We start from the raw sequence: 115343 nt of genomic DNA on the forward strand, positions 1-115343 counted from the left end.
GGGAAAACGCAACAAAACCGGAGCCGCCACATCTCTTAATGATAATTCATCAACTAATTCCTTCAGGTCTACTTCTACTCCATTTCTTTTTGGGCAAACACTTACATTTCCCTTGTCATTTATTGAGAAATAATTTATTCCCCAACCATTAATATTATAAAGTTCAGCGGAATCTTCAATACGCCATTTTCGCATATCTTCTTAATTTTTTAAAATGATTGTCTTTTCGATAATCCTTTAAAGACAGTCAGCAAAGTTTAATTAAATTATTCTTTGGTGTTCACCCTAACAGGATTTTTTTAAAAATCTATTGAAACACCTCAATTTCTAGGAGATCAAATCTCACAAGCCACTCAAATCCAATGAATTAACTACACCATTAAATTTCTCTCCAAAATCTAAGGAGGCGCAAAATAAAGGTAAACCTCAATTATTTACTAATTTTTTATGCAATACTTCCAACCACCAGTCTGACTTTCCCTGCCCTTTATTTTCATGCGTCTAAAAATAGTTTAATTCTTTCTAAAAAATCCTATTGAAAAAAATAAATGTAGCCCTTTCCGGCCAATTCAAAGCAAAGTTTTTTTCAAAAAATTTTATTAAATTGTAGAAATACGTCATCAAATTCAAAACTTAAAATGACTATTCCTGAAAATGAAAAGCAGCCTTTAAAAGATTTGGAAGAATGGGAAGAAGATCTATTAGTGAGATATCCAGATCCGGAAACCAGTAAAACCAAAGCCGAATACCGCGATTACGATAACCCGCAAAGAGATACCGTAAGAGAATTTTACCGGCTCAATCACAAATACCAGACTTATGATTTTGTAGAAGAAAAAGAGAGAAATTTTCTGAAGTTTGATAAAAAAGAAATGCCGGTATGGGAGGCACTTGAATATTTAAATACTTTGGTGGATGATTCCGATCCTGATATTGAGTTGGATCAGTTACAACATTTGCTACAAACTGCCGAGGCCATAAGAGCAGATGGTCACCCCGACTGGTTTGTACTCACTGGTTTTTTGCACGATTTGGGTAAAGTACTTTGTTTGTTTGATGAACCTCAATGGGCAGTGGTAGGCGATACCTTTCCGGTAGGTTGTGCCTTTTCCGAAAAAATTGTTTATCCAGAATTTTTTAATGATAACCCTGATCTGGATAATGTTAATTTCAATTCGCGATATGGCATTTATTCCCCTCATTGTGGACTAAAAAAGGTGAAAATGTCCTGGGGGCATGATGAATATTTATATCAAATGTTTAAAGATTATCTGCCTGAACCTGCACTATACATGATCCGTTATCATTCATTTTATGCACAGCATCGTGAAAATGCCTACGATCATTTAATGGATGATCATGACCGAGAAATGTTTGAATGGGTGAAGCTTTTTAATCCTTATGATTTATATTCTAAAAACCCTGTTCCACCCGATTCCGAAGCACTCAAACCATTTTACCAGGATTTGATCGCCAGGTATCTTCCTCCGGTATTAAGTTTTTAGCAAAATTTTATCCTCAAGGTTGAAATTGACGATATTGTATATCATTTTGTCAAAAATAAAGAAATGAAATGGCATGGTCAGGTACCAATATAACCTTCCCCAAATCCCCAATGGACGGAAAATAGCCCTTTGGTGAAGGTAATTTGTTCCATCCTTTTTTGAAATGGAAAATTCCAGCCAGGCTTCTCCGGGAAGTTTCATTTCAGCATAAAGCAATAATTTTCCTTTTTGCTTATCGGCTAATAAAACCCGCCAAAAATCAACTACATCTCCATTGGAAATATCGGTGGGACTTGTCCGGCCCCTCCGCAAGCCTACTCCTCCAAACAATTTATCGATAAAGCCCCTGATTTTCCAAAGCCATGTAGCATAATACCAGCCTCTTTCCCCTCCTATGGCCCACACATTTTCAATCACCTTTTCAACTTTACCAGTAATCAACAAGCTTTTTTGATCAATAAAACAGCCGTTTGTGGGAGGATTAATATATTCCAGATGTTCTACATCAAAGTTACTGCTACTCAGGGCATCTTTCCAGCTGGATACTACCATATTCTGATCAATTCTTCGAAAAGCCCGAACGACAGCCTCTTTGTAACTCAGTGGATGAATATTGAGGATATTGGCCAGTTTATTATCCCTGGCAATTACATTAATTTTCATGCTATCCACCAAATTGATGGCCAACTTGTAGGAAGTAGCGGTTACAAAATATAGCCAGTAGGAAGAGAGTCTTGGAGTCATGACCGGTACACTAAAAATCCATCGCTTTAGTTTACGAACCTGAGCATATCTCAAAAGCATTTCCTTATAAGTAAGCACCTCAGGACCGGCAATATCAAACGTTTTATTGAGTGTAGCTTCATGCAAAATCACTCCGGTCAGAAATTGAATTACATCGTATATGGCAATTGGCTGGCATTTGGTTTTTACCCACTTCGGAGTGATCATTAAAGGCAGCTTTTCAGCCAAATCTCTGATAATCTCAAAAGAAGCACTTCCCGATCCTACCACAATTCCCGCTCTTAAAATAGTAACCGGGCAATATCCCTGCTTTAGGATTTCTTCCACATTTTTTCTGGAATCCAGATGTTTGGAAAGGTGTTCTTCATTTACAATTCCGCTCAGGTAGATAATCTGCCTGGCCTGGGTTTGATTGATGTACTTTACAAAATTTTCTGCAGTAGCTGTTTCCAGTTTTTGAAAATCTGTAGTAGATGCCGCCATGGAATGGATCAGGTAATAAGCCGCATCTATGTCTTTAGGTAATTTTTCCAAAGACTCGGGCTGTAAAAAATCAGCTTCCACTACGGTTACCCGTTCAGGATAGTCGGAAAATGGGAACCTGGATTTTTCTCTTACCCCACAAATAACTTCATGTCCCTGATCAAGCAATACGGGAAGAAGTCTTTTGCCGATGTAACCTGTTACGCCTGTTAATAAGATTTTCATTTTTAGGAATCTCCTTGGTTTAATATTAACAACAAGCTTCCAACTAAATAGTTTTTACCCCAAAAATTTTCCTGTTTTCCACCAAAGTAAAATTCCCTTAACATTAGCCTGAAGTATGTTAAAATTTTGTGTTGAAATTATCATAAATATGAATTGCTCATGAATTTCCGGTCATTATTATTTAACAAATTGATAAAGGGCTGAAACAAGGAATTCCAGGGCTTACCCAGTTAAATTTGCAAAAAAATCAATCAGACTGAAAACACTAATTTAAATGAAAATCACATCATCAAATTTGTTTGGGAATCCGGTTTAACTACCGGAATAGAACCTGGAGAGGATAATTATCAAAAAAGCTTTTACCAGCGATAATTAACATATGGAATCAATTAAAAAAGGGAAGACGGAGATAAAGTAACAATATACAAACATCTTTTATACTGTCTAATATTCCCGCTTAAATTCCTTGTAATAAAGGAAATAGATTCCTCGATAATTTTTAAACAAGCATAAAAAGTAAAAAGCTGGCAATGTTGTTACAACACTGCCCCTGGAGCAGCATATCCTGTACTATTGGACAAAAAAATCCAATAGTACAACCAGGACTCTATTGCATAAACTGAAACCTATATTTTAATTAAAACCACTTAATTTATGAATGATTCATTACTCTTAAAAAGGCTTCCGGTAAATTTTTTCAGGAAGTTCTACCTATTAATTATCCTGCAAATGGTGGCATTTGCCTCTATCGCTCAGGAAAAAACCTTAACCGGAAAGGTAGCTGATGAAGCGGGAGAAGCCTTACCTGGTGTAAGTGTTTTGGTAAAGGGAACCACTATTGGAACGGTAACAGATATTGAAGGTGCTTTCAAATTGAACGTTCCGGAAAATTCCGAAACGATTTTATTTTCCTATGTTGGATTCCAGTCTATAGAAAGAATGATTGGGGGCCAAAGTAATTTTGAGATTACCTTAATTGAAGACTCCAAACAACTGGACGAAATTGTAGTAACAGCGCTTGGGGTAGAAAGAGAGACAAAAGCCTTAGGCTATTCGGTGCAGGAAGTTCAGGGTAGTGAACTTACCCAGGCAAGGGAAGCCAATGTGGTGAATTCACTTGCTGGTAGAGTGGCTGGTGTTCAGGTGACTGGCGGTAACTCCGGAGTAGGATCGACCGCAATGATTACCATCAGGGGAGAATCCTCATTAATTCCCGGAAATAATTCTCCACTTTTTGTAGTGGATGGTATTCCAATTTCCAACAATACTTCAAGCAATAGTGCTGAAGGAAATATGGAAACTGATTATGGTAATGGTGCTGCAGACATCAACCCTGATGACATCGAATCTATTTCAGTTTTGAAAGGTGCTAATGCAACTGCGCTTTATGGTTCAAGAGGCGCGAATGGTGTAATCATCATTCAGACCAAAACCGGAAAAGGACAAAAGGGAATTGGTGTAAGTGTAAACTCCAATGTAACTTTTGAAAACCCATTAAGAATCCCAAAATATCAGAACTCTTACGGACAGGGTGCCGGTGGAGAATTTGAATTTGGCGATGGTTTTGGTGGTGGTGTAAACGACAATATTGACGAAAGCTGGGGCCCAAAACTGGATGTAAGAGACCCAAGTACTCCAAGTGGATGGAAGGAAATCAAACAACACGATTCTCCAACTGCCAATGGATATAGAGGCGGAGACAGTCACCCAAGTATTGACAGAGGTGCCATTACCCCAACTCCATGGATTTCCCATCCTGATAATATCGAAGACTTTTTTGAAACTGGTGTGACCACTACTAATAATGTGGCCCTTTCTTCTTCTAATGATGAAGCAAGTTTCAGGTTATCTTATACTGATTTAAGAAATACGGGAATTTTGCCCAATACTGACCTGATGAGAAATACCCTTGCTTTCAGTACAGAATACAAATTAACAGACTGGTTTAAGGCCTCTGCTTCTGTGAATTATGTAGATAGCCGCAGTAATAACAGACCAAATAACTCCTATGGTACTGAGAACATCATGTATTTGTGGGTATGGTTTGGCCGTCAGATTGACATGAATAGTTTAAGAGATTACTGGCAGCCGGGTTTGGAAGGGGTGCAGCAGTTTAACTATAACTACAACTGGCATGACAACCCCTATTTAACCATGCATGAAAATACCAATGCTTTCGACAGAGACAGGTTATTCGGAAACTTCAGACTTGATTTTGACCTAACCAAAGACCTGAAATTAATGATGAGAGCAGGAACGGATTTTTATAATGAATTAAGGGTTGGGAAAAGAGCTTTTTCTACTCAAAGATTTGCCAGAGGTCAGTACAGAGAAGACAAACTTTTCTATGAAGAAAGAAATTATGACTTCCTTTTTACGTACAACAAAGCACTTAGCAGTAATTGGAATTTAACGGCCTCATTTGGTGGAAATAGAAGAGAAAATGTAAACAGATATAACAGAATAAGCGCAAATGAGCTAAATGTACCAAATGTTTACAATTTCGAAAACAGTAGAATTCCATTGGCAAAAACGCAATTCGATTCGGAGAAAAGAGTAAACAGTCTTTATGGATTTGCCAATCTGGCCTATAAAAACATGGTGTTCCTTGACATCACCGGAAGAAATGACTGGTCAAGTACCTTACCACAAGGACAATGGTCATATTTCTACCCATCTGTCTCCCTTAGTGGAATTGTTTCTGATATGGTTACTTTCCCAGACTTCATCTCCTTCTTTAAGTTAAGAGCAGGATGGGCACAAGTAGGAAATGACACTGATCCTTACCAATTAGTGGGTGGATATAACTTCCTTGAGCCATTTGGAGGTACCCCAAGAGTAAGTGAATCAAGTACTTTGAAAAATGACAAGTTAAAGCCGGAAGAGGCCTCTTCAATTGAATTAGGAACTGATATCAGATTCTTTAATGGAAGGTTAGGGGTTGATTTCACTTATTACAAAACCAACACGAAGAATCAGATTCTTCAGGTGCCTTTGGATATTACTTCAGGATATAGTGCAGGGGTGATTAACGCTGGTGAAATAGAAAACCAGGGGATTGAGGCGATGATCAATGTAGCGGCTATTCAATCCAACTCTGGATTCAACTGGAATATTGGGGTGAATTATACCAGAAACAGAGGAAAAGTATTGAGTCTTACGGATGAGTTGAAAACTTACCAGATTTCTTCTAACTATGTTCAGGTGTTGGCTAAGGTAGGAGAAAGAATGGGTGATGTTTACGGTACTGGCTTCCAGACTGTACAGGAAGGCGAATACAAAGGTCAGGTGATTCATGATGAAAATGGTTTTGCTAAAAGGGATAACACCCTGAAAAATCTTGGAAATTACAATCCTGATTTTATGGTTGGTTTAAACAATTCCTTCCGATACAAAGGATTTAATTTCGATTTCCTTTTCGATTACAGACATGGCGGGGTGGTGAATTCAAGAACTGTTCTGATTGGTGGTACTTCCGGTATGATGGATTTCACTGCAGTAGGTAGAGAAGAGGGAATTATTTCGGAGGGTGTAATTCAAAATGAAGATGGATCTTTCCGACCAAATGATGTGAGAATTAGTGGCAGAGATTATTACTGGTGGAGATACAACAGAGGAAATGAAGAAGTGGGTATGTACGATGCTACCTTCCTGAAGCTTAGAGAGGTAAAATTTGGGTACACTTTCAAAAAATCATTGTTTGGTGGAGTGGTAAACAATCTGTCTCTTGCGGTAGTGGGAAGAAACCTTGCTTTATGGACAGAAAATCCTCACTTCGATCCTGAAACGCTGTCTTTTAATGGAGGAACAATTGTGCCGGGTGTTGAAGATATGGCTACTCCAAGCTCAAGAAGTGTTGGATTTAACTTAAGCTTTAAATTATAATTTGTTTTTGAGGAATGGCTTTTTAGCAATCCTTTAAATCTCATTAAAAAAATAAATAATGAAAAAGATATTATTAATCAGCTGGATCATGATATGCCTTGGAGCATGTACCAGCCAATTTGAAGAAATTAATACAAACCCAAATATTCCAATCAATGTCACTCCGGATTTATTACTTTCTCAGGTAATTTATGTTGGAGCAAATGAAACTGCATTGGCTTCCTGGAATAAAGGTAATATTATAGCCCAACATACTGCAAAAATTAACTTCACCGATTTCGATAGATATTTATGGGGAAGTGAATCAGGTCTTTGGAATACTTACTATGGCAACTTAAGGGATATTAAAAACCTGGAGGAGATAAGTATTGAACTGGGAAACCAAAGCTATCAGGCAATGGCTCTGGTCATGAAAGCCTGGACTTTTTCTTTACTAACTGACAATTGGGGGGATATTCCTTATTCTGAGGCAATCAGTGGTAAATCTGATGGAATTTTCCAGACTAAATATGATGCTCAGGAAGATATTTACAATGGCATTCTTGCGGACCTGGCTACTGCTAACGAACTTTTCAAAAGTGGACAAGGCATCCAGGGAGGAGACCTGCTTTTTGATGGCGATATTGAAAACTGGAGAAAGTTTACCAATGCTTTAAGGATCAGATTTCTGGTAAGAATCTCCAACAAAAAAGATGTGAGTGCAGAATTACAGTCTATTGTTGCCAATGAGCCAATTTTTGAAGGAAACGAAGATAATGCGGTAATGGAGTATTATGGATCGCAGCCCAGTACCTGGCCTGTACACGTATACAGAGTAGGTTCTTTCGATGAATACAGACTAAGCCACACCATAGAAGACCGGTTGAACCAATTTAATGACGAAAGATTATCAAGATGGTTTCGGCCAACTGATGCAAGCATTGGTTCAGCTGATCCGGTATTCTCCGGCATGCCTAATGGTTTGAGTGAAAATAATGCGTCCACTTACAATGGCGGGGCATTAAACGTTTCCCGATGCGGGCAAATTCTTTATGAAGAGCCAAATGCCGTAGATGCCATTGTAATGACCTATGGGGAATTACAATTCTTATTAGCGGAAGCTGCACAAAAAGAATGGATTTCCGGTGATGCCAAAACATTTTATGAAAATGGTGTAAAAGCCTCTTTCGAATACTGGGAAGTAGCTCAGGACACAGATGCTTACTTAGCACAGGACGGTGTAGCATACGATGGAAAATTGGAAACCATTATAACTCAAAAATGGATCAATTCCTTCCTTACCGGCTTTGAAGGATGGTATGATTTTAGACGAACCGGACTTCCTTCATTTATCCAGCCTGGTCCTGACAATGTAAATGGAGATGAAGTTCCTGTTAGATTTTTATACCCTGATGACCAACAAACGCTGAATGGTGACAATTACCAGGAAGCCATTTCAAGGCAGGGTGCCGATGACATCAATACCAAAATGTGGTCAATAAAATAATTACTTTTTAATCCAAAAAGTAAATGGATTTATAAGTTGCTTTTTGTCTTTAGTTTAAAACTTACTCAAGGGAATTCCATCGGGATTCCCTTGTTTTTTTATGTTCTTAGTTGTCTAATTTTACAATTTTTACCTCAATAGATTTAATAAGAATGAAGGAACTAAAAAACTTTACTCCACAACAGACTTATAAACAAACAAATTCGCAAAATAACCGGAAACCTCCTCACCTGTTTCACTTTTTATTCTAAGGGCAAGGTCAATTTTTTTAGAAGGGAAATAACGCAGAATATTTCTGGTAAACACCGGATCGAAACTGCCTGAGCGGCTGGTCAATCGGGAATTAATAATCGGAACATTATCGGTTAGGTTAAACAACTCCACATACACCTGGCCTTCACTGTCGTTTGCACTGATCATGGGGGAAAAGACAATAGAATCCAGTGCTGAATAATGTCTGATATCAAAGTTTTTAAGATAATGTTCCTCAGCACCAGCCAAATCCCAAACGGTAGAGCGGGTATGAAACAAACCTCCAAATCTAAGGCTTTCTGTTTGATTCGATTTTTGAGGCTGAAGTAAAGGAGCCGGTAAAACCCTGGGACTAAAAACATCAGATTCACAGGAAGAAATGAAAGCTAAAATAATAAGGAGAAGAGGGTAAACATTCTTTTGCATTAGATGTGAATGGAATATGAATAAAAAATATTTCAGTTCACATAAAATTAACAATAAAGACATGTTAAATTAAAACGAAAAGAGGGATTTTTTCCCTTTTCACTAAAAACTTAACATTGGAAAATCCTGAACTGTCTCGATAGAGGAATTTGCCTTTGTATCCTCAAAACGCTTTATTGGCGATTTTCACAAATCTGAAGACTTTACTCATATCCCCTCCACTCTGAAAATATAATTCAAAATATACCGCCCACTAAAAAACAATACACCAGAAGTAAATAACAATGATGACTTAATGAGGAGGGTTGTGTTGAGATTGTAATAAAAGGCACTCATAAAATAAATAAGGCAAAGGAGTCCCAGGCCAAGCGTGATTTTATGACCTTTATAAAACCCTATTAGTAATATCAACAGAGAAGCCGCCAGGCCGGGAGCTATAAAGCTGGGTAATAAAAGCGCTATAGAAAGCCCTAGAATGAGATAATAATGTCTGTTCAGTTGAAAATGCTTTAAAATATGATGGACGGTATACAAACAACAGGCAATTAAGAAAATGGAAGAAATCCACCACAAATTCACTTCAGCGATTTCAGAATACCAATCCTTATTAACTGTAAATGCTAAAATTACAATCAGGGAAGTCATGATGGCATATAAAACAGGGAAATAATTCTGAAAAGCCAGCTTATGTTTTTTTAGTATATCAATTTCATAAAGCCATAAAAAAGTAAAGCTCATTGCCAGGATTCCCACAATGAAATGTACCACTTCATAAAGCTTTTCTATCCCGAAAAAACTGAGTAAAAAAATGTTGATCAACAACAGGGAAAGGAATTTTTGCAGGGGATTTAAGGTAAAGTAGAATATGATGGCTTCCACTAAAACGCCTGCCCAAAAAAGGTAATGCCATTGGCTTCCACTAAAAAGCTCACTGGTCCCAACTCCTGCAATAATCAAAATCTGGCCAATTATACCCATAGCAAGGGTAAAAGGCTCTAAAAATATAGATTTCCGAAACTTATGAGAGCCAATCACCGCACTAATGGTAAGAGACAATCCCACCAGAAATAAACCTGAAGTGGATTCAAACAACTGTACTAAAAACAGAAAACCCATAAACAAACAGGCCCCAATCCATGCACCTATTATGGAAAATATTTTTACAGACCAGCCTCCCACATCCTTTTCTTCTCCCAGGGTATCCAAAAAATCTTCTTTTTCCGTAAATCCGGTTTCAATCCCCTCTTCCTGAAGGGAGTCTGTCATTTTTTTGATGGTTAAATTATTTTCCATTTCTTCTTATTTGATTCAGAATTTTGATCCAGCGTTTCCACTTTTTATTCTACCTCTTCTTTCCATTGTTTTCCCAACCTTACGAATTGCCAAACCAACAATACCGTCATAGCAATACTAAAAAATCCAGAAAGGAAAAATGCCTCAAGATCATCCGGAGCTTTTTCAAAAATCAGAAAATTGATAACAGAAATGAGGGAAATGGCCAGTAAAACCAAGATAAAAAGATCCCGGATAATTTTGGTATAAATGAAATAGCATACGGGTATCATTAGTACATACATCACCCCGCCCAAAACTTCCGGCCATTTGTGAAAACTATTGTCAATTCCCGAATTGGTTAAAACAGTGAGGATTAATATTGGGGCCATCGCCACAATTCTGGGAAACCAACGGGCCCTGGAGAAACTTTTCTGATGATAAGAAAACCATTCCCAAACCAACAGGACAACTCCGTTTATTCCCAATAACACCACAAATAACTCGGTTTCTTCATCGTGCCTTAATACCTGCTCGGCATAAAGTACTACCGTGGTATTGATTAAAATCAAATAAATCAACCACAAGAGCGGGAAGCGACTAATTATTACCCAAATAGTTACTACCAGAGTCCAGTTGAGAAAAAAATCGTAGGCATTGGCTCCGGTTTGGTAAATTTGTCCAAAAGTGGCGAATAATGCTCCTGTAATCAAAACCAGGGCAGTCAGTCCGATTTTAAAGGCAAAAGTTTCTGGTTTTTTAAAAAAGATAAACAGGGCTACTCCGATTATACCAGCCTCGATCAGGCCCAACTTGAAAAACTTATGCATTTCGGTCCAATTGTAGGCAAAAAAGAAGATAATCCCACACACGGAAAACACCACTCCCAACACCATCAAAGACTGATTTAAAAACTTCAGCCAGGCTTTTTCATTAGGATAAATTCCCGTTTGACTGAATAAATCCCTACCCTTTTCTTTCCGGATAATATGATTGGCAATTAGGTAGTGAATAACTTTTCGTGTAACTTTCTTTTGCTGTGTTTTTTCCTCCATTAAGCTCCTTTAAATATTTTTGTTGGCAATATCATACCCCTGGCAAACAGAATTTAATTCTTCAAGGTAGTGACAATTAGGATGTTTTTATAAATTTAGGCATGATAAAGTTCAGGAATTTTATTCAATGCCTCTTTTTTTGGTAAAATTCCATCTCTTTATCAACCAGTTAGGACAAAATTGAATAATTTTAACTTTGTCTGATTTCTAATTAAAATAACCTTTTAAATTCCTTAAAACAGACTATGCCAAGCAGCAAACTAGCTTTTTTCAGGTATTTACTTATTGACAGAATGTTGCGGGACAAGCAACATCAGTATCCTACCAAGCAGGATCTTTTAGAAGCCTGTGAGGAAAAATTTGGGGTGCGATCCATTTCCACCATCGAAAAAGACCTGAATGCCATGCGGCTGGAATTCGATGCGCCTGTTGAATATAATAAAAGAATGAAAGGGTATTATTATGCAGATCCTTCTTTCAAGCTTCTTTCCGTAAATCTCACTGAAGAAAACCTGGTAGCACTGGGTTTTGTGGAAACATTTCTGGAAGAATTCAGGTTTATGCCCATTTTCGGAGAATTTTCCAATGCGATTGACAAAGTACTTGACGGGCTGGAAATCACCCGAAACTTTGGCAGGGATTCCATGGCAGTGGATAAATTTATCCAGATTGATAAATCTCCCTATTTCAAAGGCAGCGACAATTTAAGTCAGTTGATTCAGGTAATTGCCGACCAGCATGTCATCCAGATTGAATACAGGAAATTTAATGCAGAAAAGGACAAGGCCTATACGGTTCATCCTTATTTGCTGAAGGAGTTTAAAAACCTCTGGTATCTGGTAGGCTATGTCGTGGAATACAAAGAAGTCCGGACTTTTGGAGTAGACAGAATCACCAGTTTTGCCAAACTGGAAGAGACCTACCTACCCAAGGAGAAAGTAGGTTTTGACGCAGATAATTTCTTCAAGAACTGTTATGGGATTACTGCTCTTAATGAAAAACATGGAAAAATTGTACTTTCATTTACGCCATTTTTGGGCAATTATGTAAAAGCCCAACCCATTCATAGTTCACAAAACATTGTACTGGATAATGATGAGGAACTCAGGATTGAACTGGATTTGGTATTCAACTTTGAATTAAAAAATCTGATTTTGGGTTATGGCAATGCGGTGAAAGTTTTAGAGCCCGCTCCAGTGAGGGAAGAAATAAAAAAGGAGCTTTTAAAAGCTGCTCAGCAGTATGACTAGGTCATTTTGCTTCATCTGACCTCTTCCTCATTCGGTTTCAGTTACAAACTTTAGCCAATTAGCTAATTTTAAAATGCACAGAAAAAAACTACTCGACCAGCTTCAAAGTTATACTACAACTGATTCCCATGAACAAGCTATGCTGGAAAGCACTATTTCCTTTGTTCAGGAAAATGAAGATTGTTTTTTAAGATCGAACCTGAAGGGACAGGTGACTGGTTCGGCCTGGATTATTGATCCATCGAAAACATTTGCCCTGTTTATCCATCATAAAAAGCTTGAAAAATGGTTGCAGCCTGGCGGCCACAGTGATGGAGATGGTGATATTTTGAATGTGGCTTTAAAAGAAGCTGAGGAAGAAACCGGTCTTCAAAATTTTGTGAAGGTCAATCGGGAAATATTCGATATTGATGTGCATGAGATTCCCGAAAGAAAAGGAGTTCCGGCACATTTTCATTATGATGTCAGATTTGCATTCATGGCGGATAAATCGCAGCAACTGGTGATCAGTGATGAGTCCATTGATTTGAAATGGATTGCCCTGGATGAAATTCCTGATTTCAATAATGAAGAATCTATTCTTAGATTAGTGAGAAAAACAAAAGGGCTGTAATAATTCCTATGGTATCAGTTTAATACTTGCAATGGAATTGTGAGACTTTAAAAACCTTCCCCTAACCCCTTCTGGAAGGGGTCGGGGGAAGGATAGAAGTTACTTATTTTAATTTAAGCCTTTGTGTTTACGAAAATGTAGGGTTTCCGCACCAAAATTTTCTAAGCTGCATAAATCACCCGATACGGTTTTATTTTTACAGTATTTCAAGTTATTTCTATCTTATTTCAAAAATTGGAACTATAGCCAGTCCTCATTATATTTATCTTTCTACATAAACAACACTTATGAATTTCCTTGCTCATATATATCTTTCCCAAAACTCTGATTTGCTGATGATCGGTAACTTTATTGGGGATTTTGTGAAAGGGAAAAAGTATCTGAATTATGAGGAGGAAATTCAAAAAGGGATTCTCATCCACCGAAAAATTGATTATTACACGGATACGCACCCGGTGGTAAAAGAAAGTATCAACAGACTCAGACCCCGGTTCGGGCGCTATTCGGGCATTATTGTAGATGTATTCTATGACCACTTTCTGGCAGCCAACTGGGACAATTATCATATGGATGACCTAGAAACTTTTAGCCAGAATGTGTATGAGGTTTTCACCACCCACCAGGAAATTTTACCCCTAAAAGTCCAAAATTTTTTACCATACATGGTGAGCCAGAACTGGCTTTTAAACTATGCGCAATTCTGGGGCATTCAAAAGTCCCTCCAGGGAATTGACAGAAGAACACTGGAACCCACCCAACTTGAATTAGCCCTTCATGACCTGGAAAAAGATTATCAGGCATTTCTCTCCGACTTTCAGCAATTTTTCCCGGATATTCAGGAATATGTGAATGGATTGGTTCTTCCGGGAAAATAAATCTCAATTACTGAAATTCTGTCACTTAAAAACCTATAAATTACTGATAATCAGGAAATTTTGTCTGAATATTTATTTACCTCCGTGTTAAAATGACAGAAAACATATGAAAATTCCCCAATGGAAGGTATTTTGATAAAAGGTTTATTGAAACACTTTCTCTGGACCACCAGAGAGTGTATTTTTTCAGCCAAAAATTTATAAGTCATGAATTTCAACAATTATACAATTAAATCTCAGGAGGCTATTCAGAAAGCTGCTGATATAGCCCAGGCCAACCAACAGCAGATCATTGAAAGTGGTCATTTGCTGAAGGGAATTATGGCAGTAGATGAAAATTTGACTTCCTTTATTATCAAAAAACTGAACATAAATAAAAGTTATCTGGAAGATCAGCTGGAAGCAATTGTTACAGCTTATCCAAAGTCAAATGCACAAAATCCTTATTTCTCTAATGATCTGGCTAAAATTTTTAGTAAAGCAGAGAAATATAAAGGAGAATTTAAGGACGATTTTATTGCCATAGAACATATTTTGCTGGCTATTTTACAGCAAAATGACAAGGTGGGCAGTCTGCTAAAAGGACTCGGTTTTAATGAAAAACACCTCAAAATTGCCATTCAGGAATTGAGAGGAGGAGACCATGTAAAAGATCCGAATGCAGAAGCCAAATACAAATCTTTAGAAAGATACTCGCAGAATTTAAACAAACTGGCAAAATCCGGGAAGCTCGACCCAATAATCGGAAGAGATGATGAAATCAGGCGGGTTTTACAAATTTTATCCAGAAGGACTAAGAATAATCCAATGCTAGTGGGAACTCCGGGTGTGGGAAAAACAGCCATTGCCGAAGGACTTGCCCAGCGAATAGTAGATGGAGATGTGCCTGAAAACCTGAAAAACATAGAAATTGTAGCCCTGGATATGGGACTTTTGGTGGCTGGCGCCAAGTATAAAGGTGAATTTGAGGAAAGATTGAAATCAGTCATCAAGGAAGTAGTGGATGCACAGGGGCAAATCGTGCTCTTCATTGATGAAATCCACACATTGATTGGAGCCGGATCTGGTGGAGATGGGGCCATGGATGCAGCCAACTTGTTAAAACCTGCACTGGCAAGGGGAGAACTCAGGTCTATTGGGGCCACTACCCTGGATGAATACCAAAAGTATATTGAGAAGGATAAGGCACTGGAAAGAAGATTCCAGACCGTAATGATTAATGAGCCTTCTGTCCCGGATGCCATTTCTATTCTGAGAGGAATTAAGGAAAAATATGAGGTGCATCATGGGGTAAGGATAAAAGATGATGCCATCATTGCCTCAGTGGAACTTTCTAATCGGTACATAACCGAAAGGTATTTGCCTGACAAGGCCATTGACTTAATGGATGAAGCTGCCTCTAAAATGAGAATCGAAATTGATTCTTTACCTGAAGAACTGGACGAGATTCAGCGGAAAATTATGCAGCTGGAAATTGAAAGGGAGGCCATTAGAAGGGAAAAAGACAAGGAAAAAGAAAGTATTTTATCCAAGGAAATCGCTGAATTATCCGAAACCAAAAACAGCTTAACTGCCAAATGGAAAAGTGAGAAGGAAGTCATTGAAGGGATACAGAAAGCCAAGGAAGATATCGAGCATTTTAAAGTGGAGGCAGAAAGGGCTGAAAGAGAAGGAGATTATGGTGCGGTAGCGGAAATCAGGTATGGGAAAATTAAGGCGGCCGAAGAAAAACTGGAAGAATTGCAAAATCAGTTACCGGATAAACTTGGTAACAAACCGCTTTTAAAAGAGGAAGTTACAGCTGAAGATATTGCCGATGTGGTTTCTAAGTGGACCGGGATTCCGGTGAATAAAATGTTGCAAAGTGATCGGGAAAAACTATTGCATCTGGAGACTGAATTGGGCAGAAGAGTTGCCGGACAAAAAGAGGCGATTAGTGCCATTTCAGATGCGGTAAGAAGAAGCCGGGCTGGTTTGCAGGACCCTAAAAGACCGATTGGTTCATTTATCTTCCTGGGAACAACTGGTGTGGGTAAAACGGAGTTAGCCAAAGCTTTGGCCGATTACCTGTTCAATGATGAAAATGCAATGGTGAGAATCGATATGTCGGAGTTTCAGGAAAGGCATGCGGTGAGCAGGCTAATAGGCGCACCTCCCGGATATGTGGGATATGATGAAGGTGGACAGTTGACCGAAGCTGTGAGAAGGAAGCCTTATTCGGTAGTGTTACTGGATGAGATTGAGAAAGCGCACCCGGATGTATTCAACATCTTGTTGCAAGTGCTTGACGATGGCAGGCTGACAGATAATAAAGGACGTGTGGCGAATTTTAGAAATACCATTATTATCATGACGTCCAATATTGGCTCACATATTATTATGGAAAGTTTCGGTAAAATGAATGAGACCAATAAGGAAGAAGTAATTGCCGAAACCAAAAGTGAGGTTTTTGATTTACTGAAGCGATCGGTTAGGCCGGAGTTCCTGAACAGGATTGATGAATTGATTATGTTCCAGCCATTAACCAAGAAAGATATCAGGAAAATTGTGGAGATTCAGTTTAAAGAAATCCAGAAAAGACTGAATGAGTCGGGTATTGTGTTGGAAGCTTCCCCTGAAGTGATGGATATGGTAGGAGAAGTTGGTTTTGATCCTCAATATGGGGCAAGGCCACTGAAACGAGTTTTGCAGAATATAGTACTTAATGAACTCTCGAAAGAGATTCTGGCAGGAAAAATCTCCAAAGATTCCGTGGTGGGAATTACACTGGATGACAATAAACAGATTAAATTTTTCAATGTGGATAGTGTGGATCTGGATAATTATTCTGAGAATTGAAATTAGGAAAAGGATGCTTCGGCATCCTTTTTTTGTTTAATTCCTTATTTCTGGTTCAAAGCTATCTCTTAGACTTTTTTATCTAAACAGCGTCTAAATGTTATTGGAAATGCGTTCGAAATTCAGCAAGACATTGAAAATCATATTCTAGCACAAGTGAACAATTGGGTTAAGATTACAGAATATTATTCAAAAAAGATAATACAGGAATTTTCCCCATTTTCCTCAAGAATTAGTTACATAAATTTATATTTACAACTCATACAATTACAACATAAAAGCACTAGCCATAAAAAAGGGTAATTGCCCTAAAATTTTTTAACTCAATTCGAAAAAAATGAACCCAAAATTTAAATCCATACTTAAGAAAATTATTTTTGGCGTAATCGGAATATTAATTCTGGTATTTTTATTTTTCTACTTTGCCAACTACAGTTCAGGCACACGTGGCGGTATCGTAATGAAAATTAGCAAAAGAGGGGTATTATTTAAAACACATGAAGGCCAGCTGGATGTAGGCACAATCAATGATCCCTGGGATTTTTCAGTAGATCCTGGAAAAGAGGAGGTTTTAGAAGCCCTAAATGAAGCACAAATTTCCGGTGAAAGAGTGCAACTGCACTATCAGGAAAAATTCACCAAATTTTTCTGGAGAGGTGATACCAAATACTTTGTCACAAAAGTAGAGAAGCTGAATAAAAGGGAATCGGAGTAAAATTCCTGCCCCTTTTTATTTCCATTAAACCATTTAATCTTAACCACTATCTATCACGTTTATGAGAGCCCATTGCTTTGCTTTTATTTTTATTTGTTCAACTTTCCATTTGTATGCCCAGGAAATAAAGGAAGTTCGGGTGGATTCGAAGATTGAAAATATCACGGTTTTTCTTTCCAATGCACAAATTACCCGCTCGGCCCTCACCTCTGTTTCTTCAGGACAAACCAAAGTTATTCTCGAAGGACTCTCCCCCAATATCGATAACCAGAGTATTCAGGTGAGTGCCAAAGGAAAGGCGGTAATTATGGGTATCAAACACCAGTATAATTACCTGCAAAAAACGAAATTCAGCCAAAAGGTGAAAATTTTAAGGGATTCAGTAGCTTATTACAGTGAAGCCTATAACCTGAATAATGATAAAATAGAAGTGCTACAGGGAGAGCAAACTTTATTAAAAAAAAACCTGTCTATTGGGGGAACCCAGAATGGAGTAAGTGTGGATGAATTAAAAAAAATGACTGATTTTTATTCCACCAAACTGACCGGAATAAAAAAAGAACTCAGAAGGATTAGCAAGGAACAAGTGGAAATTCAAAAATCGCTTGAAGCCGTAAGACAGCAATTGGGAGAACTTAATGCCATTCGGGATAAAAGGACCAGTGAAATTGAAATTACTTTTTCGGCAACTTCTTCGGAGAGAATTGGCCTGGAAGTAAAATATCTGGTGAATAATTGTGGCTGGTATCCTACCTATGATATTCGGGCGGTAGATACCAAATCCCCAATTGAACTGGACTATAAGGCTTTCGTTTTCCAGAATTCAGGTATTGACTGGAAGGATGTAAAACTGACTTTGTCCACTATAAACCCTACTTACAATGGCAGTCTGCCAGAATTAAGCACTTCCTATGTAAACCTTTACGTTCCTCCCACATATAATAAAAGAGCCAAGCAACAGGCTGTCCAGGCTCCTGTGTTACAGGATTATGCAGAGGAAGAATTGGTATTAGAAGCTGAAGCAGATGAATGGGGCGGATTTGATGATGACTGGGGAGATGCTGAAACTGCAGCATCTTATACTTCCGCAGTAAAAAGTACACTGGCCACCAATTTCGTCATTAGCATTCCCTACGACATCCCTTCTGATGGCAATGAAAAACTGGTGGAAATTGCCAATGAAAATATTGAAGCCAATTTTGTGCATCATGCCATCCCACAATTAGATCCTGACGCCTACTTAATTGCGAATATCACCAACTGGGAGCAATATAATTTACTTCCGGGTACCATGAATATTTATTTTTCAGGCACCTTTGTAGGCTCTTCCGAACTGGCCACTGATAATCTTACAGATACACTTTCTCTATCTCTGGGAACAGATAAAAATGTGGTGATTAACCGGAAAAGCCTCGGGGAATACAACGAAAAGAAAGCCATTGGAGCTAACAAGAAGGAAAGCAAGGGGTTTGAAATTACGATTAGAAATACGAAAACAGAAGACATTACCTTGTTTGTAAAAGACAATGTTCCGGTTTCAAAAGACAGTCGGGTGGAAGTGACACTGGAAGAAAGTAAAGGAGCATCTTACAATGCCAATACCGGTATTCTGGAATGGAAAATGGACCTCAAACCTTCCGAAACTAAAACCTTGAAATTTAGTTATGCTATTAAGTACCCGAAGAATGATCAGATAATTATACAACAATATTGATCGGTCTTTCTTTTCTTTGCAATGGGAAAATAATTTGGCGCTATTTTAGTCTGAAGAGGGTATTTGCGCATTAACATAAAATTCAACCAGTTTGGAAACCATTTTAAATCAATTTACCGGTTTATGTGAAAAAGAATCCATTCTTTTGAAGGGAATGCTTACTGCTGTTTCATCCAATAACCTGCCAGTGGTTTTCTGGAGATTGCCCAATGAAACCGATAAACACGCCATTGTAGATTTTTCAGGTGAGCTAAAAGTAGCTTCACATGATTTAGAAGAAATGCCTGGAGGATTTATCATCTCCCCTTTCAATAATAATGAAGATACCAATTATTTTATTCGAGCCGATTTATATTATAATTCCTCTTCTTTTGAGCTAAAAGAAAGCTTATTCGGCCAGGAGTTTGGTTCTACTGAAGAAAAAAATAAAGAGAAATTTACCAAGGCACTTAAAGAAACCTTAAAACGCAATCATGATTTTCTTCCGGAGTATCATCTTGCCGAAGTAAATGACCTGCCCCACACCAAGGAACATTTTATTGAAATCACAGAAAAAAGTATTGCAGCCATTCGGGAACATGAGATGCAGAAAGTGGTCCTCTCCCGAACCAAAAAAGTAGCTATTCCTGAAAATTTCGATCCGGTTGATTATTTTAATATCCTTTGTGAAAATTATCCAAAGGCATTTATCTCCCTAATATCTGTCCCAGGGCTTGGTACATGGATAGGCGCAACTCCGGAAATTCTTATAAAGGTAGATGAAAAGAAAATTTTCACTACCATTTCTTTGGCAGGCACACAGCCCAAAGACAAATTTGAAAACCTTTCGGAAGCCAGCTGGACCCAAAAAGAAATTGAAGAACAGGCACTGGTAAGCCGTTATATTATCAATTGCTTTAAAAAAATTCGGTTAAGGGAATTTGAAGAACTGGGGCCCAAAACTGTGGCAGCGGGTTCTCTGCTCCATTTAAGAACTGACTTTACGGTAGATACCATTGCTACCAATTTTCCACAACTTGGCTCTGTAATGTTGAAATTACTTCATCCCACCTCAGCAGTTTGCGGAATGCCAAAAGAAAAATCTTTAGCCTATATCCTGGAAAATGAAGGCTATGATCGCTCACTTTATAGCGGATATTTTGGTCCGGTAAACATACAGCGCAAAACCAATATTTTTGTGAATCTCAGGTGTTTACAAATTCTAAATGATGCCATTTTACTATATGCAGGTGCTGGAATTACCGAAGATTCTGTACCAGATAAGGAATGGAGGGAAACTGAAATGAAAATGGATATTTTGCTTAATTTTTTAAAAACAGGAAAGCCAAACGATTAATTTCCCATTTTTAGTATTGTTATTAAGTCTTGTTAACAAATCATTTACTTTCATTAACATTAATTGCCGTAATATTCAATAAGTAAAAAGCTATCTTGGAACAGTATTTCACAATCGTATTGATAATCATTTTTTTAACTGTTCACCTATGGCTAATCGATTGACCAAATGGGAAAAAGAGGAGATAGCAGCCTGGTTTAGAAAGTTGGATCGATTTATTGAAACAAAAAAACTTCAATTAAACCTGACAAACTTATACTTACCTGAAAAATCTATCCCCTGGGCCTCATTAAGTTCGGCAAAAAGAAGTATGACTTCGTTCTCAAAACCAAAAAAATTAAGGATAGAAGTAGAACAGGATCTGGCAAATTTTCATTAAGAAGATATTTAAACTTTATCTTCCTGGATTGAAAATGAACAAATTTGCTGAAGAAAACTAAACTTAAACAAGCACTAAGTGTTCAAAATGGGAGGAAACAACCTTGATTGGATATCAGGGACAATTAATTTGTTAATGCCTGAAAAAAAAATCTAATCTACTATTCAAAATTGTGGAAATCCATACCTTTGCAGGCTTAATGATTTTTTCGGATGTTAATTACATCCCATGCCATTATGCCCAATGAAACTCCACGTATTTACACATTGCAGTTCTGGCTGCTTTGCATGAGTTCCTTTCTCTTTTTCGGAAGTTTCAATATGATTATTCCGGAACTCCCCTCCTACCTTACCAGCCTGGGTGGAGAGGATTATAAAGGACTGATTATTGGCCTGTTCACCATTATGGCCATGTTTTCCCGACCTTTTAGCGGGAGATTAACCGATACCATTGGTAGAATCCCGGTTATGATTTACGGGGTTTTTATTTGTATTATTTGCGGTTTTCTTTACCCGGTGCTCACTTCAGTCTCCGGGTTTTTATTTTTAAGGCTGGTTCATGGCATGTCCACAGGTTTTAAACCCACAGCCACTTCAGCATACATAGCTGATATTATACCCTATCAGAAGAGAGGAGAAGCCCTGGGGATTCTTGGGTTTTGCAGCAGTATGGGCATTGCCAGCGGCCCATCTCTTGGTGGGTGGATGGTTTTGCACTATTCCATCAATGTGCTTTTTTATACTTCCTCTCTTTTCGCCCTGCTTTCTATTTTGGTTTTAGTAGGCATGAAAGAAACACTGGAAAATAAGCAAAAATTCAGTGGAAAATTGTTGCTAATTTCCCCGAATGAAATCATTGAAAACAGGGTAATTATTCCCGGAATTATAGTCATGATTTCAGTTTTTTCATTTGGGACAGTACTTACCATAATTCCCGATTTAAGCGATCACCTGGGCATAAAAAACAGGGGAACATTTTATACCATTTTTACCATCTCCTCGCTGCTGGTAAGAATTTTAGGGGGCAAAGCTTCTGATAAATACGGAAGGACTCCAGTGGTAAAAGTAGCCCTTTCATTTTTAGTAATTTCCATGATTTTGCTCGGCTTTGTAGAAGACTTTATCTTATTTGCCATTTCTGCCATATTTTTTGGAGTTGGAGTAGGATTAAACACCCCCTCCTTGTTTGCCTGGACCATCGATTTAAGTCTGGAAGACCAAAGGGGTAAAGCCATGGCCACTGCCTATATATCTTTGGAATTAGGCATATTTCTGGGATCTGTCATTTCCAGTCTTATCTTTATGAATGATCCTGAAATGTTTAAATACACTTTCTGGGTAACAGGTGGTGTGACCATGCTTGCACTTGTTTTTCTACAAATAGTCACCATGAAAAAATTAGGTATTCCGCCACAGGAGATTAAGGCTTAAGCACAATTCTTAATAGCTTTTAGATAGCAATAATTCCGAGGTGTAGCTTGAGTTTTAAACCCCTCAGGAAGCCGGAACTCCGACTACCTGTTTATATTCAGAAGGTGACTGGCCTGTGATTTTTTTAAACAACCTGCTGAATTGAGAGGGCTCGGAAAAGCCAAGTTCGTATCCAATTTCCTTGGCTGGTTTATCAGTATAATATAATAGCCTTTTTGCCTCTAAAATGATCCGCTGATGAATAATTTCCAAAGGAGTTTGTTCGCTCAGTTTCAGAAATAAATTAGCAATGGTTTTGGGAGATTTGAAAAGCATATCTGCATAATCGGCTACTTTATGTTTTTCCCTAAAATGTTTCTCCACCAATGCATTAAAAGCCCTCAACAAATCGGTTTCTTCGTCCTTGATTCCGGTTTTTTGAATTAATTGTTGCCTGGCAATTCTGGTGGTTTTTATGATTAGGCGTTTTAACAGCAATTGCAACATTTCCCGTTGGATATGATCCTGATGTTCAAGTTCTTCCAAAAATACCATTTTCAGCAGTTGAAACGATTCCCTTTCCTTTTCATCCATCTGAAGAATGGGCAATGAAGAAAGCCCATTAAATAACAGCCCATTACAGGAAACCTCTTTATCATGTATTTCTATACAATAGAATGCCTTATTAAACTGCAAAAGGAAATGGTTTTCATCAGTGGTGTTTAGCGCTGTGATTTTCCCTCCTGGAGAAAATGAACAAATCTGATTGGTTTCGATAGTTTGGGGAATAAAATCCTTCCTGAAACTAAGAGGTCCTCCAAAATTTACTAATATTCCAAAATGTTCCAGGTCAAAACTCCCATTTTTTAAGGGAATTTCATTTAGTGTAGATAATTCAAAATAGCCATCAAGGGTATCGTTTACAACCAATCTCATTTTTGCCTTTTGTTGTGGTAATGTGCATTATAGAGAGGCAAACCAATTTCCTACCTTTCAGGTTCATTTGGATTCCTGATTTCCGATCAGTGCCCGGATAGTAATATGTCGGCTGGTGGGATGAAACCACATATATTTTCCTGGAAGTGCTTTATCTACCACATTTGCGAAATGAGAAAAATAATCTGGCTGATTGGCTGGCAAATCATAAACTAAAGTGGAACAAATATAGGGTTGCTGATAATGTGACTGTCGGTGTCCTTCCATTTTAATTTTTTCAGCATAAATGGACAAATTTTCATATTCAAATTCCTGAATCACTTTTTCTACTGCTTTAGCTTCAAAATCTATCTCTGGTTCCATTTCTGAATTCAATGGAATTTTGAAAGTGGAAAGGCGTCTTTCAGCAGTTCTGTCCTGTATGAGTACCACACTTAATTCCCGTATAGTGAACCCGGAATAAGCGTCTATTTTTGTACTCATTTCATCACAGATATTTTTTAAAACCAATATATCCTGATCACTCAGACTTTCACCTGCTTTCAAACACCCAAGGGTGGTTTTGGGCCATTTACTCCCAGGGTTTTCTGGTGAAAGACCTGTTATTTTACGATCAATTTCAGCCTTTAAATTTATAATTGACTTAGGAAATCCCTTATACACCAATACCGGAACCCCACTCCAAGCAATAAGAAAGGCTATGGGGAAAATTTTCGCAGGTGCAGCATTTCTGATGATTTCTTCCAACAAATTAACGCTCATAATTATGTTACAATTTTTCAACGTCCTAAAGATCTACCATAAAATCTTCATTATCTGCTTCGCTATATTTAATAATCAATTTATTGTTTTTCCCACTGGTCAATTTTTCAAGCGCTATTTTATTGGAAATACTAACCTCAATGTATTCTGTTTTTTTATAAACCTGTTCCTCAAGTTGAAAGGAATAAGTGAGATAGTATCCTTTCAGCTTTATATAATTCCCAGTTAAAGTCTGATAAATATTTTGTTTTGGTTCAATGGAAATAAGCCTGCCTGTGGTTTTATTTTCCAGTTTTTTTAATTTGTTCGCCCGCATTAAAATAGGAGCTTCCTCCAAAACATAATGCCCAAGGAGGGGGAAAATTAGAATGAGCACAAACCACTTAAACCATTTTTTGCCCACAAATTCATAAAACATCTTTCTTTATAAATTAAAATAATAACACTTATCAAATTTAATTATAACTAATTGATTATGAGAGGTGTTTTGATAAAAAATTTAAATTTCAGGACAAACTTCAAAGATGACTGCATAATGGTATTTCCTTCCTTTGATCTTTCCCAGAGGTAGTTATCAAAAAAACCGAAGAAAATTAATTATGGTAAAATTGGGCATTGTAACAGATTTCGGGGTTTATATTTTCAAAATAGCACCCTTCCTGCTCTTTTACCTCAAGATATTTTCTATTTTTAGATTTTAAATCACCTTTTCCTCTTTAATACTAATGCGAAACTTTTTACTATTAATTTTTCTTGTTTTTTTAGCAGACTTCGCTACAGCCCAAACAGGCATACTTTATCAATATCCTCATGTTTCCGAAAATTACAAATTAGGAGTTGGGTCCTATGGAAGGATAGGCACAAACTGGAATTTTGTAGAAGGAGGAGCCGTAGGCAGACGGTTGAATCTGAATAATATGGGCAGTATAGGCGGAAGAATGGAAGAACAGGATTATCTTGAATTAGGTACTATTTTTCAAATGTCTCCTTTCAAAAATGCGGATTCTACAGTAATAAATGTACAACTTAGGGCCTCAGTTTTTTCCAGGAGTCTTAGCCTTTTTGCCAACAGCAACACCAGTAGTGCTGGCGGGCTAACCATAGCCTTGCCGGAAATGTTTGTAGAAGCCCAAAATATTTTAACACCAGGCTTAAATCTGTGGGTAGGAGCAAGACTTTACAGAGGGCCGGATCTTCATATGGCCGACCACTGGTATTTCAATGACCACTCCGGGCAGGGTTTCGGAATAGAATATAAAAATACCCGATTGCATTATAATGCAGTTTCTACTACCGATACCAGTAGCAATGTCCCTCCATATTTTTATATCAACATAAAAACCGGCACACCAAGCCTGGAATTACGAGAGAGAAGTGTTTTTTCAATTGAGCATGATATATGGTCGGGAAATGAACAAATGATTACCTTGTTGGGAGAATACCATTTAATGGGTAACCCCGAGGGCGCAACTCCGGATACGACTGACCTGGTGGTGAGTTATCCGGCTGACTACGGTTGGGTTCTCGGCATCAGGCATCAATCCAACCAGATAAGTAACTGGAACTGGCTGCAGGAAGGCTCGTTTAATTCATTTTCCGTAAGATATGGAGCCCGGCTTGCCAACGGAGGTGATGGGGGATCATCCAGAACCTGGGAAACCTTTGGTGCACCAAATTTCACCACCAACGATTTCAGTAAAGCTTATTCTATTAAAATAGTTGAACATTTTCTTTTCAATATGAGTCAGAAATTTAGCCTGAATGGCTATTTTATTTATGCCCAGAGCAGAGGAGCTGCTGATACGGAAGGGATTTCAGATACTTATTTTGGAAGGGAAGTATTCAACCGAAAAGAAGATTTTACCATTGGTTTTAAAGGTGTAAATTACATCAGTGATTTGTTTCACTGGCAAACTGAATTGCATTATTCTCAAAGAAAAGACGGAAACCAACCCTGGTATAATATGACAAAAATAAGCATAATTCCCACACTGGCTATCCGGGGAGAAAGAAGTGTATGGTCCCGACCACATTTAAGGTTTGTATTTTCTGCAGCCAGATATAATGATTTCGCCAGGGATAATTTATATTCTCCATATTTGCAATTGGCTGGGCCGGAAAGCTGGGGGTTTTACACTGGTATAAAAGCAGAGTGGTGGACCTGGTAATTAATTATATTTTGAAACGAGATTCTTAAACTGGGCAGACACTTCTGTGGGCATTTGCAGCGAAATACGTAAAATTTAAACATGCTCTAAAATAAAACCATTTAGAAAATGTCTTACAAAAAAATATTCTTCCTGTTTAACCTCTTAATCCTTATAGGGATAGTTAATTATGAAATCTTTAAAAAAGAGCGCATTCTGGAAGAAGGAAAACTGGTTTTATTTGAATTGGCTCCTGTAGACCCCAGGTCCCTGATGCAGGGAGATTATATGCGGCTCCGTTATGCCATCACCAGAAATTATACTCCGAAAGAAATCCCCTCAAGAGGATATATGTTGGTTTCAGTTAATGCAGAGGGAGTAGCTGATCGCGTTGTTCAAGTTGATGAGCACCTCATTCCCAACAATGAGAATGAAGCTGTAATTAAATATTTCCATAACAGCTGGTTTGTAAGTATAGGATCAGAAGCCTATTTTTTTGAGGAAGGAAAAGCAGAAAAGTTTGAAGAGGCCGTTTATGGTGGTCTAAAAATATCACCAAGTGGAGAAAGTCTTTTAGTTGGCTTATTCGATGAACAAAAAAATTTTATTGAACCTTAAAAAATGATCAAAACATGCTAAAAGCAGTTTTATATGATATGGATGGTACCCTGGTAGATTCGGAAATATTCCATAAAGATTGTTGGAATGTATTGCTGATGCCTATGGGTTATCAAATCACAGAAGAAGAATTTTTAGAAGAATATGCAGGTATAATTGGGCCGATCACGGCCAGAAATATAGTACAGAAGTACAATTTGAAGGTAGATCCCGATCAATTTTTAGCTGAAAAGGAAAAAATAGCTTTAAGCCATATTGGAAAGTTGCCAATCAGACTCATGCCTTTTGTAAACGAATCCATTCAATATTTTAAAGACAAAAACCTAAAATTGGCGGTGGTCACCGGAAGTCCCTCTATCACAGCTATCCCATTTTTGGAGTCTGTTGGTATACACGGCCATTTTGAAACCATTATTACCAGAAGTGATGTATCCAATAGTAAGCCACACCCGGATAGCTACCAACTGGCTATGGAAAGGTTAGGCCTATCTCCACAGGATTGTATTGCTATTGAGGATACACAAAACGGAGTGAACTCCGCCAGTGCAGCAGGTGTTACCTGCCTTTCAGTAAGAGATGTTCCTTTTGGCAATCACGATTTGAGTAAGGCCAAAAAGGCTTTTAAAAACCTTGAAGAATTGGTAAGTTGGGTGGACGGAAACTTTTTCTAGAATCTACTCCTCTTTCCCAAATCCTGTGGATTAGCATTTAGAGGTAAATTTGAACTGTTTTCTTAAAAAATTAGCACAAAAAACCGTACGGTTTCGTACACCTCCATTTTAGAACCGTACAGGTTTTTATTGCTCTCCAAAACAAAACTATCTCACAAAATATTAATTATCAGCAACTTACATACACTGGCATCTCTTTGGGAATAAATTTCATGAATTTAAACTTTTTAATTTTATTAGTCTATCATGAAAAAGTCAGTATTGTTTCCAGTTCTTTTAAGCTTAATTATTTTGGCCATGAATCTTTATGCCCAGGATAGTAAAAAAACACAACCTTTTAGGGGTGATACCGCACTAGCCCTGAATAAGGTTACTGTTGCACCGCAAAACGCTGATCCTAAATCAGAAGTAGAAAATGAGGAAAATCAATTTGTTGAAATTACTTTGGAAGATATTGAGCCAACAGAAGAAATGAGGGAAGTAGTGGTATATGATTCTGAGGGAGAAATCATCTATTCTGAAAAATACCTGGAAGAAATGGATTCTACAAAATTACCAGAAGGGGCTCAATTCTTAATGGAGGATAGTTCAGTGAAATATTTTGTAGTAGATTAGCTGATACTGGAAAACTGACTGCCGCTATCGAAATTCAAACTGGATAGCATTTAACAAAAAAAGAGGGACTCATCAATGATTGGAGAGAAAATACAATCTTTTAATGAGCCACTCAGAGTGGAGCCACAACTTATTGATATTAAGTTGAAATTGCTCAATATTAAAAAGTACTGGCACTTCCCTCTTTTTTAGCTTTTGTAAATTTTATCCATCAACTCGGAAATTTTTTGAAGACGGTTTCTGTCTCCTCCGGGAATCTCTGCCGATCCCCAACCACTATATCCCACTTCTTTCACAGCTTTCATTACTTCGGGCCAATTACAATCTCCTTCAAGTAATTCCACTTTAAATCCTTCCCAAACACCTTCATCATTCGCCTTCTTCCTGCTATATTCTTTTATATCAAGTTTTAAAACCCTTTTCCCCAAAATTCTCATCCATTGCTCAGGCCAGCCATACCTCACTATATTCCCAATATCAAGATACCAGCCGATCATATCACTTTCAAACTCATCGATATACCTTGCGGCTTCCATTGGACTTAGTAAAAAATTATTCCATACATTTTCGATGGCAATCTTTACCCCTGTTTCTTCTGCAACTGGTAAAATTTTTCTTATTTCTTCCTGAGAACGTTTATAAGCCTCTTCGTAAGATGTTTTTTCATTTACCACAGCAGGTACCAGCAATACGGTTGTCCCCCCATATTTTTTACAATCCCGTAGCGCAACTTTCATGGATTCAGTGCATTTTGTCCTTACTTTTGGATCAGCATCTGACATGGGCGATTTCCAGTGCACAGAATTGACTACTCCGGGTATTTCAAGGCCCGTTTTATCCCTGGCCTCCAAAATTTCTTTTTCCTTCAACTCATTAGGGCTATCCAGCTCAACTCCGTCAAACCCCAGGTCTTTTAGTAACTTAAACTTATCCATTACCGATAAGTCTTCCTTTACCATTCCAAACTTCAGTGATTTTTTTAAAGAAGATTTAGAGGGAATAATTTTGTGTTGTTGTTTTTCGCTCAGGTCTCTTCCGATAGTGATATTAGGTAAAAATGGAGCCACTGCAGACATCCCCATAACCTTCATGAAGGATTTTCTGGTTAGCTTACTTTTTGCATTCATTTCAAAGAAAAGTTTATTTATGTGATCAGTTATTAAATTTCTGGTAGTGCAGGAGGTATAATTTCTCCTAAGCTATGGTTTCAATAAGCAATTACATCAATTGCTTGACCTAATCCAAAAATAATCGGAGGTTAGCAGAAAATTACCTTCTCGATCGGTAATATATTCCTTTTAATTGTTGAATCAAAACAATAAAAACAGAGGTGCAAATGGTACTGGCAAAAATGTAAAGCAGGGTCCAGTTCCAATAAGAAAGGTTACTCGAACTGATGAAAAACATTAAAAAATGATGGATTAAAACCATAATTAGGCAATATGTAAAAAACTTGGAAATCCCAAGCTCCTTCACATCCGGTCTTGAACCGGGATCGAATCCACCAGTTGGCTCCACTAATTTAATAATGGGTTGCCGGAAAAACGCCACCAGCACACATGCTGCAGCATGTATCCCAAGGGTATCATAGAAAATATCTACAGCAAAACCCAGTGCGAAACCAATTAAAAGTAATGATGTTTTAGGGGTATTTACTGGCAAAAGAAGAATAAAGCTAAGATAGATATAGCAAAAAGCCACCTCAAATAAGGCAATATTTTTAAAGAAAACCACCTGGGCTAATAGGTATAAGAAAAAGGTAATTATATAATGTACAATATTCTTTTTTTGCATTTTAAATTTTCAAGCTGAAGGGGTAATTTAAATTTTTGAAAAAATCATTTCATTTATAAAAATATCAATTGGTTAGGTTTGAAGTTTCCAGCTCCCTGATTTCCTTCTTAAAATTATCTTTAACTACATACACAAACTTTAATTTACTGAAATCAGTTGCCAGATCAATGGTTATGGTCTGATATCTCTTGGAAGGATCACTATCAATGGTTTTTACGGACCCTATCGGAATTCCCTCGGGAAATACAGAATTGTAACCTGAAGTCACTACAGAGTCTCCAATCTCGAGTTTTACGTGTGGAGGAAGGTATAATAAATTGGCCACAGTATAATCATTATGCGTTTCTTCTGAATTCCATTTGGTAGTACAAAGTGTACTGTCTTTTGCCAATTGCGAAGAAACCGAAATTCCACTATGCAAAAAAGAATATACGGTTGAGAAATTTTTAGAAACAGATTTTACCCTACCCACTATTCCGTTATCTGAAATCACACCCATTCCTGATGCAATTCCATCCTTTGCTCCCACCGCCAGAGTCAGAAAATTATTACTTGCCAACACTGAATTATTAATTACTTTGGCACTAGTAACTTTGTATCGGGATCCGGGGGAATTTACAGAATCAGTTGAAATCCCATGTTGATTTTGGCTATAATTAAAAAGCTTTTCTTTTAATTGTTCATTGGCCAATGCAAGTTCTTCAACTTTTTCCCCCAAAATAAAAGGTTCTACCACAGCAGAAGTTAACTCATAGATATTTCCGGCAATCCTGTTTGAGGAGGACAAATAGGAATATCGCTGGTAACTATTTTGTTTTACCACAAGATAGCCCGCAACCAGCTCCAAAAAAATAAACAGGAGCATCACTCTTATCTTGTAAATAAATAGAAATAATTCACGCATTAACCCGCTTTGCTAAAGTTTCAGGAGCATGCTACTACTCCCTAAGAACTGATGATGATATATAAAAAAATTACCTCAATGACAAAGGTATTATTGCATTAGCTCATTAGGACGGCTTTAAATGCCTGAACATTTTTAAGTGTTTCACCGGTACCTCTTACCACTGCTCTCAATGGGTCATCCGCAATATGAACAGGCAATTTGGTTTTAAGTGCAATTCTTTTATCCAGTCCTCTGAGTAAAGCGCCTCCACCTGTGAGGTGGATTCCATTATCGTAAATATCCGCAGAAAGTTCCGGTGGAGCAATTTCAAGTGCTTTCAACACGGCTTCCTCAATTTTGGAAATCGATTTATCAATTGCAAAAGCAATTTCAGTATAGGAAACTTTGATTGTTTTTGGAATTCCCGTCATCAGGTCTCTACCTCTGATTTCGTAATCATCAGGAGCTTCTTCAAGCTCAGAAATGGCTGCTCCCACTTCAATTTTAATTCTCTCGGCAGATCTTTCTCCAATGAGCAGGTTATGTTGTCTTCTCATGTAATCGAGGATATCTCTATTGAAAACATCACCAGCAGTTCTCACCGATTGATCACAAACGATTCCTGAAAGTGCAATTACGGCAATTTCGGTTGTTCCTCCACCTATATCTACGACCATAGAGCCTTCTGGTGCTTCAATATCGATCCCAATACCAATGGCAGCAGCAATAGGTTCGGGTATCATATAAACTTCTTTCGCTCCGGCATGCTCTGCAGAGTCTCTTACCGCTCTTTTTTCTACTTCAGTAATACCTGATGGAATACAAATTACCATTCTGTGAGAAGGTGTGAAAAACCGATTGCCCATGTCAATCATTTTTATCATTCCCCTAATCATCTGTTCAGCAGCATGGAAGTCGGCAATAACTCCGTCCTTTAGCGGTCGAATGGTTTTTATATTTTCATGTGTTTTTTCATGCATTTGCATGGCCTTGGCACCAATAGCAATCACTTTATTAGTAGCACGGTCGAGCGCAATTATGGAAGGTTCATCAACAACAACTTTTCCCTTATATAAAATCAGTGTGTTTGCAGTTCCAAGATCGATAGCGATATCACTGGAAAAAAAATCAAAAAGACCCATTTAGATTATAAAAATTGGCGTGTAAATCGTTTAAAAAATGTTCTATGAAAAAACTCTAATTAGGGAATAAAATTACACCTGCTTAGAAAAAAATTTTACCTTGCGGTTTAAATATACCAAATTATTTACATGCGCAATAATACAACTTCTTATTTTCTTTTCAATAAACTTGCCCAAAGTTATTACTTCAGGCTGGAAGTGCCACAGTAAAGACAAAACATTTCTGGTTTCGCTTATAAATCAAAACCTTTAGGTCACATCAATCTTTCTTTTTTAAATCTCCACGTTTAACTGATTCGATGAATTTTCCCCAGGCAAAGGGGTTGAGGATAGAAAATGAAGGGGCAAAGAATTGGTTGGTAATTCCTGTGGCTTGTTGATCCATATAGTAGCGGTGGTTGGATCCGCCATCCATACCAATAGAGGCAGCCATTCGGTTCAGTGCCTGCTGGTTCAGATTTTTTTCCATATTTTTCTGACGCTCGTCCACCGGAAGCTCCAAAGCTAGGAAAGCCTCTTTGAACAATTCTTCTGTAGGATAAGGGAAAACTTCAATAATTGGAAGGAAAGTAGTATCGGTTTGAAGATCGATTAATACCGTAAATCCCTTATCCCGAATATCCGGTACGATTAATCTTTGTTTTTCATAACCTACCGCACTAAAAATAACGGTATCGCCCACCATAGTAGGCAGACTAAAATAACCCACCGGATTAGAAACAGTTCCCAATCCTGCACGCATAATATAAATGTGAACTCCCGGCACTCCATATGAGCTATCTCCATCCACAATAATTCCGGACATCTGTATAACTGCGGGATCACCTTGTGCAAATGTTTCCGACTGGTTCGAATAAAAACATACAACAAAGGCAAAAAACGCCAATAATAGGTGCTTCTTTACGCTCTTAATTTTATTTAAACTAACCGTCAACATAAACTTTTATCTTTTAATGGTAATAACTTCCATATAATCTTATTAATGAAAATTTTGGGTGAGAACTTAGCAAATATAAAATTTCTGAAGGATTTACCGCTCAAATTTCAGTTAAATTCCCTTAATGAACCTCCCAACTTCCTCTTTTTTAATGATTTTTTATCCCAAAAGGTTGCTTTCTTGTGGTCTTTCTAAAATACTATGTCTACTCCAAACGACCCTAAGGAAGGATTTGTTTATTTTAGAAATAGAAAAGAGGCATATTTAAAATAAAATATGCCTCTTTTCTATTATTTACAATTGAAGAAATATTTATTCCATTAATCTCTCCCTCTTCTTCTGTTATCTCTGGAAGACCTTCGTTTTCCTCCGTTATTATTTCCACCTCCGTTTCTTCCTCCTCTCTTCTCTCTTTCTTTGAAGGAACCCAAATCAAAAATCACTTTTCCTTCCTTTAGTTTAGGTCTGTAATCAATTCGCTTTCCGGAAAGCTCATATAAATGATGCACAATTACATCATCGCTAATATTTTCCTTATTCCAGGAAGAATAAAAGGACTTCATTAATTTTCCCAAATGTAAAATCGCCCTTTCCTGCTCCTCTACGTCTTCAATTTCTATGGCCTTGGCAATCAGAAGTTCAATGTTTCTACCATAATGTTTGAATCGTAATTCGGTAGTTTTATACTCCATTTTTTTCGGCTTGGAAATTAAAATTTCCTTATCAGGCATTGGGTATGGAGCATCTATATCAAGCTCAAAATCAGACATGATAAATAAATGATCCCAAATTCTCTGATAATTATCATTATTTTCCTTTACTGAAGGATTCAATTGCTTCATCAGGTTGATTAGAGTGTGAGCCAGTTTTGAGCGTTCCTCCTTGTCCTCCAATGAAGAAATATACTTCACTAGTTTTTGTACATTCCTCCCATATTCCATTAAAATAAGAGGCTCTTTTGTTGAATTATATTCTAATTCCATAAATAAAATGGTGGGTTGTGTTTATATCTTTTTTTACTAATCTTAAGCGGGTATCATAAAAATATTTTAGCGAAAGGCCTGATTTAAGAAATGAATTTATTGAAATCCTACTACTATTGCAGCGGCCCTTCTATTGGTTTTAAACCCATTACAGAAAAGAAAATTATGTTATTCGCATATCATTAGCTTAGCAAAGCTAAGAATTAATGTCTTCTCTCCAAAATTTTCAAACTTTATCCTGGCCCTGCGATCACTTCCGGATTCATCAATGCTTTCAATGTTACCAAAACCAAACTTCAAATGTTCTACTTTCATTCCTGCTTTTAGTAATGAAGCTTCACTGGGAACAAAATTAGGAGAAGCGTTGTGTTTTTTGGGCACAGCGACCCTTTTAAAATTAGACGGACGAGCCGGTTGTCTTTTTTCAGGTTGCATTCTGGTATTCATAATGCTATTTCCACCCGTAGAGAACCTTTTGGGCGCTACCGTTGCTGCAGTATTGAGATATTGAGGATTAAGTTCATCCAAAAACCGACTTGGTTCGCAGGGTTTTAATTGTCCAAACCTATACCGTTGTAAAGCATAGGAAAGAAATAACTTTCTTTTGGCCCTGGTAATGGCTACATAAAACAACCGCCTTTCTTCCTCCAGATCAGCCCGGGAACTCAACATTAACTGAGAAGGGAACAAATCTTCTTCAATACCCACAATATAAACATACTCAAACTCCAACCCTTTCGACATGTGAATAGTCATCAGGGTTACCGTATCCTCATCTGATTTTTCCTCTGCTGAAGTGTAAAGCGCTACTTCCTGCAGGAAGGCTTCCAGGTTTTTGTCTTCTATTTCAGGATTATCCACATAGGCTTTAATTGAGTTGAGCAATTCCTGAAGGTTTTCATACCTTACTCTTCCCTCAATGGTTTTGTCATCATACAATTCCCTCAGTATTCCCGAATTTTTGGCGATTTGTGTGGCGGCTGTAAACGCATCTTTGTTTTTTACTGCCAACATAAAACTCTTGATCAACACCGTGAATGCCTCAAGTGCAGTTACCAGCCGGCCAGTGCCAAAATATTTCTTTGCATTGCTCACCACTTCCCATACAGACACCTGGTTTTCTACCGATTTGACTACAATTTTATCAACCGAAGTATTTCCAATTCCCCTTTTGGGATAATTTATTATTCTCTTAAAAGCTTCTTCATCGTTGGGGTTAATGGTAAATCGCAAATAGGCGATCAGGTCTTTAATTTCCCTCCTTTGGTAAAAGGACAGACCTCCAATGATTTTATACTTAATATTCATTCCCCTCAAAGCCTCTTCAATAGATCTGGATTGGGAATTGGTTCTGTAAAGAATCGCAAAATCTTTATTGGACAATCCGCTATTCATTTTTTCCTGAAAAACCGAAGTGGCGATTAACCGGCCCTCTTCCCCATCAGAAACCGCTTTGATCAATTCAATCTTACTACCCGCTTCATTATCAGTCCAGACTACCTTTTCCAGTTGCTTGGTATTGTTCTTAATTACAGAATTGGCTGCATTCACAATATTTTTGGAGGAGCGGTAATTTTGTTCCAGTTTGATAGTCTTTAAATCTGGATAATCTCTTTCGAAATTTAAGATATTCTGGATATTAGCTCCCCTAAATGCATAGATACTTTGGGCATCGTCACCCACCACAGCAATATTCTGGTAAGAAGCGGAAAGTTTTCGGGTAATGGCATATTGGGAAATATTCGTATCCTGAAACTCATCAATCAAAACATACTGAAACTTTCGCTGATATTTATTAAGCACATCCAAATGATCCCTGAACAACACATTTGTATTGAATAAAAGATCATCAAAATCCATGGCATTGGCCTGGAAGCACCTTTCCCTGTAAGTTTTATAAATTTCCCCAATCTTTGGCCTTCTGGAAGCATCGTCCTCCATAACCAATTCCGGATTATTCATATAAGCCTGCCAGGAAATCAGATTGTTTTTAGCTGAGGAAATCCTTGACAACACTGCGTTTACCTTATAAACTTTATCATCAAGTTTCTTATCCTTAATGATAGATTTTAAAAGTGATTTGGAATCTTCTGTATCGTAAATTGTGAAATTGCTCTGAAAACCAAGTCTTTCCGCCTCAAACCTCAAAATCTTGGCAAAAATAGAGTGGAAAGTTCCCATCCAGAGGTTTCTGGCCTCTGTTCCTACCACCCCTTCAATTCTCTCCCGCATTTCCCGGGCAGCTTTGTTGGTAAAGGTGAGTGATAAAATATTAAACGGTTCTACTCCCTGATTTATAAGATAAGCTATTCTGTAGGTCAGCACCCTTGTTTTCCCTGAACCAGCTCCTGCTATAATCATCAGTGGTCCTTCTGTATGTAAAACGGCTTCTCTCTGAGGGTTGTTAAGGCTATCTAAATAACTCATTTGGTTGCTTACTTTTATCTTTTTGAATCAACAAAGATAACTTTTATACTTAAAATTCTGCCTTGGTTTGAAAACTGATTTTGGAAAAAGCAGAAATATATTTTTGTCGGGAATTTTGCGCTCGAATCTCCTAAACCTGATAAACCTCCTGCTACCCACACCACTTTTGTCATCTTTAAGCCATTTTTTAAGATTTAATTTTACCCCGGCAAATATTCGATATTAGAAAAAGAATCCATTGCCTGTTCTGTTCAGTAAGATTTTAAAATAGGATTATCATTTTATTGAAGAACATTTAAAAATCAAAAATAAACCTAGTACTTTTAATTCTAAATCCAGTTCGGAAAATCTAAATCACTACAATAAATATGGCGAGTTCTATTTACGTAACTACGGCAGAAGCACACTGCGGAAAATCACTAATTTGCCTGGGAATCATAGAAATGATTCTTAGAAAGACTAAAAGAGTGGGTATTTTCAGGCCCATCATTTCCCAAAAAAACAATATTAATAAGGATAAAAACATCAACCTGATCCTCACCCATTTTAACCTGGATATCAATTATGAGGATACTTATGCTTTCCTACAAAAAGAGGCAAGAACACTGGCCGGTCAGGGAAAGCATGATGAACTAATCAACAAGGTTATCCAAAAATATAAAAACCTGGAGAAGCAGTGTGATTTCATTTTGGTAGAAGGCACGGATTTTACAGATGAAGGTTCCGCTTTCGAATTTGATATCAATGTGGAAATCGCCAGAAACCTGGGATGCCCGGTGCTGATTGTGGGTAGAGGAGATACCGGCAGAGAAGTAGATGATATTGTAAATTCCGTAACCTTGGCAACCGAATCCTATTTAGAAAAGGAATGTCAGATTTTAGGCACCATAATTAACCGCGCCAATCCTGAACTTGCCCATGAAATTCTGATGGGATTGATGGAAAAACAACAGGATAAATCTCAGGTTGTTTCTGTAATACCCGAAAATCAAATCCTGAAAAGCCCGACCCTGAAAGAAATTGCCCAACATCTTGATGCAGAAATTCTTCTGGGGCATGAGCAACTTGACAGGCAGGCCTTTAGATATTCAGTAGCCGCCATGCAGTTCCACAATTACCTCGAAACGCTTACGGAAAACTGTCTGGTAATTACTCCAGGTGACAGAGGTGATATCATTTTAAGCGCACTTCAGGCTCATCAATCCAAAAATTACCCCAGTATTGCCGGTATAATTTTAACTACAGGGTTAAAGCCTTATAATTCAGTAATAAAATTATTGGAAGGCCTGCCGAATATTGTCCCCATCCTTTCAGTGAAGTTTAACACCTTCGAGACTTCCAAAAAGTTGAATAATATCCATTCCTATGTAACTGTAGAAAACCAGGCAAAAATTTCCATCAGTCAGAAGATTTTTGAAAAATATGTTGATTCCCGGTCACTAGAAGAGAAAATTAGTGCAGTTAAAATCCGGGGGATCACTCCAAAGATGTTTGAGTATAATCTTGTGCAAAAAGCCAAGTCAAAAATTCAACACATTGTGTTGCCAGAAGGAAAAGATCCGAGAGTGCTTCAGGCAGCCGCCATTCTTTCCGATCAGGAAATTGTAAAGATTACCTTAATTGGTAAGCCAGAGGAGATAGAAAATGAAATCATTAACCAGGGAATCAATATCGATCTTGAAAAAGTGAATATTGTGTATCCTCAGGATTCCCCAAAGTTCCAGGCTTACGTAAATAAATTTTATGAATTACGGAAGGAAAAAGGAGCAACACCTGAAAACTCCAGAGATACCATGTGTGATGTTTCATACTTCGGAACTATGATGGTACTGATGGGTGATGCGGATGGAATGGTTTCCGGTGCAGTTCATACGACCCAACATACTATCAGACCCGCACTTCAATTGATTAAAACCAAACCAGATGTTTCCGTAGTTTCTTCTGTGTTTTTTATGTGTTTGGAAGACAGGGTGCTGGTATACGGTGATTGTGCAGTTAATCCCAATCCCAATGCTGAACAACTGGCAGAAATTGCTATTTCCTCAGCCGAAACCAGTATTTCTTTTGGTGTGGAGCCTAAAGTGGCAATGCTTTCCTATTCTTCAGGAGCATCAGGGAAAGGAGCCGATGTGGAAAAAGTGAGAGAGGCCACCAAAATCGCAAAAGCCAAAAAACCGGAATTAAAAATAGAAGGACCCATCCAATATGATGCTGCAGTAGATAAATCTGTAGGATCACAAAAAATGCCTGGTTCTGAAGTAGCAGGACAGGCAAGCGTACTTATTTTTCCCGATTTGAATACCGGAAACAATACTTACAAAGCAGTGCAAAGGGAAACTGGTGCCATCGCTATAGGACCAGTATTGCAGGGATTGAACAAACCGGTGAACGATTTAAGCAGAGGATGTACAGTTCCCGATATTGTAAATACAGTGGTGATTACTGCTATTCAGGGACAACTTGCTTAAACTTATTTCAGCAAGTAGCCAAACAAAGCCAAAATGTGAAGTTGGCTTTGTTTGGCCTTCTTCACCTTAAATTTTGAGTACCAGCTCAAAACGATATCTGAGTGCACCCAGATCGTCCAAAACCTTTTTTAGGCCGAGCCAGGGACTACTCCTCCTCAAACGGATCAGTATCTTCAGCATTTATTTCTTTATTTAGCCCATTTATATCGGCAAGGAAATCATCCGGATAAGGGGACGCTTTTTCCTCCTCCGATAATAGTTTCTTTTCCCTTTCAATTTTCTCTTCATCAAGCTCCTCGGTATTTGGCTTTACTCGCATTTTTTTATCCTCCGCCTCCAGTGCTTCCCAATCAATTTCTTCCGGATTATTTTTTTTATTTTCTAATGACATAAGTCTCAATTTTCTGTTCAAAAAACCTTTTTTGCCTCCAAATTTACCTGATAATATTTAACTTGCGGCTTGATTTAGTTTGACCAGTTAAAAAAAATTGACAAGCTGGTCTGGGAAACCCTAAATCAACTTTAAAAAGAACCTATTTAATTTAAAATAAAAACAACTGGAAATGAAGTCACCAGAGTCATTAGCGCAAGTTGCAGAATTCCATAAAACTTTCAAACACCCTATAGAAAAATCACCCGTAATTCCAGCAAAAGAAAGATGCGAACTTAGAGTTTCCCTAATTGCCGAAGAGCTTAAGGAACTTGAGGCGGCTATTAAAGATAATGATCTGGTGGAAGTGGCAGATGCACTTTGTGACATTCAATATGTACTTTCCGGTGCTGTTTTAGAATTCGGTTTAGGCGATAAATTCAAAGAATTATTCGAAGAAGTACAGCGGTCGAATATGAGCAAAGCCTGCAAAACAGAGGAGGAAGCCGAAGAGACAGTGAAATATTATAAAGAAGAAAGAGATACCGATTGTTATTATAAAGAGGTAGATGGACTGTTTTTAGTTTACCGAACAGCCGACAATAAAACTTTAAAATCGGTAAAATACTCCCCTGCTGATTTAAAAGGTTTATTATAAAAATATTCCCAAGCCAAAATGCGGGAACTCTCCCCCATTTTGGCTTTTTTTAAAGTAGTTGCTGATTATCTCATGGATTTTTCCCTCTCCCCTTTTATTCTTAGTCTCAAATTAGCAGCAATTACTACCTTTTTTCTTTTGTTTCTCGGATTACTGCTTTCTTATCTGATTCATTTTAAATCGGGATTATTACAACCATTTTTCAAAGCTCTGGTGAGTTTGCCTCTCGTATTACCTCCCTCCGTATTAGGGTATTATCTGCTTGTGGCCTTAAACCCCAATGGCCTTATTGGAAGAATTTCGGATCAATTATTTGGGCTTAGACTGGTTTTCAGTTTCCCGGGACTGGTGATTGGTTCCATTATTTTTAGCCTGCCCTTTATGGTAAACCCTTTAGTTTCAGCCATTGAGAATTTGCCCAAAAATTTTGAAGAAGCTGCATATACATTAGGCAAGTCCAAATGGACTACTTTTTTCAAAGTCTTGTTACCCAATGTAAAACCAGCCCTGATTATAGGGGTTGTGATGACTTTTGCCCATACTATTGGTGAATTTGGGGTAATTCTGATGATTGGCGGAAATATTCCTGATGAAACCAGGGTAGCCTCCATCGCCATCTACAATGAAGTGGAACTTTTAAATTACGATAATGCCGATCTTTACGCCATAATTCTCCTTTCCTTTTCTTTTGTGGTGCTTTCATTTATTTATTTCTACCAACAAAAATGGCGGACCGATACCTTCTGATTTTGTGGTTCATTTTCCTACATTGAATAATTAAAGCGTTTGGTTGATTTAATTTGCCTGATTTAACCTGTTATCTACTTTAGCTTAAATTTTAAATACAGGTCAAATTTGAATTCGCTAAAATGATCATAAACTTATCTACTAAAAAAAGCATTAATACTTCATTTTCAATACCAAAAGCAATTGTTTATTTTTTTGTTTTTGTATGTATTTCCCTGATTTCATTTTCTGCATTTGCACAGGATGCCATTATTAAAGGGAAATTAATTGATGCTGAAACAGCAGAACCGCTCACAGGGGCTAGTGTTGTATTACTCAACTTATCTGATTCTACCATGAAGGGTATGATCAGCAAACCTGACGGATCCTTTTTTTTACCGAAAGTGATGCCCGGAAAATATTTACTCCGGCTAACTTTTGTGGGATATGAAAAACTGGAACAAAATATTGAAATAACGGAGCAGATTCTTGACCTGGATGTAATTGAACTTTCACCCAAAACTGAAACGCTAAATGAAGTGGTAGTAGAACATAAACTTCCTCTGGCAGTGCAAAAAGGAGATACTACTGAATACAATTCAGCTGCGTTTAAAACTAATCCGGATGCCGATGCGGAGGATTTGGTAAAAAAGATGCCAGGCATTGTCATTTCCAATGGGCAGGTACAGGCACAGGGAGAAGCTGTACAGGAAGTATTGGTGGATGGAAAAAAATTCTTTGGCAATGATCCCACATTAGCTCTAAAAAGTCTTCCGGCAGAAGTTATAGATAAAATCCAGGTTTATGATAAAATGAGTGACCAATCGCAATTTACGGGTTTTGATGACGGGCAGAGGACAAAGACCATAAACATTATTACCAAACCAGATAAAAGAAACGGTCAGTTTGGGAAAATATATGGTGGGGTTGGCACAAACGAACGCTATAATGCTGGCGGTACGATTAATTTATTTAATGGCGAGCAAAGGACCTCCATCATTGGTCAATCCAACAATATCAATCTACAAAATTTTTCCAATGAAGACCTTCTTGGGGTGGTGAGCAGCAATTCCAGAAACAGAAGATTTGGAGGAGGAGGTGGTGGAAGAGGAGGAAGACCTGGCGGTGGAGGACGAGGAGGAAGAAGAGGTGGAGGTGCTATGGGGGGAGATGTCAATGATTTTTTGGTCGGACAGCAAAATGGATTGTCAAACACTCATGCACTAGGTATAAATTATATTGATAAATGGGGTGAAAAAGTTGAAGTTAACGGTAGTTATTTCTTTAATATGAGTGGAAATACACTTTATCAATCCACCAACCAGGAATTCATTATTCCAGATGAGGAAAATCAATTTTATGAGGAAATTAACAATACCCAAAGTGATAATTATAATAACCGACTTAATTTAAGAATAGATTACAAAATAGACTCCTTTAATTCTATTTTGATAATGCCCTCTTTAAGCTTTCAAAAAAACATGTCTGATGCATTAGTAGAAGGCAATACTACCCAGTTTGGAGAATTATTAAGCCAGACTGCAAATGAAACAATTAATGAATTAGGGGGATATAATTTTTCAAATAACCTTCTTTACAGACATCGATTCAAGAAACAAAGAAGAACTTTATCCATAAGTTTAACCAATGGTTTGAACAGTAAAGATGGAGAGAACAGTTTGGATGCGTTAAATTATTTTCCAAGTGATGTCCCTGTTTACGCTGATACAATTGACCAGCTTACCGATATAAATAATAATGGCTATTCGGTAGGCACGAGTATTCGATATACCGAACCCATATCCAAAAAGGGAATGTTACAGCTCAATTATGATTTAAATTACAGTGACAATCAATCGGATCGCAAAACTTATAGCTTTAATCCAGAACTGGAGGAACATTCTGAGTTGGATAGTTTACTTTCCAATGTTTTTAAAAGCAAATATACCACTCAGGGAGTTGGAGGTGGCTATATGCATAGAGGAGAAAAATATTTCTTTATGGTGAGAGCCAATTACCAAACCGCAAAACTGGATAATTCGCAACAGTTCCCTAATACCGGAGAGCTCAATTATACCTTCAATAATGTGTTGCCTATGGCTATGATGATGTATCGGTTTTCCAGACAAAAAAACTTAAGGATTTTTTACCGAACCAATACCCAACAGCCATCTGTTGATCAGTTACAAAATGTGTTAGATAATTCAAATCCATTGCAACTCAGTATAGGAAATCCAAACCTAAACCAGCAATATCAACATATGGCTATGCTGCGGTATTCAGCTTCCAATTTAGAAAAATCAAACACTTTCTTTGCCTTTATTTCGGCCTCATCTACCGATAATTATATAGGAAACTCTACCCTGATTGCCAGCAGAGATACGGTAATTTTAGGAGATATTGAGATGAATGCCGGTTCACAACTTTCCCAACCAATAAATTTGGATGGTTATAAAAACATAAGGTCATTCATTACTTATGGTGTGCCTGTTTCGGGAATCAAAAGTAATATTAATCTGAATGCAGGAGTAAGTTATTCCAAAATACCGAGCATGGTAAATGGCTTGAAAAACTTTTCTGGTTCTACCGATATGACCGCCAGCATTGTACTCAGCAGTAATATTAGTGAAAAGGTAGATTTCACCCTTTCATCTACTTCCCTTTATAACATCACCAAAAATTCTACGCAGGAAACCTTAAATAATACCTATGTGAATCAAGCTTCGAAGGGTGAAATTTACTGGATGTTTTATAAAAACCTGGTTTTTCGTACTGACCTGACTCATCAATACTATGTGGGTTTGTCTGAAGGCTTTGACCAGAATTATCTGCTTTGGAATATGAGTATAGCCAAAAAGCTATTTAAGGCAGATCGAGGGGAAATAAAATTATCGGTTTTCGATTTGCTTAACCAAAACACCAGTATTACCAGAAATGTGAATGATGCTTACATTGAAGATGTGAGGACGAACGTATTGCAACGGTTTTATATGGTTACATTTACCTACAGGTTAAGACATTTTAAAATATAACCCGGAATTAAATAATTTCTGCTTTTCGATAACCCCTGATTACCAGCTTTAGGGAATTTTCAATAATTACGGCAAGAAAAAAACAAATGATAAGGAAAGTTCCCAATATAGTAAAAGGAATGGCCAGGGGTTCTTCCTGAAAAAGGCCTCCAAAAAAGATATTTAAAGGCAACATGTTATTGACAAATAACATAGCCGTAACAGCAGAAAAAATCACATGAAAAACTACGAGCCAATACTGGATGGTTTTGGGGATAAGGCTATCCGCCACTAGGTAATATTTTATTCTGAAGCCCAGTAAATTAAAAATGGCTACCACAAAAGAAAATGGGATAATAAAAATAAAAAATAAAAACTGCATTATAAAGTACTATTTGATCATAACCATTAACTCTTTTTAGAAAAATCTATTTATTTTCCTGATACATTTTTTTCAGAACAAGTGTTTTGCCAGTTTAGAAAAATTGACAGAATTATGGAAAAAATTTTGGGGAATAAAGGTAAGATTTGAAATTCTTCAATTCCGGAAAAACTGAGGTAAAAATAACAAAGTAAAAAAGCTGTTTTGAATAATTTAATTTATTGGTATGTTTGCAAAAAAATGGAACTTTAGCTCAGTTGGTTTAGAGCGCTGCCTTGACAGGGCAGAGGTCGAGGGTTCGAATCCCCCAAGTTCCACTTTTTCATTTTGCCTCACTTCGTTTCACGCCTAAACACCTCATTTTTAATCAATTATTATATTGCATCGTTTGATTCATTTTGTTAATTTCCGAAAAATGTTTCCCCACCAAAATCCAGAATTATTATTTAATTAGTTTTTCGGTTGTAAACTCACCTGAATACAATATCTCACCATTGAACAATGGCGCTTTCCCCTCACTTCCTGGTTAGCCTGGTTTATCTTAGTGGATTTTGGCATCATTTATTTTTTTCACAATATATATACAATATTTTGTCTCGGATTTATGTCCTGATGCTTTATCCTCGTATTCATAAATCAATGAAGAATCATTTAGTACCTCAAAGGCAATTCCCGAATTTTTAATGGTGTTTTTTAGAATGCTTACTTTGTCCCCAGTGTCTTGGATGCAAATACAAATCAGCCCTTCTTTCTTTATCTGTTTTGCAATTTTACTAATCAAGACAGTCTCTCGTTTTTTATCTCGTTGCTCAAAGTGGAACATCGAATCGAGCAATACAATATCAAAATCCTGGTAGTTATCAAATGAATAAATATCTCCAGTTAATCCTGTTATATTCAACCCCTCCTTTTCAGAAATTGAGTTCATTTGGTCAATACCAACTTTGGAAATATCAATACCGGTAATTTTATACCCTAGTCTTGCCAAAGAAATTGCATTCCGACCTTGCCCACATCCCAAATCAATTAATTTACCTTTGGGTACGTATTGCTCGAAAAACTCAATCAGCTCGGGATATGGTGCCCCAAACAAATCTTCTGTCTCGTAATATTTATCGTAATCTGCCATTCAAATTATCTTAAAAATTGATGGTTACATATTTGAAGTGGTTTAAGGACATCTCCGAAGGGATCGACAGGAAAGTTACACCGATTTTTTATTTATCGATTCCAAAAACGTTCTTACTCTTGAATTTGAACTTCCATAACTCACCATCTTTATAATTAATGGAGTTTTTCTGAACTTGTGAATTGATTTTCTTATTGCCTCAAAAATCCATTCATATTGATTACCAAAGGCTCCGCCACCAACCAAGGTCAAATAAACATTATTATTTTTGGTGTGCTCAAAGTTTTTAAGTGCTGCATAAAAAGTAGCTTCATATGTTGCATCCAGAACAAGCTGGGCAAAGTCTTCCCACAACCCATGATCTAACGTGGAATACCCAACTGGTAAAGCAGAACAATAAGCTTGCGTTACAATATTTTTGTTTTCACTTATGGTAACTTCAGTATTCCATTGAATCCCAATTCTTAGAAGATTTTTTAGTTCTTCATATTCCTCCTCTGAGCATCTTCTAATTTGCTGAGAAATGTGCTCAAGTCCAGCTTTATTGGCCAATGCATACCCATTTTTCATTTGCCATAAATCACCTTTTTCATTCCCCAATTTTAACCCTAAATCTTTCAAACAATCAATTTGATTATTAGCAGTTTGCCCTATTTGGTTATTTACTTTGGCAAAATAATTTCTATAAATTGTTCCTGCCCCACATGCAATTGCACATGCAGGACCTTGAGTATAATCATGTTCATAAATGCTAACGCCCTCCTCTGGATTTACATGAGGACTTACCATTTCAAGAAGGTTAAACTGAGAAGCAGCCTGGAAAAATGCTCCATTATTCGATTTCTTTTTATGAAATGTTTGAATATTTCCTACAACTTCAAGAACTTGTAATGCAGAATCATATTCACCCAGTGGTCTGGACCGATTTTTCAATTCGGCCAAAGACAAAACATCAAGTTTACCAAAAATGTATTCTTTTGAGTTAATCCTGGAAACAAGTGTATTATCTCTTACTTCTAAATTCTCTCTTACTTGGGTTGGATTTATTTCTGAAAATCCAGTTAGTCTTTCAAACCACATAGCTTTATATACATTAAAAATAAGGGCCGGATACCGCTTGAACGCTACTGATAACCAGGGAACCTATTGATGCCCCCAATGTACTACCATTGCCCAAAATCAAAATCAATTTACTCCCTATGTTTTTTGCCCTTTTTCTGCTTTAGTGTAAAAGTTTTCATGAATCTAATGGTGTAAACTCTGAAAATAATTCAAGTGATTCCTTAATCTTTCCAACAGGGACGAACTCACATACCTCTGAAAATTCCGCCCACATTTTTTGCACCGCTTCATTTTGATGGGCTGATTCAATTGCCTTTTTTGATTTCCATCCGAACACTTCTATGATTGTTCCATCTTTTGCCTCCATCATAATGGATTTTCTATTCGAAACTAAACCTTCGTTTGATAAAATCAACCAATGATTTTTCATTAAGTCTTTTAGTTCCTTTTTTTTACCAGCAAATGGTTTGTATCCTATAATTACAATTCTTTCCATACGAATGATTTTTTTATCACAAAATACATAAATTATTTTATTTCTGATTTGATGCCAGGAATATTTATCCTCCTAAATATTAAATCCACAAAAATCCCATTACAATCATATAATCAGGTTCCCAGCGCTCAACCCCATATCTTAAGATCTTGCCTTATTTAAAATTGCAAGTAACCATAAAATCACTATTGCTTTCTCTTATCAATGAGATTATTTCAGTTAAACTGCCGTCATAATCAGACTTAATTCTTGATCGTGGTTTTAATCACCATTTCCTGCATTTTATCAGATACATAGGCTGACTTTCTTTTACCTCCATAATTTCAAAAATTCCTGCCTCCCTAAATTCTGCTTGTACTGTCATTTCGTCATAATAAAAGATTTTTACCCCTTGATGAAATTCATAACGGTCTTTACTAATGAACTTTCCTTTCCCAAAATTCGGTGTGTCTTTAGTCACTGCAGTAAAAATCATATACCCGTTTGGAGCAAGCTGGTTATAACAGTCCTGAATTAATTTCGCTCTTTCTTCTTTATCCAATAAATGAATCAGGGCATAACAAAATATTCCATCATATTTTTTGCGATCATAAGGCATCTCACTTACAGCGCCATGATAAATCGGCATATCAGTCCCGTAATGTTTCCTTGCTAAATCAATCGCAGTTTTTGAAATTTCTATACCCGTAACTGCTATCCCATTCTCTTTAAGAATTTGAGCATTTCGCCCATATCCAATCCCCGGAATGAGCACATTTTTGACTGATTTTTCTATAAAAAAATCTTTGGCCAATACAGCAGATTTTGCGGGTTCAAATCCCCACATTTCCCGTTTTTCAATGAAACTTTCTTCCCAAAATTCTGGCATATCTTTTCTTTTAATGACAAATTTTATCCACTAAAACTTCGCATTCAAATCCTTTTAATCGAAGGCAATTTATAATAGATTGCGGATTAATGGATTTACCTTCCACTCTCAGGATGGAGTGCCCACAAGGATATGGCGCCTGAAAATCTTCCAAATCAAAATTGATTAATAAATCAGGGAAATCGCTTTCTAATGATTCCAAAACCGCTATTGCCTGATTTTCTAATTTGATATTTGTAATAAAAACTTCGACCATAATTAAGTAGTAACTCAAAATTAATCGTGTATTATTTTGCTGTAAAAGACTGATAGAAAGATTATTTTTTCTCGGAAATAATAGTAGTATCCGGAGCTTAAAAGCATTCTTCTGTCAGTTCTTTATTAATGATTGCCCCAGTGATGTGCCCTCCGTTAACCGCCATGGATACAGCACGCAACATGGAGCTGCTATCGCCACAGGCAAAAACCCCATCTACTGTTGTCTTTTGCATAGGATTTACTTCAATATATCCCTGTTCCGTAATATTGCAACCCAGGTCCATGGGAATAGTGGAATTTTGCTCAAACGGGATAGCAGCATAGGCTACCTCAAAAGCTTCTTCACTACCATCCTTAAAAATTATTCTTTCTAATTGTCCTCCCTGATGTTTAATTTCGTCAATTTCTTCCTCTATGATATTGATATTGTTGTTTTCCAGTTTTTGTAGTTGTTCTTCGTCAAACTGATGCTTTTCAGCAGTTAAAATGGTTAGTTCCTTGGATAAGTTATTCACCAGAGAAGCAAGATGCATTGCCCTTTCTCCATTGGCAATTAGAGCTGTTTTTTTATTTCTGTGCTCATAACCATGGCAATAAGGACAGTGAATTACCGAAATTCCCCAACATTCCGGGAATCCTTTTATGGCAGGCATTAAGTCTTTGATCCCTGCGGCATATACCAACTTTTTAGCGGTAAAGCTTTCACCCTGATCAGTTGTAATTTCAAAACCTTCTGAAATTCTTTTACCGCCAACAGCCAATCCCTTATAAAACTTTACGCTTTCATATTTCGAAACTTGTTCTTTGGCAATAGAAGTTATTTCCTGGGGAGTACGGCCATCTTGTGTCAGGAAATTATGGGAATGTGGTGTTTGTCGGTTACACGGTTTACCTGCATCTATGATTAATGTTTTTCTAAGAGAACGACCTAAAGTTAAGGCCGCAGATAGCCCGGCATAACTTCCCCCAATGATGATTACTTCAAAACTATTTTTATCCATTATGTTGTTTTTTTGATCAAAAATTAAATTTGGTATAGGAAGAAAAGATATTAAATAAGGAGCAATCAGCTCTTTTTCCTATTATTTACCTATTTCTGTTTTGGCAAATATAAGAAAGCAATTCCTAAATGCAACAATGTTGCATTTAGGAATTTTAAATAGTTTTTTAGAATGGGGGGTCTATGAGTATTTGTGGCCGGTTTAGCGATTGCCCGGAATTTTTTTTAAGAGATAATATGGTAGCATCTAATAATTTACCCCATTTTATTTTCCAAAGTCTCCTTTTGCCCATTTCTCTTGTAGCTTAAGATATTTTTCTTTTGGTTCACAAGTCATCCAATCGATTTGGTTCTCTTTACAAACCCTAATGTGAAAAATCAGACCGATTATCGGGTGAGCTATTATAAATAACAATCCCCAGTGGCCAAACCAATGCACCAAAGCATAAGAGAGCCCCATATAAAAAATAAATTTCCCAGGCACTTTCCATCTGGGCCTTACAAACCTTCCGGTATGAAAGTACCCGGCAAACCAAATGATAGAAGCAAGCAGTAAATATATGATTTCGGTATTATTCATTCTCAGGAAATTGTTCTTACTTAAACCATTTTTATCAAATGGTCTTACTAAATAAATCACACTTAGACATTAGGGGAAGCAAGAAAATTGTTAGCTACAATTCTTTGGTTGAGGTGAAAACTGAACTTCAGTTAGAAACCATATTTAACAGTATCGGGTAAAGGTTCAGTCAATAGTTTTCTCCATTCCCCATCAATTTTTATCACCACAATGTTCCTGTCCTTATCATAAAAAATAGTGCCGTCCTCTGCATTTTTAAGGGAATTATAATTCACATGTTTGGCACTTTCTTCAAAGTTCTTTTCATCATCTCCCTGTGGTTTATCCTTTCTGATATCGTCTGCACCAATTTTCCCCAATGTGATGGTATTCGTCAATTTTAATGAACCATAAAATATTGCCATATCTCTGCTGAAAAGGAAAGAATGATTCCGCACATCTGACCCTATCCGAAACCAATTATAGGCTAATGCGGAATGATTATATTCAGTTCCGTAATAATACATTTCTGCTACTGGCTTCCCATTTTCTTCATGTTTATTTACAAGCATAGTTATTCTTGATTTATCATCTTTAGCATAACCTTCAAAAACATGATAACCCCATCGCTTTTTGTTGGTTTCATTGTTATTCCCCCTTACCTGAACCATATAAGGAGTGCTTAAAATACCATTAATGGTGGAATACATCGGTGTATGTTGCGCATTAAAACCAAAATTGTAACCCCTTATTTTCCATTTATCCCAGGTGGTATCAATATCAGAGTTGAGTTCCATTCTATATTTCCCCGAACCATCCTTACCTTCTATTAATCTGAAATAATTGCTGGGATCAGGCTGCTTCTCAGACTGGCCATTTGCCAAAATTGATAATAGAAAAAAAAATAAAGCTAATAATTGTTTCATCATATTCATATTTAAATCACTTCTATATTAAATCTAGTTGTTTCGCTACTGATTTCTTATTTCCTCAGAATAAAACCCCTTACTATTACATATTCAATTGTTCGAATTTCAAGCGGGTTAATGCGTCCCCCAGGTAGGATTTTTTTTACTTGTAAAATCTCTAAAATTAAATTAATTTGGAAAGGGTATAGTCATTATTTTAGGTACCGATTAGTTACTATTTTCTTACAATACCATAATGCCATTTTATGAATTAGGTAAAACTGAAAAATTATTATGAATATTTCCCCAAAAGCAAGCAGCATTTATGACAGGATAAATAATGAAACTACCAAACTGGGAGACTTGCGAAAGATTGCCAAAGAAATAAAAAAAGACCATGAATTGGCCATGGAATTATGGGGTACCGGAGGGTTTAAACCCCGTCAGTTAGCTATTCTGATCATGGACAAAAAAATGGTCACACAAGCATTAGTTGACCAGATAGATAAGGATATACAAATCCACACTTCACAAGAGCAAAATCAGTTGATAGATTGGTTAATGGCCAATCAACTCTCTAAGGATAAGAAAACTATAGCACTGATGCAATCATGGGAAAATAGTCCTTCCTCCAACCAAAGAAGGCTATTCTGGTATTATCAGGCACGATTAAGATGGACCGGCCAAACACCCCCGGATAATACCCCTGAATTACTTTCCGCCATAGAGGCCAATATTTCGAAGGAGGCGCCTGGCGTTCAATGGGCTATGAACTTTACAGCCGCCTGGATTGGTATTTTTGATGAAAAATATAGAGCCCGTTGTATTGATCTTGGAAAAAAAAACGGTCTTTTCAAGGGAGAAAAAGTCTCCAAAGGCTGTACACCTAATTACCTGCCCGATTTCATTTCCATTGAAGTTAAAAAAAGGGCTAAATGATAAGGGATATTTTCCACACAGGAAATCAATGACCCTTATCATTAGTCATAGATAAATGCCTCCGGTTTTCGTTTATCTATTCCTCAATGGTTTGAACGGAAAGGCCCAATTGGTCAAATTTTTCTATTAAAAAATCAGCATATCGGATAAAGCCCAAATCAGTGAAGTGCACTCCATCTACAGTTCCTTCCTGATCACTTCCCGTTGCATTTTTGGTCTCCAGATACAGAATATGTTCATATCCGTTTTTTGTCATCTTATTGTATTCTCTTTTTAGGGCTTCATTTTTACTGGTAATCCCCTCACTTCTGTTTTTATCAAGCGCATTTTGTGCATAAATGAAATTCTCTACCAATACTATGGGGGTTTGAGGATGTTTTTTTCTTATCATGTCTACAAGCGGGATAGTTCTCTCTGTAACCAGGGAATCAGTCATATTCGGTAAACATTCTATGACATAGAATGATGGGTCTGATTCGGATATCAATTCCACTATAGGTTGTTCCATTTTTCCATTACCACTAAACCCAAAGTTGATGCAATCCACATCCAGTTTTCTTGAAATAATATTAGTATGTGCCATCCCAGGCCGGGAGGCGCAACCTCCCTGAGTAATACTTGTGCCGTAGAAGATAATTGGTTTACGCTTTCCTTTTAATGGTTTTTTAATCGTACCCGATGAATCAATACCTACTTCAATATGCTCCAGACCATCATAAAGTGGCAGATACATTTTGTATTCCCTCATCTCATTTGACATATTGGTAATCAGGGTATATTCATTTTCCTTATCCACTGGCCTGGCCGTATTCAGGTATTGCCAGTTCTCACCATTTTTGTAATATAGGTCAATTCCTTTTATCCCGGTTTCAGCCATATGATTCATGCTGTTATCATTCAGCAAAGTCCACTTCACCGCTATGTTGCTGGAATTTGTCTGGAATCTGATTGAAAGGCCCGCAGATGCTTTTGAAAGATTCCAAACCGGCTCCCTGACAAGTGATTTATAAGCAACTGGTAATCTATCATATGGATTTTCTTTTAAAGAATCGGAAATTTCAGTTCCTTCAAGAAGAAGGTACTCCCTCCCATAAAAAATCATCTTTTCTTCATTTGTCTTTGCGGTCTTTTGGGAAAATCCTAAAGTTGAGAAAATACCTGACAGCAGCAGGATTATGAAAAACACATGAGGTTTATTCGGCATTATCTATTTTATTTTTGTTTAAACATTCTTTTATTGATCTCTATTTCAGGTAGCCAGAAACCCACCATCCACATTAAAATTACTTCCTGTTATCCAGGAGGCTTCCTGACTTAATAAAAACAACACCATATTCGAAATATCCTGAGGAATTCCTAATCGATGCATAGGTAATTTATTGGCAGTCTCTTCTAAAATTTCATCTGCGTTTTCAAAGGCTTTTACCGAGTGGAATAAGAGGGGCGTTTCCACCTGTGCAGGTGAAACCAGGTTAATTCGGAATTCAGGGCCATAGTCTTTAGCCAACTGCCTTACCAAAGGCGGTAATGCACCTTTGGTTGCCGTGTAGGCCGGATGATTAGGAAAGGCATGAGATGCAGCCACTGATCCAATGATCACAATATTTCCCCCACCGTTTTTTTGCATTTCCGGGATAGCATATTTCAGTAAATAAAAAACAGCATTGAGATTGGTGGCGATAGTATCATGCCATTCCTCCAGGGATAAATCGGCTAACCGGCCAATCCCGAGCTGGCCCGCTGAAAGGACCAGAAAGTCTAATCTGCCATAATTTTCGATGGCTGTTTCAACTAATTTTTTATTTGTTTCAGGTTGTTTAATATCCCCGGCAACAAAATGTGATTGCGTTTCTTCAAATTGATGAAGGAGCTTTTCTCCTGCAATTTTATTTCTTCCGCTTAAAATCAGGTTCGCTCCTTTTTTACCTAAGTTTTGAGCTATGTTTTCTCCTATCCCGCTGGTTGCACCAGTGATTATTCCGGTTTTATCTTTAAATTCATTCATTGGGTTTTAATTAAAATATCTTTCTGATTCCCATACCCTTTTAACACCAGACTATCTTCATAAATATTCAAAATTCCGTAAGAACTCATTTCAGTATCTACCATTCCAAAAAGTGTGATATAATGGACTCCATTTTTAAAAATGTAGTTTCCTGCATGGTTATGCCCATTAATAAAAGCGACCACATTAGGGTAATTTTCAATGATGGCAGCAATTTCAAAGTCATTCCATAAATTATGAGCATCCCCCTCCGGCCTCACAGGTAAGTGGGAATATAGAATTACTTTTTGATGCAATTGACTGGCGCTATCCAGTTGCTGTTTCAACCAATCTTGTTGTGCCTTGCCAATTGCCCCATTCCAAAGATGATTATTTGATTTTCCCTCAGTATACTCAAAATAAGTATTCACCTGATTGGTATCATAATGGTGCAAGAGGTTGGAAAAATATGCATAATCGGTAGCATCCAACACGATAAATCTCCAGCCATTTTTTGAATAGGCGTAGTAATAATCGGGCATTTGTAACCTCTCCAGCAACTTTCCCAAATGGCTTGAGTCCATGGAAAAATCATGGTTACCCAACAGCTGGTAGCTTTTAATATGAGGATTAAGCTTTTCATAAACGGGAAGAATGGAGTCATAACTTTCCCACCCCACATCTATCACATCTCCAAGGGTTTGTACAAAATCAACATCATAATGGTTAAAAGTATCCATGGCCTCCTCCAGTTTCCAAATTGATTCTTTATAAAACCTATTGCCTTTAGTAGGCTGGTCTGCATATTGAGGGTCCGCAACCAAACCAATTTTCAGAACCGGGGCTGGTTTTGAGCAGGCACTCAATAATACCTGTATTGAAAACAAGAACAATAGGAGATTTTTAATTTGTATCATAAAGGCTAAAATTAGGTATGGTTGCTTGTTCTGAAGTGGCTGAAACTACCATTTTCATCCCGGAAGTTTCTGCAATTTTTATTTTACAGATGTATAGATCTGTTTCCGGTTTTTCCAATCCCATTTGAATTCATTTTTGCTGCTAAGCAATGATTCTTTAAAATTATCCTTTTGAATTTCAAATAGAGATTTTAGTGCGATTATTTTTTGTGATTTTTAATGAAGTAGATGACCATTCTACTTTATTAATAATTGGATAAATATTTATCTAACATACTGATTAACTTCTTCTCACTTGGCCTTGGGGCAGATTTGTTTACAAGTTGCCCATTTTTGTCATAAATAATATAGTGGGGAACATATTTAATATTCATATCTTCAAACTGCTTTGAAGAATACTTGTTTTCAATAAAATAGCTTTCCTTTCTAATATCGAATCGTTTACAGGCCTTCAACCACCTGTCTCTGTAAGGTTCAAGGGATATGTATATTTGAACAACATCCTTTTCACCATATTGATCTTCCAGTTTTTTCGAAAATTTAAATTCCTTAATACAAGGCACACATCCACTGCTCCAAAAATCAATATAAACGACTTTCCCTTTATGTTTTTCCAGCAGTTCATCTAATTTAATATACTCATAATCAGTAGAAACTAATCTTAGATCAAAGTCATTTCCTAGGGAATCAAGACTAAGCCCATACTTTTTAACTACATAATTCACAAGGGCAGTATCTTTCACATCTTTCTCAAATTTTGCAAATGCTTCAACAGTCTCTTCTATGGAATTATTTTCGATAATATCCTGCATTGCTCTAACCCTTAAAACATTTGCTGTGCGTGTGCTTAATAGATTAGATCTATCTACTGAATCGTAAAGTGACAAGTAATTCGGCAAGTTACTTCCCCCACTTGGTTTACCATTGAAATAACTTGTGGACTTCACCCTGCCAACCTTTCGACCAAGATATTGAAAATAAAACCAATCAGCTATATCCTGGTAAAACCCAAAGTATAACAAACTATCATTTTGGCTATCCAGAATATTTTTTCTCTCTATCCACCCGAATTCCTCTTTATAATCCATTCCAATTTCAAAATCCTTAGGGACTAAATTTATAAAAAGGGGCTTATTGGAATATTCACCAACAATTGATTTTAACTCTAAAATCTTTTTCTGGTAATTGGTTTTTGTAATAAAAAACGAATAAACCTCCTCAGAAATCAGTTCATTTTGCAGAAGAGAATCTAAAAGATCTTTTTCCTTTTTTAACTCTACCGGATACTTTTCCAAAGCTAGAGATATTATTTTTTGACTTTCTTTCTTAAAATTCTTATACGATTCAATGGAATAAATTGGATTAAAAGCTTTGTTTAAAGATGAATAGTCATTTGGATGAATTGTTTCCTTCTTAATCAAATCAAGATTTACATTATGAGGTTTTGTAACTCTATTTTTAATAGTTGCAAAAGGGGTTTTATCCTGATAATTAATTAACACCGTATCTCCTTTATAAAAAATATAAGAAAGTTCATCCCAACCTTTATAGGAATGTCTAAACTCCACCAACTTTCTCTTTGTGGGTACAATCAAAGTATCAAATTCCACATCAGGATTTGGGTAAAATTGATGTGGAATAAATCTGTCATCGATATATTTTAATTCACATTGAGCTGGGGTATATCCCCCGGCTTTTAGATTAATCTTCCACCTTGCAGGAGCGGATTTAAAAATCAGTGTTATTTGATTATTTTCAGGTTTAATAATTTCACCAGGAAGTTTGTTTTCCTTGTTACAAGCTAATAAAAAGGTTATGCTTAGAATAAAAAATAAACGCTGAATATTCATAATTACTGGATCAAATAAAGAAAGGATTCATTATTTTAAAGATAAAAATAACCAGTAATTTAATTTAACAATATTTGAATTTTCAGTATAAAATTTTCACGAACCTAGATATTTATAGTTTTAGCATTCCTCTATTTTATTTATAATTATAGAATACGGCAAGTTTAGTCGCACCATTAAAAACCGCATTCCGAAAAAGTGTTAAGGTTGACCAATCGGTAACAGAAATGAGGTTTATCCATTCCCAAATCTCTTCTCTATTTCTTCCCAATGCCTTTTACGCATTCCGAAAGCACTCATATTTCTAATTCGAGTAATGCACCTAAAAAAGAGATGATGCTTTCGTTTATAATTCTTTCGGCATTCCTCCTCCAGCCATTTTTCATCAAATCCCTGCCATACTCCTGCAACACTTATTAGATTCTTTTGAAGGGTTGGAAAAACTTCATACAAATCAATTTCTTTTAATTCCTGCAAGGATTTACCACTTTCTTTAAATACACGGACTATGGCACGGTAATCTTTTTCATCAAGTTCTGTATCCAGGTAAAATTCTGCTAAAGCTTTCCAAATGGGCAACCTGTTTTCCATTTCCCTCATGTAGATAAAATGGCCATATCATTTTTTTACGTTTTCCTCCAACCTCCAGGGAGGATTCAGTCGGTTTTCTCCTCCATAAAAAAGAATCAGTTGGTTTCCATCTAAATCTTTTAACCTTGCCTCCCTCCAAAGCCACCTTTTATCTGTTGGCTTTTCTTCAAATTCAATTCCCTTATCCATAAGTTCCGTGACATAATCATCCAGGTTTTCACATTCAAAATAGACATAAATGCCTTCTCCTTTTGGTAAATTTTCTACCTGATGAATAGAAAATGTGGAATCCCCTGAAGGACACTCAAATCTTGCATAATGTGGAAGTGCTTTCACTATCAATTTCAACCCCAGTTTTTCATAAAATGGAATCGATTTAGTCAAATCCACTGATGGAACCGTAATTTGATTCAAATTCATAATTTATATTCAGTTAGTTTTTTCCTTATTCACAACCGGGTTCTGAAATAAATGAGTTCCGTTTAAAATATTAATCATGACCATGATAAAGATAAAGAGCTCCATAAGTCCAATGCGGCCCTTTTAATCCCGGAAAATTAAGCCTATCCATCATTAAGGCTACATATCGAAATGGATAACCATCGGGCAATTGCACCACATTTGGCCACACCCTGGTACCGGAAGTTTCATCCCAGGGTGGTAAGTCCATCTTCAAATGACCTTTTTCTTGTAAATCCGGATAGGAATATATCAGAATTTTTCGTTCAGAGCTTCCCGAAAAACAATATAGTTTATCTCCAATTTTTTGAATGGATGTCCCGGTGGAATTATGTTTCACCGGCCCTGCAATTCTTTCATAGCCTTTATTCCAAAAATCTGATTCCAAAACTATAGCCTTATACCCGCCATTATTTTCACAGGTAAGCATCCGCCATTTTTGTGCTGTGGAATCATACAAAATATGTGGATCCTCAATATCCCCTACCATCCCAAAGGGAACAGCCTGCATGATTGAAAAACCAAAGCGGGGATCTCTTTTACTTTCAATCGCAAGGAGTTGTTTTTTCTCTTTTTCCGGATTAGCATAGGCACTGAATCCTGTAGTTAACCCACGCCAGATTTCCTGTTTTCTGTCATAAAAAATATGTGAGGCAATTTCATTCCTGAGTAGGCCATCATCCCTGTCAAAAACAATTATTCCTTCAAGTTTCAAATCAAAAACCCCGGGGTTCATACTAAATACCCCCTGAATATGATGGGGCAAAGCACGCCCCCGAATCGACATGGTGTACCACAACCGGCCCTGGTCCAGCATAGGGTCCCCGTTTTCATAGGTAATGGCCCTGATATCTGCCAATCCCATACCTGTAGAAAGTACCGATTCAACCTTTTTAACCTTCACTTTTCCTCCATCCAGGCCTATATAAAGATGAGACTGGAAAGAATTTATATATTTTTTTTGGCGTAAATCAATATAGGTGTTAAAATCACTTTGGCCTATTACCCTGGGCACTCCTTTATCCTGAAGATATAAAGTCAAGCCGCTTCCCAGCATTTGAAGCAATATTTTCCCTTCCATCTTCACCTTTTCTTCGGTGTTTACCGCAATTGACTCTTCGGTTATCATCTCCGAATTTTTCACGACTCTGAGCTGTACTCCCGTAAGTAATTGATCCTCAAAGCCAATGGTGATTATGCACTGTTCCTTTTGATCTGCAGCAGAAAACTTAAACCCAATTTTCCCCTTTCCAAAGCAGGAATCCAGGTGAATGGCATAAGTGGCAAAAGGGTTAAATCCCCCAAACCATATACTGGATGCTGTCTTTTTTGGAGACTGAATCAGCAATTTGCCTTCCTGAATAGTAATTTCAGCAGACTCCTCAAGCATTTGCTGAACAGGGTGCATCACAGATAACCCAATCACATTTTCAGGTTCCAGGGCGGCCAAAGGAATGGATTGAGCTTCATTAAATATCAATCTTTGCACGCCCTGCCTTACAAAATTTATATTTTCAGGTGAAGGCTGGGTATAGGCCACCTGGTTTAAGGTAACAAACAGTAAAATTAACAGGCAGGTATATTTCATTTTTTTAATAGGGAATACTTTTTTCATACTGATTTTTTGACATTATCAGAATTCCAGGGGTAAATGGGTCTTCTTTGGTTTCATTATAATTATTTAATGGCTAATTGGCAGAAACAATCGATACTAAAAGCGTAAAAATGGTTTTCAATCAGGTTTTATTCACCTTAAAAAGGCGGAAAGCTTTTCGAGATAAGTCAATCCTGGGTTATTTCATGGCACAATTCCTCATTATAATCTTCCCTCTTCATTTCTCTCCCTATTTCCTCAGCTTTTTCTTTATATGATTTATTATTGACCAAATCCAGTACCAAAGGCTCGAGCTGCTTTCTGGTAATCTTCCCTATTTTTATACCCAGAGGCCCTGCCCCCACTCTATTTATCAGCTTGTTCCACAAGAATTGATCAATAATATGAGGAATAATGAGCGTGGCACAACCTGATTTAAGCCCCATGTGGGTTGTTCCTGAACCACCGTGATGAACTATACCATACATCTTTGGAAATACCCAATCATACGGAATTCTGTCTACAAAATACACCAGGTTTTTGTCATAGGTAGCAGGTTTCACCAAACCACCTGAAGCCGTATTGATAAGTGCCGGAATCCTGTTATCAGACAGGATATCCATAATAATTCTGGTCTTTTTTTCTGGTTCGGGGTTGGTCATACTCCCAAAGGTGATGAAAATGGTTTTGGGATTTTTTTCCAAAAATTCTATTAATTCAGCATCCGGACTCCATTTTACCATTTTGTTTCTTTCATGATAGCCCAGAACCTTCAGGTTAGGTTTCCAGTATTCGGGTCGGGGAAATAGTTGGGGGGATATGGTGTAAATAACTTTATGGTTTTTGATTACCTCCTTTATCTGTTTTTTACGAATATTGGATATCTCTAGTAATTTTAAGGAACTCATTATTGTATTGATAAGCCCCCAGTCCGCTATTTTAAAAGTCAATTTATTAAAGAATGCACCATAATTACTATTAAAGGCAAGGTGGGAATTTCCCTTCACATAGTGCAAATTGGGAACCGGGCTTACAAATATGGTTTTGTCTTTATTCGTAACTTCCCAAATCACCGGATACATGGCCTTCCCATTGTGCACTATTCTATCAGGATTTTCTTTGTTAATTACTTCTTGTTGTAACCGAATCAGTGTTTTATTATTTTTGGCTTGAATCTTAGCCAGTTTGATATAGGCAAATATTTTCTTCCATTGCGAACCACCCCCGCCTAATGCTAATTTACCAATATCACTTTCCAGCATTTCTATGAATTCAGTTCCCAGGGAAGCAAACCTCATATCCGATTCTTCAGCCAGGTTTCTGAATTGTTCGGGAAACAGACAAATCACCTCATGTCCTTTTTTCCTTAGCATTTCCCCAATAGCCAGGAAAGGCTCCATATCTCCTCTTGTTCCAATTGATGTCAATAGTATTTTCATTTGAAATTTATTTTTGGACCTTTCCAGTTATTTTTACTGATTTTCATCGGCAAAACCACTTTAATAATTTGACACCCTCATTTATAAAAATATTGGTCTAAATTTTAATACCTTCTCTTTCAAAATAATGGAGGACAGCTTCCTGAATGGCCTTCAGTGAAGTGTAATGAGGATGATAGTTTAATAATTTCCCTGCCTTTTCTATACTTCCATTAGGGCTATGGGAAATATGATCCCAGGTGAGTTCAACATTTCGTGGACTTTCTGTCTTTTTCCATTCATCCCAGGGCAAAAACCGGAGCTTGGCTTCCTGACCAAACCATTTTGCCATTGCATTGGCATATCCTCTTAAAGTAAGTGCCTGTTCAGAAACCACATGAAAACTTTCTCCTATAGCATTTTGCCAGTTATCTATAGCATTGATAAAAGCCTGAGCCACATCTTCTGCATGTACATGGTGGACAGTTTCAAGCCCAAGATTGGGTAAAATGATTTCCTCACCTTTAGCCAGTTTTACAAATATTTCAGGATCAAGGTGGCCAGCCGGATTTATGGGTAACCAACCAGGTCCGGTGATATGCCCGGGATGTAATATCGTCACCGGAAATCCCTTCTGGCGCGCCATGAAAAGCAGATAGGCTTCGATTTTTGCCTTGTTTATACCATATTCTCCAAAAGGGTTGCGTTCCTGGTTTTCCCGGGTAGGCACCTGCTCACTAAATCCATGGACCCACATGGTTCCGCAATGAAGGAAATGTTGAATATTCCCACTTAGGGCTTCCACTAGCATTTTAGCACTTTGGAGGGTAAAACAAATTAAATCAATGATTACTTCTCCCTGTAGTTCTTTAATTAATGTCCCAAAATCACCTTTCTCCTCAGCTTTTTCCCGATCGATAGTCACCTGATTGACTGACTTCCACAAATGATTTGAAGTATAGGGTTCACTTTTTTGACGGCTTACACAGGTAACTTCATGACCCGCCATTACTAATTTTGGAACCAAATATGTACCGATATGGCCAGTACCACCAATTATGACTATTTTCATTTGTTAGTTTGCTTAGGTATTTATCTTTTCAGTACTTTAAATTAAATTGAAAAAGTCGATAATTAAACCTTGCCTCCCTGCTTTTCCAAATATTCTTCAATAGCTTTCATCTTTCCTTTTAAACTTAGGAGAGCTTCATTAAAACCGGGTATTTCATTAATTAAATCGGCCATTTCCACAACTGGTCTTGTAATATTGTAAGCGGAGTCATTTAAAGCCTTAAGGTTGCTATTGGCATCTTTCAGTTCCATCTCCATTACTGCGTTTAATGCTCCTAAATTCATGGTCGCTATTCTGACCTGATTCTCAAGTTCTTCCCCACCATTTTCCATACTTTTCAAAGTCTCTATGGATTTTTCAGTATTGTTAAATTTCTCTTCATTCTTACTTAGGGAAGTAATGATTGTTTTCATTTTTGCTTCAAATTGCTCTAAAGGCACCTGTTTTATTGCTTCAAGTTGATTTGCCAGTGTTTGTGAAAAGTTTTCAAGCCTGGAAACCTGATCATCAATTTCAATTTTTAGCTTTTTAATTTCCTTAAATGAATCTTTTTTAGAAAATAGGTTAAATAATCCCATGAATAATTAATTATATGTTCATTTATACAGTTTGAGTGTCGTGCATTAAATTCCTAATCACCCAGCTGAACCATTTTAAACTTTTCATTTTCAGCTGGCTGGTGTTCCTGAAGCATAATTGATTCAATCTTTTTTACTATTTCAGGATGTTGATCAGCTACGTTGTTTTTCTCCTGCATATCATTTTCCAAATCATATAATTCAATAGCCATATTCCCTTCGAAAATATTCGTTCGGATTCCCTTCCATTTCCCCATTCTAACTGCTTGCTGTCCTTTATAGCTGGGAAATTCCCAATACAAAAAATCATGTGCTTCCTGTTCCTGACCAAGTAATGCGGGTTTAAAACTAATCCCATCTATACTTTTTGGTGCTTCAACACCCACAATATCACAAAAAGTAGGCATTATATCATAAAAAGCTGAAATATGCTGGCTGACAGACCCGGCCTTAATATGATCAGGCCAGCTGGCAATCATAGGGACCCGAATTCCGCCTTCATAAACAAAGCCTTTGGTTCGGCCATAACCATTGGTAAATGGATCGGAACTTTCAAAGTATTCAAAATCAACTCCACCCAAATACGTGGGGCCATTATCACTGGAAACAATAATCAGGGTATTTTCATAAACACCCATTTCTTTTAGGGTGGCTACCAGTTCTCCCAGTTGAAAATCAAGATAAGTGATCATGGCGGCATAAGTGGCTCTTGGAGTCCTGTTGGGGAAATAGCTCTGGTCTGCCAAATACGGTTCTTCTTCGCCAAAAACCTCCCTGTATTGTTCCACAAATTTTTGGGGAGCCTGCAATGGCAAGTGAGGGAGAGGAGACGCATAATACATAAAAAATGGTTGCGCCTTATTTTGCTGAATAAATTCCAGTGCTTTTTCATGGATTTTAGCAGGAGCATAATCCTTTTGTTGGAATTTCGCATAGCTCTTTTCATCATAAGGATCAGCAAGAGAATCCAGTTTAGTATGCCAGGAAACCAGTTCATTCTCTAACAATACTTTTTCATTATTTTCCCACAAATGCCCGGGATAAAGATTGTGGGCTTGTCGCTGGCAATTGTAACCATAGAAATAATCAAAACCCTGAGCAGTAGGCACACCTTCCGTTTCGGGAGCACCTAAACCCCACTTTCCAAAAACTCCGGTGGTATATCCTGCCCTTTGCAATAACTTTCCGATAGTTACAGTATTTGCAGGAATCGGTCGCTGACCTTCCAGCTTTGGATCTGAAAAAGCTTTTTCATAATTCCAGACATCCCCTCTTTCCTTCCATTCATCATTTCCCCTAATGTAGGCATGTCCTGAATGTTTCCCAGTCAGTAAAACACAACGGGCTGGTGCGCAAACCGGAGCTCCGGAATAATGCTGTGTAAACCTCATTCCATTTTGGGCAAGGGCATCCATATTTGGCGTTTTAATTTTTTCCTGACCATAAATGCCCACTTCTCCATAACCCAGATCATCTGCAAGGAAGTAAATAATATTAGGTGGTTTTGCTTCTTTTTCAGCAGTGTTACAAGCAATAAAAATCAGGGAGCTAAGGATTGCCAGAATCGAATTTTTCATGTATTGAAGTTTATTTTTTAGTTAAAGTTGATTTAAATAAACTACAAAAGGCACTCGATTCCAAATGAGTTGGTGAATAGTTTTTCAGGATATTCTAACCACTTTTTACCGAAACCGTTAGGATTGAATTTGGATCAAAAACCATTTAAAGGTAGGGCCTTGGGGTTTCAAATTTGGTAAGGTAAAAATTTAAGTTTTAAACTCAAGCCAGATAACGAATTAAAAACACTCATAAATTTAAGACAAAAAGCTCACTCAAAAATATGTTTCTCATAGGCTGCCCACCAGTGGTCTATAGCAATTTTTGGTTTCCTGCAAATATAAAGTGGTATACCATTTTCTTCTCCAATGGCATATTTGTGGGTAATTATTTTCACGAGTTCGATTTCATCAAAAACCTGCACTACAGAGGATTGCTCATTCCCCAGGCTAATCCAAACCTCTGCATTTTTATTCCCATAACCCCAGGTCCAAAAACTCCCATGTCTGCTTATCGGATTTGGAAGCTTGTATTTTTTGCCCAGGATTTTCACTGCACCAGCTTCTCCATAATTCTCCGCCCAAATCACACAATTCTCTCTCTCTTTTGGACTTAATGACCCATACACACTATCCACCAACCAGACTTGTTCCTCCCAGCCAAACATATCGGCATAATCTCCGGTAAGCTCAATCCTTCCATTTTCCTCTTCTAAATTTTTGTATTTCACAAAATCGTCAATCGGTAAAATTGGAGTAGCTGAAGGGATATAATAAACAGAGGGAAGCAAAACAACAGCCGATACCAAATAAACCAGGAACGGTTTTCGAATGAATAAATCGGAAATTTTTACTGCTCCGCCTGCAAATAAAACCGGATAAATAGCGAATACATAATAGGCTTTCGCATTGAGTATCCACATGGTACTAAATATCACTAAAACAGCCACTCCAAACGCCCGGTACTTCTTTAGGTTTTTGTCAATCAAAAAAGCAATCAGGCCTATCACACTTACTGCCAGGGTAAATGGATAATCTAATTGTGCTAATCCAAATTCCAAAGGATTAATGTCATCCAACTGATATGCTTTTAAGGCTTCCAAATGTTTCAAAAGGGGAAAATCATTTAGCATTTGCCAAACCAGATTGGGTAGAAAAATAATTAGAGAAACAGAGGCGGAAATGTACAGCCATTTGTCTTTAAAAAGTAATCCCTTTTTGTAGAAAAACAATCCTGTAAAAACACCAAAGGCCCAGACTAAAATAGTGTATTTGGTCAGTAATCCCAGCCCCAAAGTGATCCCCAAAAGCATAAGATATTTCCTGTTTGTTGAGTTGATAAACCTGATTAAAAAGAAAAAACCAAGGGTCCAGAAAAACTGATCAAATGCAACTGGCTGGAATAAAGTATGGTTTCTATAAAATGGCAGAAACGCCAGTATACATACCCCGGAGAGCAGGACAGCTTTAGATTTTCCACCCATTTCAATCGCCATCAGGCCACACAAAATCAAAATTCCCACTCCTGCCAATGTTGGAAATAACCTCATCCCTAGTAAGGAATAATCAAAAAGCAGATAAGATACCTTTCCAATTAATCCGATCATTGGAGGAAACTCCATAAATCCCCAGTCCAAATGCTCACTTACAGACAAATGGAGCAATTCATCCCGATGGAAACCATAGTTCCGGTTGCCAAGCCATTGAATTACAAATTTAATAGAGGAAAGTACCAGAATCAGGGGCAAATATTTTTTCATTGGAAAATATTGGGCAAATGGAAAAGCGCAAATAAAGGTAATAAGAAACTATTTGACTGAAAACGCCAAAAAAAACAAGCTCCAAATTATTCTTCCTCATTTTTCACTAAAGTAAGCTTTTGCAATAATCCGGTTGTATTCACCAGGTACTTAAAATTCGCATAAAAATTATCAAAATCGGTGACTGGAGTTTTTAGTGGGGGTTCAAAAAGTTCTTTAGAGGTAGAAATAGAAAGATAAATTTTGTTACCCTGAAATGAAAGTTCCATTCGCATCTTTTCTTCTGCAATTTCCTCTTTCACCTGGATAATCGTAGATAAGATATGTGCTGGCAGCAGTTTTTTAGCTATTTGCGAATCTGTGGAGAAAACCTGGTACTCCTTATTGAAGGATTTATGGAAAACCGCCACTCTTTTCCAATCAGACTGCCCTCTGTCATTGGAAGAAACAATTGGAGCATTCTTTGAAATTATCCAAATTTTAACCGGAAAATTCAGGGATATTTCTCCCACAAAAACCAACCCCTTAAAAATGTAGCTTAAAGTCCCCCCATGATCTGCCCGACCGGAGCCTTTCCTCATCCACAAACCCATTTCAGCCATTTGAAAAGCATAATTTTCAAATTGCCCTGTGATCAAATCTTCTCCCTTCGTGGTATTAAATTCTGGAAACAGTCCACTTTCCTTTAGGGCTTCATCTTCAATTTTACGTTCTGGGAAATAGCCATAATTATTCCCCAATCTGGCAATCACCTTTTTTAAAACCTGCCCTTTATACTGACTGGAATATGATTTTTTGAACCTGAAATAAAGCACAGTATATGCCGTAATCCCCAGAGCCCAGATAAAAATCATGAGCATTATGTGACCTGTTGAAAACGCAATAACCCCCAGGGCAAGGGAAACGCCCAGACATATTTTTTTGAGCAATTCCAATTTTTTAAAAACTCCCTGACGCTCGGTTTCTAATTCTTCAAGGCTGGGCAGAAGTTGTTGGTAAAGTTTTTTAATTTCAGAATGCATTTATCTCCAGGTTAGTTTTGAGGGCATTTGTATCTGTTTTAAATATAATCAATTTATTACTTTGGTTTTTCCACAAAAAACACCGGTAAAACGCAAGTACAACAATACTGTATAAACAGGTTTTTATAAAACAATTCTATTTAAAACAAAAAAGAAATTTTAAAATTTATCAAACTTAATTTCAACATTTCCGTGTAACACCATAGTTTATTTTTTTTATTTAGCAAACACTACTTTTTAACCAAACCTTATTACTCTTCTTATGAATTTCCCAATTAAAATCAACTTTTTGAAAAGTGTTATAATCACTGGCTTCTTTGTCTTTTGCATAAATATGATGAATGCCCAGCCTTTCCAGTGTACTATTAAGGGCACTGTAAGTGACACTTCAATTGAAGAGCTTAAACTCTTTAAATTTCTTGAAGTAGCAAATGATTCAGTTTTTGTTGTTCCTGTAAAAAATGGTAAATTCAATTATACTTTCCAATTCGATAAAGATGAAGCTTACCGTTTTGAATATTTTAATCATAAAAGTGAAGGTTGGATTTTCCCTTTTTTTCCAATTGATGGAGAAATTAATTTTACACTTTTCCCTCTTGAAATTAATGGATCTTATCTGATTAATAAAATAGAAGGAGGGCAAATCAATCAGGAATATATGGGTTTTAGGGAAATTGTTGGAACCCAATATAATATTCAAATTGATCAGTTATATAATAGATGGGATAGTTTGGAAGAAGCTGGAATTTTTACAATGATTCTGCTTTGGTACTAAAAGAAGAAATGAACAATGGGTCAAAAGAGGATTATTATAGAAACTATTGGATATTAAAAAAATTGAGAGTTGACCATCAAGATAAAACGCCTGAAGGGAAAGCACTCGCCTTAAAAATAGATAGCCTTTTTGATGCTTCGTATAGTTTTACTTCCAATTATATAAAAAGCAATACAAATATTCTCTCCTACTATTTTCTTCTAAATGAAGTTATAAACGACAGAAAACTAGAACAGCATTTTGAGGATATTCAGCAAAACTTCAATCTCCTCTCTGCACAATTTCCCGACCACTCTTATAATTATTTTATTGAAGAGAGATTAAAGAGTTTTAAATTGATAAAAGTGGGAAAGGAGTTTATTGATTTTACCGCTCCAGACCTAAATGGAAACCCAGTTACTCTTTCGGATAAACTGGAAGGTAAAATCACTCTGCTAGACCTTTGGGGTTCCTGGTGTGGAGGTTGTATTGCTACCAGCCGGACCGTAGTGCCTATTTATGAAGCTTACAAAGACAAAGGATTTAATGTAATTGGGGTTGCAAGAGAATTTAAAAATACTAAAGCTCTTGAAAGGACCCTGGAAAGGGAAAAATTCCCCTGGCTTAATTTATTGGAGCTGGACGATAAACAGGAGCTTTGGTTAAAATACGGCATACCCAACTCGGGAGGAATGACATTACTTATAGATCGGGATGGCAAAATACTCGCTATTTCTCCACAGGCTGATGAAATACAGAAAATTTTAGAAAAAAAATTATAAATTGAATAGACCTGAGAATTTACCCTTATTCTGTTTGATTCATTTTATCGTTTATCAGAAAGGGTAATTTCTCTATTGCTAAAATCGAGTGAAAAAAGGTATTTTTTCATAATATCAGATCCTATAATACCCAATATTTCTTCATGGCCCTCTTCCCCTTTCCTGGATAGATACATTGCAAGATTTGTGGCAAAAAAACCGGCTTTGATTTCAGCATTTTTAAGGAAAAACCTAACCTTGCTTACTTCTCGTATTTCCAATTCTCCCAAAATAGATTCAAATTGTTTCTCAGGCTTATTTTTTGAAATTAAATACCCGTATTGCCATGCCTTTTCAATGTCCAGAAAACTAACTTCTGCCCCGGTATCGATGAGAAAATATCCCTTTTTCCCGTTTATTTGGCCTTCAATTACAGGCTTTTTATAACCTGGCTCCATTTCAATATTTATTTTTCCCAGCGGCCTTTTTCCACACATGGAAAAGAGAAATATTATTAATACTGAAAAACCGACATATTTACACACTTTCATTCCACAATTATAAGCAAAAGAATTATTCTGTTTTGGGTATTTTTCAATTAGGGCAGGCTCCATCTATGAGAAAATTGTCCACTTGAACTAAAACAAAAAGCTTATTGCATTGGACTATAAATGGTCTAAAGCTATATAGGGCAGCATTTCATGCCCCCCTTCAAAAATGGTAATGCTCACACTGTCCTTAAGTTGCTTTTGATAATGAATTTGCCGATTTCCCAGCTTTCCTTTTAGTCCACCTGGATAAGATCTATTTGCAAGAAGCACAATAATATCTTCCAATGGAATTAATTCATGTTGACTTGCAGGCGCAATATCCATCACCAGTTTATTATAAAATTGAAGGGATTGAGTAATGGGAACCGATCCGGTATATCCATCGTGCACACCAGCATAAATGTGAAGTTGGCTATTTTCTCTTTTCTTTATAGGGGTTTCCATGAAAAACGGGGAACGCTTTCTGGCCTCCTTTTTATTCAATTCAAATTTATCGGGGGTAAAGTTGTGTTGCTCATGCGTAGCTTTTGCGATATGAAAAGCATATTTATTCCCTCTTGTCTTCGACTGATAATACCATTCCTCTAAATTAGAAATAGGCACCCAGGAGGAAAATGTTTTAATCTGATGTTTGGAATTCATGTAAGCCAAAAGCGTAGCATAACCACCCCCACTTGCCCCAATTACATGAATATTATTCAAATCTACCTTGGCCTCCCGAATTGCAAAATCAATGGCATCATCAATATCCTGAATGGCAGCAGCACTGCCACAAGCTTCAAAATTTGTATTCGGTCCGCGGAAATTTGGATGGATATAATGGTAGCCTTTACTTCTACAAACCAGTGCTAATGTATCCTTTTGGGTATAATCCCCACTCCAGGTATGCAAACTCACCACAAGGGGTTGTTTGCCTGCTTTTTGGGATTTTTGAAAATATGCCTTTTGATTTTTTCCGTCTAAGGAAGATTTAATTTCTACTTCCAAAAACCCTTCAGGCCATTTTTCTGTTTTGGTTTCATCCCATTTCGGATCTGTTTTTTGGCTAAAAGAAGGGTTATACAAAAGTATACAACCTGTAAAAAGTAAATACTTAATCATTATTCGATAATTCATTTTCATTAGTTTTTGGTAATCGTAGCTTATTAAAAAAATCAGAACTTTTAATCTTGTATTTTTTCTATTGGTATTTTATAGTTTTGTAAATATAAAAATTGCCCGGGAATTGTTAACTAAACCGGCTTCGGCTTATGACTGGTGCATATTTTCAGGGGAAATAAAATTTTGAATTGATGAAAGTAAAATCTAATAATATCTTTTTTCTTGGTTTGGTGGCCGTAGTAGCCCTAATCATTATTTATTCCATTAGTGGAGAAGAATTAAGTGAACAATATGAAAGGGAAATTGCTACTTTCAGGCAGGAGAAAAATGAAATGTTTAAAACCAGTGATCAATCACCCCTGGATCGCAATCAGAAAAAAGCCTTCGATTCCCTCGATTATTACCCTATAAATATTGCTTATAAAGTTACCGCTGACTTTGAAAAAGTACCTATTCCGGAAGTGATTCAGATTCAGACCAGTAGTAATCAAAAAAGAAATTTCAAAAAACTGGGCAAGGCCAGATTTTACCTGGAGGGGAAGGCACATAGCATTTTGGTGCTTAAATCCACCGACAAACTGGCCAAGGATGTGCTGTTTGTTCCGTTTGGAGATGAAACTTCAGGATTCGATACTTATGGAGCAGGAAGATACCTGGATGCTGAACTAAAAGACGATAAAATAATTCTGGATTTTAATTTGGCTTATAATCCATACTGTGCTTACAACCCCGAATATGAGTGTCCGTTGCCTCCCAAAGAAAACCTATTGGATGTGAGTATCATGGCAGGAGAGAAAAATTTCAAATCGCCAAATTAAGGGCCCTCTTCTCTTTTAAAATACCTGTAATTTTGCCCGGTTACTTAACTGAAGTGATTAACTTTGCTTATTCAAAATTTTAAAAATAAACTTATAGCGAATGAAGACAGCCGATATTATTACCGCAAAAGGAACAATGAAGGTAGAGTTTTACGATAAAGATGCCCCGGGAACTGTAGAAAATTTCATCAACCTTTCCAAAAAAGGCTATTATGACGGTCTGACATTTCACAGGGTAATACCAAATTTTGTGATCCAGGGAGGATGCCCTGATGGAACAGGTGCCGGAGGACCTGGTTACTCAATCAAATGCGAGCTGGATGGGGAAAACCAATATCATGATAGAGGCGTATTATCCATGGCTCACAGAGGACGGGACACTGGAGGTTCACAATTCTTCATTTGCCATAGTAGAGATAATACTGCTCACCTGGACAGGAACCACACTTGTTTTGGTAAAGTAGTAGAAGGACTTGAGGTGATTGATGAAATAAAGCAGGGAGATAAAATTCTGGAAATAAAAGTAAACGAAGAAGCTTAATCAAGCCGATTACTAAACTAAAAAGCGTTACTTCCAAATTTAGAAGTAACGCTTTTTTTATTTTTCCTGAAAAAGAAAATCTTATTTATCTGGTAATCTTTCTCCTACTCTCACTACCAATCCCAATCCAAATATTTGTTTGAACTGGATTTCAGAATTTATAACAGAAAGTGAACCATCAGAGTTTTCCACTTCAATATCCACATCTTCATCATAGATAAGTGTAGTTCCGAAATTGGCAGAAAGCCAGTCATTTATCTTCATCACAACTACCACATCCCAGTTCACATCCACAGAAGTAATTGTTTCATAATTGGCAAATAATTCCAGCTTGGTAAGAAAGTTTACATTTTTTACCACATTATCTTTCTTGTATTGACTTTTCAGATAAGCACCAAATTCAGCCCTTGAGTTCTCTCCAGGATTTACACCAAATGCCCCCTTATCTGCCAACTCCTGATCCAGCACAAAAGTAAATTTCCCTGTGGCTGGGGATAGCATAACAGTAAAGTTATCATTTGGTTTAAAATCAAAACCTAAAGAAGCTGTGATATAGCCTGGAGACATGAAATCTGATATTTTCTTTCTGGTATCAAACTCAAGTGGTTCATCATAACCAACACTAAATTGGGATTTGAATCCCACCAAAGCACTGGCATACCAATTTTTCCCTATTCCCTGACCATATTTTGAGGCAAAATTGATCAGGTCATCACTCTTCACAAATTCGTTTTCACCTTGTTTAGTAAGACCATACCCTAAATCCAGTGTATTGTCCCAGGAAGTTTTTCCTTTTTTATGATTTGCGTAAAACAAGCCCAAAACGCTTCCAGAGAGAGAGCTTTGCCCTCCTGCAACCCAGTTTTTATTAAGGGCCACCTGGGAAAAAGTAAAATTAAATCCACCTCCAATTGTCCAATAGTCGGTTGTGTCTCCTGCGGATTGGTCGTCTTGTGCAAATCCTTGATTAAATAAAATTAGACTGAAAAATAATAGTATTAGTTTTCTCATGGGTTTAGTAAAAAAAATGAAAAGATTAAAATGAAATTTGGTAAGCCGACTAATTGAAGTGCAATAATAAAGATATCCGGATAAAATAGGATATGATTACAGATGAATTTTTAAAAAACCTTTGTTAAATTAATTTTCAGTTTTCCCACGATTTTGAGCAGTAATTTTAGAAATTTCCTCGGCATTCTTCAAAACTACAGTTCTGTATGGGAATGGAATTTCGATCCCCTCTTTATCAAACCTTTTTTTAATACTGTAATTCAAATCACAATGCATAAAGAATGAAGTGGGATGATCCTTTGCCCACACATAAGCCCTCAGGTTTACAGAAGATTCTCCAAAATTAATTAAGCGTATAATTACCTGGGGAACCTTTTTTTGTTTATCTTCTTCATTTCTATTGTCAATACAGTCCGGGTGTTTCATGGCTTCATCCCTGATGATATCCATGGCCAGATCGATATCCGAATCATAACTGATACCGAATTCCATAAACCGGCAGATTTTTTCATCCTGAATGGATGAGTTCACAATAGTAGAGGCACTGATATTGGAATTGGGAATAATAATTCTTCTGTTTTCAAGGCCATTAATCACGGTATGTCTTAAAGTGATATCCTCCACCTGTCCTGCAGTCTGATCGTCCAGCCTGACAAAATCTCCCACCCGGAAAGGTTTAAAAATTACAATAAAAATACCACTTACAATATTAGAAAATGCCTGTTGTGAGGCAAAACCCAAAAAAGCTGCAAAAATACCTGCACCGGCAAACAAACTAACCGCCAGAGTCTTAAAGGTGGGAATTTCGTATATAATCAGAATTGCGGCCCCCAGATAAATAATGGCCGAAACCGCATTTTTCAAAAAGCGATATTTGGTAGGCTCCACCTTTATCAATTGAGAAGACTGCTCAATGTATCGGTTGAGAAAAACATAAATTATCTTTCTTATAATAATAGCAGAGATCAGGATAATAATTGTTCTCCACACATACTTATATTCAAAAAAAATAGCCTTTAATTCTTCCATAGCGCAAAATATTTAGCTCCAAAATAAACAAGAATAATCTACTACTCCAATTTTGATTTTAACAAATGAAAATCTACATTTGCATTCCCAAAATATGTAGAAACCAGCAACTACATAATGGCCTCGTAGTTCAATGGATAGAATAGAAGTTTCCTAAACTTTAGATACAGGTTCGATTCCTGTCGAGGCTACTTTTTTCACACCCAACATACTGAAAATCAATATTTTACACTTAAAAACCTTAAAAACTATTAACTGACTCGTCCTGAAAAAAGTTGGCAGTTTTTGATAAAGTTAATTGCTAAAAATGAAAACTGAAATTGAAATTACACAAGGCTTTTTCCTAATCTAATCCCCGTTAGATTTGTTCAAGACACGAAAAAATTCAGTGGGATTCCCCGGACCCACCTAAATTTGGTCCCTTATTATTGTAAAACGTACTTTATTCATTTCTTATCCCGGATCTTCACTTCTGTATTCTAATTTTATAATCAGTTCATTATCGTTATAGTGAAGTTTCAAATAATCAGATTCTCCCGCACCAACTACATAAACTATATTTTCCTCCTGATTTTCGTAATTCGGAATCTCAAACCTATCCCAGGTTGCGATTTTTTTCTTTATGTCAAAATCAAGGTGATAAGTTTTAGGATCTTCTTGATCACATTCCCAACCATCACCATCATTTTTCACTTCTAAAGTAATTATAGAATCAATCACCCCCTTTGCTAAATTATCAAGTTGTCCATCAGTCGACCCATCACACCTATGGTCTTCGTGATAAACAAATAACCAACCATCATTAAAAAACGAACTCAATTTCTTTCCAGCTTGAAGATTCTTTACAAATCCCGATGCTTTTGAATCAACTTGAGCTTCAGTCGTTGGCTCATTCACAGTCTTTGAGTCAATGAAGGTTTTACCAATGGTGGCCTTGTTTTCATTCACTTTGTGGTTATTACATGAAATGAAAATAGTCCCAAAGCAGAGAAGAATATTAATTGTCAAATTACTTTTAATCATTTTATAATCATATTGATTAAGCACAGTGTCGCTTTGCAGGTTTTAAAACAACGCTTTACCTAAACGGCTTTTTAATGTCGTTTAGGTTTTGTCAGCTTCCTTTTTTTCTTCTAATTATTAATAAAGTCATTAAGGTTCCGGTCATAATTAACCCAGAAAGTGCGAGAAAGCCATAAGTTTCCTCTGCCGGTTCAAGATAAACAACACCTTCTTCAGCAGAGAAAAATTTACCTTCAGAATTGTAATCAAGTTTTACTCGTTGTACGTAAATCCAAATGAATAGAGCTGTAACCAACCCAATTATTGTCGTCAATATATAAAGCACATACCTCATTAATAATTATTTTCTCATTGCAGCTAACATTGTTGTGGATAGTTTTTTACTTAATAATCATACATTTCTAATTTGTCAAAGTCTTTTATTTCGGACAGTTTGATTAAATTTCCTATTTCAATATCACTCCAGGTTTCAGTGAATATCTCATCCCCGCCCTCTGCATTTTCATTGATGTTTTCTTTGATTAGCTTCTTTTTTATCAAAAAGTTAATGCTTGTTTCTTTATTTGTGATTGGTCCATAATTACTGCTAGAATCAAATCCTATTAATTTAAAATTCGAGTTTTGAAATCTAAAAGTGTATTTCCAATATCCATATCTGCCGTGTTCGTAGTGCACGTATAGTTTTTCATTTTTAATCTCAATCCGTAATTCGGGTTGAAAATAAATTCCTCCATCTTCATTTTCGGATGAAAAACAGTCATAATTTTTATCGGCTAATCGGTAACCTTTCCCATTTTTAAATAACACAATGATTCCACGCCTATTTCTATCAACTTTATTATTAAATCGATTTGTAACGATATTTGCTTTATCGGTCTTTTTGATTAACATGACACAATCTTCCTGTCCATCCTGATTTAGGTCTCCAATATATTTTTCAAATCCTGTATATCCTTTTGGAATAAAATCAGAAGGTTCACTACTATGAGCTTTACAGCCAAGAATTATCAGCAGATAAAAAGGAAATATTTTTAAAATTCTATTCATTTCGTTTTCAACTTTCATTTGTTTGATCGAGCGTTGACTAAAAATAGCTCTTTTTTTTGTGGGTGGCTCGTGTGTCGGCAAAAAAACAAATATGTTATTTCTGTGGTTGGCTTTTCAGCTGGCAGAGAACGGTCAATATATGAATTTTAGCTTCGGATTGTGAGTTTGCTTTGCGCGGCTATGAAGCTTACAGAATGGTGAACCAAACCTAAAATTGGGTGAAAACTGAAATAATGTTAAGGTGGGGTTTTACCAAACCATATCACATGATGAAAAAATTAATTGCTTAAAGCCCAGAAGCTTATCTGGTGGTGGAATGTTTTGAAAATTTATAATGAATTGCTAGTCAATCCCGCCAATCTGGACTTTTAGAAACACTAAAAATGAAAACTGAAATTGAATTTACACATGGCTGTTTTCGAATCTAATCCCCCACAGGTTTGTTCAACACAAGAAAAAATTCAGTGGGGTCCCCCAGACCTACATAAATTTGTGTCTCTTATTATCAGCAGTAGTACTTTTTATTTAAAAAAATGACTGCCTAAATTCTATGGGAGAAATATTCGTTTTATTTTTAAATAATTTACTGAACGAAGCAGGATATTCAAAGCCTAATTCGTAGGCAATTTCGCTTACGCTTTGTTCTGTAGTCGATAATTTTTCTTTGGCTTTTTCTATTAGCTTATTCTGAATGTGTTGTTGTGTAGTTTGTCCGCTAATTATTTTTAATACACTACTCAGATAATTAGGCGAAAGATTTAAATCATTTGCAATTTGAGTAACAGTTGGAATTCCATTAATAAGTGTCTCGCTATTGTTAAAATAGTTGTTTAATATTTGTTCCAGTTTTATAAGTATTTGATGATTACTAATTTTTCTTGTAATAAATTGCCTTTCGTAATAACGTTCAGCATAATTGAGTAGTAACTCAATTTGTGAAATGATAATATTCTGGCTGAATTTGTCAATATTAGATTGATATTCTCTTTGTATATTTTTTAAAAGTTCCACAATAATATTTTCTTCTTTTTCGGAAAGGAAAAGCGCTTCGTTAACCGCATACCCAAAGAAATCGTAATTTTTAATAGAATTTACTAATGGTGTGTTCCACAAAAAATCTGGATGGATAAGAAGTAACCACCCAGATGAATTTACTTTTATGTCCTGATTAATTTGAACCGTAAGAATTTGTTTTGGTGCAACAAAGGAAAAGACACCTTCATTAAAATCATACTTTTGTTGCCCGTAATTAAATTTTTCACTTACATTTCGTTTTAAACCAATAGAATAAAAATTTTGCATCCATTTAATTTCATTGGAATCTGTAGGATAATTTACTTTACTATAATCAACTAAACTAATTAAGGGATGTTCTGGTTTAGGTAAATTACCATAGCTATGAAACTCACTAATAGAATCAAATCGATGTATCATTTTTATTTTTAAAATTAAGAACTAAATTTCTTTATAAAACACCATTCCTGCGTGATACAGGATGCCATTTCTGAACTCCCCATCAGCTGTAAATCCGGTATCATCTTTATAATCAATATGATTTCCTGTCACGAAATAATCTCCTTGATATGCACTTATTTTACTTCCTCTTGCTTCATCATATCGGTTGTTTGGTAGTAATTCGTGACGGATATTTCCATCTTTGGTTACCCACATTCCAATATATGCTTTTGATTCTTCCATTGTCATTTGCTTCAAAATTTAATTTTTAAACGCAGTAGATGTTCCTAGATTTATGTTTTCTTTTAAAGCTTGTTGTATCGTATCTATTTTTAAATTGGCATAATGGTAGGCATCTTCTCCCATAAAAAAGTGTACTGGCGGATGCTTTTGCTCACTTAAAGTGATTAGTACTTCAGCTCCTTTTTCTGGATCATTGGGTTGATTACCATTTATTTCTTTTAAATGTGCTTGTTCCATTTCACGAGCGGTTTTGTAATCATCAATAGGATTAGCTGGTGTTTTAACAGAACCTTGAGATAAAAAATTGGTTCTAAAATAACCAGGATATACCAAGGTTGTATGTACTCCAAATGGCTTCAACTCTTCAGCTAAGGCTTCAGTAAAACCTGCAACTGCAAACTTTGTAGAGCAATAAATACCAAACCCTGCAAAATTCCCTGTATAACCACCTATTGAAGCAATATTAAAAATATGTCCTGATTTTTGTTTGCGCAGATGCGGTGAAGCATTTCTAATTACGTTTAGCGAGCCAAAAACATTTACTTTAAAATTATTTTCAACTTCCGCTTCGGAAAGTTCTTCCAAAGTTCCAATTTGACTGTACCCTGCATTATTAACTAAAACATCAATTCTACCAAAATAATTAATTGTAGTTTCAATGGCCTGTTTAACATTTTGATTGTTTGTTAAATCCATTTCAATTGGTAAAAAATTCTCATTTTCTTCTCCAATTTCATTAATTAAAGATTGTTTGTCTCTGGAAGTAGAAGCCACATTGTATCCTTCTAAAAGAAGCTTTTTTGTTAAAATTAACCCTAAACCTTTTGATGCTCCTGTAATAAACCATACTTTTTTTGTGCTCATATTCTTTAAATTTAGATTATGATACAAAATTGGTTTATTAAAGAGTTTTTCACTTTTCCAAATCTAAGAAAGGTATAGTCAAATCTATTTTATCCGATGATTTTTGGTCGTATTACTTTTAACGTCTTGGCTATCCACTGGCCCAAAACTTCAGCCAGGGCTGGTTTGAAAGCCATTGTGTGTGCCTTGAGTGGTGTAAATTGCTCAAGGAATTAAGCGTTCCAATGGGTGAAAGACCAATCACCCCTACCCTATTTCCCCAATTTTTTAATATCACTTTCCGGGCTGTATTGTTCTGGTAATTTTTCGGTGTTTTGCTGGATTACCTTTCTTTCATCCGGAAGAGGTTCTCCATTGAATAGGATTTTCCGACCTTCATAATCTATCTGGATAAAATTTTCCTCAGTGTGTACTTTTTCCAGAATATAGTTTAGTAGTTTGTTTTTGCCATGTTTAGCGTAAGCAGATTGCCTGGGCAATTTGAATCTGGTCAAATGGGTCTTTATGGATATCTGGCAATTGCAGGGGACATTTGTATGTTCATGTTTAATTGAAAGGAGATAAGCGTACCAATGGTTTGTTTCCCTGCCAATGATCACTTCTTCACCGTTAAGAACCTGTTCCACCAATTTGGAAAGGTTGGTTTTGGCATCTCCAATATTAATGATTTCCATAGTTATCAATTTTACTTGGTCAAATTGACCAATTAAACAACAAAAATATTTAATAAGCAATTCTCAGATGGGATAAAGAAAGAGTGCTGTTTTTATTAACCAAAGCTTAGGATATAGGTCTGTCAATTCTTCTATAGTCCATTCTACACCTGTTGTAGGCTTATCTTGTAGGGGTTTCAGAACAAATAAATTTGGGATGCAAATTTTAAAGAAACCTTCCCCTACCCTCGGAGGGCCGAACCACTTCCAGAAGGAGAAAATGATTTACAACTTAAAATTTTAATATGTTTAATTATAAAACTCAGCTCATTTTTCAAGGTAAAAAACAGACCCAAAGTGACTTTTCCCTTCCGTGGGAGGGATAGGGGGAGGAAATTGTATTTTCTCACTAATTACATTTTTAAAAACCCTACAAGATTAGGTTGTAGGAGGAGTTGTCCACCCCCCCAGAATTTAATTCCTTATTATTAGTTGCCCTAACTTTTTAAACTAATTTCGCGTTCAATTTCTATTTGTTCCAAAAAAGTCTCATCGTGAGAAACAACAATCAATGTTCCCTGATATTGGTTAAGAGCTGCTGTCAGAATTTCCACATTTTGAATATCTAAGTTGTTTGTAGGTTCGTCCAATATGATGGTGTCGGGCGATTTGCGGTTAAGGGTCAAACAACAAAGCAACAAACGCATTCTTTCACCACCGCTCAATGCACTGCAGGGTTTTTCCCATTCTTCTTTTGAAAATAAAAAGCGATTTAATCTGATTTTGATCTCGTGATCTTCCAATGAGGAATTATTAAACTGTCCAGCTTGTTCGTAAACATTCAGCTCATTGGCGAGTAAGGAATAATCTTGGTCAATGTAAACTGATTTATTTTCTGCACGGTAAATTGTGCCAGTTTTGGGTTCAAGGTCACCTAAAAGGAGTTTTATTAGGGTGGTTTTGCCTGAGCCATTTGGTCCGCTGAAGGAAATCCGTTCGCCACTTGATATTTGAAAATTCAAATTTTCTTTCCATATGGGTTGGGTATAACCAAAATTGATATTTTTGGCTGTAAACAGTATTTTCCCCTTATGTAAAGTTGAATGGTCAAAGCCAAGTTTGATTTTATCAATATCGGGTCTGGAAGACCGTAGTGCGCTTAATTCCTGAGAAATTCCGTCAATTTTTTCGATATGGACACTTTTTAATTTCGAGCTGCTATTCTCGGCATCATTTTTCATTTTGTCCATCATTGCTTTACCCATACCTGCTTTGGTTTGCTTTTTCTTACCTCTTGCATCCAACTTTTGTTGCCGTTGTATGGTCTCCCGTTCTTTTTCCCTGGCTTTTCTCAATGCTTTTTCTTTGTTCTGGATGTCATGATTCAAAGCATCATTTTCAATTTGTTTTTGTTCTTTGTAAAAGTCATAATTACCACCATACACTTTAATTCCGTATTGGCTTAATTCACAAACCATGTTCAGAAGATTCAATAACTTTCTGTCGTGGCTTACTACAAGCAAAGTACATTTTATTGATTGGATGAAGCTATATAAAAGTTGTCTGCCTAATATATCTAAATGATTGCCAGGCTCATCCAACAAGACCAATTCGGGTTGATGAATAAAAATACCTGCAAGAAATACTTTTGTTTTTTGTCCACCACTTAATGCCCCCATTTTTAGCGACAAATCCAGGTTATCTAATTGCCAATGTTTTAAGGCTTCTTTGCAGCGATTTTCTATGGTCCAATCATCATTCAGCAGGTTGAAATTTTCTTCGGTGGTAATGCCGTTTAAAATCTCTTTTAAAGCGTTTAATTTTTGATCAATCCGTAATGCCTGGGCAATGCTCAGATGGTTGTATTGTCCAAAAACCTGTGGCACATAATAAGCTTCGGAATCAATTGTTAATTGTCCTTCAAAATGTTGCAATTCTCCTGCAATGATTTTCAGCAATGTCGATTTACCTGATCCGTTATTACCGATTAAAGCTATTTTTTCTTGCTTATTTACGGTCAGGCTGATATTGTTGAAAAGTAATTCTTTGTTGGGATGTATGTATGAGAGTTGTTGTAAGGTCAACATAATTTCTTTCTTTAAAGGATTAATAATTGCAAAAACCGATTTTTCAGCTTGCTGTCTTTAAATCGTCTGAAAGAAATTAATTCCACATATTCTTTTGTATTTGATATGGTTGCAAATCTACGTTTTTCCCGGGAATTTTTTTCTATAGCAGCGTTGAGTTGAACCTGAAAGCATTAAAATTTTATCACGCATATTTTAAAACTTTTCAGACTATCAATCCCCCCCTTTCATGGCGCCATTCTTCTTACCAATTGAGTTCCTGTGAGGGTTTATTAAACGGGCAGGTTTTCCTAAATCCAACAAATTCTTGTATTTTCCAATGACTCCATTTGCTTAGTAAATCCCAGATATTGGAAAATTATTTAGGCCTACAGAATTGAAATTGGCAACACCTCAATTTACCTTATTACTGAATGTAGAAACGTAAAAAACTCAGGAAATTGAGGGCTGAAAACGCCATGTTATGGAGTAAAAAAATCCTAAGCAACTCTTATCAGATTATTGAGCAACTTGCAAAGAGAAGATGGATCAGATATTTTTATTGAAATAATTAGGTGATCAGCCTAGGAATATTTGCTGATTGTTGGTGGTAATTTGAGAAATGAAGACTGAAATCATCGATACGATAAGAAAATTAGCCAATTTAACCGAACCGGAGATCCAGGAATTTATTGACTTATCTAAAGTTAAAAGCTTTCCGGCCAAATCTCATTTTATTAGAGCAGGCCAGGTTCCCGCTGAAGTTGGATTCGTTTTAAAGGGTTTATTCCGCTATGTATACATTTCTGAGGAAGGAAAAGAATTTACAAAAGCTTTTATGCCTGAAAGGAGCTTTTTAAGCTCATATTCTGCCATGATCTCAAAAACAGCCTCCTATTTTTTCATCCAGGCATTAGAAAATGCAGAAATCCTATCAATTTCTTATGACAATTGGCTAAAGCTGAAAAAACTGAATCCTAAATGGAATTTATTATTAGTACAATTATTAGAAAAGGGTTATGCTGTTAAAGAAAAAAGGGAACGGGAATTTTTATTATTAGATGCAGAGTGCAGGTATAGAATATTTTTGGAAGAGTTTCCTTCGCTAGAAAACAGGGTTAAACAACATATGGTTGCTTCCTACCTCGGAATAACACCAATTGCCTTAAGCCGAATTAGAAAGAAAATGCGAACATAAACCTATGTTAATGCAATTAACAAGGAGGGAAAATACCTTTGAAAAAAAAGTTCTAAGGTATGAAAAATATGATTCCACCACATCTTTTCCTGTTCTGCATCATCGCTATGGTCGGGATTAGAAATCTATTTGTCATTAAAATAATAATTCCAGAGCCATTAAATTACAGTGGATTGGTACTGATGATCACAGGAATAATGATGACCATAAAAGTTCGAAAAGAATTTGAGCAAGTTGAAACAGAAATCCACACATTTAAAAACCCTGGAAAACTTGTAACTAATGGGCTCTTTCGAATTAGCAGAAACCCCATTTACCTAGGTTTTACCATTAGCCTTATTGGCGTTTGGATTCTTTTGGGTACCATGCTTCCAATGATAGGATGTGTCCTTTTTATACTCATAGCAAATTACTATTATATTCCATTTGAGGAAAAAATAATGGAAAACACCTTCGGTAACGAATATCAAGCCTACAAATCAAAAGTTAGGAGGTGGATATAAAAACTACTGTTTTAAGCACCAGTGTTCCACAAAGGATCCGGATATTTTTCCACATGGACATAATATTGATTAAACACGAATTCAATCAGCCCATGGAAGCTGTTCGACTTTCCTGGTTTTAACAATTGGGCAATTTCAAGTTGACTGACTATGATTTCCGGGACTTTTTTCTGTGTGATCTATCATCCCTGGTTAAAAGAACCAATTGGTAAATAAAAAGTAAACAACCACCACTAATGGCGGTGATTGTTTACTGATAAAGATAGTTTTCAGAATAATTTCCGACCTAAAATCTTTAAGATTACCAGCAAAAGTGTTTTCAAGCTGGAGGATTGTCTTCTAACTAATTTAATCAAATATTTCGATGACACTTGGATCTCCCTGAGTAGTTACAACCGGCCCATCACTGGTTGTTCCAGTGGAAAGGTCATATGTATAAATACCAACTCCTGTTTCTGTTGATAATCCCCACAGTATATTCTTTTCATATTTGGTTAATGAAGCGGAATACCCATTGCAATATGGCAAGTCCAACTTTGTAATGGTCTGGTTATAGATATCAACTTTAAATGAACCAACAGTACGGTCATTTACATAATCTGGTGGGTTGCTAGCCAAAGCGTAAATATTTCCTGCACCGAACAGGGTGCCGTTTTCGTGGTAATAAATGTGCTGAAAATAATCTATTTTATTTCCCGGAATTCCCGAGATATTATAATCAGCTACATTGAAAAAGTAGTCAGGATCAAATTCGGTTTCTCCGTTTTTTATACGCAAGAATCCACATTTCTGGCCGGGCATAAAACCGTATGAGGCAACGCAAAACATATACAAATCACCCTTTTCATCAAAGAACATGGCATGCATATCGTCTATAGCTCCAGCCCAACTGGTACGGCTATCCGTTACGGAAGTAATGGAATTTCCATTTTCTAAATCGATTATTAAAACCTGTGCGGGATGTGCACTTGTATACCCATCGGAAGTTTGGGTACAGGTTACATACAACTTGCCATCTCTTAAAACCATGTTTGCAGGATCAGGACTGGCATCGCCAATGGCATAGCTGGTTAAATCTATGTACTCAATTAATGTCATGGTGGTAGGGTTAATAACTGCAATTTTCCCAGTTACCCAAAGTGAAACATAGGCTCTATCCTGACTTTCTACCACCATACTTATGGATATCGAACCCGATGGCAAGCTTAAACTTCCCACTTCATCCAATAGACCATTGTTCCTTTTATATTTTTTAAGAACATCACCTCTTTGGTTGGGTAAAGCATACACATCATCGCCATCTAAAACTAAAAATGGGGTCTGTGTGGATTGACGTGCATTTGAAACCTCAAATTCATTTACATTTAAATCCTTTATTGTTCCGATATAAGCCGTAGCCGGACTGGAAGAATTAATGTTTGTGACCAGGATTATATCATGATTTTCATCAATAATAGGAGTTTCAGGCTCATCTTCTTCGCAAGCAGTGAAGCAAAAAATTAAAGCAATAAGAGCTATAAGAGTAATTTTTGTTTTGTTCATTTTTTAGTGATTTTGATGTTGATGATTTTGTGTTTTTTTTCCCAATAGCAAACAGCGCAATTTTATTCGGTACGTTCTTCCTGGTAATGGTTGATTAAAATTATTGATGACCATTTGGTCGCTTAAGTTATTTACTTCCAAAGTGATGGTGTATCTGTCTTTTTGGAAAGATTGTTCAAAAGAAACGGTATGCGTTAAAAAAGAAGGGATAACAAATTGATCATAGACACTTAAAGCAAAACCATAATTATATTCCTGGGTATAAGCCAGATCATACAAAAATCTTGTATTACTGTTATTTAGCAACAAATTATTTTTGTGTAACTCGAGATTAAGATTTGCAAAAAATTGTGGGATATTAGGAATATCTAAACCATATGTTGGATTTTCCACCTCTTGTGTTCCAGGGATGTATTGGTTGTTATCCACTACTTTTTGGTAGGTAAGATTAAGTCCGGAACACAGCCAGGGTGTAATATCGGTTTTTAGTTCTAAATCAGTCCCTATGATATAGGCCTTAGCATAATTGACATAGCCCAATGACAAACCGTTTCCTGCTAATTGAATCAAGTTATCCACACTCATATAAAAGCCATTCACCTCTGCCTGAATTCTTCTATAGCTGTTCATTATACGATCGTAAACCAGGCCTGCAGTATAGTTATACGCCTCCTCGGGTTGTAATTTCAGGGAAGGTGTAATCAGAACACCATCTCCGAAAATTTCCGCATTATTAGGCAAACGTACTGCTCTTTCATGCACCGCTTTTACCAAGAGGTATTCATTAATGTTATAGCGAAACCCAAGATTATAGCCCCAATTGTGAGTATTGCTATTTATTCCCTCAGGGGATTCCTGTAAATAAATGTTGGTATTGTAGCCCTCAGTATGATTAAAATAGTGCTTTATGGCAGCTGAAAACAGGAAGCTTAGGTGCTTATTCTGTTTTTCAAAAGTTAAACTCGAAACACTGTTAAACAAAGCTCCAGGGTAATTGAACAGGTTTTTACCTGCAAATTCATTAGCAACATCATCTGTTGGGTTAAAATCCCCTTTGCGTATGGTATTGTTGAAATTAAGGTTTGAGGTTTCGTTAAGCGAATAATTAAGATTTAACCGGTGTCTTAATTCATTTTGCTTTGTGTCAGACAAATTGGGTCCATTGCCCAATTCTCCCCGCCCATAAATACTAGGCGTCCTGTTTCCATCCCAGGAGTAGCTATAAGAAGAGGTGTCTACAAATGCAACATCTATTTTACCTTTTATCAGTGTATAGCGAAGTGATAATCTGTTATTTAACAAACCCGTTTTCTTTAAGTTCATCACACCCACCAAGGTAGTCCCATGGTTTTCTGCATGTTGAATGTTTCGGGTAATTCCCTGAATCTCCTTTTGGGTACTCATATAAGCACCTTCCAGTTCAATTTCATCAAACCAAAGTTTAGTAAAGGTTATTCCCCCTCCCACAAGCAAAGAATGGAATTTATCGTGATCACGGACAACATTTAAATCTTCCTGAAAAGGCACATCCATACTGTAATTGTTATCGGAATAAGTATTAAATACTCCTACTCCAGCCTCTATTCCCTGCCTATCAAAAGACTTTTTTAGAATAAGACCAGCACGTGAGGTATTATAAGATTGCCGAGCCAAATTCACATCAACATAGCTTAAATCTCTATGGCGGATAACCACATTTACCGCACTCCCCAGACCATCGCCCCCAAGCCAGGCAGGGACTGAGCCTTTATATACTTCTATGCGTTCAATCACTTGAAGCGGTAAGTCATTTATTCCCAAACTACCATCAGGGGTATTAAGCGGATTTCCATCAATAAAAATCTGAACACGTTTACCCTCCAAACCTCTAATATTTATCCGGGCCTGACTCCCAAGCCCACCAGTTTGTCTAATTTGGATTCCCGCCTGACGAGCCAGAATTTCATTGAGGTTTCCGGCCCTGCTAATGAGTTCTTTCGATGTAATCACGGTAACAGAATTAACAGAAGATTTTATACGCTTGGCCTCTGTCTCTTCCTGTGAGAGGTCTATTACATTAATTTCATCAAGCATTTCTGATTTGTGGCGGAGGACCACCCTGAGATGCTTTTTTGTTATAATTGTCTGATAAGTTTTATAACCTAAAAATCTTACTTCTAGGCTATCACCAACCTGTGCATTTATCTCAAAGGTGCCATCTACCTTGGTAACAGTATGTTGCTTGCCACTTCTAATTACGGCACCAACCAGTGTTTCATCTGAGTCATCGTCTAAAACCACACCCGTTATTTGGGCTTGAGAAATGTGCACAATAAAAAATAGCACACTAACCAATTGAAATTTAAAAAATCGCTTTGTTTTCACTTTATTGATGCGATTAAGCCGCCTGTTTTATTTTTTTATAGAAATCATTTGTTTCAAGTATTGCTAGACAAACCACATCTTCTGGTAACACATAAGCTTTTAACTTTCCAATTACAATTGAATCCATCAATTGAGTTAAGCACCTGTTTGGTGTAAATTTGTGCATCAAACCTTCCTTTTTGAACAGTTGGGCTTTGCAATTTCCAGGGTACAAATACACCCCAAAAATTCCCCTGCTATCCTCTCCGGAAATAATTCCTGAAACAGTAGTTCTTTGCCCAAAACTGAAACTACAGGCAAGAATAAAAAAGGTTAGAATAGTGTATAAAAAACTCATTATCATCTAAAATGCAATAATGTTGCAAATATAGAACTTAATTTCAAATGCAATAATGTTGCATAAGATAATTTTAACTTTTAGTTGGAGCTTTATTCAAATGGGGAAATGTAAGATGAGAAATATTGATACCATTAAAAATCCGAAGGATTTATACAGGGAGATCAAAATTTTAATTCGGTAACCCACCTCTTCCTTCATCTTTATTATATTAGAATTCCTTTTTTGAGGCATGTTTCGGGTTTTCCTGTAAAACTCAATTCGGTTATTTCCAAATGGTAGGAGATGTTTTCTCTTTCTCCTATTTCTCTCTAAATATTCCGGCCAAGTTGTCTCCACAATTCCCTGAAACCGTTATTTAATTTCTCCGAAAAAAATCAGATTGTAACAGAAAATCTACTGAAAATTCAAATTACATTTTCATAAAGTGTTTATCTTTAAAGTAGTTACCTAAAGATTTCATCATGCAAAAAATAGGAGTTTATAGTGCCAAACCATACGATAAAAGTTTTCTGGAACAAGCCGGTAAAGACCAGGACTTTGTGTTTCAATTTTTCGAAGACTCAATGACTGAGGAAATGGCCAGTTTATTAAGTGGGGTTGAGATCGTCTGTTTATTTGTAAATGATGTGATTAACCGTCCTGTTATTGAGAAACTGGCATCACAAAATGTAAAGCTAATCGCCCTGAGGTGTGCAGGTTTCAATAATGTAGACCTGAAAGCTGCCGCAGAATTTAATATAAAAGTTGTACGAGTACCGGCTTATTCTCCTTATGCAGTTGCAGAACATACCCTGGCCATGATTTTAACTTTAAACCGAAAAACCCACAGGGCATTTAACCGGGTACGTGAAAGTAATTTTTCCCTAAACGGCCTAATGGGTTTCGATTTAAAAGGCAAGACAGTGGGAGTGATAGGCACTGGTAAAATTGGACAAATTTTCTGCAAAATAATGAAGGGGTTAAATTGCCATGTAGTAGCCTATGACCCATTTCCTAATGAGGAAATGCAGAAGGCTGGCATAAAATACCACTCACTTGAAGAGCTTTTCAGGCAAGCTGATATTGTGTCATTACAATGTCCCCTGACCGAAGAAACCCGTCATTTGATAAATAGTGAGTCCATAAATAGGATGAAGGATGGTGTCATGCTCATAAATACAAGCAGAGGAGGACTCATTGATACTGAAGCACTTATCAAAGGGCTCAAGTCCAAAAAAATTGGTTATTTGGGAATAGATGTCTACGAACAGGAGGAAAATATATTCTTCAATGATCTGAGTGGGCAAATCATACAAGACGATTTAATTATGCGGCTGATCACCTTTCCAAATGTCCTGATTACGTCACATCAGGCATTTTTTACGGAGGATGCTATGAAAAATATTGCCGAAACCACTGTGATGAATATCAATCAGTTTTTGAAGGGAGACAAACTTGAAAATGAGGTAAAAGCAGAATAGCTTAAAAAATCACATTATCTCATTTGAAAATAAAAAGTAAACAACCACCACTAATGGCGGTGATTGTTTACTGATAAACCCTGGGGTAAGAAAAAGAATTTTCTTTTCCTCCTTCCCGAAACGTTTAGAATAAATCCTGGAAGGTTTTATTTATTAATTTTTAGCTTTAAAGCCTCGAGAACTTCCTGAGTTGGTATACAGAAAGCAACGCCTTCAATACCAAAGCCTTTTAGCTTGGAGCTTACCACACCCACAACATTTCCGTCTTTATCCGTAATTACTCCACCACTATTCCCTGAATTAATACTTGCATCTGTCTGGATAAGGGATGAATTTTCTCCTAATTTCCTAAACCCTGAAATTACTCCTTTAGAAAGCGTTTGTGACAAATCCTCTGCAGAGGGAGTTCCAATGGCGTATATATCTGAACCTATTTCAAAATTCTTATTTTCTTCCAATCGAAAGGCGAAATCGTTCTTTTCATCAATTTTCAACAGAGCCAAATCATGGATTTTACTCACCCTTAATACTTTAGTAGGCAATTCCATCCCATTATTCAATACAACTTTTAAATTACTTGTATCCGAAACTACATGGTAATTCGTAACAATATGCCCTTGATTGGTAATAAAAAATCCACTTCCGTGCCCTCTTTTATTTCTAATAGTTACTGAAGCCTTAACTGCGCTGCTTAAATTATCAGCATAGGATTCAGGCCCGGGCAGAACTTTTGCTTCCAGATTTTTTTCAATTTCTAATTGACTGTTATCCTCAAGTAGTTCAATTACTTTTTTCGAATTCATGAACTCAAAAAAATTGGCCTCTATGGCATCTTTTATAACTGCACTTAAAACAGTATCCGTATTATTAAAATGATACTGGCCAGATAAGGACTTAATCTCAGAAGAATATATGGGCTGTTGAAAGTAATCCAAAACTTCCCATTTAATTACCATATCTGCATATATCATTCTATGATTATAATAATTTTTAAGTGCATAAGAATTTGCTACTACTTCATTAAAAGTGGCTTTGGTAATAGTTGCATTTACCATCAGGTTATTTAAATAGGCCCCTTTTAATACTCTATTTGTGGTATCTATAAATCCGTTTTTGGCTAAGGTTTCATTTAGTAATAATGTGAATAATGTATTTTCCAATCGTAAACCAATATTTTCATCCAGGTCAATATTGTACGCTACATCTTTCTTATCTTGAAACTGATCATAGGGTTGCCTGGTAACCCTTAAATCTTCAGGTTTTATATCAAGAGCTACCTTATTTAAATGAATATTTTTATAACTTTCTTTTTTCTTAATGGAGGGTATCAAACTTGAGTTCGCATCAATTGTCTTGGGATAATTATATGCTTTAGGGAACCTATCAGTAACCATTGGATAAAGTAAAACTCCAAATGGAATTACCGAAAATGTGTATAAATAAGATCTTCTATTTTGCATTAATATAAACTTGTCTTCTTTATGACCTTCTTTAACAATGGTCACCTGTTTAGGTTTGGCATCTCTTCTTATTCGATATTTATTATTTTTTACCTCAGGCTCTTTACCATCAATTAATATTTTATTTCCCGATTCGGTAATTATTGCAACATTCTGATATCTTGAATTTAAAATACTGGCACAACTATTCAAAAGTGCTACTAATGATAGTAAAGCTACAACTTTTCTCATTTTAGATTTTTTTAATTGTTTAGGATTAGAATATATTGCAAACAACGCAAGTGAATACACGTTGTTGTCTGGTCATTTCCTGTTTTGTCAAAAAAATAACCTAAAATGTTTTCAAAAACGGATTAAACACAATACCAATATCCTAAATCGTGAAAATATATTTCGCCATTCATCCTACTCCTTTGCTTTTATTATTACAAAATTTCCAGATTTGCTCCATTTCAGGTAGTATGGAAAAAGTAAACCTGGCTATCTCCAGATAGCAGGAAATGATTGTTTTGGCTTATTTAATTAGGATTTGCAGCAGGTTTTCCTCCTTCACTATTTTCTTTTGATTACGGTTTATACAACTGCCTTTTTGATGCAGATATTTTGTCCCCAACCGAAACTATACACGTTTTTAGATTTGCTTAAAACCTTTCGGAACCACTCACCATTCTTAAACCAAAAAAAATTGGCATTTATATCAAAAAGGGATGCCGAACAGGCTATGTTTTCGGAAAATATTTGCCAATGCCCCTGAAGGAAGTTGGTACTTCAGGGGCATTATTAATTATTGCATCAGCACAAAGATTTATGGTTTTCCATTTAAAATCACACGCTTATACCTTGCCAATTGCGGAACACCATTATCCCTCACTTCGCAAATTATATGAATACTGAATGCAGTATCAATATTTTCAGGTACTTGTAATGTAGCATCCTGAGCATTGGCATTTTCAATATTTACAAGGCCTTTAAAGCTGCTTGCCTGATTATCGAACCACCATTTGTAAGTGAGTTGATTTTTATCCGGGTCATAAGTTCCTTTGGCACTTAAATTTATTGTTGAGCCTGGTTTTGCATCTAAATCCAATTCATGACTGAGCATCACAACTGGTGGATGGTTTGCTTCTTCAAATGATTTCACACACCAATCTGCCCGTGCTGCAAAGTCATTTTGAAAGGCATCCGCCCATCTGGTGATTGACTTAAAATAGGCATTCATCAAATCCTGATTTTCCGGATACTGATCACGCATATAGGCTCTTCCCCAGGCAGAATTGGTGTACCACCTCCCTTCGGGGTATTTATAATTTGAAAGCGGTACGGAATCAAGCCAGGTATTTTCACGTACTTTTACATATCTGCCACCCCATCCTCCATAATCAGGTGATTCCATATTTCTTAATCCTGTTGGTATGGTATGTAGGAATGCAGGAGAATCACCCTCTGAACGGAAAGAACCTTTTTGTTTAGGGCTTCCAGCTCTCCATCCTTCATTGTCATTGCCACCTTTGTAGGCCTGGTATAGAGAGCAAAGTGGGCCATGCTCATTCAAAATATTCGATTTCATCCAATCAACATTGAAGTAATCGATTTTATCCCCGGGTAAGATCTTATCCCATTGATAGGCAATTGCAAAAAACTGGTCGCATATAATGGTTAAAATATTGTATTTGCCCCAATGGGGACGAATATAGGATTGATAGGTCGAATCCTGTTCCCAAATGAAGAAAAACCTAAGTTTGTTGGCTACATATTCCATCTTTTCAGGATGTTCTTCCTCAATTGTTTTAAGCGCACGGGCAATTGTATTGGTGCCTCCCCAGGCCTGAACCCAAACCGGATTATCATCAGATTCATCTAACAAAACCTGAACAATATGCTGAGAACCCGGGGTAATGGAATCCATTTCACCTTCATTTTCCACATTCCCAAGGAAAGTAATAGATTTTAAATAATCCGGAGTGGGATAGGCCTTATCGTGCAATTTAAGGTTAGGGTAAACTTTTGCATAGGCGTCAAGATATGGGTCAAGCCAATCGTCACCAGCCCATTTATGCCCATGCCAATGATATTGGGAACTGGATGTTACGATCCCCTCAACATCCCATTCGTTTGCATACAATAAAAACCTCACCATGGAGCATTCATCATCTATTTCTCCATCGGAGGTTACAATTACTCTTGGCTTGCTGATTTCTAATGATTGTTTTTTATTACTTGTGCAGGAAAAAGTGGCTATAGCCATTATGGCAACAAGTAAAAATGTTTTTTTGCTTATTCTATATTTCTTCACTTCTATTTATGCTAAAATTAAAAAAGGTCTAAAATTTATAAAATCACATTGGGGTGTTGATTAATCCTTGTAGAGAAAACACCCCAGTTATTGCTTTCTATCTAATTAAATTGATCGAACTGTATTAAAATTATTGTAGGGGAATTGCTAATTAATCGCTTACTGTATTCTCCGCTATTATCTCCTTGTATGGCCATACCAGTAAAAGAACCCAGCACCAGTTCTGGGGAATCGTCATTTTCAAAATCCACAGATTCCATAATTAACCATCTCCCCGTTGAGGCTTGGTTAATGGATTTAAGTTCAAACAGAATTGAATCTCCTTTACTTATATTTTCCATAAAGACAAATCCTTCTTTAGACGTACGAATCAAGTCAGGGAAAAAGGAAATGGTTGCAATATCCAAATCCCCGTCTTTATCAAAATCATCTGCAATTGCTTTATAAGCTCCATTGAGATGCTGAAAAAAAGCTTCCTGAAATTTATTTGCCCCGTCATTCAGGAAAATATGAACACCGTGGTAAGGTTTTAAAACCATGGAATAGTCCGCATTATCTCCATTTACATAAATGATATCTTCAAACCCGTCCTGATTCCAGTCTAACATTGAAATAAAAACCGATCCGTAAGATGGGGGAAACATCAATAAATTTTCCATCTTAAAATTCCCGTCTCCTTGGTTGTAATAAACATCAATTCGTTCATTCCCCTGGCTCATCAGAACAATTATATCCAATAATCCATCCCGATTGATATCCCTGATAATGGCTTTAGAAGCTCCGGGATCATTGCTTAGTATTTTTTTTTGGTATTGCCCATTTACCTGTTTAATGAAAAGGCTGAGTTTACCTGTGTGGTTCCCATATTCGCAAACAATAATATCATCTAAATTATCCCCATTAATATCTGTATATTCAGTAAAAACAGGCCGTTGAAGATTCTTTATTAAAGAGGTAAATCCTTTGTATTCACTTTGGCCATTCACTTTGAATATCTTTATGATACTTCCATCGGGGTTGTCCGTTGGCATAAAACCTCCCATCAGTGTAGCCAATATGGTATCAGCACTAAATTCAATATGCGAAATGGGCGATGGAATCGCCAAAGTACTAATAGAGCTTAAACTTTGGTCTAATATATTGATGGTGCTATAATCAGCTTTTGCATCTGCAACAAATAATTGCTTTAATTCAGCCTGGTATTGAATAGCAGTAACCATTGGAGGTGAAATATGAAAATCGGGCGTCTTTACCTTTAAACCTGATAAATCTGATTTTAGATCGAGAGATGGAACTGAAAGGCTGTCAGGAGCATTTTTCACATAAAACTCATTAATAAATTCCCATTGTTCTTCATCTAAAATTGGTTTGTGGGGATAAATATTTTTCCGTTCCACAAGCCTTCCTCCCTGACCTTTCTCTATTAAACTTTGTCTTGAAATATCCCCATAAATGCCCATACGGTAACCCATTTGAGGTAGCGTACTATATTTCCAGGTATTTTTATCCAATAGTTCAGGTTCGGGATAAAGATGGCAACTGCCACAATATTGCCTGGAAAGGGTTTCTCCAATACCATTTATTTCTTCCTCAGAATTTACCTCCTGGATTGTACTATCCTGAGCAGGATTATTACAGGAAACAAGGAGGATAGCAAGGAAGAAATAAAGTATAAATTGCACGCTAAAATATTTTATTTATAATAGTCATTTAAATTAAAATAAAAAGGGGAAACAGTTAATTTCCCCTTTAAAAATTTTTGATTATCTAATCAGCCCCTGGATAACCAGGATTTTGTCTCAAATTTGGGTTTTTATCTATGGCATTTTGTGGAATCGGAAAAATAGTATTCCAACTATCCATTTCATAAAAAGATAAGTCTGGTTGATAGCGGGCAATTCTATCCAATAAAGCCTGATCCGGGGTAAAAATAGTGCCATCATCCTTATACATTGGAGGAATCGTGTAAGTCGCATAAGCCGTTTTATTTGTAAAAAGTTTTCCCTGACGGACTAATTCCTCATAATCCTGGCCTTCAAAACAAAGCTCCTTTCTGAACTCCAGATAGATGGAATCCCTAAGTTGATCTTGTGAAAGCCCCGATAATTCATCTAGACCGGCTCTTTTTCTTACCCTGTTTACATATTCGTAAGCCAAAGCAGAGGGACCTTCCATCTCATTAATAGCTTCTGAGGCAATTAACAAAACATCGGCAAATCTTAACACCTTAATATTGTAAGCCATTCCATCTGAAACCTTGTTTTCAGGATCTCTGTATTTATTGATATGCGGTACAGGATACGTATTTTCATGCCATTGAACCAGTGTATCGCCACTAACACTAGGGAATTCAGTTAACCATGTAGCCTCTTTTCTTTTATCTTTTTCTTCGAATTGATTAAACCACCAAAGACTTCCTATGATGGTTCCCCATTGTCCCGGGCCCCAACCATTGCTATTGGGCTCATAATTATTTCCAATTTGGTGACCTTGTGGAGATATGCCATTATATTGTACTTCAAAAATACTTTCAATATTATTGTCAACCTCAAAATCTGATTGCCAGTAATTGTCTTTTGGCTCTGGCATAAGCCCAAGATTACTTGGGGAATTGATCACATTTAAAGCATTTTCTTTTGCCTCAGGCCAACTTTTTCTGTACAGGTAAACTTTGGCCAATAAACCCTGGGCTGCTTCCTTGGATGCTCTACCCACATCACTTCCAGAATAATCCATGATATTTGGCAGGTCATTTATTGCCTCTGTCAAGTCTAAAATAATCTGGGCATATGTTTCTTCTTCAGAACTTCTGGCAACCTGAAGGTCCTTTATATTGGAGGTATTTGTTTCATTCAGGATAAGTGGCATTCCTCCCCATCTTCTCACCATATTAAAATAAGTCAAAGCTCTTAAAAATTTGGCTTCAGCTAAAACCCTGGCTTTAAGGTTGGCATCCATTTCAATTTCCGGCACATTGTCAAGCACAGCATTCGCCCGATTTACAGCCTGCCATACTGCAGCCCAGGTAGCATTGTTATACCGGTCACTAGTAAGCATTCCTGCATCATTTAACTGAATAATTACCGCCCGGTCAGAGCTGGTGCCCAGCCTGGTAAAACTTCCATCTGCTGCGTGAGCACTAGAGGTATACCAATATCTGGAATAATAATCATTTACATTTAAAGCCGCATAGGCTCCATTTACCGCCACTACAGCATCTTCAGCAGTTTTATAAAAATTTACCGGTGACACTGAATCTCTTGGTACTTCTTCCAAAAAGTCACTACAAGATGTCCCACTAAACACTATAGCAAACAGAATATAATATATTAAATTCTTCATTTTATCTTCTTTTAAATTAGAAATTAAGCTTCAGGCCTACTAAATATGTTTTGGCCATTGGGTAAGAACTAATATCCCAGCCGAAAGACCCTCTCACATTGGCTCGTCCATTAGTATCAGGGTTATAACCTGTATAATCTGTAATTGTAAACAGGTTTTGACCAGTCACATAGATTGATCCGTCCATTTTACCCAAGAAACTTTGAGGGAAAGAGTAGGTCAGGGTTATTTCCCGCATCCTAAGATAACTTGCATCCTCCAAAAACCAGTCAGATTCGCCCATGCTACCTGTTCCGCCTACCTGAGGAGCATTTTGAAATGGTGTGGGCCATGGGGCATCAGTATTTTGAGGTGTCCAGTAATCACCTCTTTCTTTTAACACGTTCTGACCTCTGGTTACGGTGGTATTAAAACGCCTCATGGCATTATATACCACACCACCACTCTGACCCTGGAAGAAGAACCTTAATTGAAAATCTTTATAAGAAAGGCTGGAGTTAAATCCATACAGAAAATCAGGATGTGGACTTCCTATTACAGAACGATCATTAACGTCCAGTATGCCATCATTATTGATGTCCTTATATCTTATCATACCAGGTACTACTCCAGGTTGTAATGTCTGGCCGGCATCAGCTTCGGCCTGACTTCGGTAAAGCCCATCTGTTGTGTATCCTATAAATACTCCTAAAGGTTCTCCTATAGTTACAAATGACCTTGGAGTGGCCCCTGCAAAAGTGGGTTGGGCAATTTCATAGGACTGATCGCCTTCCCCCACCTTGCTGGAACTCCCAAGAGAAGTGATTTCATTTTTATTTTTTGCAAAATTAAATCCGAAGTCCCATTTGAAATCATTTTTATCCAGTAAAACACCATCGATGGTAAGCTCCCATCCCCGGTTTTCCATTTGTCCTAAATTCTGAACTGATGGATTACGAATGCCAGAAGTTTCAGGCAATTGAACCTCAAGCAGTAAGTCTTCAGTTTCTTTTATATAATAATCGAAAGTTAAATTTAGCCTGTTCCCAAAAAATGAAGCGTCAAGGCCATAGTTTGACATGGTAGTTATTTCCCAGGTTAAGTCAGGTACTGCTACCCTGAAAGGAGAATAGCCATTAACAATAGTTCCGTTTCCGAAATTATATGGTGTGGCTTGCAAGAGTGCCAAAGACCGATAGGTGGGTAATTCCTGATTACCAGCCTTTCCCCAGCCAATTCTCAGTTTTAAGTTATCCATAAAACTGGCTGATTCGGACATAAAATCCTCGTTGGAAATTCTCCAGGCAGCCGCCACTGATGGGAAAGTAGCCCATTGATTACCATCCGCAAATTTAGAAGAACCATCTCTACGGGCTGTAAAGGTAGCCAGGAACCGGTCATCATAATTGTAATTTACCCTTCCAATAAAAGAGAGAATGCTAAATTCAGCAAACCTGGAGTCCACACTTGGCACTACAGATCCTCCGCCAAGGTCATAAGGACCTGTAATATCCGATGCAAAGCCACGGGCAGAAATCGCCCGATATTCTTCCTGCTCCCTTTGTGAGGTAAATCCACCCAGCGCAGTAATATGGTGTTTATTAAAATTCTTATCGTAGGTGAGAATATTTTCATTTAACCAGGAATTCCTGTTTAGTCCACTGGCATTTGCGGAATTAAGTGGGTTTTCATTATTGAATTTTGAGCTTCTAAATACGTGCCTGTCCCTGTTTTCCAAATCAGCCCCTAAACTTACTTTTAATTTTAAATCAGGAATAATCTGATATTCTCCATAAAGAGTGGTTAAAACCCGGGTTACCACCTGTTCATCCGAAAACTCATTGATAAAAGCTATAGGATTTAAACTTCCTTGTGCATCCGGAACATTTGCAGGTAAAAACCGGTTGCTGGAATAGGTGCCATCAGGAAGATAAACCGGTAATATCGGAGACATTGCCAGGGCGGTATGTGTCATACTATTGGTTGCTTCACCTTCTGTTTCAGAAGCATTATTGATAGACCTTGAAACATTTAAGGAGTTACCTATTTTGAACTTTTCACTGGCTTTAATATCTAGGTTTACCCTCATAGAGTACCTTGTAAAATCTGAACCGGTAAGGATTCCCTCCTGATCAAAATAACTTCCCGAAACCATATATTGAACAGCTTCTGAACCTCCGCTTACACTCAATTGGTAATTTTGTATTGCGGCTTTTCGCATAATCATGTCCTGCCAATTCATATCATTGGGAGGATTGTCAGGGAAAACTACGGGGTCTCCACTATTTGCTGCCGATTCATTATAAATATTTTGATACTCCTGGGCATTCATCAATTCAATTTGCTTGGCTGAAGACTGGACTCCGTAATATCCATTGAAAGACACTTTTGGAGCACCCTTCTTACCCCTTTTTGTAGTAATAAGAATGACACCATTTGCCCCTCTTACTCCGTAAATTGCGGTGGCTGAAGCATCTTTCAGTACCTCAATGGATTCGATATCGGCTGGGTTTAAAGTAGCAAGTGGATTTTGGTCAACAGTGTAATCTGTGCCTGTGCTGCTATCTAATCCTCTTCCCGCATTGGTATTAAATTGTGATTGCCCTGTAACAGGAAATCCATCAATCACATATAAAGGCTCACTGCCATTCAAAATAGAAGTAGTTCCTCTAATTTTGATACTCACTCCTCCTCCTGGGGCTGAGGAATTGTTGGTAACGTTCACTCCCGCTATTCTTCCCTGTAGTCCCTGATCCACTGAAGTTACCGGTTGAGAATTAAGGTCTTCACCTGAAAGGGAACCAACCGACCCGGTTAAATCACTTTTTCTCACCGTTCCATACCCCACTACTATTACTTCCTCCAGTTGTTCTGTATCAGGATTTAAGGAGATATCAATGGTGGACTGGTTTGTTACGGTAAACTCCTGAGTTTCAAAACCAATAAAACTAAACAGCAGTACAGACTCGTTGGGAATTTCCAGCTGGAATTTTCCTTCAAAGTCGGTAGTAGTACCATTTTGGGTTCCTTGCACCAATATACTCACACCTGGTAAAGGCTCCCCATCCTCGGAAGATCTCACTATTCCAGAGACTTTATGCTGAAAAATATATTCCTCAACCAGCTTAGTTGATTTTCGTTGCTTATATATATTTGGGCTTACATGAATGGTTTCATCAATTCTTTTGAATTTAATTTTTAAATCTTTAGACATTTGACGAAGGATATCGCCTAAGGATTCATTTTCTACATTAAGATTAATCTTTTGCTTTTCATTCACAAATCTCTTATCAAAAGCAAAATAAAGATTGGTCTGCCTTGATATTTCAATGAATGCGTCATTAAGGGAGGAGTTCTTTATTTCTAAAGATAGTACAATATCCTCTACGCTTTTTTTCTGGGCGTGGCTGTCTTTTGCAAGAATTATACTACAAAACAGGGCCTGCAGAAATACCCCATATAGACATAGTTTAGACATTTTATTAATTTGTCTTAGTAATTTCAATTTCATATTTTTACACATTATGGTGGAAAATAATTTTTCATCACAAAATTCTGAAGATTGCGGAATCCTTGTCGCCAAACAGATGATCCGCAATCTTTTTTTGTGGGATAAGTACACTTCCCGGAAATGTACTTTGAATTAAATTTTACGCACTAGCTACTGTTCATTTTGTTTTTGATTATTCATAAATAAATACCTTTTTATTCTCAATTTTATATTTAAGTCTTGAGGAGTAACATATCCCTTCTAGCACCTGAATCAAACTCTGATTGGTATACCTTCCGCTAAATTCCCTTATTTTGTGGTCGCTTACAGCGGTTTCAATTTCCACATTATACCATCTTTCCAGTTTATTTACTATGATTTCCAGGGTAGCATCTTCAAAAACTATGGTTTTGTCCTTCCAGGCAATCAAATTGGAAACATCTTTTATTTCCGATTTGATACTTCTTGTTTCTTTATCGAATGTTAAAACCTGATTCCTGGTAAGAAATGTAGTATTGTCCTTCCATTCTTTCTCATTGGATCTAACGGCTACTTTTCCACTCGCAACAGCAACCTGTACTTTGTTACTACACTCATAAGAATTTACATTAAAGGAAGTTCCTAAAACGGAAATTTCTAAATCTCCTGATTTAATGATAAATGGTTTTTCCAAATTTTTAGCAATATCAAAAAAAGCTTCACCCTCAAATAAGACTTCCCGGGTATTGCTATTAAATTTTTCCGGAAATGTCAGTTTACTTTCAGAATTTAGCTTAATAATACTACCGTCACTTAGGGTTAAAGACAATTTCTCCCCTTTTGATGTAGCTTTGACTAACATCTTCACATGCTGTGCTTCTGAAAATTGAGGTGTAATATCAATTGGCCTGTATTTGTAAATGACGATTGATATCCCCACAAAAAAAAGAAAGACTGCCGCATATTTGATGTATCCTTTCCAAGAACCCATATTAGCAAATGGGTTAGGGTTTTTAATTTTATGCTCTTTATCCGACTTCAGTATATTCTCCAGGATTTCATGGTATCTGTCTGCTGAGGGCTGAGGAGAATACTCATAATCAATGGATTGAAATATTTCCTTTGCTTTTAGGATAGTCCCTACTTTCTCCGGATTTCTTTCAATCCAACTTTTCCAAAAGTGATCTTTTTCTGAAGAGCCTTCTTTTAACCAACTCATAAAAAAGTCATCTTTTAGGAAGTCGTCTAAATTATATTGCTCATATTTTTTCATTTCTGCAAGTTGGTTATAACTACATAAGACATAAATCCTAAAAACAACCGTAAGCAAATTAATATTTTTTCAAAAAAAAACAGATAAGGCCTCTGAGGACGAATGATGAGGGTATTCGCTTATAAAAAATAATTAATAATGAAAGTACAGCAGGATAAAAGTATAAAACAAATTTGGCTTAAAATCTTTCAATTCTTCTTTTAACTTATCTATTGCTCTATATAAAAGGTCTCTGGAATACTTCACTTTTGAAAGGTTCATTATTTCCGAAATTTCCTGATAAGTCAGTTTTTCATAAAAGTAATATATGATAATCTCTCTTTGCCGGGGGGTAAGACTATTAAATGAAGCTTTCAGGGCCTGTCTAGTATTATCATCAATTTCGCTGTTAATCAATACCATCTCCTGATTCAAATTAATTTGGAAGTTATAACCATCCAGCAGATTATCACTAAATTTAAATCTATTTTGTCTGGATAAACTCCTGATTATTTTGCTTCTCAGGGATTTGTAAAGATAATATTTAATGGAAGTCACCTCTGCGAGATTTTGCCTTTTTGCCCTTAAATCGATAAATAACTCCTGAATACAATCTTCTACTAATCCGGAATCCTTTGAAAATTGGTGACCATACCTGAAAAGCAAATTAAAATAGTCCTTATAAATGCAAATGAATGCCTCCTCATTACCCTGTTTAAACTTTCTCCAAATTTCCAAATCAGATGAGTTGGAAAGGGGCTGTGAATTCCCTTGTCCTTGCTTTGAAATTTTATAAGTTTCAAATGACACATTTTTGTTTGTTTCCATATTTACCTGCAAAAAGTAAAGGCAATCACCTTAATAATTAATGGTAGGGGATTGATTTAAACTCCCTCAATAATGAAAGTTACCAAAAATTTACATGATTGTAAATAAAATATCGATTTAATAGAGTGCCGGGTCAAACTTTCCAGGATGAAAGATACATTACCAAAATATCCCATAAGCATTGCAGAGTTTACGGCAAAGATATAAGCAAAAATCAAAGACGATAAGGCCTTTGATTTTACCAATGGTTCAATTTGCGGTCCATTTGATCAAATTCTAATTAAAAAAGTGGAATCTGGCATTGATCCCAAATCCCACTTTTCAACTTGTCTATCTTTTAATTGGAAGCGTAGTTTCCCTTTACATTAGCAGGGTTAGTCAAAATAATTTGACCATATCCGGACTCTGCCAGGTTACCCCATATAATGCTGGAATCTCTCAAATAAACAAATCCACCATCTGCTTCGGCCACATTTCCAGGGAAATTTTCATTACCAATATTACTATCGTTCAAAATATCAATATTACCATGGCCATTTTCTGTTATATTGGCTATCACATTGCTTCCTGATATCCTGATATAGCCAGAACCTTGTTCGCCTAATTTTGCCCCTTTATCGGTGAGAATCAAAAAACTGCTATAACCATGATGAATCGAACTATTTTCAATAATAATATTTCCCGTGGATTGCTCCCCTATATTATTCCCAGAAACCTGGCTATTTTCAATGGTAAGATCTCCATCATCCTGTTCGCTAATATCACCCAAAATATCACTCTCGTAAAGCACATTGATATCTCCTTTATTCTTTTCGCCTATATGTGCGACAACCTTACTGTTTTCAATCCTGATATTTCCCAGCCCATCTTCATTTACCACATATGTGGACGAAGTAATTATACCAGGAAATTCCTCTCCGATTTCGCTGTTATTTATTATACTAATGTCACCCGTTCCAAACTCCTCTAAATTACCCTGTAACTGGCTTCCATCAATAACAATAGACCCAGCTTCAAGTTCTATAATATTTCCCTTTATATAAGATTGGGAACCTTCCAAGTCCGAATCCCTAAATATTTCAATATTACCTTCTCCATGTTGGGTTACATTTCCGGTAATATTACAGTTTATCAACCGAAGTGTTCCATTAGCTACAGACAGGTTTCCATAAATGGTCACATTTGTCAATTCACAACCCTCTATAAAAGCAAAGCTTTGGCTATGTATAGAACCACTTTCCAGACAGGTGTTTAAAAATGTAGTGGCATTTACAATTTGAGAAAACGAAGACTGTACGCTACCTTTTTCGGCAAATAACCTGTAATAGTACAATGTTTCCTCCTCCAGGTTGGAATCGGTAAAAGTCATGTTGTGAGAACCAACTGTTCCTGCCCTTTGCCATGAGTTACCATCCAAACTTCGCTCAATTATTATCATTATATCTTCTTCAGTATTGTAGTCCCAGTTCAATTTAACTTTGGAAGGGCCTAACCCTTCGGCACTTACATTAATTGGGGTTCCTATATTGGTGGTTCCCTCTGCCACATTGGAAGGATTGGATTTGAGTAAAATTTTATTTTCAAAAGCATATGCAAAAACCCGGTAATAATACTTGGTGGCAGCTTTTAATCCATGGTCCTGATATGAAGTGATATTGGTTCTCACCCTTTTAATTTCCTTCCAGGAGTTGCCATCAGGGCTCCTTTCTATGATAAACCCAGTTTCATTAAATGAATTATCCTGCCAGCTAAGGTCCATTTTATCGGATGATGAAGGTACCGAATTATCTACCAGATTTGATGGAGCATTAGGTTTTCTTGATTTTGGAAATAAAAAAGCAGTTCTGGAATAAATAGCATTGGCATCTGAGTCAAGTATTTTTATTCTGTAGAAAAAAATAGAATCTCCCTGAATTTCAGTATCCTTGAATGAAGTGGCATTTTTATTCAATTGGGCTATTTCCGACCAGGAAGTACTATCTCCCAAACTCCGTTCTACTATAAGTTCCTGTCCACTTTTCAATTCCCTTTGCCAGTTTAGTTCTACAGCTAATTTGTCATCTTTTCCCTCTTGAGGAAGAATGGTTTTAGCCTCCAGACCGAATGATAAAGCTGGTATTTTGGTTTTATGATCTGGAAGAATCTCTTCTTCTGGCTCACAAGCTACCATTAAACAAAGAGCGAATAAAATCAAGATGATAATTTGATTAGTTTTCATGTTTTAAATAGGTTTGGTTAAAAAATATTTATTAGATAAAAGGCATGATCATTCCAGTTAGCATGTTGGTGTGACATGCCCTTTTTGTTACTGTTTCTGCTGTTCCAATTAACGTACGGCTTGTTTTTAAGTGGAGAATTCTTTATTGATTTAAAGTTATTTCATCTTATTTTGGCTTTGAAACCACCATCAAATCACTCTCCATCATGAAGGTTTTATAGGCTATTCTTATTTCAAATCCCACTTCTTTTGCAACTTCACAAAATTCCTTATGGGAATGAGTCCAGAATGTTCCGTTTTTTTGCTTTTCACGAATTTTCAGGTTTTGCCTGATCATATCTCTTCCTTCATTTAAGACCTCAATGGTTTGGAAAAAGCTATAATTTTGTAAAAGATATTTACTTATGGCCAGTTGCCAGCCTACTACACTAATTGTCCTGCCATGATTTACTAATACAGCCTGAGCTTCCGGTTTTAGCCAATCATAAATCTGTTTCATGATTTGTTTTGGTTGAGAAAAAGCATAAAGGGCGTGAACGCTTATCAATCCCGCTACAGAATTAGGTTCCGATTCAAATTGCTCTACACATTCATTTATGATTAAATGATTTTTCAAGCCAATTCTATCCCTTTTTAATTTTGCTTCTGTATTCATATCCCCATCCTTATCTATATGATAAATATTAGCTTTGGGAAATTTTACAGCCAGTGGAATGGAGAAATTTCCCGTACCGGCACCCAGGTCAAGTATAGTTTCATTTTCGGAAATCGTCCAATGATTGGTATGATCCAATACTGCTTTCTTAAGTTTCAGATAATACGGATGATACATCATAAGCATATCATATTGCTGAGAATAATTTTTATAGCTTACCTGCTTTTTTTCAGCAATCATTATTTCTTAATTTTTGATGAATGTAATTAATAGTTATCGATAGTTTTAGGCTACATGGGGAGCTTTGTTACTCAGCACATCTTTGACCATTTTCCCATGTGTAGGAGGCATTCCCTATTTCAATGTGGTCACCATTTAAAAGGACGCCTAAGCGATTATTTTCTAAGGGTAATATTCCCGCTCCAAATATGATCAGTCTGTTGTGTTTCATTTTTCACATAACTATCCGTAGTTAGTGTTCCTGTAGCTCCTTCAAACTGACCTGTTCCTCCAATAATTGTAAAGGTATCCTGAAACTCAAGGTCATAATCAGGATGGTCACTCGGCTTTACCTGACCACTTCCCTGAAAAAATATTGTCTCCCCCGTTTCAGAAACAAAGCTTCCTTCTCCATTAATATATTCGAATGTATTGATATCAACACAGAAAGATATTTTTGTTGTGAAATTTCCAAGCCCTGTGGCTGAACCTTCTCCTTCCTGAATATTTAAATAATTTTTTGACCCGGAACAAGGAGCTCCATCCTCTACAAACCCTTTTAAAACGGTAAAAAAATTAGCTTCAAATTCCATAGTTTCTAAAGCTGGGTCGCAATTAGTGCAACTAAATGCCAATACTGAAATGACACTTATTATGATTAGGCTATTTTTAAATTGTTTCATTTTTTTTGAGATTAAATGATATAAATAAATTTTTCACAAGAATCTCTTAAAAAGAAGGTGGCCACTATTCCTTGAAAGGTTTATACAAATATGCGGGGAATTTCAGTATAATATACTGAAATTATGTTGCAAATAACTGTAATTTTTTGACTATAAATGTTGCAACCTGAACTTATGTTGCAGAATTTAATATTTGAGTGGAAAAAAAGATTAATTTTAAAAAGATTAGTCAGCCCATGGATGATGCGCTAAAGGAAGGTTCATTTTTTTTAGCAGGTTAACAAACCTGGGGTCCTCCCTCAAAAAATCGAAAATTGGGTCTATCCCAATATAAGGCATATTCGGATCATGAGCTATAAAAGCTTTTTCCAAATAAAATAAAGCTTTTTCGATATTTCCAGCCCTGGTATAAAGCGTAGCAATCTGCCAGGGTGTAACATAGGTAGTTTCGGACCGGAGGATGAGTTCCTCTGCCAGACTTTCCAAAGCCCCTGTATAACCATTTTCCTGCTCTCCTCTGAGCAATGCTTCAATTGCCTTCTCATCTTCTTTTGCAGCATAGGAGGTCTTCCAAATTTCAAGCGCCTCAGGATACATTCCCTTCATATGATAAGCTGTTCTAAGGGTAGATAAGGCAACCGGATCAGTTGGTGCTGTTTGTAAGGTTTTCCCCAATTGATCAATAGCCTTATCGAATTCTCTGGTATGCATCAAAGTCATCCCATCCAGAGCCTGGAATAAAGGATTAAATGGATCCAAATCCAGTGCTGTTTTTGATTGTTCAACTGCTTCCTCTGGTTTATGAAGAATATTCAAAACATGAGATAAATAAGCCCTTGCCGCAGAAAAACTAGGATTTATCGCAATGGTTTTCTTTAATTCAATTTCAGCTTCCTGATAATTCCATTTCTGCCAACAGTTTAAAACACCCATTACATAGTGAATTTCTGCCGGAGGGTTTTCAATTTCCTGGGCTCTAACCTTTAGCTCCTCTATTTTCATATGCGCTCCACCTTCAAAATAAGAGGTAAGTCCTTGTTGCATCCTGCCTCCCCACACATAGCATTTCCCTGCATAGGCCAAAGAATAATCAGGCTCTATTTCCAGGGCCAAATCAAAATAGTTCATGGCCGTATTCAAATCCTTTTCTGTCAGTTTTTCCCAATGATACATCCCTTTGAGGTAGGCTTTATAAGCATCAGGGTTAATGGTTTTTGCATTGGCCAGATTATTATTCTCCTCCTCTGTAAGGCTAACATGGATCTCGTTGGTAATGCTTTTCACTATCTCACTTTGCAAAATCATTATTTTTCCAAAATCCTGATCAAAAACTTTTGACCATAATTGCATCTCCTCCGGGAAGTTGCCAATTAACTGAAGTTGAATTTTCACCTGGTCCTCATTTCCAACAACTGAACCTTCCAAAATGGTATTTACCTTTAATTCTTCCGCAATTTCTGTCAAAGTTTTTTTTTGGTTTTTGTATTGGGAAGTTGAAGTTCTCGAAATTACCCTTAGTCCGGAAACCTGCCCTAAGGAATTGATTAAAGAGGTATGCATACCATTGACAAAATAATCCTGCTCGGGATCATTGGTGAAATTTTTTAGTGGGAGGACTGCAATGGAGTTTTGTGCTTTATCCTTATAATTCAGAAAATACTTAATGCTCCAAAAGATAAAAACAATAACCAGAAGCAATAGCAATAGATTCCATATTGTTATTTTAGGTTTTTTAAGCTTATTTCCAGTTTGTTTTTCCGATGCTTCAAATGAGGTCTTGTTTGAACTAAAACTAACATTTTGTCTCAAATCAGATTCATCAGAAGTAGCTGCAATTCTTTCTTTTACCGGATTGTTTACTTCTCCTGGAGGATGCCCGTATTTTTTATTAAAACATTTATGAAAGTAGGTGGAACTATTAAACCCCACCAAATAAGCTATTTCGGAAGTTGTAGCTACATTTTCTTTTAACATTTTCATAGCTTCCTCCAACCTCACATCTCTTATAAACTGACTTATAGATTTTCCTTCAATTCCTTTGAGCTTTCTGTGCAGATTCGATCTGCTCATACCCACTTCCCCGGCTAACTCTTCCACCCCAAATTGCTCATTTGCCAAATTTGCCAAAACAGTTTCCTTTAGTTTTTGTAAAAGAATTTTGTTTTGATTTAAACCATTAGAAGATTTCATTTGAAGGGGAAAATTAAAATTGATTTTACCTATACAAATTAATCATTAAACCTTAAAGTATCAACCACAAAAGGTTGCGAACCAGGGATTTGAAATTTGGGTAATCAATGTTGTTTCTTCCAGGTGAAATAATGGGTAGATTATGACTTAAGTATACCGGCAAAATAAAAAATTGATTCCTGGCGATTTGGCAATTTGTGTAGGTATTCGGGAAAGTCCATTACTGATTTCCCGAACAAAAAAATACATGTGAACAGCAAGCACAATCCCAATGCATAATAATGCAATTTCAATTTCCCCGCAATTCAGGCTATACAAGGCATTTCCCAAAATTAAGCAATCGCAGATTTCCTATGCTCCACACCCCAGTCAACCATGGCATCAAGTACTTTCAGAATATCCTTGCCAGATGCTGTTAGTGAATATTCTATGCGAACAGGTGTAGTATCATAAACCTTCCTAATGACTACTCCATTTAGCTCTAATTCCTTTAATTCTTTGGATAACATTCGCGGAGTGATGTTTTCAATATTTCCCTGAATTTCTTTGTACCTTTTTTTACCATAAAGCAAAGAGGCAATTATGGGCAACTTCCATTTCCCACTTAAAACATTTAAGGTATCATTGATTGCCAATACAAATTGTCTCGGGCATTGTTTTATTTCTGATAAATCCTTCATAATGTGCAATTTAAAAAGTAGATATACTAAAGTATAGTAATATTAATTTACAACCAGGTATACTTTGTATAGCAAATCTAGTAATTTCGTCCTATTATTAATAAAACCCATAAAAAATGATTTTAGTAACAGGAGCAACAGGAGAATTCGGAAGCAAGGTCATACAATTCTTATTGGACAAAGGTATTACACCATCGGAAATTGCAGCATTTGTAAGGAATAAGGAAAAAGCAGCAGATTTAGAGGCAAAAGGCATTGAACTGAGAATTGGTAACTATTCTGAATATAACTCTCTGGTAAAGGGATTTGCGGGAATTGATAAATTGCTTTTTGTATCTGGTAGTGAAATAGAAACAAGAGAAGCACAACACAAAAATGTAGTAAAAGCAGCTAAGGAGGCTGGTGCAAAACAAATAATTTATACTTCTTTTATCCGAAACACTGAGGTAGAAAATTCTGCCATTAAATTCTTGCAGGAAACCCATTTTAAAACAGAAAACTGGATAAAAGAAAGTGGCATTCCATATACCATTTTACAGAATGCTTTATATCTTGATCTACTACCGATGTTTGCCGGAGAAGTAGCTAAAAATGGAGTTATTGTTCAACCCGCAGAAAATGGAAAGTCAAATGCCGTTCTAAGGACAGAATTGGCTGAAGCTGCGGCAAATGTCCTCACATCGGAAGGACACCAAAACAAAACTTACCCATTGGTGAACCACAAAGCCCACTCCTATGATGATGTCGCTAAAGATATCTCTGAAGTGATAGGGAAACCTGTAAACTATCAATCTCCTCAACCCGAAAAATTTCAGGCATCCTTAAAGGAGGCAAATGTTCCTGAGGAATATATTGGAATATTTACCGCTTTTTCTGTGGCACAGGCAAAGGGAGAACTCACATTGGAAGATGATTCTTTAGAAAAATTATTGGGTAGAAAGCCCACTACCGCTAAAGAATTTATTGGCCAAATCTATCACTAATGACTCGAAAAGAATTTATAAAAACCGCTGGATTAGGCATAATTTCAATTCCTATGATTACTTCTTTAAAATCCCTTGAAAAACTTACAAATTCTCTTCCAGATACGGAGAAAATGCCTGCCCTTTTTATGGGGCATGGCTCTCCTATGAATGGCATAGAAGACAATGAATTTGTAAGAGAAATGATAGCTCAGGGTAAAAAATTAAACAAGCCAGAAGCCATATTGGTGATTTCTGCACATTGGGAAACGAATGGAACTTATGTAACAGCAATGGAAAACCCCAGAACCATCCATGATTTCGGTGGATTCCCACAAGAATTGTATGCACAGCAATATCCGGCACCAGGACATCCCGTTCTTGCAGAGGAGATTTCAAAATTAGTCCAGCCAGAAAATACAGTGCATTTGGACGATAAATGGGGCCTAGATCACGGTGCATGGACTGTAGTTAAACATCTATTCCCAAAAGCTGATGTTCCGGTAATCCAGTTGAGTATAGATTATACCAAAGACCCAACTTACCATTATCAATTAGCCAATCAATTAAAAAAACTGAGGAAAAAGGGCGTATTAATTGTGGGCAGTGGAAATATCGTGCACAACCTCGGTAAAATTGCCTGGGGTAAATTAAACCAAAATTACGGTTATGACTGGGCTATTGAAATGAATGAAAAAGTTAAAAAATGGATTTTGGAGGGGAGTCACCATCAATTAATCGATTTTAATAAACAGGGCGTAGCATTTAACCTTTCCATCCCCACACCTGAACATTTTTTACCTTTAATCTATACCCTGGGTGTTAAGGATGAAAGTGAATCTATTGCTTTATTTAATGACCAGTACCTTGGCGGGTCTATAGCGATGACCTCCGTAAAATTTGGATAATTACCTTATACTGGCAAAACTCACTTTAATTTGAAGGTTAAATCCCAAAAAATTAACCAGTAGCATCTTCATGAGAAAATCCTGAAAATAAATTTGGAATAAACATTCCAATCATTTTATATTTGCATCGTGAATAAAAAAGATGCCATCATATCAGCTGCCCTCGAACTTCTGGCGGAAAAAGGAGTTCATAATACCCCGATGTCTGCAATTGCAAAAGTTGCTGGTACCGGAATGGGAACTATATACAACTATTTCCCCAACAAGGATTTATTGATTAATGATATTTATGTTAGCATCAAGAAAAAAGAAAAGTCCGCCTTTTTAGACTTTGAGTCATCAAAGCCAATTAAAACACAATTTGAGCATTATTTCCTCTCCATTATTAACTTTTTCATCAATAATCCTTCATATTTCAGGTTTATGGAGCAATTGCAGGCCTCTCCTATTATCACTCAGGAAAGCAGAGAAGAAGGGGGGAAATCTGTAGAACCTGTATTCCTTTTATTGAAAAAAGGACAACAGGAAAGAATAATTAAAAATATTGAAATTGAAGAATTACTGATGTTTATCGGTGGGGCTGTTTTATCCTACCTGAGATGGTATTTCAGCCAAACCAAATCGACACAAACCTCCCTTAAAAACCAGGTACAAATGGTTTGGGATGCAATTAAAGAATAAATTTTTTTCTCTTGAAATGGAATGAACATTCATTCCAATAAAATTATACTTATGAATAAAAATGTTTTAATTACAGGAACTTCAACAGGTGTAGGATATGAAAGTGCAATTCTATTGGCCAAAAACGGGTATAAAGTATATGCCTCTATGCGGAATACAGCCAAAGCAAATGCCTTAAAAGAAGCTATTGAAAAAGACAATTTAGATATCGAAATTCTGGAACTGGATGTCACAGACCTTAACTCTATTCAATCGGCTGTAAAAATTATTATTGAAAAGGAAGGAAAAATAGATGTTTTAATCAACAATGCAGGAGCGGGATTCGCCAAAACTACCGAACTGGCATCTGAGGAAGAAATCAGATGGGTTACTGAAGTAAATTACCATGGAGTGGTATTTTGTACCCAGGTTGTTTTGCCCTACATGAGAAAACAAAAATCAGGTCAGATAATCAATATTACTTCTGTTGGAGGATTAGTTGGTCAGCCTTTTAATGAATTGTATTGTGGGGCTAAATTTGCTGTAGAAGGCTTTATGGAAGGTCTTGCCACCTACGTAGGCGATGCTTTCAACATCAAAATTACCAATATTGAGCCGGGAGGTATAGCCACAGAATTTATGACATCTGCCATTGGAAAAACCGCTGTAGATGGAAAACTGGCCACAGGTGAATATGAGCCTGTCTTTGAAAAGTACATGGCAGGAATCCAGAAAAGAGCAAATGAAAGCCAGGAACAAGTTTATCAGACAGGGATAGAAGTAGCTGAAGTGGTTCTTCAGGTGGCAAAAAATGAAAATCCACCCTTGCGTGTCCGTACTTCTAAATGGGCTGAAGATTTTTGTGGGCTAAAAACGCAAGCCGACCCCGATGGAACAAAATTGGTACAACAAATTAAGGATAGCTTTTTATAAAAATAATGAAAATCTTATATTGGATTTCCACGGGAATAACAGCTGCTTTTCTTTTTTGGAGTGCCTATACTTACCTGTTTAGTAAAAACACGATAGCGGGTATAAAAGCATTGGGTTTTCCGGATTTTTTCAGAGTAGAATTAGCGGTATTAAAACTTCTCGCAGCAGGAATTTTACTTATACCATTGGCATCCCCTCAAGTAAAAGAATGGGCTTATGCCGGGGTGGGGTTATTCCTATTAACCGCTTTTATTGCCCATTTAAATCATAAGGATTCTATCTTCATCCTCGTATTTCTTTTAATTTTAATTGGGATATTGATCGTTTCCAATCTTTTAATGAATCAGATAATGAAATAGAGGCTATCCTTAAAATCAGCAGCCACAACCTAAGTCAAATCACTATGGTTGTGGTTCTCCTTTTTTCAATGGTACAACAAGGCATACCTTTCATTTATCCGGAATTGCATCCCAGCTCCTCTGCTATTTTATTCGGCTAAATTCCTTAAAGCATTTAGACTTACACAGCACGTCATCCTCCTCTTATGAATGGATCTGATCAGGAGCCTGTATCCTTCTATTCCGGCAATAGCTATAATCTTTTAAAAATTTTCATCAAGCCAAAGGAATCGTTCATCAATTATATTGGGGCACTCACATTTTACCCTCCTAACTCAATTGTAACTAATTTCATTCCTTTCTACATTGGTATCAAATTTTGACAAAATTACTAACTAAAAACAAATGAAAATGAATAATAAAATCAAATCCTTCCTCCAGCAAAATCCATTTTTCAACCCCTATAATCCATTCTATTTGCAAATTGTTATAGGTTAACCCTCCTTTTTAATTTCTTATCACTCAAAACAAAAATGCTTATGCGAAACTTTACTATTTTCACCTTATTTTTCCTTGCAACGTTTCATTTCCATGAAGGAAATGCCCAGGGTTGCGTAGCCATACGGGGTGCATCCTCCTGTGGTGTTGGTTTGGGCGAATACTATAATAGTACCCTAACCAAGGGGGAATTTATTGCAGGGACAGGATTCCGGTATTTTAAATCATTTCGCCATTTTAGGGGCCATGAAGAAGAAGTAAATAGGGTTGAAGATGGCACTGAGGTGATTAACCATTCTTATTTTTTAGACCTGTTTTTAAACTACGGAATTTCCGACCGGTTTTATGGAAATCTTGTAGTCCCTTTTGTTTACCATAATAGATCTTCTATGTATGAGCATGGAGGAAATCCGCCAAGAGGATTGGGAGAACGTCACGAAACTTCTTCCCACGGTTTGTCAGATATTCGACTGGGGGTTGGTTATTGGTTGTTTAACCCTAAGAAAGTAATTAACTACAACTATGCAATTGGTTTGGGAGTGAAATTACCAACCGGGAAATATGATTATACCGATCTTTTTTATAATCAGGGACCTGAAAGAAATGAAGATAGAATTGCAGTAGTAGATCAGTCTATTCAACCCGGAGATGGAGGCACTGGTATTACCCTTGATATGCAGGGTTATCATGTATTATCTCATTCTCTGACTATGAGTGTAAATTTATTCTATCTAATGAATTTTCAGGAGACGAATGGCATACTGACCAGAAATGGCAGAAGTGAGTTTTCCTGTCCGGACCAATATGCCTTGCGCCTGGGAACCTTTTATAATACCAAAATGGAAGGACTTAGCGCTTATCTTGGAGGCCGGTTAGAAGGTATCCCTTCTAGTGATTTGGTGGGAGGAAGTGCAGGTTACCGAAGGCCGGGATATGTACTTTCCGTAGAACCGGGGATCACTTATGCCAAACAAAAATTTACTGTTAACCTGAGTGTACCCCTTGCCGTTTCCAGGAACCGTACACAAAGTTATCAGGACAAAGAACTTACAGAAAGCACCGGGGTGTATGTGCATGGAGATGCTGCATTTGCTGATTACCTCATCAATTTTAATTTCTTTTTCAGGTTTGGAGGTAAACACAATATGCCAAATGAAAAGATTAATCACTTGAAAAACCTGAATGATCTCTAATAAGTAGTAAGTAGCTGAGCAGAATTAAATATATCCAATTTGCGCCACAACTTTTTGATAATGAGATGAGAATGCTCATTATAAAATAGTACTAGTACTTAATTCAAAATTAATCGTGTATGATTTTGCCATAAAAGACTGATAGAGAAATTACTTTTTCTCGGAAATATATAGTACGCGATGTGGAGCACTGGTGCTGAATTAAAGTTGTATCACGGACAAAAAATAACGGAAAAATATCGTCTAACTAAAATTAAAAAAATGAAAAAAAGTATTTTAGTATTTTTAATAACTTCAATTTTAATTGGCTGTAACCTGAACAGCAATAAAAAGGGACAAGCACCTCCCGAACCAAAAGGGGTGGAAAATGTGGCTTACAAATGGGGAGCAATGGTGATCAAAGCTACTGCAAATGATACTGATAAATTTAGGCCAAGACCTACCATTACCTCCCGATTTATTGCTTTAATATTCGTTTCGGTTTTCGATGCCTGGTCCAGGTATGATGAAAAAGCAACACCTGTATATATGGATGGAGTTGCAAGGAGACCCGCTGAAGAGCATTCCTTAAAAAACAAGGAGATAGCCATAAGTTATGCGGCATTTAGAGCAATGAATGAATATTATTATTCAGACAAGGAAATGTTTTCCAATTTTATGAAAGAATTGGGCCTCGATCCAAATAATGAATCCATGGATCCCACAACTCCTGAAGGTATTGGAAATCTGGCAGCCAAAGCTGTAATTGAGGCAAGAAAAGGTGATGGTTCAAATCAATATGGAGAAGAAAAAGGCTCAAACGGAAAGCCTTATTTTAATTATGTGGGTTATGAACCTGTAAATTCACCAGATCAAAACGTAGATCCAAACCGTTGGCAACCTAAATATTTTTCTGATGGCAAAGGGGGAAAGTTTGCCCCGGGCTGCCTGACTCCCTTTTGGGATAAAGTAAAACCGGTTTCCCTGAAATCCGGAGACCAGTTTCGCCCTGGACCTCCGCCAAAAATAGGTTCTGAGCAATTAGAAAAAGAAGTTCAGGAAGTAATTGAACTTCAAGCCAATCTGACTGATTACCAAAAGGCCCTGGTTGAATTTATGCGGGATGGTCCACAATCGGTTCAGCAGGCTGGCCACTGGTTGAAATTTGCGCAGGATGTGTCTGTAAGGGATAATCATACCCTTGACCAGGATGTGAAAATGTATTTTTATAATCAGGTAGTAGCAATGGATGCCTTTATTGCTTCATGGGATTCAAAAATGTATTATGATTATGCCAGGCCTTATGCTTTGGTACACAAGTATTATGAAGATCAAAAAATAAAAGCATGGGGCGGTGAAGGAAAAGGTATGATAGAAATGGATGGTACACAGTGGAGACCGTATTCACCTGAAACATTCTTATGTCCTCCATTTCCAAGTTATACTTCAGGTCATAGTACTATCAGTGGTGGTTGTGCAGAAGCATTAAAAATCTGGACAGGAAGCGACACCTTTGGCTCAGAAGCTACTCTGGTAGCAGGTGCCATGACTGAGCCTGATAATTTAGGTGATACGATTACATTAAAATTCCCAACCTTTACTGAAACCGCTGAAATGGCAGGTATTTCCAGAGTATTGGGCGGTTACCATATCCAATCAGATAATATAGCCGGATTGGAATTGGGCAGAGATGTAGCCAGAGAAGCCTGGAAATTTTACAAAAAACATTTAGGTGAAGAATAATCACCAGCACTCCAAACCGGGATTTCTTTTTGAGTGAATAATGCCTAATCTTAGGATAAAAAAGGCCTAAAAGATTTGGCAAAAGCTTAAAAAGTATAGTTCGCCATCCGGTTTGGAGTGCAATTATTTTTTCAATTCATATGTCCCAATCTGTTTACATTCAAATTTAGGTCAGGTATCAATTAATCCAATTATCAACTCACTTTTCAAACCATCTGTCTTCTAATTTTTAGGTATTCGAAATGTAGAAACTTCTCCCCCCTACACCATTCGGAACAAGGGTTTTCAAAGCTTTAGGGTCCAAAAAATGTTTTGACATGGTCCTTCTCAAAAATGGATCATGATACTGGCCGGACAAAATCACCTTCAATTCCTTAGTGGGGTTTTGGTGGAGAAAAATTCCCAAATTCGAATGCCAGTGAACCGTCATTATGGGTGGACTGCGGGCAAGATAATTATGCCGAATTCTAAAACTTTGCAGGAATACCTCATTGAATTAAAGTATAAAAAAATGGAGTTACCATTATAAATAATATAAGGTAACCCCATTAAAACTGCCCTAAAACATGTATACTATTTTCTTGCCTTACCTTTTAATACCCTGGGTTTTGTCCATAATCATTTGACGTTCGAATAAGCTGATTAGCAGGAATTGGCCTCAAAGTGTGAAACTCCTGAATATTGGGTGCAGCATCAGGATTAAATGCTTTTACACGGTCTAATAGTTTTCCAGTTCTGGTCAAATCCAGCCATCTTTTTTGTTCCGCATATAATTCACGAGATCTTTCATCCAGGATAAAATCCAGTGTAATGTCGGATGCGGTTACTTCCATGGCTGCTTCCATGCCCTCATATGCTGCTCTTCTACGAACAGCATTAATGTATGGCACAGCAGCACTTCCATCTCCATCCCTTCCTAAAAGAGCTTCAGCCGCAATCAAATAGGTTTCGGCTAATCGATATACAATATGATCCCGCGAACCATTTGTATAATTTAAGGAAGGCCTGAGGTTATCATCTACTTTCACAGGTGATGGAAAAATATTGATGTTATCGGGTAATGACCATGACCATGGTTCATCAATATCATTACTGTGTAATCCAAAAAGGGCTACTCCGGGAAGGCGGTTGGTAATGGCATCTACCTCTTGTTGGGTAAGGTCATTTGTATTGATCCAAATGGCTGTATCACCCACCTGTGCACCTTCAGGGATGTCCCGATCCGTGTTGTAAAGCCAAACTGTCTGGAAAGTTTTTTCAAACCTGGAATCAACATTCAAAGGACGAAAATTATCCATAGCCCACTGAGTTGGACGAAATCTAATCCATGGCCTGCCATAGCCATGGCCAAGTGCACGATCTAAACCATTATTGTAAACTTCATACCATGGTCGGAAATAAAGGTGATTTCTGTTTCCCTCTCCATTTGTAAGAGGATCTTCACTATATTGCACAGAGAATATCACTTCTGAATTCTGTTCATTAGTATGGCTTAAATTCCCATTGGCATCTGCCATATTAA

The 115343-nt window shown here is 36.8% G+C and carries 102 protein-coding genes and 2 tRNA genes (2 of these 104 running past the window's edge); 37 read left to right on the plus strand and 67 right to left on the minus strand.

The window, feature by feature from the left end; genetic code table 11:
* Positions 1 to 195: the beginning of a biosynthetic arginine decarboxylase gene (gene speA / locus A3EM_RS0115945; RefSeq protein ID WP_020529228.1), read on the minus strand. 1698 nt of this gene lie to the left of the window's left edge; 195 of the gene's 1893 nt are visible here — the first part of the coding sequence; the start codon lies at positions 193 to 195; the stop codon falls past the left edge of the window.
* A 443-nt stretch (positions 196 to 638) separates the two neighbouring features.
* Between speA and A3EM_RS0115955 the strand changes: the two genes are divergently transcribed.
* Positions 639 to 1505, plus strand: coding sequence for an inositol oxygenase family protein (locus A3EM_RS0115955; RefSeq protein WP_020529230.1), 867 nt, complete (start codon positions 639 to 641; stop codon positions 1503 to 1505).
* On the opposite strand, the gene A3EM_RS0115960 is transcribed toward A3EM_RS0115955, so the two are convergent.
* Positions 1494 to 2957, minus strand: coding sequence for an SDR family oxidoreductase (locus tag A3EM_RS0115960; RefSeq protein ID WP_020529231.1), 1464 nt, complete (start codon positions 2955 to 2957; stop codon positions 1494 to 1496). The genes A3EM_RS0115955 and A3EM_RS0115960 overlap by 12 nt on opposite strands.
* Before the next feature lie 654 nt (positions 2958 to 3611).
* Between A3EM_RS0115960 and A3EM_RS0115970 the strand changes: the two genes are divergently transcribed.
* On the plus strand, positions 3612 to 6842 hold the full coding sequence (locus tag A3EM_RS0115970; protein ID WP_020529233.1) for a SusC/RagA family TonB-linked outer membrane protein: 3231 nt from the start codon (positions 3612 to 3614) through the stop codon (positions 6840 to 6842).
* Between the two features lie 58 nt (positions 6843 to 6900).
* On the plus strand, positions 6901 to 8328 hold the full coding sequence (locus tag A3EM_RS0115975) for a SusD/RagB family nutrient-binding outer membrane lipoprotein (RefSeq protein ID WP_020529234.1): 1428 nt from the start codon (positions 6901 to 6903) through the stop codon (positions 8326 to 8328).
* A 171-nt stretch (positions 8329 to 8499) separates the two neighbouring features.
* On the opposite strand, the gene A3EM_RS0115980 is transcribed toward A3EM_RS0115975, so the two are convergent.
* From A3EM_RS0115980 to A3EM_RS42600, 3 genes are all read right to left on the minus strand, one after another.
* Positions 8500 to 9006 (minus strand): hypothetical protein, encoded by a 507-nt coding sequence (locus A3EM_RS0115980; protein ID WP_020529235.1) that lies wholly within the window; start codon positions 9004 to 9006, stop codon positions 8500 to 8502.
* A gap of 207 nt (positions 9007 to 9213) precedes the next feature.
* Entirely contained in the window at positions 9214 to 10299 is a 1086-nt protein-coding gene (locus A3EM_RS0115985; RefSeq protein WP_020529236.1) for a DUF4401 domain-containing protein, read from the minus strand.
* Between the two features lie 44 nt (positions 10300 to 10343).
* Positions 10344 to 11333, minus strand: a complete 990-nt coding sequence (locus A3EM_RS42600; RefSeq protein ID WP_020529237.1) for a DUF2157 domain-containing protein — start codon at positions 11331 to 11333, stop codon at positions 10344 to 10346.
* Positions 11334 to 11578: 245 nt separating this feature from the next.
* Here A3EM_RS42600 and A3EM_RS0115995 point away from each other — a divergent pair, with 245 nt between their 5' ends.
* From A3EM_RS0115995 to A3EM_RS0116040, 9 genes are all read left to right on the plus strand, one after another.
* Positions 11579 to 12583, plus strand: a complete 1005-nt coding sequence (locus A3EM_RS0115995) for a helix-turn-helix transcriptional regulator (RefSeq protein WP_020529238.1) — start codon at positions 11579 to 11581, stop codon at positions 12581 to 12583.
* 73 nt (positions 12584 to 12656) lie between these two features.
* Complete coding sequence (locus A3EM_RS0116000) at positions 12657 to 13196, plus strand: NUDIX hydrolase (RefSeq protein ID WP_020529239.1); 540 nt, start codon at positions 12657 to 12659, stop codon at positions 13194 to 13196.
* Between the two features lie 287 nt (positions 13197 to 13483).
* The gene (locus A3EM_RS0116005) at positions 13484 to 14071 is read left to right on the plus strand and encodes an acyl carrier protein phosphodiesterase (protein WP_020529240.1); all 588 of its coding nucleotides are present in this window, start codon (positions 13484 to 13486) and stop codon (positions 14069 to 14071) included.
* A gap of 207 nt (positions 14072 to 14278) precedes the next feature.
* Complete coding sequence (gene clpB / locus A3EM_RS0116015; protein WP_020529242.1) at positions 14279 to 16909, plus strand: ATP-dependent chaperone ClpB; 2631 nt, start codon at positions 14279 to 14281, stop codon at positions 16907 to 16909.
* Positions 16910 to 17246: 337 nt separating this feature from the next.
* Positions 17247 to 17624, plus strand: coding sequence for a hypothetical protein (locus A3EM_RS0116020; RefSeq protein ID WP_020529243.1), 378 nt, complete (start codon positions 17247 to 17249; stop codon positions 17622 to 17624).
* 139 nt (positions 17625 to 17763) lie between these two features.
* The gene (locus tag A3EM_RS0116025) at positions 17764 to 19338 is read left to right on the plus strand and encodes a DUF4139 domain-containing protein (protein ID WP_169513371.1); all 1575 of its coding nucleotides are present in this window, start codon (positions 17764 to 17766) and stop codon (positions 19336 to 19338) included.
* Positions 19339 to 19429: 91 nt separating this feature from the next.
* Entirely contained in the window at positions 19430 to 20674 is a 1245-nt protein-coding gene (locus A3EM_RS0116030; RefSeq protein ID WP_020529245.1) for a chorismate-binding protein, read from the plus strand.
* Between the two features lie 148 nt (positions 20675 to 20822).
* Positions 20823 to 21053: a hypothetical protein gene (locus A3EM_RS0116035; RefSeq protein ID WP_020529246.1), complete on the plus strand. Its 231-nt coding sequence runs from the start codon at positions 20823 to 20825 to the stop codon at positions 21051 to 21053.
* Between the two features lie 212 nt (positions 21054 to 21265).
* Positions 21266 to 22483: an MFS transporter gene (locus A3EM_RS0116040; protein ID WP_020529247.1), complete on the plus strand. Its 1218-nt coding sequence runs from the start codon at positions 21266 to 21268 to the stop codon at positions 22481 to 22483.
* A 63-nt stretch (positions 22484 to 22546) separates the two neighbouring features.
* Here A3EM_RS0116040 and A3EM_RS0116045 read toward each other — a convergent pair whose 3' ends face one another.
* The 3 genes from A3EM_RS0116045 to A3EM_RS0116055 all read right to left on the minus strand — a co-directional run bounded on the left by A3EM_RS0116045 (position 22547) and on the right by A3EM_RS0116055 (position 24578).
* Positions 22547 to 23398, minus strand: a complete 852-nt coding sequence (locus A3EM_RS0116045; RefSeq protein ID WP_020529248.1) for a helix-turn-helix domain-containing protein — start codon at positions 23396 to 23398, stop codon at positions 22547 to 22549.
* Between the two features lie 63 nt (positions 23399 to 23461).
* Positions 23462 to 24160, minus strand: coding sequence for a hypothetical protein (locus A3EM_RS0116050; protein ID WP_020529249.1), 699 nt, complete (start codon positions 24158 to 24160; stop codon positions 23462 to 23464).
* A gap of 25 nt (positions 24161 to 24185) precedes the next feature.
* Entirely contained in the window at positions 24186 to 24578 is a 393-nt protein-coding gene (locus A3EM_RS0116055; protein WP_020529250.1) for a hypothetical protein, read from the minus strand.
* Positions 24579 to 24885: 307 nt separating this feature from the next.
* Between A3EM_RS0116055 and A3EM_RS42605 the strand changes: the two genes are divergently transcribed.
* From A3EM_RS42605 to A3EM_RS0116075, 4 genes are all read left to right on the plus strand, one after another.
* The gene (locus A3EM_RS42605) at positions 24886 to 26328 is read left to right on the plus strand and encodes a carbohydrate porin (protein ID WP_020529251.1); all 1443 of its coding nucleotides are present in this window, start codon (positions 24886 to 24888) and stop codon (positions 26326 to 26328) included.
* 108 nt (positions 26329 to 26436) lie between these two features.
* The gene (locus A3EM_RS0116065) at positions 26437 to 26925 is read left to right on the plus strand and encodes a GDYXXLXY domain-containing protein (protein ID WP_020529252.1); all 489 of its coding nucleotides are present in this window, start codon (positions 26437 to 26439) and stop codon (positions 26923 to 26925) included.
* A 14-nt stretch (positions 26926 to 26939) separates the two neighbouring features.
* Positions 26940 to 27596, plus strand: a complete 657-nt coding sequence (locus tag A3EM_RS0116070; protein ID WP_020529253.1) for an HAD family hydrolase — start codon at positions 26940 to 26942, stop codon at positions 27594 to 27596.
* A gap of 246 nt (positions 27597 to 27842) precedes the next feature.
* A complete protein-coding gene (locus A3EM_RS0116075) occupies positions 27843 to 28211 on the plus strand; it encodes a hypothetical protein (RefSeq protein WP_020529254.1) in 369 nt (122 codons plus the stop codon).
* 188 nt (positions 28212 to 28399) lie between these two features.
* Here A3EM_RS0116075 and A3EM_RS0116085 read toward each other — a convergent pair whose 3' ends face one another.
* From A3EM_RS0116085 to A3EM_RS0116120, 7 genes are all read right to left on the minus strand, one after another.
* The gene (locus A3EM_RS0116085; RefSeq protein WP_020529256.1) at positions 28400 to 29338 is read right to left on the minus strand and encodes a sugar phosphate isomerase/epimerase family protein; all 939 of its coding nucleotides are present in this window, start codon (positions 29336 to 29338) and stop codon (positions 28400 to 28402) included.
* Positions 29339 to 29480: 142 nt separating this feature from the next.
* The gene (mreD, locus tag A3EM_RS0116090) at positions 29481 to 30005 is read right to left on the minus strand and encodes a rod shape-determining protein MreD (protein ID WP_020529257.1); all 525 of its coding nucleotides are present in this window, start codon (positions 30003 to 30005) and stop codon (positions 29481 to 29483) included.
* A gap of 64 nt (positions 30006 to 30069) precedes the next feature.
* Positions 30070 to 30909 carry a rod shape-determining protein MreC gene (gene mreC, locus A3EM_RS0116095; RefSeq protein ID WP_026210335.1) on the minus strand — a complete coding sequence of 280 codons (840 nt, stop codon included), beginning with the start codon at positions 30907 to 30909 and terminating at the stop codon, positions 30070 to 30072.
* Positions 30910 to 31007: 98 nt separating this feature from the next.
* Positions 31008 to 32033, minus strand: a complete 1026-nt coding sequence (locus tag A3EM_RS0116100; protein ID WP_020529259.1) for a rod shape-determining protein — start codon at positions 32031 to 32033, stop codon at positions 31008 to 31010.
* Between the two features lie 259 nt (positions 32034 to 32292).
* Entirely contained in the window at positions 32293 to 32970 is a 678-nt protein-coding gene (locus A3EM_RS0116105) for a carboxypeptidase-like regulatory domain-containing protein (RefSeq protein WP_157637920.1), read from the minus strand.
* A 320-nt stretch (positions 32971 to 33290) separates the two neighbouring features.
* A complete protein-coding gene (locus A3EM_RS0116115; RefSeq protein ID WP_020529262.1) occupies positions 33291 to 33953 on the minus strand; it encodes a DUF4290 domain-containing protein in 663 nt (220 codons plus the stop codon).
* A 168-nt stretch (positions 33954 to 34121) separates the two neighbouring features.
* The gene (locus tag A3EM_RS0116120) at positions 34122 to 36380 is read right to left on the minus strand and encodes an ATP-dependent helicase (protein WP_020529263.1); all 2259 of its coding nucleotides are present in this window, start codon (positions 36378 to 36380) and stop codon (positions 34122 to 34124) included.
* A 368-nt stretch (positions 36381 to 36748) separates the two neighbouring features.
* On the opposite strand from A3EM_RS0116120, the gene pta reads away from it, so the two are divergent.
* Positions 36749 to 38848, plus strand: a complete 2100-nt coding sequence (gene pta, locus A3EM_RS0116125; RefSeq protein ID WP_026210337.1) for a phosphate acetyltransferase — start codon at positions 36749 to 36751, stop codon at positions 38846 to 38848.
* A gap of 145 nt (positions 38849 to 38993) precedes the next feature.
* On the opposite strand, the gene A3EM_RS0116130 is transcribed toward pta, so the two are convergent.
* Positions 38994 to 39239, minus strand: coding sequence for a hypothetical protein (locus A3EM_RS0116130; RefSeq protein WP_020529265.1), 246 nt, complete (start codon positions 39237 to 39239; stop codon positions 38994 to 38996).
* A 172-nt stretch (positions 39240 to 39411) separates the two neighbouring features.
* Between A3EM_RS0116130 and A3EM_RS0116135 the strand changes: the two genes are divergently transcribed.
* The 3 genes from A3EM_RS0116135 to A3EM_RS0116145 all read left to right on the plus strand — a co-directional run bounded on the left by A3EM_RS0116135 (position 39412) and on the right by A3EM_RS0116145 (position 43634).
* Positions 39412 to 39876, plus strand: coding sequence for a pyrophosphohydrolase domain-containing protein (locus tag A3EM_RS0116135; RefSeq protein ID WP_020529266.1), 465 nt, complete (start codon positions 39412 to 39414; stop codon positions 39874 to 39876).
* Between the two features lie 18 nt (positions 39877 to 39894).
* Positions 39895 to 40623 (plus strand): molybdate ABC transporter permease subunit, encoded by a 729-nt coding sequence (gene modB, locus A3EM_RS0116140; RefSeq protein ID WP_020529267.1) that lies wholly within the window; start codon positions 39895 to 39897, stop codon positions 40621 to 40623.
* 122 nt (positions 40624 to 40745) lie between these two features.
* A complete protein-coding gene (locus A3EM_RS0116145) occupies positions 40746 to 43634 on the plus strand; it encodes a TonB-dependent receptor (RefSeq protein WP_020529268.1) in 2889 nt (962 codons plus the stop codon).
* 7 nt (positions 43635 to 43641) lie between these two features.
* On the opposite strand, the gene A3EM_RS0116150 is transcribed toward A3EM_RS0116145, so the two are convergent.
* Positions 43642 to 43995 carry a hypothetical protein gene (locus A3EM_RS0116150; protein ID WP_020529269.1) on the minus strand — a complete coding sequence of 118 codons (354 nt, stop codon included), beginning with the start codon at positions 43993 to 43995 and terminating at the stop codon, positions 43642 to 43644.
* A 242-nt stretch (positions 43996 to 44237) separates the two neighbouring features.
* Here A3EM_RS0116150 and A3EM_RS0116155 point away from each other — a divergent pair.
* Positions 44238 to 44312, plus strand: a tRNA-Val gene (locus A3EM_RS0116155).
* A 224-nt stretch (positions 44313 to 44536) separates the two neighbouring features.
* Here A3EM_RS0116155 and A3EM_RS0116160 read toward each other — a convergent pair.
* The 8 genes from A3EM_RS0116160 to A3EM_RS0116195 form a co-directional block, all read right to left on the minus strand.
* Positions 44537 to 45124: a methyltransferase domain-containing protein gene (locus A3EM_RS0116160; protein WP_020529270.1), complete on the minus strand. Its 588-nt coding sequence runs from the start codon at positions 45122 to 45124 to the stop codon at positions 44537 to 44539.
* 75 nt (positions 45125 to 45199) lie between these two features.
* Complete coding sequence (locus A3EM_RS0116165) at positions 45200 to 46204, minus strand: hypothetical protein (RefSeq protein WP_020529271.1); 1005 nt, start codon at positions 46202 to 46204, stop codon at positions 45200 to 45202.
* Positions 46205 to 46361: 157 nt separating this feature from the next.
* A complete protein-coding gene (locus tag A3EM_RS0116170) occupies positions 46362 to 46682 on the minus strand; it encodes a hypothetical protein (RefSeq protein WP_020529272.1) in 321 nt (106 codons plus the stop codon).
* Between the two features lie 265 nt (positions 46683 to 46947).
* Complete coding sequence (locus tag A3EM_RS0116175) at positions 46948 to 47550, minus strand: class I SAM-dependent methyltransferase (protein ID WP_020529273.1); 603 nt, start codon at positions 47548 to 47550, stop codon at positions 46948 to 46950.
* Between the two features lie 10 nt (positions 47551 to 47560).
* A complete protein-coding gene (locus A3EM_RS0116180) occupies positions 47561 to 47806 on the minus strand; it encodes a hypothetical protein (protein WP_020529274.1) in 246 nt (81 codons plus the stop codon).
* 97 nt (positions 47807 to 47903) lie between these two features.
* The gene (locus A3EM_RS0116185) at positions 47904 to 48809 is read right to left on the minus strand and encodes an NAD(P)/FAD-dependent oxidoreductase (RefSeq protein WP_020529275.1); all 906 of its coding nucleotides are present in this window, start codon (positions 48807 to 48809) and stop codon (positions 47904 to 47906) included.
* A 264-nt stretch (positions 48810 to 49073) separates the two neighbouring features.
* Entirely contained in the window at positions 49074 to 49388 is a 315-nt protein-coding gene (locus A3EM_RS0116190) for a hypothetical protein (RefSeq protein WP_044238754.1), read from the minus strand.
* Positions 49389 to 49519: 131 nt separating this feature from the next.
* Entirely contained in the window at positions 49520 to 50296 is a 777-nt protein-coding gene (locus A3EM_RS0116195) for a hypothetical protein (RefSeq protein WP_211211979.1), read from the minus strand.
* 273 nt (positions 50297 to 50569) lie between these two features.
* On the opposite strand from A3EM_RS0116195, the gene A3EM_RS0116200 reads away from it, so the two are divergent.
* A complete protein-coding gene (locus A3EM_RS0116200; RefSeq protein ID WP_020529278.1) occupies positions 50570 to 51214 on the plus strand; it encodes a DNA alkylation repair protein in 645 nt (214 codons plus the stop codon).
* A 76-nt stretch (positions 51215 to 51290) separates the two neighbouring features.
* Here the strand turns inward: A3EM_RS0116200 and A3EM_RS0116205 are convergent, their stop codons facing one another.
* The 14 genes from A3EM_RS0116205 to A3EM_RS0116270 all read right to left on the minus strand — a co-directional run bounded on the left by A3EM_RS0116205 (position 51291) and on the right by A3EM_RS0116270 (position 66015).
* Entirely contained in the window at positions 51291 to 52418 is a 1128-nt protein-coding gene (locus A3EM_RS0116205) for an SGNH/GDSL hydrolase family protein (protein WP_020529279.1), read from the minus strand.
* A gap of 45 nt (positions 52419 to 52463) precedes the next feature.
* Positions 52464 to 53219 carry an SDR family NAD(P)-dependent oxidoreductase gene (locus tag A3EM_RS0116210; RefSeq protein ID WP_020529280.1) on the minus strand — a complete coding sequence of 252 codons (756 nt, stop codon included), beginning with the start codon at positions 53217 to 53219 and terminating at the stop codon, positions 52464 to 52466.
* On the minus strand, positions 53216 to 54115 hold the full coding sequence (locus tag A3EM_RS42610) for a metallophosphoesterase (protein ID WP_020529281.1): 900 nt from the start codon (positions 54113 to 54115) through the stop codon (positions 53216 to 53218). Before A3EM_RS42610 ends, A3EM_RS0116210 begins: the two co-directional genes overlap by 4 nt.
* Positions 54102 to 54239, minus strand: coding sequence for a hypothetical protein (locus tag A3EM_RS47580; protein WP_020529282.1), 138 nt, complete (start codon positions 54237 to 54239; stop codon positions 54102 to 54104). The genes A3EM_RS42610 and A3EM_RS47580 overlap by 14 nt, the downstream gene beginning before the upstream one ends.
* A 121-nt stretch (positions 54240 to 54360) precedes the next feature.
* Positions 54361 to 55965 (minus strand): TlpA family protein disulfide reductase, encoded by a 1605-nt coding sequence (locus tag A3EM_RS45885; RefSeq protein WP_020529283.1) that lies wholly within the window; start codon positions 55963 to 55965, stop codon positions 54361 to 54363.
* Between the two features lie 234 nt (positions 55966 to 56199).
* Positions 56200 to 56556, minus strand: a complete 357-nt coding sequence (locus tag A3EM_RS0116230) for a DUF7079 family protein (RefSeq protein WP_245576515.1) — start codon at positions 56554 to 56556, stop codon at positions 56200 to 56202.
* A gap of 27 nt (positions 56557 to 56583) precedes the next feature.
* Positions 56584 to 56976 (minus strand): VOC family protein, encoded by a 393-nt coding sequence (locus A3EM_RS0116235; protein ID WP_020529285.1) that lies wholly within the window; start codon positions 56974 to 56976, stop codon positions 56584 to 56586.
* 70 nt (positions 56977 to 57046) lie between these two features.
* Positions 57047 to 58630 carry a hypothetical protein gene (locus tag A3EM_RS0116240; RefSeq protein ID WP_020529286.1) on the minus strand — a complete coding sequence of 528 codons (1584 nt, stop codon included), beginning with the start codon at positions 58628 to 58630 and terminating at the stop codon, positions 57047 to 57049.
* A 167-nt stretch (positions 58631 to 58797) separates the two neighbouring features.
* Positions 58798 to 60048 carry a glycosyltransferase gene (locus A3EM_RS0116245; RefSeq protein ID WP_020529287.1) on the minus strand — a complete coding sequence of 417 codons (1251 nt, stop codon included), beginning with the start codon at positions 60046 to 60048 and terminating at the stop codon, positions 58798 to 58800.
* 97 nt (positions 60049 to 60145) lie between these two features.
* The gene (locus tag A3EM_RS0116250; RefSeq protein ID WP_026210341.1) at positions 60146 to 61099 is read right to left on the minus strand and encodes an NAD-dependent epimerase/dehydratase family protein; all 954 of its coding nucleotides are present in this window, start codon (positions 61097 to 61099) and stop codon (positions 60146 to 60148) included.
* Positions 61100 to 61161: 62 nt separating this feature from the next.
* Positions 61162 to 61677: a hypothetical protein gene (locus A3EM_RS0116255; protein ID WP_020529289.1), complete on the minus strand. Its 516-nt coding sequence runs from the start codon at positions 61675 to 61677 to the stop codon at positions 61162 to 61164.
* A 53-nt stretch (positions 61678 to 61730) separates the two neighbouring features.
* Positions 61731 to 63254, minus strand: coding sequence for an arylsulfatase (locus A3EM_RS0116260; RefSeq protein ID WP_020529290.1), 1524 nt, complete (start codon positions 63252 to 63254; stop codon positions 61731 to 61733).
* 251 nt (positions 63255 to 63505) lie between these two features.
* Positions 63506 to 64993, minus strand: coding sequence for an ArnT family glycosyltransferase (locus A3EM_RS0116265; protein WP_020529291.1), 1488 nt, complete (start codon positions 64991 to 64993; stop codon positions 63506 to 63508).
* Between the two features lie 86 nt (positions 64994 to 65079).
* Entirely contained in the window at positions 65080 to 66015 is a 936-nt protein-coding gene (locus A3EM_RS0116270; protein WP_020529292.1) for a DUF3137 domain-containing protein, read from the minus strand.
* Between the two features lie 334 nt (positions 66016 to 66349).
* Here A3EM_RS0116270 and A3EM_RS0116275 point away from each other — a divergent pair, with 334 nt between their 5' ends.
* A complete protein-coding gene (locus A3EM_RS0116275) occupies positions 66350 to 66790 on the plus strand; it encodes a DUF4369 domain-containing protein (RefSeq protein WP_157637921.1) in 441 nt (146 codons plus the stop codon).
* Complete coding sequence (locus tag A3EM_RS0116280; RefSeq protein WP_020529294.1) at positions 66781 to 67551, plus strand: peroxiredoxin family protein; 771 nt, start codon at positions 66781 to 66783, stop codon at positions 67549 to 67551. The genes A3EM_RS0116275 and A3EM_RS0116280 overlap by 10 nt, the downstream gene beginning before the upstream one ends.
* A 44-nt stretch (positions 67552 to 67595) precedes the next feature.
* Here A3EM_RS0116280 and A3EM_RS0116285 read toward each other — a convergent pair whose 3' ends face one another.
* Entirely contained in the window at positions 67596 to 68144 is a 549-nt protein-coding gene (locus A3EM_RS0116285) for a retropepsin-like aspartic protease (protein WP_020529295.1), read from the minus strand.
* A 51-nt stretch (positions 68145 to 68195) separates the two neighbouring features.
* A complete protein-coding gene (locus tag A3EM_RS42620; protein WP_157637923.1) occupies positions 68196 to 69197 on the minus strand; it encodes an alpha/beta hydrolase family protein in 1002 nt (333 codons plus the stop codon).
* Between the two features lie 176 nt (positions 69198 to 69373).
* Between A3EM_RS42620 and A3EM_RS0116295 the strand changes: the two genes are divergently transcribed.
* Both A3EM_RS0116295 and A3EM_RS0116300 read left to right on the plus strand, forming a co-directional pair.
* A complete protein-coding gene (locus tag A3EM_RS0116295; protein WP_020529297.1) occupies positions 69374 to 70000 on the plus strand; it encodes a DUF1684 domain-containing protein in 627 nt (208 codons plus the stop codon).
* Between the two features lie 100 nt (positions 70001 to 70100).
* Positions 70101 to 70541 carry a peptidylprolyl isomerase gene (locus A3EM_RS0116300; RefSeq protein WP_020529298.1) on the plus strand — a complete coding sequence of 147 codons (441 nt, stop codon included), beginning with the start codon at positions 70101 to 70103 and terminating at the stop codon, positions 70539 to 70541.
* A gap of 81 nt (positions 70542 to 70622) precedes the next feature.
* On the opposite strand, the gene A3EM_RS42625 is transcribed toward A3EM_RS0116300, so the two are convergent.
* Together A3EM_RS42625 and A3EM_RS0116310 are read right to left on the minus strand one after the other, a co-directional pair.
* Entirely contained in the window at positions 70623 to 71552 is a 930-nt protein-coding gene (locus A3EM_RS42625) for a DUF3078 domain-containing protein (protein ID WP_020529299.1), read from the minus strand.
* 129 nt (positions 71553 to 71681) lie between these two features.
* A complete protein-coding gene (locus A3EM_RS0116310; protein ID WP_020529300.1) occupies positions 71682 to 72581 on the minus strand; it encodes a mechanosensitive ion channel family protein in 900 nt (299 codons plus the stop codon).
* A 119-nt stretch (positions 72582 to 72700) separates the two neighbouring features.
* Between A3EM_RS0116310 and A3EM_RS0116315 the strand changes: the two genes are divergently transcribed.
* Positions 72701 to 72772, plus strand: a tRNA-Arg gene (locus tag A3EM_RS0116315).
* Positions 72773 to 73034: 262 nt separating this feature from the next.
* Here the strand turns inward: A3EM_RS0116315 and A3EM_RS0116320 are convergent.
* The 8 genes from A3EM_RS0116320 to abc-f form a co-directional block, all read right to left on the minus strand.
* Entirely contained in the window at positions 73035 to 73529 is a 495-nt protein-coding gene (locus tag A3EM_RS0116320) for a hypothetical protein (RefSeq protein WP_020529301.1), read from the minus strand.
* Positions 73530 to 73695: 166 nt separating this feature from the next.
* A complete protein-coding gene (locus A3EM_RS0116325; protein ID WP_169513372.1) occupies positions 73696 to 73917 on the minus strand; it encodes a hypothetical protein in 222 nt (73 codons plus the stop codon).
* Positions 73918 to 73988: 71 nt separating this feature from the next.
* Positions 73989 to 74669 (minus strand): hypothetical protein, encoded by a 681-nt coding sequence (locus A3EM_RS0116330; protein ID WP_020529303.1) that lies wholly within the window; start codon positions 74667 to 74669, stop codon positions 73989 to 73991.
* 507 nt (positions 74670 to 75176) lie between these two features.
* The gene (locus tag A3EM_RS0116340; RefSeq protein ID WP_020529305.1) at positions 75177 to 76085 is read right to left on the minus strand and encodes a helix-turn-helix domain-containing protein; all 909 of its coding nucleotides are present in this window, start codon (positions 76083 to 76085) and stop codon (positions 75177 to 75179) included.
* Positions 76086 to 76106: 21 nt separating this feature from the next.
* Positions 76107 to 76349, minus strand: a complete 243-nt coding sequence (locus tag A3EM_RS0116345) for an Atu4866 domain-containing protein (RefSeq protein ID WP_157637948.1) — start codon at positions 76347 to 76349, stop codon at positions 76107 to 76109.
* Positions 76350 to 76367: 18 nt separating this feature from the next.
* Positions 76368 to 77213 (minus strand): SDR family oxidoreductase, encoded by an 846-nt coding sequence (locus A3EM_RS0116350; RefSeq protein ID WP_020529307.1) that lies wholly within the window; start codon positions 77211 to 77213, stop codon positions 76368 to 76370.
* 251 nt (positions 77214 to 77464) lie between these two features.
* Positions 77465 to 77887 carry a type II toxin-antitoxin system Phd/YefM family antitoxin gene (locus A3EM_RS48055; RefSeq protein WP_020529308.1) on the minus strand — a complete coding sequence of 141 codons (423 nt, stop codon included), beginning with the start codon at positions 77885 to 77887 and terminating at the stop codon, positions 77465 to 77467.
* Positions 77888 to 78363: 476 nt separating this feature from the next.
* A complete protein-coding gene (gene abc-f / locus A3EM_RS0116365; RefSeq protein ID WP_020529309.1) occupies positions 78364 to 79953 on the minus strand; it encodes a ribosomal protection-like ABC-F family protein in 1590 nt (529 codons plus the stop codon).
* Between the two features lie 601 nt (positions 79954 to 80554).
* On the opposite strand from abc-f, the gene A3EM_RS0116370 reads away from it, so the two are divergent.
* Both A3EM_RS0116370 and A3EM_RS0116375 read left to right on the plus strand, forming a co-directional pair.
* Entirely contained in the window at positions 80555 to 81130 is a 576-nt protein-coding gene (locus A3EM_RS0116370; protein WP_020529310.1) for a Crp/Fnr family transcriptional regulator, read from the plus strand.
* A gap of 59 nt (positions 81131 to 81189) precedes the next feature.
* The gene (locus A3EM_RS0116375; protein WP_020529311.1) at positions 81190 to 81633 is read left to right on the plus strand and encodes a methyltransferase family protein; all 444 of its coding nucleotides are present in this window, start codon (positions 81190 to 81192) and stop codon (positions 81631 to 81633) included.
* Between the two features lie 348 nt (positions 81634 to 81981).
* Here the strand turns inward: A3EM_RS0116375 and A3EM_RS42630 are convergent, their stop codons facing one another.
* Genes A3EM_RS42630 through A3EM_RS0116390 form a run of 3 tightly spaced genes read right to left on the minus strand, consistent with a single transcriptional unit; the run spans position 81982 to position 85876 of the window.
* Positions 81982 to 83175, minus strand: coding sequence for an NHL repeat-containing protein (locus A3EM_RS42630; RefSeq protein ID WP_020529312.1), 1194 nt, complete (start codon positions 83173 to 83175; stop codon positions 81982 to 81984).
* 3 nt (positions 83176 to 83178) lie between these two features.
* On the minus strand, positions 83179 to 85539 hold the full coding sequence (locus A3EM_RS0116385; protein WP_083925248.1) for a TonB-dependent receptor: 2361 nt from the start codon (positions 85537 to 85539) through the stop codon (positions 83179 to 83181).
* A gap of 13 nt (positions 85540 to 85552) precedes the next feature.
* The gene (locus tag A3EM_RS0116390) at positions 85553 to 85876 is read right to left on the minus strand and encodes a hypothetical protein (protein ID WP_020529314.1); all 324 of its coding nucleotides are present in this window, start codon (positions 85874 to 85876) and stop codon (positions 85553 to 85555) included.
* 464 nt (positions 85877 to 86340) lie between these two features.
* Between A3EM_RS0116390 and A3EM_RS0116400 the strand changes: the two genes are divergently transcribed.
* Positions 86341 to 87339 carry a 2-hydroxyacid dehydrogenase gene (locus A3EM_RS0116400; RefSeq protein ID WP_020529316.1) on the plus strand — a complete coding sequence of 333 codons (999 nt, stop codon included), beginning with the start codon at positions 86341 to 86343 and terminating at the stop codon, positions 87337 to 87339.
* Positions 87340 to 87485: 146 nt separating this feature from the next.
* On the opposite strand, the gene A3EM_RS0116405 is transcribed toward A3EM_RS0116400, so the two are convergent.
* The 12 genes from A3EM_RS0116405 to A3EM_RS0116460 form a co-directional block, all read right to left on the minus strand.
* Positions 87486 to 89030 carry a S1C family serine protease gene (locus tag A3EM_RS0116405; protein ID WP_020529317.1) on the minus strand — a complete coding sequence of 515 codons (1545 nt, stop codon included), beginning with the start codon at positions 89028 to 89030 and terminating at the stop codon, positions 87486 to 87488.
* Positions 89031 to 89604: 574 nt separating this feature from the next.
* On the minus strand, positions 89605 to 91092 hold the full coding sequence (locus A3EM_RS0116410) for a DUF1593 domain-containing protein (RefSeq protein WP_245576516.1): 1488 nt from the start codon (positions 91090 to 91092) through the stop codon (positions 89605 to 89607).
* Between the two features lie 101 nt (positions 91093 to 91193).
* Positions 91194 to 92774: an FG-GAP repeat domain-containing protein gene (locus A3EM_RS0116415; RefSeq protein WP_020529319.1), complete on the minus strand. Its 1581-nt coding sequence runs from the start codon at positions 92772 to 92774 to the stop codon at positions 91194 to 91196.
* An 85-nt stretch (positions 92775 to 92859) separates the two neighbouring features.
* Positions 92860 to 94434, minus strand: a complete 1575-nt coding sequence (locus tag A3EM_RS0116420; RefSeq protein WP_020529320.1) for a RagB/SusD family nutrient uptake outer membrane protein — start codon at positions 94432 to 94434, stop codon at positions 92860 to 92862.
* A gap of 16 nt (positions 94435 to 94450) precedes the next feature.
* On the minus strand, positions 94451 to 97891 hold the full coding sequence (locus A3EM_RS42635) for a TonB-dependent receptor (RefSeq protein WP_157637925.1): 3441 nt from the start codon (positions 97889 to 97891) through the stop codon (positions 94451 to 94453).
* A gap of 205 nt (positions 97892 to 98096) precedes the next feature.
* Entirely contained in the window at positions 98097 to 99155 is a 1059-nt protein-coding gene (locus A3EM_RS0116430) for a FecR family protein (protein ID WP_020529322.1), read from the minus strand.
* A 132-nt stretch (positions 99156 to 99287) separates the two neighbouring features.
* Positions 99288 to 99962 carry an RNA polymerase sigma factor gene (locus A3EM_RS42640; protein ID WP_020529323.1) on the minus strand — a complete coding sequence of 225 codons (675 nt, stop codon included), beginning with the start codon at positions 99960 to 99962 and terminating at the stop codon, positions 99288 to 99290.
* A gap of 337 nt (positions 99963 to 100299) precedes the next feature.
* A complete protein-coding gene (locus A3EM_RS0116440) occupies positions 100300 to 102180 on the minus strand; it encodes a fibronectin type III domain-containing protein (protein ID WP_157637926.1) in 1881 nt (626 codons plus the stop codon).
* 166 nt (positions 102181 to 102346) lie between these two features.
* The gene (locus A3EM_RS0116445; RefSeq protein WP_020529325.1) at positions 102347 to 103075 is read right to left on the minus strand and encodes a class I SAM-dependent methyltransferase; all 729 of its coding nucleotides are present in this window, start codon (positions 103073 to 103075) and stop codon (positions 102347 to 102349) included.
* 155 nt (positions 103076 to 103230) lie between these two features.
* Entirely contained in the window at positions 103231 to 103737 is a 507-nt protein-coding gene (locus A3EM_RS0116450; RefSeq protein WP_157637927.1) for a hypothetical protein, read from the minus strand.
* A 225-nt stretch (positions 103738 to 103962) separates the two neighbouring features.
* Positions 103963 to 105927 carry a helix-turn-helix domain-containing protein gene (locus A3EM_RS0116455; protein ID WP_020529327.1) on the minus strand — a complete coding sequence of 655 codons (1965 nt, stop codon included), beginning with the start codon at positions 105925 to 105927 and terminating at the stop codon, positions 103963 to 103965.
* Between the two features lie 332 nt (positions 105928 to 106259).
* The gene (locus A3EM_RS0116460; RefSeq protein ID WP_020529328.1) at positions 106260 to 106607 is read right to left on the minus strand and encodes a winged helix-turn-helix transcriptional regulator; all 348 of its coding nucleotides are present in this window, start codon (positions 106605 to 106607) and stop codon (positions 106260 to 106262) included.
* Positions 106608 to 106723: 116 nt separating this feature from the next.
* Between A3EM_RS0116460 and A3EM_RS0116465 the strand changes: the two genes are divergently transcribed.
* From A3EM_RS0116465 to A3EM_RS0116505, 7 genes are all read left to right on the plus strand, one after another.
* Positions 106724 to 107590 (plus strand): SDR family oxidoreductase, encoded by an 867-nt coding sequence (locus A3EM_RS0116465; protein WP_020529329.1) that lies wholly within the window; start codon positions 106724 to 106726, stop codon positions 107588 to 107590.
* Positions 107590 to 108477: a 4,5-DOPA-extradiol-dioxygenase gene (gene ygiD / locus A3EM_RS0116470; protein ID WP_020529330.1), complete on the plus strand. Its 888-nt coding sequence runs from the start codon at positions 107590 to 107592 to the stop codon at positions 108475 to 108477. Before A3EM_RS0116465 ends, ygiD begins: the two co-directional genes overlap by 1 nt.
* 129 nt (positions 108478 to 108606) lie before the next feature.
* Positions 108607 to 109158 carry a TetR/AcrR family transcriptional regulator gene (locus A3EM_RS0116475; protein ID WP_020529331.1) on the plus strand — a complete coding sequence of 184 codons (552 nt, stop codon included), beginning with the start codon at positions 108607 to 108609 and terminating at the stop codon, positions 109156 to 109158.
* Positions 109159 to 109209: 51 nt separating this feature from the next.
* Positions 109210 to 110070, plus strand: coding sequence for an SDR family oxidoreductase (locus A3EM_RS0116480; RefSeq protein WP_026210344.1), 861 nt, complete (start codon positions 109210 to 109212; stop codon positions 110068 to 110070).
* A 5-nt stretch (positions 110071 to 110075) separates the two neighbouring features.
* Entirely contained in the window at positions 110076 to 110429 is a 354-nt protein-coding gene (locus tag A3EM_RS0116485; protein WP_020529333.1) for a DoxX family protein, read from the plus strand.
* Positions 110430 to 110947: 518 nt separating this feature from the next.
* Entirely contained in the window at positions 110948 to 112099 is a 1152-nt protein-coding gene (locus A3EM_RS0116500) for a transporter (protein ID WP_044238786.1), read from the plus strand.
* A gap of 261 nt (positions 112100 to 112360) precedes the next feature.
* Positions 112361 to 113821 (plus strand): vanadium-dependent haloperoxidase, encoded by a 1461-nt coding sequence (locus tag A3EM_RS0116505; protein WP_044238788.1) that lies wholly within the window; start codon positions 112361 to 112363, stop codon positions 113819 to 113821.
* A 593-nt stretch (positions 113822 to 114414) separates the two neighbouring features.
* Here the strand turns inward: A3EM_RS0116505 and A3EM_RS0116515 are convergent.
* Positions 114415 to 115343: the 3' portion of a RagB/SusD family nutrient uptake outer membrane protein gene (locus A3EM_RS0116515; RefSeq protein ID WP_169513373.1), read on the minus strand. The gene runs 766 nt beyond the window's last position; only the last 929 of its 1695 coding nucleotides appear in the window; its start codon lies beyond the right edge, outside the window — the gene reads right to left on this strand; it ends in the stop codon at positions 114415 to 114417.

It is taken from the genome of Flexithrix dorotheae DSM 6795 (assembly GCF_000379765.1).
GTDB lineage: Bacteria > Bacteroidota > Bacteroidia > Cytophagales > Flammeovirgaceae > Flexithrix > Flexithrix dorotheae.

What these genes read in the sequence shown, in the direction of transcription:
- A3EM_RS0116460 (WP_020529328.1), bottom strand. Translation starts at nt 106,607, where the DNA reads ATGAAGGATTTATCAGAAATAAAACAATGCCCGAGACAATTTGTATTG.
- A3EM_RS0116240 (WP_020529286.1), bottom strand. Translation starts at nt 58,630, where the DNA reads ATGAAAAAAGTATTCCCTATTAAAAAAATGAAATATACCTGCCTGTTA.
- A3EM_RS0116310 (WP_020529300.1), bottom strand. Translation starts at nt 72,581, where the DNA reads ATGGAAGAATTAAAGGCTATTTTTTTTGAATATAAGTATGTGTGGAGA.
- A3EM_RS0116265 (WP_020529291.1), bottom strand. Translation starts at nt 64,993, where the DNA reads ATGAAAAAATATTTGCCCCTGATTCTGGTACTTTCCTCTATTAAATTT.
- A3EM_RS0116505 (WP_044238788.1), top strand. Translation starts at nt 112,361, where the DNA reads ATGAAAAAAAGTATTTTAGTATTTTTAATAACTTCAATTTTAATTGGC.
- A3EM_RS0116105 (WP_157637920.1), bottom strand. Translation starts at nt 32,970, where the DNA reads ATGTTGACGGTTAGTTTAAATAAAATTAAGAGCGTAAAGAAGCACCTA.
- A3EM_RS0116065 (WP_020529252.1), top strand. Translation starts at nt 26,437, where the DNA reads ATGTCTTACAAAAAAATATTCTTCCTGTTTAACCTCTTAATCCTTATA.
- A3EM_RS0116450 (WP_157637927.1), bottom strand. Translation starts at nt 103,737, where the DNA reads ATGAAACAATTTAAAAATAGCCTAATCATAATAAGTGTCATTTCAGTA.
- A3EM_RS0116200 (WP_020529278.1), top strand. Translation starts at nt 50,570, where the DNA reads ATGAATATTTCCCCAAAAGCAAGCAGCATTTATGACAGGATAAATAAT.
- A3EM_RS0116190 (WP_044238754.1), bottom strand. Translation starts at nt 49,388, where the DNA reads ATGAATAATACCGAAATCATATATTTACTGCTTGCTTCTATCATTTGG.
- modB (WP_020529267.1), top strand. Translation starts at nt 39,895, where the DNA reads ATGCGGGAACTCTCCCCCATTTTGGCTTTTTTTAAAGTAGTTGCTGAT.
- A3EM_RS0116205 (WP_020529279.1), bottom strand. Translation starts at nt 52,418, where the DNA reads ATGCCGAATAAACCTCATGTGTTTTTCATAATCCTGCTGCTGTCAGGT.
- ygiD (WP_020529330.1), top strand. Translation starts at nt 107,590, where the DNA reads ATGACTCGAAAAGAATTTATAAAAACCGCTGGATTAGGCATAATTTCA.
- A3EM_RS0116260 (WP_020529290.1), bottom strand. Translation starts at nt 63,254, where the DNA reads ATGAAAAATTCGATTCTGGCAATCCTTAGCTCCCTGATTTTTATTGCT.
- A3EM_RS0116445 (WP_020529325.1), bottom strand. Translation starts at nt 103,075, where the DNA reads ATGATTGCTGAAAAAAAGCAGGTAAGCTATAAAAATTATTCTCAGCAA.
- A3EM_RS0116070 (WP_020529253.1), top strand. Translation starts at nt 26,940, where the DNA reads ATGCTAAAAGCAGTTTTATATGATATGGATGGTACCCTGGTAGATTCG.
- A3EM_RS0116145 (WP_020529268.1), top strand. Translation starts at nt 40,746, where the DNA reads ATGATCATAAACTTATCTACTAAAAAAAGCATTAATACTTCATTTTCA.
- A3EM_RS45885 (WP_020529283.1), bottom strand. Translation starts at nt 55,965, where the DNA reads ATGAATATTCAGCGTTTATTTTTTATTCTAAGCATAACCTTTTTATTA.
- A3EM_RS0116115 (WP_020529262.1), bottom strand. Translation starts at nt 33,953, where the DNA reads ATGGAATTAGAATATAATTCAACAAAAGAGCCTCTTATTTTAATGGAA.
- A3EM_RS0116100 (WP_020529259.1), bottom strand. Translation starts at nt 32,033, where the DNA reads ATGGGTCTTTTTGATTTTTTTTCCAGTGATATCGCTATCGATCTTGGA.
- A3EM_RS0116350 (WP_020529307.1), bottom strand. Translation starts at nt 77,213, where the DNA reads ATGAGCACAAAAAAAGTATGGTTTATTACAGGAGCATCAAAAGGTTTA.
- A3EM_RS0116420 (WP_020529320.1), bottom strand. Translation starts at nt 94,434, where the DNA reads ATGAAGAATTTAATATATTATATTCTGTTTGCTATAGTGTTTAGTGGG.
- A3EM_RS0116270 (WP_020529292.1), bottom strand. Translation starts at nt 66,015, where the DNA reads ATGCATTCTGAAATTAAAAAACTTTACCAACAACTTCTGCCCAGCCTT.
- A3EM_RS42625 (WP_020529299.1), bottom strand. Translation starts at nt 71,552, where the DNA reads ATGAGAAAACTAATACTATTATTTTTCAGTCTAATTTTATTTAATCAA.
- A3EM_RS42635 (WP_157637925.1), bottom strand. Translation starts at nt 97,891, where the DNA reads ATGTCTAAACTATGTCTATATGGGGTATTTCTGCAGGCCCTGTTTTGT.
- A3EM_RS0115995 (WP_020529238.1), top strand. Translation starts at nt 11,579, where the DNA reads ATGCCAAGCAGCAAACTAGCTTTTTTCAGGTATTTACTTATTGACAGA.
- A3EM_RS0116165 (WP_020529271.1), bottom strand. Translation starts at nt 46,204, where the DNA reads ATGTGGTTTGAAAGACTAACTGGATTTTCAGAAATAAATCCAACCCAA.
- A3EM_RS0116370 (WP_020529310.1), top strand. Translation starts at nt 80,555, where the DNA reads ATGAAGACTGAAATCATCGATACGATAAGAAAATTAGCCAATTTAACC.
- abc-f (WP_020529309.1), bottom strand. Translation starts at nt 79,953, where the DNA reads ATGTTGACCTTACAACAACTCTCATACATACATCCCAACAAAGAATTA.
- A3EM_RS0116135 (WP_020529266.1), top strand. Translation starts at nt 39,412, where the DNA reads ATGAAGTCACCAGAGTCATTAGCGCAAGTTGCAGAATTCCATAAAACT.
- A3EM_RS42610 (WP_020529281.1), bottom strand. Translation starts at nt 54,115, where the DNA reads ATGATACAAATTAAAAATCTCCTATTGTTCTTGTTTTCAATACAGGTA.
- A3EM_RS0116235 (WP_020529285.1), bottom strand. Translation starts at nt 56,976, where the DNA reads ATGAATTTGAATCAAATTACGGTTCCATCAGTGGATTTGACTAAATCG.
- A3EM_RS42630 (WP_020529312.1), bottom strand. Translation starts at nt 83,175, where the DNA reads ATGAACAAAACAAAAATTACTCTTATAGCTCTTATTGCTTTAATTTTT.
- A3EM_RS0116000 (WP_020529239.1), top strand. Translation starts at nt 12,657, where the DNA reads ATGCACAGAAAAAAACTACTCGACCAGCTTCAAAGTTATACTACAACT.
- A3EM_RS0116375 (WP_020529311.1), top strand. Translation starts at nt 81,190, where the DNA reads ATGAAAAATATGATTCCACCACATCTTTTCCTGTTCTGCATCATCGCT.
- A3EM_RS0116455 (WP_020529327.1), bottom strand. Translation starts at nt 105,927, where the DNA reads ATGAAATCTTCTAATGGTTTAAATCAAAACAAAATTCTTTTACAAAAA.
- A3EM_RS0116055 (WP_020529250.1), bottom strand. Translation starts at nt 24,578, where the DNA reads ATGTTTTATGAATTTGTGGGCAAAAAATGGTTTAAGTGGTTTGTGCTC.
- A3EM_RS0116345 (WP_157637948.1), bottom strand. Translation starts at nt 76,349, where the DNA reads ATGGAAGAATCAAAAGCATATATTGGAATGTGGGTAACCAAAGATGGA.
- pta (WP_026210337.1), top strand. Translation starts at nt 36,749, where the DNA reads ATGGCGAGTTCTATTTACGTAACTACGGCAGAAGCACACTGCGGAAAA.
- mreC (WP_026210335.1), bottom strand. Translation starts at nt 30,909, where the DNA reads ATGCGTGAATTATTTCTATTTATTTACAAGATAAGAGTGATGCTCCTG.
- A3EM_RS0116185 (WP_020529275.1), bottom strand. Translation starts at nt 48,809, where the DNA reads ATGGATAAAAATAGTTTTGAAGTAATCATCATTGGGGGAAGTTATGCC.
- A3EM_RS48055 (WP_020529308.1), bottom strand. Translation starts at nt 77,887, where the DNA reads ATGGAAATCATTAATATTGGAGATGCCAAAACCAACCTTTCCAAATTG.
- A3EM_RS0116245 (WP_020529287.1), bottom strand. Translation starts at nt 60,048, where the DNA reads ATGAAAATACTATTGACATCAATTGGAACAAGAGGAGATATGGAGCCT.
- A3EM_RS0115970 (WP_020529233.1), top strand. Translation starts at nt 3,612, where the DNA reads ATGAATGATTCATTACTCTTAAAAAGGCTTCCGGTAAATTTTTTCAGG.
- A3EM_RS0116430 (WP_020529322.1), bottom strand. Translation starts at nt 99,155, where the DNA reads ATGAAAAAATATGAGCAATATAATTTAGACGACTTCCTAAAAGATGAC.
- A3EM_RS0116275 (WP_157637921.1), top strand. Translation starts at nt 66,350, where the DNA reads ATGATGAATGCCCAGCCTTTCCAGTGTACTATTAAGGGCACTGTAAGT.
- A3EM_RS0116400 (WP_020529316.1), top strand. Translation starts at nt 86,341, where the DNA reads ATGCAAAAAATAGGAGTTTATAGTGCCAAACCATACGATAAAAGTTTT.
- A3EM_RS47580 (WP_020529282.1), bottom strand. Translation starts at nt 54,239, where the DNA reads ATGGGATTGGAAAAACCGGAAACAGATCTATACATCTGTAAAATAAAA.
- A3EM_RS0115975 (WP_020529234.1), top strand. Translation starts at nt 6,901, where the DNA reads ATGAAAAAGATATTATTAATCAGCTGGATCATGATATGCCTTGGAGCA.
- A3EM_RS0116440 (WP_157637926.1), bottom strand. Translation starts at nt 102,180, where the DNA reads ATGAAAACTAATCAAATTATCATCTTGATTTTATTCGCTCTTTGTTTA.
- A3EM_RS0116295 (WP_020529297.1), top strand. Translation starts at nt 69,374, where the DNA reads ATGAAAGTAAAATCTAATAATATCTTTTTTCTTGGTTTGGTGGCCGTA.
- A3EM_RS0116340 (WP_020529305.1), bottom strand. Translation starts at nt 76,085, where the DNA reads ATGATACATCGATTTGATTCTATTAGTGAGTTTCATAGCTATGGTAAT.
- A3EM_RS0115960 (WP_020529231.1), bottom strand. Translation starts at nt 2,957, where the DNA reads ATGAAAATCTTATTAACAGGCGTAACAGGTTACATCGGCAAAAGACTT.
- A3EM_RS0116050 (WP_020529249.1), bottom strand. Translation starts at nt 24,160, where the DNA reads ATGAGCGTTAATTTGTTGGAAGAAATCATCAGAAATGCTGCACCTGCG.
- A3EM_RS0116020 (WP_020529243.1), top strand. Translation starts at nt 17,247, where the DNA reads ATGAACCCAAAATTTAAATCCATACTTAAGAAAATTATTTTTGGCGTA.
- A3EM_RS0116330 (WP_020529303.1), bottom strand. Translation starts at nt 74,669, where the DNA reads ATGAAAGTTGAAAACGAAATGAATAGAATTTTAAAAATATTTCCTTTT.
- A3EM_RS0116285 (WP_020529295.1), bottom strand. Translation starts at nt 68,144, where the DNA reads ATGGAGCCTGCCCTAATTGAAAAATACCCAAAACAGAATAATTCTTTT.
- A3EM_RS42600 (WP_020529237.1), bottom strand. Translation starts at nt 11,333, where the DNA reads ATGGAGGAAAAAACACAGCAAAAGAAAGTTACACGAAAAGTTATTCAC.
- A3EM_RS0116005 (WP_020529240.1), top strand. Translation starts at nt 13,484, where the DNA reads ATGAATTTCCTTGCTCATATATATCTTTCCCAAAACTCTGATTTGCTG.
- A3EM_RS0116150 (WP_020529269.1), bottom strand. Translation starts at nt 43,995, where the DNA reads ATGCAGTTTTTATTTTTTATTTTTATTATCCCATTTTCTTTTGTGGTA.
- A3EM_RS0116485 (WP_020529333.1), top strand. Translation starts at nt 110,076, where the DNA reads ATGAAAATCTTATATTGGATTTCCACGGGAATAACAGCTGCTTTTCTT.
- A3EM_RS0116045 (WP_020529248.1), bottom strand. Translation starts at nt 23,398, where the DNA reads ATGAGATTGGTTGTAAACGATACCCTTGATGGCTATTTTGAATTATCT.
- A3EM_RS0116390 (WP_020529314.1), bottom strand. Translation starts at nt 85,876, where the DNA reads ATGAGTTTTTTATACACTATTCTAACCTTTTTTATTCTTGCCTGTAGT.
- A3EM_RS0116085 (WP_020529256.1), bottom strand. Translation starts at nt 29,338, where the DNA reads ATGAATGCAAAAAGTAAGCTAACCAGAAAATCCTTCATGAAGGTTATG.
- A3EM_RS42640 (WP_020529323.1), bottom strand. Translation starts at nt 99,962, where the DNA reads ATGGAAACAAACAAAAATGTGTCATTTGAAACTTATAAAATTTCAAAG.
- A3EM_RS0116175 (WP_020529273.1), bottom strand. Translation starts at nt 47,550, where the DNA reads ATGCCAGAATTTTGGGAAGAAAGTTTCATTGAAAAACGGGAAATGTGG.
- A3EM_RS0115980 (WP_020529235.1), bottom strand. Translation starts at nt 9,006, where the DNA reads ATGCAAAAGAATGTTTACCCTCTTCTCCTTATTATTTTAGCTTTCATT.
- A3EM_RS0116465 (WP_020529329.1), top strand. Translation starts at nt 106,724, where the DNA reads ATGATTTTAGTAACAGGAGCAACAGGAGAATTCGGAAGCAAGGTCATA.
- A3EM_RS0116210 (WP_020529280.1), bottom strand. Translation starts at nt 53,219, where the DNA reads ATGAATGAATTTAAAGATAAAACCGGAATAATCACTGGTGCAACCAGC.
- A3EM_RS42620 (WP_157637923.1), bottom strand. Translation starts at nt 69,197, where the DNA reads ATGAATTATCGAATAATGATTAAGTATTTACTTTTTACAGGTTGTATA.
- A3EM_RS0116255 (WP_020529289.1), bottom strand. Translation starts at nt 61,677, where the DNA reads ATGGGATTATTTAACCTATTTTCTAAAAAAGATTCATTTAAGGAAATT.
- A3EM_RS42605 (WP_020529251.1), top strand. Translation starts at nt 24,886, where the DNA reads ATGCGAAACTTTTTACTATTAATTTTTCTTGTTTTTTTAGCAGACTTC.
- A3EM_RS0116250 (WP_026210341.1), bottom strand. Translation starts at nt 61,099, where the DNA reads ATGAAAATAGTCATAATTGGTGGTACTGGCCATATCGGTACATATTTG.
- A3EM_RS0115955 (WP_020529230.1), top strand. Translation starts at nt 639, where the DNA reads ATGACTATTCCTGAAAATGAAAAGCAGCCTTTAAAAGATTTGGAAGAA.
- A3EM_RS0116120 (WP_020529263.1), bottom strand. Translation starts at nt 36,380, where the DNA reads ATGAGTTATTTAGATAGCCTTAACAACCCTCAGAGAGAAGCCGTTTTA.
- A3EM_RS0115985 (WP_020529236.1), bottom strand. Translation starts at nt 10,299, where the DNA reads ATGGAAAATAATTTAACCATCAAAAAAATGACAGACTCCCTTCAGGAA.
- A3EM_RS0116075 (WP_020529254.1), top strand. Translation starts at nt 27,843, where the DNA reads ATGAAAAAGTCAGTATTGTTTCCAGTTCTTTTAAGCTTAATTATTTTG.
- A3EM_RS0116500 (WP_044238786.1), top strand. Translation starts at nt 110,948, where the DNA reads ATGCGAAACTTTACTATTTTCACCTTATTTTTCCTTGCAACGTTTCAT.
- clpB (WP_020529242.1), top strand. Translation starts at nt 14,279, where the DNA reads ATGAATTTCAACAATTATACAATTAAATCTCAGGAGGCTATTCAGAAA.
- A3EM_RS0116230 (WP_245576515.1), bottom strand. Translation starts at nt 56,556, where the DNA reads ATGGAAAACAGGTTGCCCATTTGGAAAGCTTTAGCAGAATTTTACCTG.
- A3EM_RS0116405 (WP_020529317.1), bottom strand. Translation starts at nt 89,030, where the DNA reads ATGAGAAAAGTTGTAGCTTTACTATCATTAGTAGCACTTTTGAATAGT.
- A3EM_RS0116130 (WP_020529265.1), bottom strand. Translation starts at nt 39,239, where the DNA reads ATGTCATTAGAAAATAAAAAAAATAATCCGGAAGAAATTGATTGGGAA.
- A3EM_RS0116040 (WP_020529247.1), top strand. Translation starts at nt 21,266, where the DNA reads ATGTTAATTACATCCCATGCCATTATGCCCAATGAAACTCCACGTATT.
- A3EM_RS0116170 (WP_020529272.1), bottom strand. Translation starts at nt 46,682, where the DNA reads ATGGAAAGAATTGTAATTATAGGATACAAACCATTTGCTGGTAAAAAA.
- mreD (WP_020529257.1), bottom strand. Translation starts at nt 30,005, where the DNA reads ATGCAAAAAAAGAATATTGTACATTATATAATTACCTTTTTCTTATAC.
- A3EM_RS0116180 (WP_020529274.1), bottom strand. Translation starts at nt 47,806, where the DNA reads ATGGTCGAAGTTTTTATTACAAATATCAAATTAGAAAATCAGGCAATA.
- A3EM_RS0116160 (WP_020529270.1), bottom strand. Translation starts at nt 45,124, where the DNA reads ATGGCAGATTACGATAAATATTACGAGACAGAAGATTTGTTTGGGGCA.
- A3EM_RS0116480 (WP_026210344.1), top strand. Translation starts at nt 109,210, where the DNA reads ATGAATAAAAATGTTTTAATTACAGGAACTTCAACAGGTGTAGGATAT.
- A3EM_RS0116035 (WP_020529246.1), top strand. Translation starts at nt 20,823, where the DNA reads ATGGCTAATCGATTGACCAAATGGGAAAAAGAGGAGATAGCAGCCTGG.
- A3EM_RS0116195 (WP_211211979.1), bottom strand. Translation starts at nt 50,296, where the DNA reads ATGATGAAACAATTATTAGCTTTATTTTTTTTTCTATTATCAATTTTG.
- A3EM_RS0116300 (WP_020529298.1), top strand. Translation starts at nt 70,101, where the DNA reads ATGAAGACAGCCGATATTATTACCGCAAAAGGAACAATGAAGGTAGAG.